The 115,343-nt window shown below is 41.2% G+C and carries 109 protein-coding genes and 1 tRNA gene (1 of these 110 only partly in view); 39 read left to right on the forward strand and 71 right to left on the reverse strand.

Features of this window, described 5'->3' with window-relative positions; translation table 11 throughout:
• On the forward strand, positions 1-1,954 hold the 3' portion of the coding sequence (locus C5749_RS00990) for a SusC/RagA family TonB-linked outer membrane protein (protein ID WP_105722190.1). Its footprint begins 1,133 nt before the window's first position; 1,954 of the gene's 3,087 nt are visible here — the last part of the coding sequence; its start codon lies off the left edge, out of view; its stop codon occupies positions 1,952-1,954.
• A gap of 16 nt (positions 1,955-1,970) precedes the next feature.
• Positions 1,971-3,656, forward strand: coding sequence for a RagB/SusD family nutrient uptake outer membrane protein (locus C5749_RS00995; RefSeq protein WP_181151233.1), 1,686 nt, complete (start codon positions 1,971-1,973; stop codon positions 3,654-3,656).
• 58 nt (positions 3,657-3,714) lie between these two features.
• Here the strand turns inward: C5749_RS00995 and C5749_RS01000 are convergent, their stop codons facing one another.
• From C5749_RS01000 to C5749_RS01020, 5 genes are all read right to left on the reverse strand, one after another.
• Positions 3,715-4,188, reverse strand: a complete 474-nt coding sequence (locus tag C5749_RS01000; protein WP_181151234.1) for a helix-turn-helix domain-containing protein — start codon at positions 4,186-4,188, stop codon at positions 3,715-3,717.
• A 377-nt stretch (positions 4,189-4,565) separates the two neighbouring features.
• Positions 4,566-4,862: an HU family DNA-binding protein gene (locus tag C5749_RS01005; protein ID WP_105716714.1), complete on the reverse strand. Its 297-nt coding sequence runs from the start codon at positions 4,860-4,862 to the stop codon at positions 4,566-4,568.
• A gap of 272 nt (positions 4,863-5,134) precedes the next feature.
• Positions 5,135-5,587 carry an SRPBCC domain-containing protein gene (locus C5749_RS01010; RefSeq protein ID WP_105722196.1) on the reverse strand — a complete coding sequence of 151 codons (453 nt, stop codon included), beginning with the start codon at positions 5,585-5,587 and terminating at the stop codon, positions 5,135-5,137.
• A gap of 18 nt (positions 5,588-5,605) precedes the next feature.
• On the reverse strand, positions 5,606-6,046 hold the full coding sequence (locus C5749_RS01015) for a VOC family protein (RefSeq protein ID WP_105722198.1): 441 nt from the start codon (positions 6,044-6,046) through the stop codon (positions 5,606-5,608).
• 177 nt (positions 6,047-6,223) lie between these two features.
• Complete coding sequence (locus C5749_RS01020; RefSeq protein ID WP_105722200.1) at positions 6,224-7,303, reverse strand: agmatinase family protein; 1,080 nt, start codon at positions 7,301-7,303, stop codon at positions 6,224-6,226.
• Positions 7,304-7,487: 184 nt separating this feature from the next.
• Here C5749_RS01020 and C5749_RS01025 point away from each other — a divergent pair, with 184 nt between their 5' ends.
• Together C5749_RS01025 and C5749_RS01030 are read left to right on the forward strand one after the other, a co-directional pair.
• Complete coding sequence (locus C5749_RS01025) at positions 7,488-8,366, forward strand: Ppx/GppA phosphatase family protein (RefSeq protein ID WP_105722202.1); 879 nt, start codon at positions 7,488-7,490, stop codon at positions 8,364-8,366.
• Positions 8,367-8,430: 64 nt separating this feature from the next.
• Positions 8,431-8,514 (forward strand) — tRNA-Leu (locus C5749_RS01030).
• A gap of 54 nt (positions 8,515-8,568) precedes the next feature.
• Here C5749_RS01030 and C5749_RS01035 read toward each other — a convergent pair.
• The 10 genes from C5749_RS01035 to C5749_RS19560 form a co-directional block, all read right to left on the reverse strand.
• Complete coding sequence (locus C5749_RS01035; RefSeq protein ID WP_105722204.1) at positions 8,569-9,981, reverse strand: alkaline phosphatase; 1,413 nt, start codon at positions 9,979-9,981, stop codon at positions 8,569-8,571.
• A 169-nt stretch (positions 9,982-10,150) separates the two neighbouring features.
• A complete protein-coding gene (locus tag C5749_RS01040) occupies positions 10,151-11,002 on the reverse strand; it encodes a universal stress protein (protein ID WP_105722206.1) in 852 nt (283 codons plus the stop codon).
• 49 nt (positions 11,003-11,051) lie between these two features.
• The gene (locus C5749_RS01045; protein WP_105722207.1) at positions 11,052-12,011 is read right to left on the reverse strand and encodes a hypothetical protein; all 960 of its coding nucleotides are present in this window, start codon (positions 12,009-12,011) and stop codon (positions 11,052-11,054) included.
• A 145-nt stretch (positions 12,012-12,156) separates the two neighbouring features.
• The gene (locus C5749_RS01050; protein ID WP_105722209.1) at positions 12,157-12,951 is read right to left on the reverse strand and encodes a (Fe-S)-binding protein; all 795 of its coding nucleotides are present in this window, start codon (positions 12,949-12,951) and stop codon (positions 12,157-12,159) included.
• Between the two features lie 8 nt (positions 12,952-12,959).
• Positions 12,960-14,252, reverse strand: a complete 1,293-nt coding sequence (locus C5749_RS01055; RefSeq protein WP_105722211.1) for a 4Fe-4S dicluster domain-containing protein — start codon at positions 14,250-14,252, stop codon at positions 12,960-12,962.
• 94 nt (positions 14,253-14,346) lie between these two features.
• Entirely contained in the window at positions 14,347-15,282 is a 936-nt protein-coding gene (rimK, locus tag C5749_RS01060; RefSeq protein WP_105722213.1) for a 30S ribosomal protein S6--L-glutamate ligase, read from the reverse strand.
• A gap of 56 nt (positions 15,283-15,338) precedes the next feature.
• Positions 15,339-15,749 (reverse strand): ATP-dependent zinc protease family protein, encoded by a 411-nt coding sequence (locus tag C5749_RS01065; RefSeq protein WP_105722215.1) that lies wholly within the window; start codon positions 15,747-15,749, stop codon positions 15,339-15,341.
• Positions 15,750-15,787: 38 nt separating this feature from the next.
• Complete coding sequence (locus C5749_RS01070) at positions 15,788-16,966, reverse strand: AIR synthase related protein (RefSeq protein WP_105722217.1); 1,179 nt, start codon at positions 16,964-16,966, stop codon at positions 15,788-15,790.
• Between the two features lie 119 nt (positions 16,967-17,085).
• Complete coding sequence (locus C5749_RS01075) at positions 17,086-17,580, reverse strand: DNA-deoxyinosine glycosylase (RefSeq protein WP_105722219.1); 495 nt, start codon at positions 17,578-17,580, stop codon at positions 17,086-17,088.
• Positions 17,581-17,793: 213 nt separating this feature from the next.
• Positions 17,794-17,970, reverse strand: coding sequence for a hypothetical protein (locus C5749_RS19560; protein ID WP_181151235.1), 177 nt, complete (start codon positions 17,968-17,970; stop codon positions 17,794-17,796).
• Between the two features lie 181 nt (positions 17,971-18,151).
• On the opposite strand from C5749_RS19560, the gene C5749_RS01080 reads away from it, so the two are divergent.
• The 9 genes from C5749_RS01080 (at position 18,152) to C5749_RS01120 (ending at position 24,789) form a co-directional block, all read left to right on the forward strand.
• Positions 18,152-18,724: a UbiX family flavin prenyltransferase gene (locus C5749_RS01080; protein ID WP_105722221.1), complete on the forward strand. Its 573-nt coding sequence runs from the start codon at positions 18,152-18,154 to the stop codon at positions 18,722-18,724.
• Positions 18,725-18,920: 196 nt separating this feature from the next.
• A complete protein-coding gene (locus tag C5749_RS01085; protein ID WP_105722223.1) occupies positions 18,921-20,189 on the forward strand; it encodes a dihydroorotase in 1,269 nt (422 codons plus the stop codon).
• A 3-nt stretch (positions 20,190-20,192) separates the two neighbouring features.
• Positions 20,193-20,861 (forward strand): hypothetical protein, encoded by a 669-nt coding sequence (locus C5749_RS01090; protein ID WP_105722225.1) that lies wholly within the window; start codon positions 20,193-20,195, stop codon positions 20,859-20,861.
• A gap of 3 nt (positions 20,862-20,864) precedes the next feature.
• Complete coding sequence (locus C5749_RS01095; RefSeq protein WP_105722227.1) at positions 20,865-21,503, forward strand: DUF4199 domain-containing protein; 639 nt, start codon at positions 20,865-20,867, stop codon at positions 21,501-21,503.
• 1 nt (position 21,504) lies between these two features.
• On the forward strand, positions 21,505-22,455 hold the full coding sequence (locus C5749_RS01100) for a glycosyltransferase family 2 protein (protein ID WP_105722229.1): 951 nt from the start codon (positions 21,505-21,507) through the stop codon (positions 22,453-22,455).
• A 3-nt stretch (positions 22,456-22,458) separates the two neighbouring features.
• Positions 22,459-23,454 (forward strand): glycosyltransferase, encoded by a 996-nt coding sequence (locus C5749_RS01105; protein WP_105722231.1) that lies wholly within the window; start codon positions 22,459-22,461, stop codon positions 23,452-23,454.
• Positions 23,455-23,513: 59 nt separating this feature from the next.
• The gene (locus C5749_RS01110) at positions 23,514-23,786 is read left to right on the forward strand and encodes a hypothetical protein (protein WP_105722233.1); all 273 of its coding nucleotides are present in this window, start codon (positions 23,514-23,516) and stop codon (positions 23,784-23,786) included.
• Positions 23,783-24,553 (forward strand): MBL fold metallo-hydrolase, encoded by a 771-nt coding sequence (locus C5749_RS01115; protein WP_105722234.1) that lies wholly within the window; start codon positions 23,783-23,785, stop codon positions 24,551-24,553. The genes C5749_RS01110 and C5749_RS01115 overlap by 4 nt, the downstream gene beginning before the upstream one ends.
• A gap of 83 nt (positions 24,554-24,636) precedes the next feature.
• Positions 24,637-24,789, forward strand: coding sequence for a lmo0937 family membrane protein (locus C5749_RS01120; RefSeq protein WP_105716734.1), 153 nt, complete (start codon positions 24,637-24,639; stop codon positions 24,787-24,789).
• On the opposite strand, the gene C5749_RS01125 is transcribed toward C5749_RS01120, so the two are convergent.
• The 4 genes from C5749_RS01125 to C5749_RS01140 all read right to left on the reverse strand — a co-directional run bounded on the left by C5749_RS01125 (position 24,786) and on the right by C5749_RS01140 (position 30,107).
• Positions 24,786-25,484, reverse strand: a complete 699-nt coding sequence (locus C5749_RS01125) for a 2-C-methyl-D-erythritol 4-phosphate cytidylyltransferase (protein WP_105722235.1) — start codon at positions 25,482-25,484, stop codon at positions 24,786-24,788. The two genes, C5749_RS01120 and C5749_RS01125, sit on opposite strands and share 4 nt — an antisense overlap.
• Positions 25,485-25,491: 7 nt before the next feature.
• Positions 25,492-28,527, reverse strand: coding sequence for an AAA family ATPase (locus tag C5749_RS01130; RefSeq protein WP_105722237.1), 3,036 nt, complete (start codon positions 28,525-28,527; stop codon positions 25,492-25,494).
• Between the two features lie 2 nt (positions 28,528-28,529).
• Positions 28,530-29,756 (reverse strand): metallophosphoesterase family protein, encoded by a 1,227-nt coding sequence (locus C5749_RS01135; protein ID WP_105722239.1) that lies wholly within the window; start codon positions 29,754-29,756, stop codon positions 28,530-28,532.
• A gap of 72 nt (positions 29,757-29,828) precedes the next feature.
• Complete coding sequence (locus tag C5749_RS01140; protein ID WP_181151236.1) at positions 29,829-30,107, reverse strand: Rdx family protein; 279 nt, start codon at positions 30,105-30,107, stop codon at positions 29,829-29,831.
• A 944-nt stretch (positions 30,108-31,051) separates the two neighbouring features.
• On the opposite strand from C5749_RS01140, the gene C5749_RS01145 reads away from it, so the two are divergent.
• From C5749_RS01145 to C5749_RS01185, 9 genes are all read left to right on the forward strand, one after another.
• Entirely contained in the window at positions 31,052-33,328 is a 2,277-nt protein-coding gene (locus C5749_RS01145; protein ID WP_105722243.1) for an ATP-dependent helicase, read from the forward strand.
• Positions 33,329-33,385: 57 nt separating this feature from the next.
• Positions 33,386-34,081 carry a DUF4290 domain-containing protein gene (locus C5749_RS01150; protein WP_105722245.1) on the forward strand — a complete coding sequence of 232 codons (696 nt, stop codon included), beginning with the start codon at positions 33,386-33,388 and terminating at the stop codon, positions 34,079-34,081.
• 96 nt (positions 34,082-34,177) lie between these two features.
• A complete protein-coding gene (murA, locus tag C5749_RS01155) occupies positions 34,178-35,497 on the forward strand; it encodes a UDP-N-acetylglucosamine 1-carboxyvinyltransferase (protein ID WP_105722247.1) in 1,320 nt (439 codons plus the stop codon).
• A 234-nt stretch (positions 35,498-35,731) separates the two neighbouring features.
• Complete coding sequence (locus C5749_RS01160) at positions 35,732-37,069, forward strand: ammonium transporter (RefSeq protein ID WP_105722249.1); 1,338 nt, start codon at positions 35,732-35,734, stop codon at positions 37,067-37,069.
• 177 nt (positions 37,070-37,246) lie between these two features.
• Positions 37,247-39,037: a translation elongation factor 4 gene (gene lepA, locus C5749_RS01165; RefSeq protein ID WP_105722251.1), complete on the forward strand. Its 1,791-nt coding sequence runs from the start codon at positions 37,247-37,249 to the stop codon at positions 39,035-39,037.
• Positions 39,038-39,059: 22 nt separating this feature from the next.
• Positions 39,060-39,944, forward strand: a complete 885-nt coding sequence (locus C5749_RS01170; protein ID WP_105722253.1) for a bifunctional 5,10-methylenetetrahydrofolate dehydrogenase/5,10-methenyltetrahydrofolate cyclohydrolase — start codon at positions 39,060-39,062, stop codon at positions 39,942-39,944.
• Between the two features lie 68 nt (positions 39,945-40,012).
• The gene (locus tag C5749_RS01175; protein ID WP_105722255.1) at positions 40,013-40,573 is read left to right on the forward strand and encodes a hypothetical protein; all 561 of its coding nucleotides are present in this window, start codon (positions 40,013-40,015) and stop codon (positions 40,571-40,573) included.
• Between the two features lie 104 nt (positions 40,574-40,677).
• Positions 40,678-41,130: a hypothetical protein gene (locus C5749_RS01180; RefSeq protein WP_105722257.1), complete on the forward strand. Its 453-nt coding sequence runs from the start codon at positions 40,678-40,680 to the stop codon at positions 41,128-41,130.
• Between the two features lie 113 nt (positions 41,131-41,243).
• The gene (locus tag C5749_RS01185; RefSeq protein WP_105722259.1) at positions 41,244-41,660 is read left to right on the forward strand and encodes an SH3 domain-containing protein; all 417 of its coding nucleotides are present in this window, start codon (positions 41,244-41,246) and stop codon (positions 41,658-41,660) included.
• 25 nt (positions 41,661-41,685) lie between these two features.
• On the opposite strand, the gene C5749_RS01190 is transcribed toward C5749_RS01185, so the two are convergent.
• The 19 genes from C5749_RS01190 to C5749_RS01280 form a co-directional block, all read right to left on the reverse strand.
• Positions 41,686-42,525, reverse strand: a complete 840-nt coding sequence (locus C5749_RS01190) for an MBL fold metallo-hydrolase (protein WP_105722261.1) — start codon at positions 42,523-42,525, stop codon at positions 41,686-41,688.
• A 66-nt stretch (positions 42,526-42,591) separates the two neighbouring features.
• A complete protein-coding gene (locus C5749_RS01195) occupies positions 42,592-43,101 on the reverse strand; it encodes a hypothetical protein (protein WP_105722263.1) in 510 nt (169 codons plus the stop codon).
• Between the two features lie 65 nt (positions 43,102-43,166).
• Positions 43,167-43,895 carry a glycoside hydrolase family 16 protein gene (locus tag C5749_RS01200; RefSeq protein WP_105722265.1) on the reverse strand — a complete coding sequence of 243 codons (729 nt, stop codon included), beginning with the start codon at positions 43,893-43,895 and terminating at the stop codon, positions 43,167-43,169.
• A 35-nt stretch (positions 43,896-43,930) separates the two neighbouring features.
• Entirely contained in the window at positions 43,931-45,388 is a 1,458-nt protein-coding gene (locus C5749_RS01205) for a CBM96 family carbohydrate-binding protein (protein WP_105722267.1), read from the reverse strand.
• Positions 45,389-45,425: 37 nt separating this feature from the next.
• Positions 45,426-46,793 (reverse strand): RagB/SusD family nutrient uptake outer membrane protein, encoded by a 1,368-nt coding sequence (locus C5749_RS01210; protein ID WP_105722269.1) that lies wholly within the window; start codon positions 46,791-46,793, stop codon positions 45,426-45,428.
• A 10-nt stretch (positions 46,794-46,803) separates the two neighbouring features.
• Positions 46,804-50,127, reverse strand: a complete 3,324-nt coding sequence (locus C5749_RS01215; protein ID WP_105725083.1) for a TonB-dependent receptor — start codon at positions 50,125-50,127, stop codon at positions 46,804-46,806.
• A gap of 176 nt (positions 50,128-50,303) precedes the next feature.
• Complete coding sequence (locus tag C5749_RS01220) at positions 50,304-51,527, reverse strand: FecR family protein (RefSeq protein WP_105722271.1); 1,224 nt, start codon at positions 51,525-51,527, stop codon at positions 50,304-50,306.
• Between the two features lie 67 nt (positions 51,528-51,594).
• Positions 51,595-52,146 carry an RNA polymerase sigma factor gene (locus tag C5749_RS01225; protein ID WP_105722273.1) on the reverse strand — a complete coding sequence of 184 codons (552 nt, stop codon included), beginning with the start codon at positions 52,144-52,146 and terminating at the stop codon, positions 51,595-51,597.
• Between the two features lie 164 nt (positions 52,147-52,310).
• Entirely contained in the window at positions 52,311-53,870 is a 1,560-nt protein-coding gene (locus C5749_RS01230; protein WP_105722275.1) for a beta-N-acetylhexosaminidase, read from the reverse strand.
• Between the two features lie 118 nt (positions 53,871-53,988).
• A complete protein-coding gene (locus C5749_RS01235) occupies positions 53,989-57,162 on the reverse strand; it encodes an efflux RND transporter permease subunit (RefSeq protein WP_105722277.1) in 3,174 nt (1,057 codons plus the stop codon).
• A 3-nt stretch (positions 57,163-57,165) separates the two neighbouring features.
• Positions 57,166-58,290: an efflux RND transporter periplasmic adaptor subunit gene (locus C5749_RS01240; RefSeq protein WP_105722279.1), complete on the reverse strand. Its 1,125-nt coding sequence runs from the start codon at positions 58,288-58,290 to the stop codon at positions 57,166-57,168.
• A gap of 38 nt (positions 58,291-58,328) precedes the next feature.
• Positions 58,329-59,672, reverse strand: coding sequence for a TolC family protein (locus C5749_RS01245; RefSeq protein WP_181151237.1), 1,344 nt, complete (start codon positions 59,670-59,672; stop codon positions 58,329-58,331).
• Position 59,673: 1 nt separating this feature from the next.
• Positions 59,674-60,249 (reverse strand): TetR/AcrR family transcriptional regulator, encoded by a 576-nt coding sequence (locus C5749_RS01250; protein ID WP_105722283.1) that lies wholly within the window; start codon positions 60,247-60,249, stop codon positions 59,674-59,676.
• 288 nt (positions 60,250-60,537) lie between these two features.
• Positions 60,538-60,963, reverse strand: a complete 426-nt coding sequence (locus C5749_RS01255; protein WP_105722285.1) for a c-type cytochrome — start codon at positions 60,961-60,963, stop codon at positions 60,538-60,540.
• A 10-nt stretch (positions 60,964-60,973) separates the two neighbouring features.
• Positions 60,974-61,615: an SCO family protein gene (locus tag C5749_RS01260; protein WP_105722287.1), complete on the reverse strand. Its 642-nt coding sequence runs from the start codon at positions 61,613-61,615 to the stop codon at positions 60,974-60,976.
• A 2-nt stretch (positions 61,616-61,617) separates the two neighbouring features.
• The gene (locus C5749_RS01265; RefSeq protein WP_105722289.1) at positions 61,618-62,055 is read right to left on the reverse strand and encodes a hypothetical protein; all 438 of its coding nucleotides are present in this window, start codon (positions 62,053-62,055) and stop codon (positions 61,618-61,620) included.
• Between the two features lie 383 nt (positions 62,056-62,438).
• Positions 62,439-63,062, reverse strand: a complete 624-nt coding sequence (locus C5749_RS01270) for a uridine kinase family protein (RefSeq protein WP_105722291.1) — start codon at positions 63,060-63,062, stop codon at positions 62,439-62,441.
• A 20-nt stretch (positions 63,063-63,082) separates the two neighbouring features.
• A complete protein-coding gene (locus tag C5749_RS01275; protein WP_105722293.1) occupies positions 63,083-64,000 on the reverse strand; it encodes a DPBB and LysM peptidoglycan-binding domain-containing protein in 918 nt (305 codons plus the stop codon).
• Between the two features lie 10 nt (positions 64,001-64,010).
• Positions 64,011-64,757 (reverse strand): hypothetical protein, encoded by a 747-nt coding sequence (locus C5749_RS01280; RefSeq protein ID WP_105722295.1) that lies wholly within the window; start codon positions 64,755-64,757, stop codon positions 64,011-64,013.
• A gap of 23 nt (positions 64,758-64,780) precedes the next feature.
• Between C5749_RS01280 and C5749_RS01285 the strand changes: the two genes are divergently transcribed.
• On the forward strand, positions 64,781-66,145 hold the full coding sequence (locus C5749_RS01285; RefSeq protein ID WP_105722297.1) for an NfeD family protein: 1,365 nt from the start codon (positions 64,781-64,783) through the stop codon (positions 66,143-66,145).
• An 18-nt stretch (positions 66,146-66,163) separates the two neighbouring features.
• Here C5749_RS01285 and rlmF read toward each other — a convergent pair whose 3' ends face one another.
• On the reverse strand, positions 66,164-67,069 hold the full coding sequence (gene rlmF, locus C5749_RS01290; RefSeq protein ID WP_105722299.1) for a 23S rRNA (adenine(1618)-N(6))-methyltransferase RlmF: 906 nt from the start codon (positions 67,067-67,069) through the stop codon (positions 66,164-66,166).
• Positions 67,070-67,161: 92 nt separating this feature from the next.
• Between rlmF and C5749_RS01295 the strand changes: the two genes are divergently transcribed.
• Positions 67,162-67,938, forward strand: a complete 777-nt coding sequence (locus tag C5749_RS01295; RefSeq protein WP_105725085.1) for a TIGR02757 family protein — start codon at positions 67,162-67,164, stop codon at positions 67,936-67,938.
• Here the strand turns inward: C5749_RS01295 and gap are convergent.
• The 7 genes from gap to C5749_RS01330 form a co-directional block, all read right to left on the reverse strand.
• A complete protein-coding gene (gene gap, locus C5749_RS01300) occupies positions 67,889-68,920 on the reverse strand; it encodes a type I glyceraldehyde-3-phosphate dehydrogenase (protein ID WP_105722301.1) in 1,032 nt (343 codons plus the stop codon). The genes C5749_RS01295 and gap overlap by 50 nt on opposite strands.
• Positions 68,920-69,504: a TlpA family protein disulfide reductase gene (locus C5749_RS01305; protein WP_105722303.1), complete on the reverse strand. Its 585-nt coding sequence runs from the start codon at positions 69,502-69,504 to the stop codon at positions 68,920-68,922. Before C5749_RS01305 ends, gap begins: the two co-directional genes overlap by 1 nt.
• Positions 69,505-69,651: 147 nt before the next feature.
• Positions 69,652-72,663, reverse strand: coding sequence for a protein translocase subunit SecDF (secDF, locus tag C5749_RS01310; protein WP_105722305.1), 3,012 nt, complete (start codon positions 72,661-72,663; stop codon positions 69,652-69,654).
• 212 nt (positions 72,664-72,875) lie between these two features.
• Positions 72,876-74,090, reverse strand: coding sequence for a DUF763 domain-containing protein (locus tag C5749_RS01315; protein WP_105722307.1), 1,215 nt, complete (start codon positions 74,088-74,090; stop codon positions 72,876-72,878).
• A gap of 58 nt (positions 74,091-74,148) precedes the next feature.
• Positions 74,149-74,556 (reverse strand): VOC family protein, encoded by a 408-nt coding sequence (locus C5749_RS01320; protein ID WP_105722309.1) that lies wholly within the window; start codon positions 74,554-74,556, stop codon positions 74,149-74,151.
• 111 nt (positions 74,557-74,667) lie between these two features.
• Positions 74,668-75,414 (reverse strand): MBL fold metallo-hydrolase, encoded by a 747-nt coding sequence (locus C5749_RS01325; RefSeq protein WP_105722311.1) that lies wholly within the window; start codon positions 75,412-75,414, stop codon positions 74,668-74,670.
• A gap of 75 nt (positions 75,415-75,489) precedes the next feature.
• Positions 75,490-76,512 (reverse strand): LLM class flavin-dependent oxidoreductase, encoded by a 1,023-nt coding sequence (locus C5749_RS01330; RefSeq protein WP_105722313.1) that lies wholly within the window; start codon positions 76,510-76,512, stop codon positions 75,490-75,492.
• 331 nt (positions 76,513-76,843) lie between these two features.
• On the opposite strand from C5749_RS01330, the gene C5749_RS01335 reads away from it, so the two are divergent.
• The gene (locus C5749_RS01335; RefSeq protein ID WP_105722315.1) at positions 76,844-77,275 is read left to right on the forward strand and encodes a secondary thiamine-phosphate synthase enzyme YjbQ; all 432 of its coding nucleotides are present in this window, start codon (positions 76,844-76,846) and stop codon (positions 77,273-77,275) included.
• A gap of 130 nt (positions 77,276-77,405) precedes the next feature.
• Here C5749_RS01335 and C5749_RS01340 read toward each other — a convergent pair whose 3' ends face one another.
• Positions 77,406-78,434: a TQO small subunit DoxD gene (locus tag C5749_RS01340; protein ID WP_105722317.1), complete on the reverse strand. Its 1,029-nt coding sequence runs from the start codon at positions 78,432-78,434 to the stop codon at positions 77,406-77,408.
• A 53-nt stretch (positions 78,435-78,487) separates the two neighbouring features.
• Complete coding sequence (locus C5749_RS01345) at positions 78,488-78,832, reverse strand: hypothetical protein (protein WP_105722319.1); 345 nt, start codon at positions 78,830-78,832, stop codon at positions 78,488-78,490.
• 266 nt (positions 78,833-79,098) lie between these two features.
• On the opposite strand from C5749_RS01345, the gene C5749_RS01350 reads away from it, so the two are divergent.
• The 5 genes from C5749_RS01350 to C5749_RS01370 all read left to right on the forward strand — a co-directional run bounded on the left by C5749_RS01350 (position 79,099) and on the right by C5749_RS01370 (position 87,208).
• A complete protein-coding gene (locus C5749_RS01350; protein WP_105722321.1) occupies positions 79,099-80,295 on the forward strand; it encodes a FecR family protein in 1,197 nt (398 codons plus the stop codon).
• A gap of 235 nt (positions 80,296-80,530) precedes the next feature.
• Positions 80,531-83,938 (forward strand): TonB-dependent receptor, encoded by a 3,408-nt coding sequence (locus C5749_RS01355; RefSeq protein ID WP_105725087.1) that lies wholly within the window; start codon positions 80,531-80,533, stop codon positions 83,936-83,938.
• 9 nt (positions 83,939-83,947) lie between these two features.
• Positions 83,948-85,639: a RagB/SusD family nutrient uptake outer membrane protein gene (locus C5749_RS01360; protein ID WP_105722323.1), complete on the forward strand. Its 1,692-nt coding sequence runs from the start codon at positions 83,948-83,950 to the stop codon at positions 85,637-85,639.
• 18 nt (positions 85,640-85,657) lie between these two features.
• A complete protein-coding gene (locus C5749_RS01365; RefSeq protein ID WP_105722325.1) occupies positions 85,658-86,485 on the forward strand; it encodes a hypothetical protein in 828 nt (275 codons plus the stop codon).
• A gap of 132 nt (positions 86,486-86,617) precedes the next feature.
• On the forward strand, positions 86,618-87,208 hold the full coding sequence (locus C5749_RS01370) for a sigma-70 family RNA polymerase sigma factor (protein WP_105722327.1): 591 nt from the start codon (positions 86,618-86,620) through the stop codon (positions 87,206-87,208).
• 231 nt (positions 87,209-87,439) lie between these two features.
• On the opposite strand, the gene C5749_RS01375 is transcribed toward C5749_RS01370, so the two are convergent.
• Positions 87,440-87,889 (reverse strand): hypothetical protein, encoded by a 450-nt coding sequence (locus tag C5749_RS01375; RefSeq protein ID WP_105722329.1) that lies wholly within the window; start codon positions 87,887-87,889, stop codon positions 87,440-87,442.
• 213 nt (positions 87,890-88,102) lie between these two features.
• Between C5749_RS01375 and C5749_RS01380 the strand changes: the two genes are divergently transcribed.
• Positions 88,103-88,297, forward strand: coding sequence for a hypothetical protein (locus C5749_RS01380; protein ID WP_105722331.1), 195 nt, complete (start codon positions 88,103-88,105; stop codon positions 88,295-88,297).
• A 243-nt stretch (positions 88,298-88,540) separates the two neighbouring features.
• On the opposite strand, the gene C5749_RS01385 is transcribed toward C5749_RS01380, so the two are convergent.
• Positions 88,541-88,915: a DoxX family protein gene (locus C5749_RS01385; RefSeq protein ID WP_105722333.1), complete on the reverse strand. Its 375-nt coding sequence runs from the start codon at positions 88,913-88,915 to the stop codon at positions 88,541-88,543.
• Between the two features lie 87 nt (positions 88,916-89,002).
• Here C5749_RS01385 and C5749_RS01390 point away from each other — a divergent pair, with 87 nt between their 5' ends.
• Positions 89,003-89,359 (forward strand): winged helix-turn-helix transcriptional regulator, encoded by a 357-nt coding sequence (locus C5749_RS01390; RefSeq protein ID WP_105722335.1) that lies wholly within the window; start codon positions 89,003-89,005, stop codon positions 89,357-89,359.
• A gap of 71 nt (positions 89,360-89,430) precedes the next feature.
• On the opposite strand, the gene C5749_RS01395 is transcribed toward C5749_RS01390, so the two are convergent.
• The 4 genes from C5749_RS01395 to C5749_RS01410 form a co-directional block, all read right to left on the reverse strand.
• A complete protein-coding gene (locus tag C5749_RS01395; RefSeq protein ID WP_105722337.1) occupies positions 89,431-90,054 on the reverse strand; it encodes a DUF417 family protein in 624 nt (207 codons plus the stop codon).
• An 86-nt stretch (positions 90,055-90,140) separates the two neighbouring features.
• The gene (locus C5749_RS01400) at positions 90,141-90,959 is read right to left on the reverse strand and encodes a helix-turn-helix domain-containing protein (RefSeq protein ID WP_105722339.1); all 819 of its coding nucleotides are present in this window, start codon (positions 90,957-90,959) and stop codon (positions 90,141-90,143) included.
• Positions 90,960-91,154: 195 nt separating this feature from the next.
• Positions 91,155-91,523, reverse strand: coding sequence for a VOC family protein (locus C5749_RS01405; protein ID WP_105722341.1), 369 nt, complete (start codon positions 91,521-91,523; stop codon positions 91,155-91,157).
• 53 nt (positions 91,524-91,576) lie between these two features.
• Positions 91,577-91,957: a winged helix-turn-helix transcriptional regulator gene (locus tag C5749_RS01410; protein WP_105722343.1), complete on the reverse strand. Its 381-nt coding sequence runs from the start codon at positions 91,955-91,957 to the stop codon at positions 91,577-91,579.
• Between the two features lie 99 nt (positions 91,958-92,056).
• Here C5749_RS01410 and C5749_RS01415 point away from each other — a divergent pair, with 99 nt between their 5' ends.
• From C5749_RS01415 to C5749_RS01425, 3 genes are all read left to right on the forward strand, one after another.
• Positions 92,057-92,587: an NAD(P)H-dependent oxidoreductase gene (locus C5749_RS01415; RefSeq protein ID WP_105722345.1), complete on the forward strand. Its 531-nt coding sequence runs from the start codon at positions 92,057-92,059 to the stop codon at positions 92,585-92,587.
• A gap of 318 nt (positions 92,588-92,905) precedes the next feature.
• Positions 92,906-93,658, forward strand: a complete 753-nt coding sequence (locus C5749_RS01420; RefSeq protein ID WP_105722347.1) for an SDR family oxidoreductase — start codon at positions 92,906-92,908, stop codon at positions 93,656-93,658.
• 494 nt (positions 93,659-94,152) lie between these two features.
• A complete protein-coding gene (locus C5749_RS01425; RefSeq protein ID WP_105722349.1) occupies positions 94,153-94,512 on the forward strand; it encodes a nuclear transport factor 2 family protein in 360 nt (119 codons plus the stop codon).
• 384 nt (positions 94,513-94,896) lie between these two features.
• Here C5749_RS01425 and C5749_RS19565 read toward each other — a convergent pair whose 3' ends face one another.
• The gene (locus tag C5749_RS19565; protein ID WP_181151238.1) at positions 94,897-95,055 is read right to left on the reverse strand and encodes a hypothetical protein; all 159 of its coding nucleotides are present in this window, start codon (positions 95,053-95,055) and stop codon (positions 94,897-94,899) included.
• 433 nt (positions 95,056-95,488) lie between these two features.
• On the opposite strand from C5749_RS19565, the gene C5749_RS01430 reads away from it, so the two are divergent.
• Positions 95,489-95,866, forward strand: a complete 378-nt coding sequence (locus C5749_RS01430; RefSeq protein WP_105722351.1) for a YkvA family protein — start codon at positions 95,489-95,491, stop codon at positions 95,864-95,866.
• Positions 95,867-95,877: 11 nt separating this feature from the next.
• Positions 95,878-96,510: a hypothetical protein gene (locus C5749_RS01435; protein WP_105722353.1), complete on the forward strand. Its 633-nt coding sequence runs from the start codon at positions 95,878-95,880 to the stop codon at positions 96,508-96,510.
• 178 nt (positions 96,511-96,688) lie between these two features.
• Here the strand turns inward: C5749_RS01435 and C5749_RS01440 are convergent, their stop codons facing one another.
• The 15 genes from C5749_RS01440 to C5749_RS19460 form a co-directional block, all read right to left on the reverse strand.
• The gene (locus C5749_RS01440) at positions 96,689-97,180 is read right to left on the reverse strand and encodes a DinB family protein (protein ID WP_245893580.1); all 492 of its coding nucleotides are present in this window, start codon (positions 97,178-97,180) and stop codon (positions 96,689-96,691) included.
• 197 nt (positions 97,181-97,377) lie between these two features.
• On the reverse strand, positions 97,378-97,692 hold the full coding sequence (locus C5749_RS01445) for an alginate export family protein (protein ID WP_105722356.1): 315 nt from the start codon (positions 97,690-97,692) through the stop codon (positions 97,378-97,380).
• Positions 97,693-97,793: 101 nt separating this feature from the next.
• Complete coding sequence (locus C5749_RS19570) at positions 97,794-97,949, reverse strand: hypothetical protein (protein ID WP_181151240.1); 156 nt, start codon at positions 97,947-97,949, stop codon at positions 97,794-97,796.
• 26 nt (positions 97,950-97,975) lie between these two features.
• Complete coding sequence (locus C5749_RS01450; protein ID WP_181151241.1) at positions 97,976-99,601, reverse strand: hypothetical protein; 1,626 nt, start codon at positions 99,599-99,601, stop codon at positions 97,976-97,978.
• A gap of 478 nt (positions 99,602-100,079) precedes the next feature.
• The gene (locus C5749_RS19575; RefSeq protein WP_181151242.1) at positions 100,080-100,235 is read right to left on the reverse strand and encodes a hypothetical protein; all 156 of its coding nucleotides are present in this window, start codon (positions 100,233-100,235) and stop codon (positions 100,080-100,082) included.
• A 159-nt stretch (positions 100,236-100,394) separates the two neighbouring features.
• On the reverse strand, positions 100,395-101,483 hold the full coding sequence (locus C5749_RS01455; RefSeq protein ID WP_105722360.1) for a TlpA disulfide reductase family protein: 1,089 nt from the start codon (positions 101,481-101,483) through the stop codon (positions 100,395-100,397).
• A gap of 5 nt (positions 101,484-101,488) precedes the next feature.
• On the reverse strand, positions 101,489-102,607 hold the full coding sequence (locus tag C5749_RS01460; protein WP_105722362.1) for a TlpA disulfide reductase family protein: 1,119 nt from the start codon (positions 102,605-102,607) through the stop codon (positions 101,489-101,491).
• 24 nt (positions 102,608-102,631) lie between these two features.
• Positions 102,632-104,176 carry a PKD-like family lipoprotein gene (locus C5749_RS01465; RefSeq protein ID WP_105722364.1) on the reverse strand — a complete coding sequence of 515 codons (1,545 nt, stop codon included), beginning with the start codon at positions 104,174-104,176 and terminating at the stop codon, positions 102,632-102,634.
• A gap of 60 nt (positions 104,177-104,236) precedes the next feature.
• Positions 104,237-105,088, reverse strand: coding sequence for a DUF4843 domain-containing protein (locus C5749_RS01470; RefSeq protein WP_181151243.1), 852 nt, complete (start codon positions 105,086-105,088; stop codon positions 104,237-104,239).
• A 19-nt stretch (positions 105,089-105,107) separates the two neighbouring features.
• Entirely contained in the window at positions 105,108-106,574 is a 1,467-nt protein-coding gene (locus C5749_RS01475) for a RagB/SusD family nutrient uptake outer membrane protein (protein ID WP_105722368.1), read from the reverse strand.
• Positions 106,575-106,588: 14 nt separating this feature from the next.
• Positions 106,589-109,945, reverse strand: coding sequence for a SusC/RagA family TonB-linked outer membrane protein (locus tag C5749_RS01480; protein WP_245893581.1), 3,357 nt, complete (start codon positions 109,943-109,945; stop codon positions 106,589-106,591).
• A 174-nt stretch (positions 109,946-110,119) separates the two neighbouring features.
• Positions 110,120-111,286, reverse strand: a complete 1,167-nt coding sequence (locus C5749_RS01485) for a FecR family protein (RefSeq protein ID WP_105722370.1) — start codon at positions 111,284-111,286, stop codon at positions 110,120-110,122.
• A 108-nt stretch (positions 111,287-111,394) separates the two neighbouring features.
• Entirely contained in the window at positions 111,395-111,982 is a 588-nt protein-coding gene (locus C5749_RS01490; protein ID WP_105722372.1) for an RNA polymerase sigma factor, read from the reverse strand.
• A gap of 288 nt (positions 111,983-112,270) precedes the next feature.
• Positions 112,271-112,645: a DUF1304 domain-containing protein gene (locus C5749_RS01500; RefSeq protein ID WP_105722376.1), complete on the reverse strand. Its 375-nt coding sequence runs from the start codon at positions 112,643-112,645 to the stop codon at positions 112,271-112,273.
• 373 nt (positions 112,646-113,018) lie between these two features.
• Entirely contained in the window at positions 113,019-113,246 is a 228-nt protein-coding gene (locus tag C5749_RS19460; RefSeq protein ID WP_146113644.1) for an NUDIX hydrolase, read from the reverse strand.
• A gap of 96 nt (positions 113,247-113,342) precedes the next feature.
• Between C5749_RS19460 and C5749_RS01505 the strand changes: the two genes are divergently transcribed.
• Positions 113,343-113,720 carry a nuclear transport factor 2 family protein gene (locus C5749_RS01505; RefSeq protein WP_105722378.1) on the forward strand — a complete coding sequence of 126 codons (378 nt, stop codon included), beginning with the start codon at positions 113,343-113,345 and terminating at the stop codon, positions 113,718-113,720.
• Positions 113,721-114,007: 287 nt separating this feature from the next.
• Here the strand turns inward: C5749_RS01505 and C5749_RS01510 are convergent, their stop codons facing one another.
• Entirely contained in the window at positions 114,008-114,433 is a 426-nt protein-coding gene (locus tag C5749_RS01510; protein ID WP_105725091.1) for a nuclear transport factor 2 family protein, read from the reverse strand.
• 558 nt (positions 114,434-114,991) lie between these two features.
• On the opposite strand from C5749_RS01510, the gene C5749_RS01515 reads away from it, so the two are divergent.
• Positions 114,992-115,342, forward strand: coding sequence for a response regulator transcription factor (locus C5749_RS01515; protein ID WP_105722380.1), 351 nt, complete (start codon positions 114,992-114,994; stop codon positions 115,340-115,342).
• The last annotated feature ends 1 nt before the right edge of the window (position 115,343 follow it).

Raw genomic sequence — 115,343 nt, forward strand, 5'->3', positions numbered from 1 at the left:
TAACTCGGGAAGTCAACATGGTTATCGTGACATCTTGCGTATGCCGCCCATTCTGTATGCCTATGACGATAGTGGTAACCTGATCGCACAACCTGGTATCGCGGCGTCCATTCAAGGTGACGGAAATTTCACGAGTTCGCCGAATCCGTTGAATGAAATTAATAGTGGTACGGAGGAAATCCGTCAATACGATTTACTATCGAATATTTTTGCAGAATTGCGCCCGATGGAGAATTTATCTATTCGCAGTACCTTCATGCCACGATTCAGTCGGATGCGGACAGGCCGTTATTATGGTATCGTCCCTGGGACGCGAAATCAGGATGTGTCGTATCAGGACAATATCGAAAATCTGGAGTGGACCTGGGATAACGTTATCAACTATAATACAGTTATGGGAAATGATCATAAACTAGACGTTTCGTTAATTCAAAGTGCTTACAAAACGAGAATTGAAGGTATTCAGGCTGGAGCTAATGATTTACCTTATCCGTCTCAGTGGTACAACCTGTTCAGTGGTGCGTTTGCCCCAAATCAATCGGGAACATCCTATGCAGAAACAAGTTTACTTTCTTTTGCAGCTCGGGCAAACTATGATTTCAAGGGACGTTACCTATTGACAGGGACTGTCCGTTATGATGGTAGCTCCAAGCTACGCAATAAATGGGCTGCATTCCCGTCAATGGCGGCCGCTTGGCGCATTTCAGAAGAGAATTTTATGCAAACTGCGTCATTCGTCAACGATTTGAAACTACGAGCGAGTCTTGGGTATTCGGGTAATAACAACGGTATTGAGCCGTTTGATAGCCAATTAACGCCCCGAACCAATACCGTTATTTGGTATGATTTTAACGGAACCCCGGTGAGAGGCTTTATGTCAGGACCTCCAATTAACCCGGTTATTACTTGGGAAAAGACGAGAGAACTAAATGTTGGGGTGGATTTCAGTTTGTTCAATCATCGGGTACGGGGTAACGTTGAGTTTTATGATAAGCTTTCCGACGGTTTATTGATGCAGCGTACATTGACGATTGAATCGGGTGTGCCTTGGATGATGGACAACATCGGTTCGGTCAGCAACCGTGGTGTGGAAGTCGGGTTGCACACGACGAATATCAGCCGCAACGACTGGGAATGGACAACCTCTTTTATGTTCTCCCATAACAAAAACAAGATCCAAAGCCTGTATGGAAAAAAAGAAGACGTAGTGGGGGAGACCCGCTTTATAGGACAGCCTATCGAAGTTATCTATGATTATCGGATTACAGGGTTATGGCGCATGGACCAACTGGAGGAAGCGGCTCGATACGGGCAACAGCCAGGACAGGCTATTGCGGCCGATACGGACGGTAACGGTCGGATAACACCGGCTGATCGCGTCATATTGGGATCACCTTACCCGGATTGGATCGGTAGCGTGACATCAAATCTGCGCTATAAAAACTGGGATCTTTCTGTTAACCTATATACACGTCAAGGCGTTTTCGTAGCGGATAGGTTTTTGGAAGAGTTTGGGCCACAAAATACCCAGCGCGGGCGGCCGAAGATCAGATATGATTATTATATTCCACCAGGTCTTCCACGCTATGATTGGAATAATTGGGATACGCATGCCGATGGAAGTCCGAAAGCTGTGTGGGGTGATAGTGGCCAAGGAAATGAAAACGCCAAGTATCCGCATCCACAAAACGTAGGTCCTTACTATGGTAATAATGGACGTTATACAGATGCATCTTTTGTCAAAATCAGAAACATTGTGGCGGGATATACTTTGCCTAGCGAAATTGTTTCTAAATGGAAAATGTCCTCGATGCGTATATATGCCAATATTTTGAATCCTTTTGTGTTTACAAAATATGAAGGTTGGGATCCGGAATATGCAACAACGGCGTTGAGCGACGGAAATGGACCAAGTAACGTAACGTATCAATTGGGGGTTAATGTCAGATTTTAAATTAAAAGAGAAAGTGATGAAAAAAACAATATTTGCATTATTGGTCAGTGTGTTTGCTTTGTCGGGATGTGAAAAGTTTCTCGAAGAAGATAACCGCGGAGGTATTACCAATGAGGAGTTTTATAAAACGGAAGCAGGCTACAAATCTATCGTCAACTCATCTTATGCTACCTTACGTACAACGTTCGGCCGGCAAGCACCCTGGCTTTTATTGGGGGGTACGGATATCTATCAAATGAACAGAGGATTTGATAACCGTGCTTTGATGGAATATACGCAGCTTTTTGCGGATAACGGAGATGTATTGACCTTTTATAGAAACTGCTATGAAGCCATACAGAATATCAACGTAGCGATATTTTATAACGATATCACCGAAGTAGATGAAGTCCAGCGGAAAACCTGGTTGGCTGAACTGAGATTTTTGCGCGCTTTTTACCACTTCACGTTAATCGAGCAGTTTGGCGGAATTGTTATCAACGATGAGCCGACCTTGGAGGAGCCACGGCTAAATCTTCCTCGCGCTTCGTTGGCTGAATCCTTCGACTTTGTGATTAGTGAAATGGAGGCCGCATTACCGGATTTGGGAAATGACCGCGCAAGAGTGAACCAGGCAGCTGCAAATCATTACCTAGCTAAGGCATATCTAACAAGAGGATGGGACTTAGATCAACGTGCTGATTTCGAAAAAGCGCAAGAATATGCAGAGGCAGCAATTGGTGGATATAGCATCAGCATTCCTTACGAAGAGTTATGGTCGCCATTGAATGAAATGAATGATGAGGTGCTATTTGCAGTACAATACGACGAAGAATCTATAGGAGATGTCAGTGAGGGAAACAATCAGCAGTCTTTGTTCGGCCCATATTTGGGTGGGGCGGAGCTGAACCATAAATATATGACCTCGCCGTTGATTCCGGCTTGGAGTTTGCATAACTTTTATGGAGAAAACGACGCCCGATACGACGCAACGTTTATGTTGACGATATATGATCAATATTTTGACTACTATGACGGTAATAAAGATAAAAATGAAATGCTAATCCGAGCCTATTATCCTCGGGTTTGGGGAAGGGAGTACACATCTGCCGATTCCTTAGCTTGGGTACAAGGAAAGGAACATCAGATTGCTTCTAATTTTCGGTATTATCCCTTTAAATATGATGAGCAAGAATACCGGGCTAATTACCAGTTGGATTTCGTGACGCCTGTGATCAAAAAGTTTGACAGTCCGAGTACCCGCGAGATATTTGGCACACATGTGAGCGTACGGGACATCGTATTGGCACGTAAAGCTGAAACCTATTTTCTTTATGCGGAAGCTAGCATTGGGTTAAACGACTTTGGTACAGCAGAGCAATACGTCCAGCACATTTTAGACCGTCCACAAAATGCTAAAGACGGAGGTATGCTTAAGCCATCACAAAGTATCGCCAACGCATCTAACCAAAGCGAAGCATTAGATGGATTGTTAATAGAAAGTGCGAAAGAGTTTGCAGGAGAATATCTGAGATGGGCTGAACTGAGACGTACTGGAAAACTGAAAGAACTGTGTGGGCGCTATAATTTTGACATCCGTCGGGTCGGTGCGGAAGAGGCTTTTCGGGGAACGGATGGACAAGATAAAATCTATCGTCCTATTCCACAAGCGGCAATTGATATTAATGAAGCCCAAGTTCTGCAAAATCCTGGCTACAATTAACGGCTATCGGAAAGAAAGCTATTCCGACTTAAGTCTCTTTGCTGAAAAGTAAAGAGACTTATTTCTTTTTTACATAGCGCTTGATGTTGCCCTCCTTAATGTATTCTAGTTCTCCTTCTTTACAGTAACCCGTGAGATAAACGGAGAATTTATTGCTCTCGCTTCTGTCGGATTCGAGTTTTTCGATAACTTCTGCGACACGTTTAGGCGTATGGAAGAAATCACTGTTATTGACGAGTTCGTCAAGTTTTTTAGTGATATCGATTCGACGTTTTGTTGACGGGGGCAATATGTAGAGCGGGGTTAAATCAATATCATTCACAAAAATAGCTTTGGGCTGGATTTTAAGTGCGCGACAAATAAGCAAGAAATTATTTAGTGTAGAACCCTTCCCTTTTTCTAAGGCAGAAACGGTGTTGACAGTAAGCCCTGTCATGTTAGCGATGTCGTTCTGCGAGAAAGACAATGCTTCACGTCGGGCACGAAGTTCGGCACCGATGCTAATAAGTATATCCCCGTTGATGCGTAGCACATCACAAATAGAGTTATTGTTTGCGCAAATTTTGTACAAATAAAGTTTATTAAATATTTGCTTTAAATAGAAAATGTTGTATATTTGAAGTGTATAGCCAATGTGACGTACATTGCATCCGGATATGGATTGTTTCTTTGCGCATGGAGACCGTTAAAAAATAGCAGAAAAGAGATTTATTTAATTGATGGCACACAGCCCGGTATAAAAGGAAGAAGCACATAGGCTTTCCTACCACTGCGGAAACCAATAAGGTCCCCAACTTACGCAGCCTCGTTACAAAAATCCGCTAAGTATACACGTCATACGGGGCTGTTGTAAGTTGTTAAAAAAAATAGGGAGCATCGCTCCCTATTTTTTATTTTATACTATTTATACTATTTTTTCTTTCCTTTTTTAGGAGCATCTACGGCTTCTTTAAGGGCTTTACCAGCAGTGAATTTAGGAAGTTTTTTCGCAGCTATTTTGATAGTCGCTCCAGTTTGCGGGTTTCTACCATTTCGAGCAGCACGATCGGATATACCAAAAGTTCCAAAACCAATTAAAGTAACGTTTTCGCCTTTTGATAAGGATGAAGACACCGCCCCCGTAAAACTGTTGACGGCTTTCTCTGCTTGTGACTGCGTAATTCCAGCCTCGCTGGCAATATGCTTAATCAAATCTGTTTTGTTCATTATTATTCAAGTTTAAGATTTATAGTGTACGTACCAATTCTATGCCACAAATATAAATTTTAGATAACAACATTAACTTTTTATATTCTCGTTTGAAGTATGTGCTAGACATGCTTTTTAACGGTTTATATCCGGTTCTTCTATAGTTGCATACTAGGTGTATCCTTACTTTCGATTCGAATATAAATATAATATCGTTTAAACCAAAATTAATGCTTAAAGAATAATAATTTTTTTTCTTTTTCCTGAAAAATTAAACTCTTGAAGGAGAACTACATCGTCGATCGCATAAAATCAAATGCTCCCTGTCGTAGATTTATTCCGTATTCGAGATAAGCTTTTAGACAAGCTAAAAAATTTGCCCATCCCTCCGTTTGGCCTTTTACGCGTTCAATTCCTTCTATGGTATTATCCATTTCGTGTTCAATAACCTTTACAACAGTGGATTGATTATCACTTTCCGTCAAAAATATTTCCACAAGTTGATTCTCGAGCCCACCGCTCCAATCAAATGAGATATAGCTGGAGGATGTGATTTCTTTGCCTGTTACAGGAAAACGCTCAGGAAACTCAGGAAACAACCATTCAACCGTGACACCCTTTTCTAATTTCCCTGTAGCATCTGCTATAAAGTAGCCGTTCATTTTTTCTGGTTTAATAATCGCATCGAAAACCTCGGCAATAGGTTTTTGTATTTGAATTTTGGCTGTGGCAGTAAGTTTCATAAAAGCGTTTATTAATTGCTACATTGCTTTATTGCCTTCATAGTGAATCATCCAAGCGATACCAAACTGATCCACGAAAGAAGAAAACAACTCCGCAAAAAATGTTTCTCCTAAATCCATTTCCATTGTTTGCGCATTTACGCTGAGTTTATCATGTAGCATCTGAGCTTGTTCTGGCGAGTCGGTGTCCAACATAATATAGTTGGAGGTGCCAAACACTGCTTTCTGACCAAAACTCTCGATGCAGTCTGAGCCCATAATCATGGCATGTTCATTAATCCGTAGAGCCGTATGCATGATTTTGTTTCTATCTGTTTCGGGAACCGTAAAATTGGGGTCCGCCGGCATATCTCCAAATCGGTGAATCCCTAGAAATGGACCACCAAAAACAGTTTGGTAAAACTGAAAAGCTTCCTCGCAGTTTCCATTAAAGTTAAGGTAAGCGTGTAGTTTTGTCATGATATTATTATTATAGGTGAGATATTATAAATTATCTTTTTGTTGTGACTTTATTGCTTTCTTATGTAGTCAAATATAAAAGGCTCAAAGAAGGAATGTCTTATCATAAGACAAGAAAAGAATGCGATAGCAGTAAGGATTTGAGGCGGGCCATATGTGCCTGCCTCAAATCTACTTTTAAAATGTGACCGGCTTGCCGGTATTTAAGCCGTTGTTTTTTGCTAATACACCGCACAAATGGAATAGTAAACGTGCTCCCACGTTTCCATCCCATTCATCGGTTTCGCCCGGTGCCACTTCGACCAAGTCAACTCCGACGATATGCTTGCCGGAATTAGCTAACGCACTCAGCATATAAGTCACCTGCTCGTATGATAGCCCTCCTGGTACGGGTGTTCCGGTGTTTGGACAATACCAACGATACAATGCATCAATATCAAAACTCACGGCAACATGGTGAGGAAGCAAATCGATTATTTCATTTACTTGTTGTTGCCATGATTGGCCTTCAAATTGTCTTGCTTTGAGATCTGTGTCTGTAAAAACATGTATTTTGGCAGAGGATTTCGCAATAGAAACCTCTTGTTCACAAAAATCACGTATTCCCACTTGGATCAATTTGCTGACCTGAGGCAATTGAATAGCATTGTACATAATAGAGGCATGTGAATAGGTAAATCCTTCATAGGCAACGCGTAGGTCCATGTGAGCATCAAAATGAAGAATCCCGAAATTATCGTATTTATCTGCTAACGCACGGTAATAGCCCAAAGGGGTAGAGTGATCACCTCCAAGTAGGACGACCCTTTTTCCTTTTGCTAGCCAATTTGACACACGCTCATGTAGAGCTTTGTTCAGGGTCTCACAAGCTTCATTGATAATAGCCAAATCTGCCTGTAAACCTGGGGTTTGTTTAATATCTTTCCCCGCTTCTAATGCTTCAATAACGGGCTGCGCTAACTTTTTATATCGTTTGCTGTTGGCTAACCATTGTTCGGGTGCTTGGTCCATGTAGATGCCGAGTTTCCATAAATCGGGAAATTCCTGATGAAGTAAATCTACTTGGAAAGATGCTTCCATAATAGCTTCTGGACCTAATGATGCCCCTTCGCCGTAGCTTACGGTTACTTCCCAAGGTACAGGTACGACGATAATTTCGCTTTCGTCGGCAGTAAACGGTAGGCCATAAATGCTGGCATCAGCTAATCCTGGCTGCGACGGATCAAAATCTGCTATTTTCTGTTCTTTTGTAGACATGGTAATGTTCTGATTTTCTTGTAAAGATAATAGAAAGTTTTTTCCTCGGATTCGGGGAAAAGATATTTTTTATTGATGTGTTTAAAAAACAAAATAGATACATTAACTTAACAACATATTAATATTGTATTTAGTAATATTGTACATTATTAAATCATAATCGACACCATCAAAATTATCATCTGTGAGATACGGAGCTATAGATATCGGATCTAACGCCGTTAGATTATTAATTGCGGAAGTGAATACGGAAACAAAGCCAGTTCAGTTTAAAAAAGAAGCGCTTATTCGAGTACCCTTACGTCTAGGAGACGATGCGTTTATAGATCAGCATATATCAAAGCCGAAATTTGATAATATGGTGAAAACTATGCAAGCTTTTCGTAATCTCATGGATGTCTACCGTGTTTCTGACTATATGGCTTGTGCGACTTCTGCCATGCGGGACGCGAACAACGGAGCAGATATAGCGGCGGCGTGTAAAAAAGTAGGGATTGACATCCAAATTATAGGCGGTAGCCACGAAGCCAAAATAATCTATAATAGCCACCTCCAAGATAAGATGGATACCGGTAGGGTGTATCTCTATATTGATGTTGGGGGAGGGAGCACGGAGATTTCTCTTTTTGCAAATGGGAAGTTAGTCGCTTCACAGTCTTTTAATCTGGGAACTATTCGTATATTGGATAACCAAGATAAACCTGAAACTTGGGAAAATATGAAATTATGGATAAAGGAGCACACAAAAGCATATAAACATATATATGGTATCGGAACAGGAGGGAATATAAATAAACTTTCAAGGATTGCCAATGATAAAGCTGACAAGCCGATGTCCTATGCAAAGCTTAGGGCAATTTATCAGCATTTGAATGCGTATTCCCTAAAAGATCGTATTCATGTGTTGGGATTAAAGCAAGATAGGGCAGATGTTATTATTCCGGCCGCGGAGATTTTTCTGACCATAATGAAAGTAGCGCGATTAAAGAATATTGTAGCACCGAGGGTCGGTTTAGTTGATGGTATTATTCAGACTTTGATAGACAATAACTTAGCAAAATAAAGTGTAAAATTCGGTAAAAACCTTTCTCTAATGAGTTAAAAAGCATTACTTTTGTTCACGCAATGCCCAGGTGGCGAAATTGGTAGACGCACCATCTTGAGGGGGTGGCGCTCGCAAGGGCGTGGCAGTTCGAATCTGCTCCTGGGCACTATATTGATAAGAGAGGCTTACATCATTGAGCCTCTCTTATTTTTTTAATAATTTATGCCTGTACTCCCGTAGTGTGCAACATAAAGTTGTGTAACTCAATATTCTTGATGAACGGTTTTAAATCTTCACTACCAGGGCCGTACATCGCTAATTCTACATAATCAGCAGAGTGATCCATGGAAGCCCAGCCGATAGACAAGTGCTTTCTTTGATATTGGGCAAGTTGTTGGAACGGCAACCGTCTAGGATTGTAAAGCCCTTCACCGTCTAACTGTTCATAATGGCTCAATAACGCTTTCGCTTCATCCGTCGCAATCGCATAACCTTGTGCGAATTCTATACGCTCGATCAGACGTGCAGCGGAGTAGCTTTGGTCTACACCGTTCAATATCCAATCATTAGTATGCTTAAATGTTTGTATACGATCAAAGTTGTTATTGGCATCAGCTCCAGAGAACAGCCCTGGGTTGGCATTACCATGATCGGTCGTAATGATTACTAAAGTTTCTTTATCCGCTTCCGCAAATGCAATTGCTTCGCCTACGGCATCATCAAACGCTAACTGGTCGTAAATGAGCCCACCCGGATCGTTCGCATGTGCTGCCCAGTCGACTTTGCCGCCTTCGACCTGCAGTACAAAACCGTTTTTGTTCTTTTTTAGTTGTTGGATAGCTGTTTTTGTCATCTCCGCCAAGCTCGGTGTTTTGGCCGTGAGTACAGCATCATTTTCTCGATCCAGCGCATAAGGCAGACCACCGTCATGAAAAACACCCATAATTGGCTTGTTCTCTTGGAAGGTAAGCTTATTCATGTCATCGCGGTTTTTCAAAACGGTGAAGCCAGCCTGCTGATATTTTGTGAAAAGGTCTTGCTTGTCAGATCGCTTATTAGCACCAAAAAATTCCTGTCCGCCACCCATCATGACGTCAAAACCTAAATCCATATACTGGAGCGCAATAGCGGGTTCGGCCGACCGCTTTGCGCTATTCACACAGAAACCTGCTGGCGTAGCGTGGGTGATGGTTACACTTGTTACACAGCCAACGGATTTTCCGGCAGTTTTAAATTTTTGTAGAATAGGTTTGTTGAACGATCCATCGGCGTTAACATTGAGGGAACCGTTTGGTACCCGAACGCCACCACCCCAAGAGGAACTTGCCGCCGCAGAGTCTGTAATCAGCGAATTCGCGGAAGCTGTATCCATCAATGCGCGACGCACTTTATTATGCGAATAAAGTGATAACCAGTTGCTTTTACGGCCTTCTTTACGTTGGCGCATCATGTCAGCCATGTTTAATGTGCCGATACTCATACCGTCACTTACCATAAATATAATATTTTTGGCCCTACCAGCGTTTACTAACGTTTCATCAGTAAAACGTCCGGCGAAAGAAGAAAAAGGGGATAAAACCGAAGCGCCTATAGCGCCTAATGCGGTTTTTTTAAAAAAATCTCTACGTCTCATGTATTCTTATGTACTTTATTCGGTGCCCTTCGAGAGATGGACAAATCAAGACACAAAGCTAGGTGATTTGAGGAAAGCGGGTGTTCTCTTTAGTTTAATTTATTGTTAATTATTTGTAGGCTGTTGCTTTTGTGTTGCAATTGTCGAGAGCTGTCCTCTTCAAGCACACCTATTCGTTGTATATCGCCATAATAGGGACGTCTATGCTACGTAGCAAATCTTGCGTGAGACTGAATGAAAAAAGACGTTGGTAGAAATTTCGCTTGTGGTTAACCAGGCAAACCATATCAATATTATTGGTTTTACAATAGTCAGCAAGAGAAGCCTTTAAATTGATTGTGTCAATAGACTGGAAATGTACATCTTCTTTGGTGCCGTTAAAATGCAGCGACTCTTTAAATCGGTCCATTAGTGGTACGATGGATTCGCCGTGTGCTAAATCAAAGTGCAATACATGTAGTTTCGCTTCAAATTCTTCACATATTTTTACGATTTGAGCGAGGGGGCCTTTCTCATCTTCTCTATAATCTACCAAAAAAACAATATTATTGATGTCGCCATCGAAAGACGCCCGTTCGGGGATAGCAATGACCGGCTTGTTGATTTCTTCGAGAATAACAGAGGTGTTTGTTTTCATAAAAACGTCAAACATTCCCATTTTTATGGCTTGTGTCCCCATCATAACTAGCTCTATCTTATCTTCCTTACGTCGAACATAGGCTTTGAAAGTCTCTATAAACGGACCTTCCTCTACGACATATTTAACTTTGACACCTTCCCGATTAGCATACAGCTTATCAATTAGTTTCTCAAATGGGGGGAACTTATCTTTTTTAGAACGGAAGTTTTCAATATCGACTTTTTCATATATCGCTTGGGTTTCCTCATCAATTTCTGCTCCAGGCAGAAAGCAGTGATAAACGATTAGCTTCACCTGAATTTTTTCTGCATATTTAAGGGCATAATCGAATGCATTGAGGGATGCTTGAGAAAAATCAGTTGGGAAGAGTATGCTTTTCATAATAATGTTAGATAAAGATTTATAAGTTCGTTTTTTTAATCGTTTTTCGCTACCTCGCTGCGAGGTAACGAACCATATACACGAGAACAATACTGACGATCAAACCAATAATCACTTTTACTAAATCCATGCCAAGGTTTCTAAACATGGCTTTACGATTTTCTTTTTTTCGCAACATGAAGTTGATTGCGATTTCCCGTCCGGCCAAAATACCGATAAACACCCAGGTTGTACTCATCGGAACGTTGTTCAGTTCTTTAAAGAAGAACAGGATAATACCGTAGGCAAAATCGATGATAGTTGCCGAACGGATATCAACCGTGTTGGTCTTAGACCGTACAATATTTTGAATGGCGCCACCTCTCGTTGCGATAATGTAAGCCAATAAACCAAGTAGTACGACAAGAGACAAGGCAAGTTGCCACCCATTGAGATTTCTCGGAAGATATACGTAAATATTTGCAAAATCCTGTATTAGCCATTGCGACCAAAGGAAACCGGTAGATCCCCATTGGAGTGCTGTCCAAACCTCGGTTTGCCGGCGGGTAATTGGATTTTCGATAAATTTTCGCTCCAATATCTTTGAAATGGCTAAGTACAGGACGATCGCTGCTCCAAAGGCTACAGCATAACCAGAAACTGACTTTAGCACCATTTTGTTCAGATTTTCGGGGTTAAAAAAAGTAAGTATAAGAAAGGAGGTACTAACCGGAATACCCGTTCGGGTAAGGAGCATCAGGATAACGGGCGGCAGCAAGAAATACCACGCGAAGGGATCTGGCAATGGATATTTTTCGAGTCTACCGTAGGAAACATCACCATTGTAGTTTATATATCCAATGATGAGGGTGATTGATAATATACCTCCAGCGAACAGCCATAATACCCACCATTTTTTTCGTTCATTGGAACTTAAAAATGTACCTAACGTCTGTATAGTATCGTTACCAACGACGGAATAAGCGGCCAATACGAAACCCAAGTACATTACTATTGCAGAAATATCCATCTTGCTTGTATTTATATTACGGGTGGCAAGTGACACAATTTATGTTAACTTACTGTTAACTTTATGTTGTTTTTTTGTGTTTTGCTGTGAGTCACGACAACTGAGCAATAACGTATGTGCGAAGGGACATGCTAACTTAATGGCATCACAAGTTATTCGCCTTGACCGTGATTTCGGCGATGTCAAGAATCTCGATTTGTTCTTCCTTTTCTTTGGTTTTGACTCCATCCCGTAGCATTGTCATACAGAACGGACAAGCGGCAGCAACGATGGTCGCCCCCGATTCAATGACATCTTCCACACGTTCGACGTTGATGTCTTTTTTGCCCCGTTCAGGTTCTTTGAACATTTGTGCTCCACCTGCGCCACAACACAATCCGTTGCTCCTACAGCGTTTTAGTTCGACCAAATCTGCGTCAAGCACTTCCAATACTTGTCGGGGCGCTTCATAGACTTCATTGGCACGACCTAAATAACAAGGATCGTGGTAGGTGATGCGTTTTCCTTTAAATTCGTTTCCATCGGCGGGTTTGAGTTTTCCTTCGGCTATCATCGACTGGATGAGTTGGGTGTGATGAATAACTTCGAAATTCCCACCTAAATCAGGATATTCATTTTTAATTGTATTGAAGCAATGTGGGCAGGCTGTGACGATTTTCGTTATTTCGTATCCATTTAATACCTCTATATTCATCATTGCCTGCATTTGAAAGAGAAACTCGTTTCCGGCTCTTTTTGCCGGATCGCCCGTACAATTTTCTTCTATACCCAAAATGGCGTATTTAACACCTACGTGCTGTAAAATTTTACAGATGGATTTTGTGATACGTTGAGCACGTTCATCGAAACTGCCGGCACATCCGACCCAAAACAAAATATCTGGACGTTCGCCTTTTGCTGCCATTTCTGCTACAGTAGGAATATGAAAAGTTGTTTCCATGAGCTTTTTTATTGATTTATCCAGTTAGCGCGATCGGCTTGCGCGTATTTCCAAGGTGCCCCGTTATTTTCCAAGTTGCCAAACATCGCGTTAATATTTGCAGGAGCCCTTGATTCTTCCATCACAGCGTACTGGCGTAATCCAATAATAATTTCCAAAGGATCGATATTAACGGGACATGCTTCCACACAGGCGTTGCACGTTGTGCATGCCCATATCTCCTCTCTCATGATATAGGTATCGATCAATGACTTGTTATCGTCTTGAAAATCTCCGTTTTTCACTATATTTTGCCCTACTTCCGCTAACCGGTCACGCGTGTCCATCATGATTTTACGAGGTGACAATAGCTTACCTGTGATATTGGCAGGACAAGCTGCGGTACAACGGCCACATTCGGTGCAGGTATATGCATCTAATAGGTTCTTCCAAGTTAGATCTTGTACATCCTTAACACCAAACCGGCTAACTTCGCCTGTAGGTGGCGGGATTGACGGATTTAGCATCGCCTTCACTTCGTTGGTTACAGTGGGCATATTGTTAAATTTACCTTTTGGTTCCAACTTTGAAAAATAAGTATTCGGGAATGCTAGAATAATATGCAAATGCTTTGATATAGGGAGGTAGTTTAAGAAAGCTAATACGCCGATAATATGAAACCACCAAGAGAACCGCTCTAGTGCTACCAACGTAGAAGCAGATTCAGGCAATAGCGGAAGTAAAAATTGACTTACTGGAAACGCGCCTGCATGGTGATAGTCCGGATGACTAAGTTGTTGAAGTCTAAAGTCGGCAGCATTCATGAAAAGAAATGCCGTCATAAGTAGTATTTCCGCAATTAAGATAAGATTAGCATCTGTCCTTGGCCAGTTTTTAAGCTCTCTGCCACCAAAACGGTAGATACGCAGCGCGTTCCGTCTAATAAGAAAAATAACACAGCTAAGCAGCACAGCGAAAGCTAGCCACTCGAAGCTATATATAAGTCCGCTATAAGCCGCTCCTAAAGGAGAAAACACCCGATGTGTACCGAATAATCCATCGATAACGATTTCAAGCATCTCAATATTGATAATGCAGAAACCTAAATATACACATAGATGCAATAGGGCGGGAAGGGGCTTCTTGAACATCTTTTTTTGTCCGAAAGCAACCAGAAGCATCAGTTTCAAGCGTTCGATCGGTCTGTCGCTCCGATCTACAGCTTTGCCGAGCTTAATATTTTTATAGATGCGGCGAGTGTTTCTAGCGAAAATCACTACAGCGACTGTGAACAAACAAAAGAAGATGATTTGACCCATCATAACTATTTTTTAGTTGGTTTCTATACAAATATAACGATACGGTTTATACTATGTTAGCATAATACATATTTGGAAAGATTAAAAATAGCGGGTTTTATAGTTTGCTCTCTTTTTTTACTTTACGCTTGGTGTTGATGACTTTAGCAGCCTGTGTAATAGCATATTGACCCTCCAGGTACTTCACAATCTCGCTGGCGATATCTTTTCCCGTAGCCGTTTCAATACCTTCTAATCCTGGCGATGAATTGACTTCGAGGATGAGCGGCCCACGCGCGGAGGGGAGCATATCTACACCAGCTACTGTAAGTCCCATGGCTTTTGCTGCGGACACAGCTGTCTGCTTTTCCGTGCGTGTTAGTTTAACGATTTCGGCACTTCCGCCGCGGTGGAGATTCGAACGGAATTCACCTTCCTTAGCTGTGCGTTTCATGGCACCTACTACCTTTCCATCCACAACGAATGCCCGGATATCTGTTCCTTTCGCTTCTTTAATATACTCCTGTATCAGAATATTGTTGCCCAGCCCATAAAATGCTTCGATAACCGAAGAGGCAGCTTTTTTTGTTTCTGCTAATACCACGCCTATACCCTGGGTGCCTTCCAATAGTTTAATGACTAACGGAGCACCACCGACCATATTGATCAGGTCGTCCACATCGGAAACAGAACGTGCAAAACCAGTAATTGGAAGGCCGAGACCTGCACCCGACAAAATTTGCATGCAACGTAGTTTATCGCGAGAACGGGTGATTGCCTGACTCGGATTTGCAGACACAACGTTCATTACCTCAAACTGACGCACAATCGCAGAACCGTAGAATGTCAACGACGAACCGATCCGTGGGATAATGGCGTCGATATGGGATAAATCTTGCCCTTTGTAATGAATAGTAGGTTTTCCTTGTTGGATACCCACGTAGCATTTGCTGTGATCTATAACTACGCAATGGTGCCCTCGGAATTGAACGGCTTCGACCAGACGTTTAGTCGAATAGAGGTTTTTGTTTGTTGATAATACAGCAATATTCACTGAAAGTATTTTTTAAAGGTAAAACAGATGAGTCTAAGATAAGTTTTGGAGTACCACTATATATTCTTTGCCAGGTGGTCTTGTGACACATCAACCAAGAATTTGCCACTAACGAAGTTTCTTCCAAGTAACATAGGGTAAGACATCGCAGAACGGTCCCGAACGGATAATTTGATATCAAATAGCTTGTTGAATAATTTTATCTTTGTTATGAAAATATGTCGTGTTTCGGATTGTCCGAAAGAGCTTTTCACCACACGTTCCCGATGGATGAGAAAGGTAAAGTCTGGGTGTCCTTGGATAGTACATCGGATATAGCGATGCCCATTTTTTTCAAAAATTTCAAACCGGTTGCAATGTAATACAGAAGTGTCTGCACCCGTATCCACTTTTGCACAAATGTTGTAGAGCCCCAGTTCGGGGAGATCTACTGTTTCTATGCGGCCTATGATACGTTTCTCTTGCATTACTTATCACGATTTCCCGTTTTTTATCAGCACTATCCTTATTCGTAAATAAAGGATCCATGTGGCGAGCGAATAGTTACCTTTTTTGAGGTGGCCTCCTCTACACGACCGATAATTTGTGCTTCAATGCCGAACGATTCGGATATGTTGATGATATCTTCGGCAATCTCCTGCGGAACATACAGCTCCATACGATGCCCCATATTAAATACCTTGTACATCTCTTCCCACGGCGTCCCCGATTGTTTTTGAATCAAATCAAATAAAGGAGGTGTGGGAAATAAATTATCCTTAATGACATGTACACCTTCAATAAAATGCAATACTTTGGTTTGTGCACCACCAGAACAGTGAACCATTCCGTCAATTTGTTGACGATATTTGTCGAGAATCGTCTTGATGACGGGAGCATACGTGCGGGTAGGCGAGAGGACAAGCTTGCCGGCAGTTACTTCTTCGTTTTCATTTACTTTTATTGGATCGGTTAATTTACAACTGCCAGAAAATATTAATTCATAAGGAACAGCAGGATCGTAGCTTTCCGGATACTTTTCAGCTACGTATTTATGAAAAACGTCATGGCGGGCCGATGTCAAACCATTGGAGCCCATGCCACCGTTATATTCTTTTTCATAGCTTGCTTGTCCATATGATGCTAATCCTACAACAACGTTTCCTGCCTGGATACGGTGATTAGAAATGACATCCTCCCGTTTCATACGGCACGTTACGGTGCTGTCCACAATAATGGTTCGTACCAAATCGCCTACGTCGGCAGTTTCCCCTCCTGTAGAGTATATGCCAATACCTAGTTGTCTTAATTCGGCGAGAATATCCTCTGTACCGTTAATAATTTCGGCTATTACGTCACCTGAGATGAGGTTTTTATTGCGTCCGATGGTAGATGACAGTAAAATATTGTCAACTGCACCCACACAAAGAAGATCATCCACGTTCATTATAATGGCATCTTGGGCAATTCCGCGCCAAACAGAACTGTCTCCGGTTTCTTTCCAATATACATACGCTAGCGAAGATTTAGTGCCAGCACCATCGGCGTGCATGATGTTGCACCACGCCTCGTCACCACCCAGTATATCGGGTATGACTTTACAGAAAGCTTTGGGGAATAGCCCCTTGTCAATGTTCTTGATCGCGTTGTGTACATCCTCTTTACCTGCGGACACACCCCTCTGGTTGTATTTTAAGTCTGACATCGTATGTGCAAAAATAACAAACCCAATGATATTCCTATAACGGAAAGATAAAAAGTCCACACATTTCCCACTTCTCTAAGGCTAAGGGTGATTGTTTCGAAATATGAAATATACTAAACTCAAGGGGCACTTACTATTTTACGGACGATGTCCCAAGCACCCAGTAGTCGTTCTTGATTAAAACTTGCATTTGCGGGACTTGTGCTTGGAAGTGTGATATATTGGATGTTCGTAATGCGATTAAAATAACTGTCAAATAGTTTTTGTGCTTTTTGTCCGTTAAAGCAAACCGTTCTGATATGTGGATTGTCTTGAAGCAATTGGTCTATTTTGTTGGGCCTTTCCTGCAAGATGTCAGTGTCCATACTTCCTTTTCGAATAGCTGCTTCGCAGACGTCCCATAAAGCGATATGATACTGATGTAACAGGGCTACTCGATTAGCATAGTCCATAGGAATAGGAGCAGATAAGAGTAAGGCCAATGTTTTCCAAAAGCGATTCTGAGGATGCGCATAATATTGATTCTCCTGCAACGATCTATCTCCAGGTAGGGAACCTAATATCAGAAGCTTGCTTTTTTCGGGAATAATGGGTGCAAATGATTTCTTGAACATACCTCTAAATTTAAAGAAAATCTTTGATATAAAAATCGAAGGTTTTTCATTTCACAATATATTTCTTTTTTCAGCGCACCACCCCGGCTGCCCTTTGCCAGGGCATGGCCCTCCTTTTTGAGAGCAAAAAGGAGGCAAAAACTCTTCGTCTCCTTCAGGTGGCCTGTCGCACAAGCCCATCCCACACAGGGAAAATGCTTGTCAAGGCTACAATCACGATCGAAACTCTTTGGGATGGGTTTCGATCATGATTGTCATGCCTTGCCCCTCGCTCAAACCCCAAGCATTGTCCCTGTCTGCCCGCCACTGGGAAGGAGACCTTGATGCCGCTCCGCACGCTAGCAATAATCGACCGGAATCCAAACCGCTGGCACGATTGTACCAACCCATCCTTAACCCTTAATGTCGCCTCCAAAGCTTTGGCAACTGTAAGAATACCCTTTTTAGCACTATCCCAAATGCCAAAGGTTTTCAGCGACGAGCTTTTTGCTTCTTTTTCGCGGGGAAAAAGAAGATGAAAAAATTTGATTAATGAAAACCTTCCTTTTTTATTAGCTTTGTCTAGAACGTTATGAAAGAGAAAAAGAAGATAATTGTTGCTATTACCGGTGCTAGTGGTTCAATATACGCAAAGGTGTTGTTGGATAAATTAAGAATGCTTAGTGATCAAGTGGCAGAAGTGGGCGTGGTGATGTCTGACAATGCAAAAGATGTATGGAAGTATGAACTAGGGTCAGATGATTATCAACACTACCCCTTTACATTTTATAACAAAAACGACTTTATGGCGCCGTTTGCATCCGGTTCTGCACGCTTCGAGACCATGATCGTTTGTCCTTGTTCTATGGGCACATTGGGACGTATTGCGCAAGGAATATCTTCCGATTTAACCACCCGGGCTGCGGATGTGGTACTAAAAGAACGTAGAAAGTTAGTGTTGGTTACGCGTGAGACACCGCTGAGTGCTATCCACACACAAAACATGCATGTGGTAACGCAGGCTGGAGGGATCATATGTCCGGCAAGTCCCTCATTTTATAGCCTTCCCAGGACATTCGAAGAACTAGCTGCTACGGTGATAGACAGGGTACTCTCTCTCTGTGATATTCATATCGCTAGTTACACTTGGGGCACTCCACAATAAAAAGCCATATTTTCAATATCGGTGTTTCGATATATTTTGTACATTTGTTTTTCAATGAAACAACGTATAAAATTGGATAATCGTATTCCATTTTCATTGGTTTATCTCAGGCAAAGCAGCATTGGTTTGTTCTTTTATACGTTTTATTTACCTACCATTTTAACACTTTTCTCATTACTTTGTTTAAATATTATTCATGGATAATATATTGATTTCTTCCGCTCAGCTTATAGTGCCCGGTCATCCGCAGAACGGTAATATCGTTGATATACTTATTGAAGCAGGAAATATTAGTCTTATAGCACCGCGCATAAAGCCGACGAATAAACAAATACATGTTATAGATGGAAAAGGCAGGATTGTTTCGGCCGGTTTTTTTGATTTGCATGCTAATTTTGGCGAACCGGGTCTGGAAACCAAAGAAGACATCATAACCGGTACCGCGGCTGCTGCAGCAGGAGGATATACTGGAGTCGCTGTTTATCCCAACACGAACCCGCCTATCCACAGTCGTTCAGAAGTAGCGTTGGTCGTTAATTCTGCTAAAGGAAATATAGTTGATGTATACCCCGTTGGTACTATAAGCAAAAGACGTGAAGGAAAGGAACTCGCAGAATTATATGATATGCAGCTAGCGGGAGCGATTGCTTTCAGTGATGGAGACCATGCTGTTCAACAGGCAAGTTTAATGGGACGGGCTTTATTGTATGCGAAAGGATTTGAGGGGTTAGTTATCTCTTTTCCGGAAGACGAGTCTGTTGCCGGCGGGCACCAGATGAACGAAGGACAAATGAGCACCTATCTGGGCATGAAAGGGAAGCCGAACCTAGCAGAATCGCTCATGGTATCTCGCGACTTGTTTCTAGCCGAGTATAACGATGCCCGTATTCATTTTACGAGTATTTCTACGGCAGAATCAGTAGATTTGATAAAAAAGGCAAAAGCGAAAGGATTGAACGTGACCTGCGATGTCGCCGCCCATAACTTGGTGTACACCGATGAAGAAGTGATTGGTTTTGATAGTAATTTTAAGGTGAATCCGCCTTTACGGACCAAGAAGGATATAAAAGCGCTTTTAAAAGGGTTGAAAGAAGGGACGATAGATGCAGTCGTTTCACAACATACACCACACGAAGTGGAGTATAAGAATGTAGAGTTTCATATTGCAAAAGAAGGCATTTTGGGTTTACAGACAACATTACCTTTTTTAATTGAAGCGGGATTTAACGCTGACGATATTGTTCGATATTTGGTTGTACAGCCTAGACAGGTCGTTGGAAAAGAAATCCCTACATTTGAAGTAGGGAGCGAAGCCAATCTGGTACTGTTTGATATGAACGAAAAATGGATGCTGAATACCAACACAAATAAATCAAAATCGGAAAATAGCCCTGTGTTTGGTCAAGAATTAAGAGGTAAAGTGAAAGTAGTAGTTAACCATGGTCAATTGGTTGAAATTAAATAAGATATGGATGCAAAAGTAAAAAAAGCGTTTCATGCTGGAATTAGCACGTACGCACAGACCGAAGGAATTGATGCAGGAGCTTTTGAGATGGCATTGCAACAAGCTTTTGATAAAGAAGCGCCTTATATAGAAAAGGTACAAGCGCTGGATGAGGCTTTTGATGACCATCAACGTTTTGAAGAGCTTCGGGAGATTTATTTCGATTTATTGATGGTCAATTTCTTTGCGGAGGATGTGAAGAAATTGGAAGAAGATTATTTGGATTCGCCAGAATGGGAAGCTATTGAAGAGGAAACTATCGATAGGGGCACCGAATTATTGAACATGTTTCTCTATCTGCAAGAGTGTGAGGATGAAGATATTGATCCTTCTTTGGATGACTATCTTAAAGAGTTTCTCTTGGTCGAAGAAGATGAGTTTCAGGACGAATATGCTATTTATGAAAAAGTAATTGCTAATCAGATTCTGATAGATAGTACTTTCGCTGAAATAAATAGCGTAGCCTCGTCACTATCTCCACAAGATGAATTAAAAGAACTGTTTTATCCGTTAATGTCTTTCTTTAATGAACCATTTCCCGAAGAGGAGCAGATGACGGAATATCTAGACGCTTCCGACAATAAGCCGTTGGACGGGGCTATTTACCAGATTATTGTAAACTTTAATAAATAAATTATGAACCAAGATTTTAATTCAACTTTTCCTGCGGAAGAGGTAAAAAAGGATGGCATTAAATATGGGATTTATTTAGGCATCATCTCGTTGGTGATAAGCATCGTTTCTATGTATGTGCTGGTAAATAGCGCTGATTTCAAGATAAGCTCAATGGTGACAGGAGGGATTTCCTTTTTGCTTATGATAGCTTTGTCGGCATACTTCGCTGTATTGTTGCGAAGAGTAGCCGGAGGTTTCTGGAATTTTAGCCAAGCACTGAAAGGCATTTTTGTCATGTTAGCGATTGCAGTAATCATTTCCACAGTAGGAGGTGCGTTGTTCAATTTGATTAATCCCGAGCCGCAACAAATCGTTTTCGATAAAACGATCAATTTGACTATCGAAACAATGGAAAGCATCGGGGCTGATGACGATCTTATCGATAAACAGGTGGCTGATTTAGAAAAACAACGAGATGAGTTACGGGAGTTTTCCATAGGGCAGAACCTTAAAGGTTTAGGTATAGCGTTAATTATGTATTTCGTTTTTGCTTTGATTCTCGCTGCTATTCTAAAACGTGAAAGACCTGGTTTTTTGCCAGTACAGGACGACGCTAACCAAACGGACAATAGAGGGCAATATAAGCCGGAGGAAAACTAATATGGATATATCGGTTGTCATTCCCTTATATAACGAGGAAGAATCTTTGCCCGAATTAACTGAATGGATACGCCGAGTAATGAACGCGCATGATTTTTCCTATGAAATTATTTTGGTGGATGACGGGAGCAAGGACACTTCCTGGAAGGTGATCGAAGAGCTTAAATTAACGCACGAACAAATTTCGGGTATTAGGTTTCGTCGAAATTACGGCAAATCTGCGGCATTGAATGTGGGTTTCAACGCAGCCCAAGGAGATGTGGTCATAACGATGGATGCTGATTTGCAGGATAGTCCGGACGAGATACCGGAATTATACAACAGGATAATGAATAGCGATGCTGATCTGGTGTCGGGCTGGAAACAGAAACGCTACGATCCGTTGACCAAAACGATTCCTACAAAACTTTTTAATTCCGTAACTCGGAATATGTCTGGAATCTATAATTTACATGATTTTAATTGTGGATTGAAGGCGTATCGCAAAGATGTAGTAAAAAGTATTGAGGTATATGGAGAAATGCATCGTTATATTCCGGTCTTAGCGAAATGGGCGGGGTTTACGAATATACAAGAACAGATTGTTAAACATTATCCTCGGAAATATGGGGTCACAAAATTTGGTCCCGGACGCTTTGTGAAAGGTTTTCTAGACTTACTCTCGATTTTTTTTGTTGGAAAGTTTGGTAAACGCCCGATGCATTTTTTTGGGACTATCGGTGTGTTGAGCTTTGTGGTTGGTTTTTTTATTACTTGTTACTTAATATTTGAAAAACTGAGAAGCATTGCGGACGGTACAGTATATCGGAATATAACAGACCAACCGTTGTTTTATCTTTCCCTAGTTGCTATTCTTATCGGAACACAATTGTTCTTGACCGGCTTTATTGCTGAACTCGTTTCCCGTAATTCCTCAGAACGCAATCAATATCATATCGAAAAAATAATTTAACATATGTTTTTTTCGATTGTGATTCCGTTGTATAACCGACCGTTAGAGATTGACGAGCTTTTGAAATCATTAACGCAACAACAATATGCTCCTTTTGAAGTTATTGTGGTGGAAGATGGCTCATCGAAACCTGCTAAACATGTTGTGGAAGGTTACCATAATAGGTTGGACATCCATTACTATCAGAAGAAAAATGAAGGGCAGGGGCTGGCACGTAATTTTGGTTTTGCAAGAGCAAAAGGAGATTATTTTATTGTTTTTGATTCAGATATTATTGTGCCGGAAGACTATTTGTATCACGTTGCTGTTGGCATACAGCGTGACCGTTGGGATGCTTTTGGCGGACCTGATGCTGCGCATCCATCGTTTACGAATATTCAAAAAGCTATATCTTATTCGATGACCAGTCCGTTTACAACAGGGGGAATCCGAGGAAATAAACAGCATGTAGGACAATTTCATCCACGGAGTTTTAATATGGGTATATCCAGAGAAGTTTATGAACAGACACAAGGATTCAAGTTGTCTCGTCGTTCAGAAGACATTGAATTTAGTATCCGTATGATTCAACGAGGATATCGTGTAGGACTGATTCCTGAAGCGTTTGTATATCATAAACGACGGGTTACATTTGGACAGTTTTTTAAGCAAACTTATGGCTTCGGAAAGGGACGTATTGATATCTATAAGCTTTTTCCCAATGAACTGAAGCTGATACATGCCCTGCCTGCTCTTTTTGTCGTCGGGTTAGCTGGCTTGATGTTATTAAACCTACTTAATTGGGGGAGTGGAGGGCAAATTCCGGGATTACCAATACTCTGCGGTATCGGTAATATAATACTTCTAATTTACACGCTTTTATTGGCTTTACATGCTTGGTTAAATACGAAGCGCATACGGGTTGCAGGATTGGGGATTGTAGCTGCCTATATACAGTTGATAGCCTATGGGTTAGGTTTTCTAAGTAGCTTTATGAACCAGATTGTGTGGAAAAAATAGGTTGTGTTATTATTCAATAATAAGATAAAGTTTTATAATTTCCTCGAAAATTTACAATCGTGCTAGCATTCACTCAACATAATTTAGGAAAACTAGAAGATCTTTTTGCTGCTTTAGGTTATCGGGTTCGGTATGAAAAGGGCTCTTTTCGCACAGCGGCATGTGTACTACAAAATACACGAGTTATTGTTGTTAATAGATTTTCTAACTTAGAAATCAGAATTCAATCATTAATACAGTTATTACGTGATATGGACGTAGATATATCGCTATTAGACGAGAAGAAAGCGACACTTTATAAAGTGATTAAGAAAGAAGAGGCGACACTTTGAGAATAACTTTTTTAGGAACAGGAACTTCACAGGGTGTGCCCGTTATCGCATGCCAATGCGCGGTATGCCAGTCTACTGACACACGTGATAAACGCTTGCGTACATCGATCATGATGCAGTTAGACATCGATACGAACGTTGTTATTGACACCGGACCAGACTTTCGTTACCAAATGTTGCGGGAGGATGTGCATCACCTAGATGCGGTATTGGTTACACACGCCCATAAGGATCATATTGCAGGTATGGACGATCTTCGTGCGTTTAATTATCAACAACAGCAGCCTATTCCTATATACGGGACGACTATTACCCATGAATCCCTCAAGCGGGAGTTTTACTACGCTTTTGGCGAACAAAACTATCCGGGCGTGCCTCGATTGGAGCTTCGACCGATTACGGCAGGAGAAACCTTTCGCGTGGGTACTCAAAGTATCATACCTATTGAAGTGATGCATTATAAGATGCCCGTAATGGGGTTTCGTATCGGGAATTTTGCGTATATCACGGATGCTAAAACCATTTCTGATGAATCAAAAGCATTGTTGAAAGGTGTCGATACGTTAGTAGTGAATGCGCTGCAAGAAGAGCCGCATATATCGCATTTTACCAAAGATGAAGCGATAGCGTTTGCGGAACAAATACAAGCGGAGACTACCTATTTAACCCATATCAGCCACCGATTTGGGAAACATGAGGATATAGAAAGGACACTTCCAGAGGGTATTCGGGTAGCCTATGATAGGCTTGTTATTGATGTTCAATAACGTAAACGTCACAACATTCAAAACTTTTCGGTTAATTCCCTGTTCTATTATTAAAGATAGTGTTAATTTAATTTCTATAAGTCATGGGAAATATTCTTTATTTAATCGCAGTTATTTTGGTTATTATTTGGGCCATTAGCTTTTTTGGTGGATACGTTTCAGGAGGTATCATCCACATCCTTTTGGTAATCGCCGTTGTTGCTATTCTCCTACGTGTTATACGAGGGGCGGCCTAATCGGTTAATGATTTTAAATAGAATTGGGCTATGGAAATGTCTTCCGGAAAGGTGATCTTGATATTTCGATGATCACCTGGAATAAGATGTACGCTATAGCCCAATTTTTCTACTACGGAAGCATCATCCGTAAACGATGGTAACTCATCTTGTTGAAAAGCCTGATGTAAAATATGTCCTTGAAATATTTGGGGTGTTTGTACTATCCAGATATTCTCTCTATCCAATGCCTTATTTTCTTCCACATTTCCCTGTCGAATAGAATTTGTACTCGGTACCGCCAATATCGTAGCCGGATAAAGAACGGCTTGTTCAAAACAGTAATCTATCGTTTCCGATGTAATTACAGGGCGGGCGGCATCATGGATGGCTATGAGTGTATTGCCGAGAAACTGATGTTGTTGTTCGGCAATATAATGTATACCATTCCGGACACTTTGGAAACGTGTGTCTCCACCGGCAATGACAGTATGAGGTATCTGGAAGTCATATTTTTCGCACAACTCATCCCAAAATGAGAACATATCCGCGTGCAAGACCAATATCAATCGAAGTTCATTTTCGGTATATGCAAACCTTTCCAGTGTATGCATAGCTATCGGTTTGCCGTCAAGAAGCAGAAACTGCTTTGGTAAATTACTTTTCATCCGGCTTCCTGAACCTCCTGCAACAATAATGGCGTATCTGTTTTGCATATTAAAATCAATGGTACGTTAACTGACTTCCCTTTTCTATATCATTCACTACGGTAATAGCCCGCGGAATACGTTCTTTTAGTTCCTCGACGTGGGAGATAATACCGACGATACGGTTATCCCTATTCAGATATTGCAATGTTTCAAATACGGTATTCATACTTTCAGGATCCTGGGTGCCAAAACCCTCATCGATGAAGAAGAAATTCTTGTCTGCTTTGTTCATCGATTGGATGCTTTCTGCCAATGCGAGGGCAAGACAGAGCGAAGCTTGAAACGCTTGTCCTCCTGAAAGTGTTTTTACTGAACGTTTACAACCGTTGTGCAAGAAATCTACTACCTCAAATTCATTGTTTTCATTAATAGTGAGGCTTAGGTTATTTTTTGTCAAACGATGAAAACGTTGATTGGCAATTTCGCACAAACGTTGCAAATGTATGCTGGATACATAGTTGACGAAGCCAGATCCACGGAAAAGGTTTTCCAAAGTGGTCAAATTACTTTTTCTGAGTGCCAGCTTTTCGTATTCTTCCAATAATTTTTCTTTTTTTTCAAATTCCACACGTAAACGGGCGTGTTCTTTTTCTAAAGCTCCTGTTACGCGAATCTGTAATTCCAATTCTTCACGCTTTAAAGCGTAAAGCGTGGTCTTCTCTTGATAGATCGATTCATCGTAAGCATCAAGCGCGACACTTTTTTCCAACTCGGCAATGTTGCGTAAAAGGACTTGTAGGTTTAAATTGAACTCCTGTATCGTTTTACGGTTGCTATCTACATCCATATTCTTTTGAAGGATATGTTGTACCTGGATAATATCACTGTAACCATGTTCCTTCAGTAATGTAGAGATTTCTGCTTGCTTACTGTTGAGTTGTTGATAAAGCTGTTGGAACTGTTCTTTTGACGCGGCTCGCTCACCATTGATATGTGCGAACTCCGTTCTTAAAGATTGAATAGATTCAGAGAGCCGTTTATGACTTTCTTCCAGGAACGTAATCTTATTTTCAGTTTCCTGTTTTTTATTTAAGAGTCTGGTTTCATCAAAGTGTTCAAATTCAGTTGGTTTCAACCTCTTTATTTGCCTTATATTTTGTTGGTTTAACTGATCTAATACCGTAAGACTTTGTTCAAATTCTACAAGGGAGTTTTTGTATTTTTCTATTTTCGATTGGCAGGTTTGCCACTGCACACGGAGATTTTTCAAATTTGCTTCGCCCGATTTGATATGGGTTTCCGCGAGGTAGTTTTTATCTTTATAGACGAGAAAGGCCGTTTTGTCCGTAGAAGAAAACGCTTCCCATCGAAATTGTTTACGATGGATTTTAAGTTTCTCCTCCATGTTTTGGATGTTAGTTTCGGATTGAGTTAACTGTGTTTTCTTATCCCGCCACCGTATAAATGCAGCTGTTAAAGCTTGATAATTTCCTTTGAGCTGCTGTTGGTGCTGCTTTACTTCTATTTGCTTGCCCATTACTTCCTGTATCTTGGCGGCCATATCGTGGTTTGCCATGGGGCTGGGATGATCTAATGCACCACACAGCGGACAGGGTTGTCCCTCGGCTAGGCTACCGGCAAATTCCGATAGTTTCGCTTGCACTTTCAAATGTGTTTCCTCCTGTTGCAAGGAAGTAAGCTCGGCGTTTAATTTTGTTTCTTGTTGGAGTAGGACGGATTCCCAATCGTCGATTGAGGTCGACTGTTCTTCGAAAATTTTCGCTGTTTGTATTAATTCGTTCTGAAGCTGTTGGCGCTGTACTTTCAGCTCGGTGATAGCGCTGCTGATATTGTCATCAGTTTGATACCAAGATTCTAGCGCCAGTAATACCGATGTGTCAACCCGTGCATTTTTGAGCTCATCTAGTCGCTTCTCCTCGCTTTCTATAGATGCCAAAAGCTTTTTTTCGTCGTCTTGAGCTTGTAAGAGATGGGGCTTCCCATCTTGCAAGCGCTTACTCAGCTTTTCCTGTTGTTTCTTGTTTTGAAGGATATCAATAAGCACTTTTAGGTCTTCGCTCTCCGCTTTAAAAAAATCTAATTGCTGATAATCTGGCGCTATCTTTTCCCATTCAGCCTCTTCTTTTTCCAAGCGATTTAAAACTTCGCTCTTCCGCACCGTAAGTTGTTCGATTTTATGGGTTAGCTGTTCCTTTTCCTTGTTTAAATTATGTGTAGTATTTAGGATTTCCCTAAAAGCTGATTGGGTGATCTCATACGTCCGCAATTCTTTTTCCAACTGGACTATTCGAGGTTGTTCTAGAAGATATTCTTGTACATCTTCTTTTTTCTGCACTAATTCGTCCCGCTTTTTTTTACTTTCCATAAGCCGGCTGACCTCTTTTTCCAGCAATGCGGTTTCCGCTTTTACCGAAGCGAGATGCCGTTGCGCCGTTTCAAGTTCCTGCTGCTTGCTGTCCAATATTTCCATACTGACGGCATCAAAACCAGAAAGTGCCCCATTTAATTGTTCCAATTTACTGTTATTCTGCCGTTGCAGGATCGCCACTTTAGGGCCGAGGTCAAAACGATCTAAGTTAAAGATATCTTTCATCATCTCGGACCTGTCCTTACCTCGTAATTCCAGAAATTCTTTAAATTGTCCTTGAGGAATAATGATCGTACGTCGGAAATTAGGATAGGTGAGCTGTGTTACAAGCGCACCATCGTTCGAGTCCAACGGTATCCATGCGCCATCTTTCCATTCATAGGCGTAGCGTTCTAAAGATGTAGTGTCCTCAAACTTTTTTCTTCGTTTCCATTGCGCGGTGAATCGGAACTTCCGTCCTTCGGAATTCAGAAACTCGAACACGATATTAGCGACATCTGAGCGAAGGTTGAGCATATTATAAGCCCTTTTCTCCTGTTTGTTTAATCTTTCCGTCTCTCCATATAAAACAAAGCTAATGGCCTCGATTATACTGGATTTTCCCGAACCTACTTTTCCAAAAATGCCAAATAGGCCGGCTTCAGTCAAATGGGTAAAATCAATCTCTTGTTTATCTTGATAAGAATATAATCCTTCTATACTTAAATAAAGTGGTAGCATGTTTAATCCTCCGTTTCCGTTTCACAATGAATGACCTCGTTCAACAAATCCATTAATTCCGGATTAGGCTGTTGCCCTAACCGATGTTGAAAATAATCCTTAAAAAGCATATCAATATGCTGATCGAGATTGATGGGCTGAGTATGCGCAGGATTAGATGTTGTTTGTTGTACGATGGGGATGATATGAATAATACCATCATGTGCTTCGTGTATTCGTTTCATGTCGGCAGAACTGAGGAAAGTATCACTCATCAGTGTTAGCTCGACGAGCGTATTGGGGTTTTCGTTTAACCATAATATGGCAGCATCGATGTCCTTAAATCGCTTACGATGTAGTTTCTTTCCCGCAGAAAGTGGAACAAATCGGTATTGCGCTGGCTGCTCGGGAACAACATCTACAATGACAACGCCTTTTGCCTGTCCTGCCTCCGAAAAAGAGTAGGCAAGCGGACTACTTGGATAAACTACTGGACGATTTTCATTTCCGATATTCTGAAACCGATGGAGATGTCCCAATGCGGTGTATTGGATTTGCGGTGGGATAGCATCGGAATAGACGAGATCCGCGTGCCCGACCTTAATGGGTTTTTCTCCCTCAGGTTCTTCCAATATTTCTCCGCCGCGTTGTAACATATACAAATGCGTGGTTAGCAAGTTTATGCCTTGATTGTCACAATGCATATTTCCGATGGTGAGCCAGTGTTTTCTTAAAAGCTCGTTGAGTTGCTGTGCTTTATCGTCCAGTCCTAGGAATTGCTTTAATCGAAGTTCATTGGCAAATGGCGTGTGGATAATACGCAACGGGTAGTTATATCGGGGTAGGGATATCTCCAGAAACCCTGTTGTTGTCGTATGAATAGAGAAACCATTCTTGGTATGAAAGGGTTGAATAATGGCCTGTGGGTAACCGATAAAAATGATTCCACATTCACGGGCGAGTACATCGGGTGCATCGATGCGGTCTGCACTATCGTGGTTTCCAGCTATCGCGATGACCGGACGCTGCCCTTCACGGCTAAGCCGCCGCAATGTTTTATAAAGTAGTTCTACGGCTTCGACAGGTGGGTTGAAGGCGTCGAAAAGATCGCCCGCTACAATAACGGCATCTACACCTTCTGCGTCCGCTATTTCACATATTTCCACTAATACCGCGCGCTGTTCTTCCAATCTCGAGAAATAATCCAACCGTTTGCCTAAGTGCCAGTCGCTAGTATGTAATATCTTCATTAACGCATTTTTTTAGTCTGTCCTGTGTTATTAGAAATTAAAATTAAAGTTAACGAAAATTATGCCATCTCCTTATTTCTTGTCAGAATGTCCCAAATCTTTGTCTGGATTGATGATATTCCGGACTAACTGCTTTAGTTCTTTGATCTCCGGAAACCGCCCTTCTTTTTTCCTGTCAAAAATAACTTCGCCATCAATCGCTACAGAAAAACGTCCACTGATTTCGCTTGGTACCAAAGTAACACCATAAAGGTCATCTACGAACGTGGTTAATAATTCCTGCGCCATATAAGCAGAGCGGAGCAACCATCCACATTTGGGGCAATATAAAATAGTGATCGTGGGTTTCATAACTGTACCAATTATTTTGTTCAAAAATAAAAATATATATTTTTCTTGTATATATACAAAGTTGTTTCTAAATTAGTAGTTCATAATTCAGGCCGCTAGAGCATGGCGGTAAGTTATAATTGGTTTTACAAAGGTTTCTACTCGCCCGGGTAGAAACCTTTATTTTTTTGTCTTACTGTATTATTTGTGTTTTGGCAGTAATAAGCTACTCATTTGTTCGATACTGTACCCCTATCTGTTATTTACAGAACAGGCCGTGCCCGCGAACGTCAGCAGAATTCTGATTGTAGTCCTCTCGATTTTGATAGTCTGGCAACCTGACAACATGGAGTAGATAGCCGCTTTCAAGCTTTTAGTGCGAAACAAAATTAATCTTTAAGAAATTAAGGGGACTTAAAATCAAGTATTGTCGGCTTGAAAATTTCTTTTAAAAATTGTCCACGGTAATTCTTGCAACTCAAGGTTTGTTTTTGTTAAATGACCACGGTCATTTAACAAAAACAAACCTTAATATTAGAAAAACAAACGTTGGATTATTTAATGACCGCGGTCATTTTAAAGTGTAAACAACAAAAAACCGGAAACTTGAGAGCTAACTCGTTATAGACCATGGTCATAACTCGTTTTTCTTGATAGTTAAATGGTGTGTGAGGGTATGATTTCCGCAAGCAATAAAACAAAAGGCATAAGCTGCCATACTAAAGATATTGCGTTCAATAATGTAACTTTCTGCCGTCCGTATATTTAATTTAACTGCCATAACCAAAACTTATCAGGTATAAATCAGATTACACATTGTAAAAACAGAATCTCTTTTCTTCACTGATATGACAAATATAGTTAATTTTTTCAACATACCGGTTCGGAAGCTGTATATCAATTATTTTTCTTAATTTTACCGCTACTTTTTGTTAGTGCTTGTCATAAAAAATTAGGAGAAAGTTTTGGATTATTTAGCAGGATTAAACCCTTCGCAACGTGCAGCTGTGGAGCAGACGGAAGGGCCGGTGATGATTGTAGCCGGTGCGGGTTCGGGAAAGACGCGCGTCATTACCTACCGTGTAGCACATTTGATTCGGAAGGGTGTGGACCCCTTTAATGTTTTGGTGCTAACCTTTACTAATAAAGCGGCGAAGGAGATGCGAGAACGTATTATGAGCGTTGTAGGACAAGAAGCAAAGAATATTTGGATGGGCACTTTCCATTCCGTATTTGCTCGTATCCTTCGCGTGGAGGCAGAGTTAATCGGGTATCCAAAAAATTTTACAATATACGATACGGACGACACAAAAAGTTTGATCCGTGCTATTCTAAAAGAGATGAACCTCGATGATAAGCTATACAATGCCAACCATGTATACGGGCGTATTTCTTCGGCTAAAAATAACCTGATATCACCGCAGGAATACAATAAGAACGAGGCCATTATGGCGGAGGATATTGCAAATGGCCGTCCGCAGATGGGACAGATTTATATGACCTATGCACAACGTTGTTATCGGGCGGGAGCAATGGATTTTGACGATCTTTTATTCAAAACAAATGTATTACTGAACAAGCATCCAGAAGTGCTGCATAAATACCAACATCAATTTAGATACCTCATGGTGGATGAGTATCAGGATACCAACTTTTCTCAATATCTTATCGTGAAAAGGCTTGCTGCAGTCAATGAAAACATTTGTGTAGTAGGAGATGATGCACAGAGTATTTATGCGTTTCGCGGCGCGAATATTCAAAATATCCTAAATTTTCAAAAGGATTATCCGGACGTTCAAATTTTTAAACTTGAACAGAACTATCGTTCTACGAAAATGATTGTCAATGCGGCGAACAGCGTAATTGAAAAGAACCAGAATCAATTGGAGAAGAATGTTTTTTCTGAAAATGAGGATGGAGAAAAAATCAAAGTTGCACGTGCGTTTTCTGATAATGAAGAAGGAAAAATCGTCGCGGAATCCATTACGCAGGAGCGTGTACTGAAAAATCTGCGATATAAAGATTTTGCTATTTTATACCGTACAAATGCCCAATCACGGGCTATGGAAGAAGCATTGCGAAAAATCAGCGTCCCTTATAAATTATATGGAGGAACGTCTTTCTATCAACGTAAGGAAATCAAAGATTTGATTGCTTATTTTCGTTTGACGTTCAATCCCAACGACGAAGAAGCATTAAAGCGGGTCATCAACTATCCACGTAGAGGGATAGGAGATACCACATTAGAGAAAATTTTGGTCGCTGCAGACCAGCAACAATATCGATTGTGGGACGTGGTCGTGAATGCCCAAATGTTTCTTGATGGACGAAGCGCGAATGCGGTAGGTAATTTTGGGCTGATGATTCAAAGTTTCCAGGCAGTAGCAAAAACCAACTCGGCATTTGATACAGCGATGCATATCGCACAGCATTCAGGTATATTAAAAGATCTTTACGAGGATAAATCAGTAGAAGGGCTTAGCCGTTATGAAAATATTCAAGAATTATTGAATGGTATCAAGGAATTCTCCGAACGTGAGGATATTGAAGAAAAAGGTCTGGATATATTCATGCAGGATATTGCATTGTTAACTAATGATGATAATGACAAGGACCCCAATGCAGATACTGTGTCTTTGATGACAATACATGCGTCGAAAGGATTAGAATTTCCTGTGGTCTATATCGTGGGCTTAGAAGAAAACTTGTTTCCTTCACAACTTTCCCTCAACTCCCGTTCAGAATTGGAAGAAGAAAGACGACTTTTTTACGTGGCGGTGACCCGTGCGGAGAAAAAACTACATTTGTCCTATGCTACGTCACGCTATCGATGGGGAACACTTAATAATTGTGAACCCAGTCGTTTTTTAGATGAATTGAATCCGGCTTGTTTGGAGCTTGATTTTAAGCCACGGAGTAGCGTTATGGATACAGGGGGTAGTTTTCAGTCGGAGCGCATGGCCTGGCGACAGAAGGATACGGAATCGTTTTCGAAACCAAAACCAAAAATAGTTAAAACAACCTCAATATTGCCGAAGGCACACGTACCCACACCAGGCTTTGCCCCATCAGATACATCTGCACTACAAGTTGGAATGGAAGTAGAGCACGAACGGTTCGGATTTGGAAAAGTTGTGAATTTGGACGGTAATCGACCGGATATAAAAGCAACTATTTTCTTTAAAGAGTTGGGACAGAAACAATTGTTGCTTAAATTTGCGAAACTTAGAATAGTACAATAATAAGATAAAATAATAAACTACGCTTATATAACGTTTTTAAGCGTAAAACTACACTTTATGGATTTCGACTACAACAGTACCCGGCCAAATTTGATTTTGGCAGAATATGGAAGAAATGTGCAAAACATGGTAGACTATATATGCACCCTTCCAACGAAAGAGGAGAGAAACCGATATGCACAGGTCGTTATCGACATGATGGGTGTATTGAACCCGCATTTGCGGGATGTTTCGGATTTCAAACACAAATTATGGGATCATTTGCATATCATATCTGATTTTAAAATTGATGTAGATTCACCATATCCTGTTCCCGCACGCGATGCAATTCACAAGAAACCCGAACTGCTGGATTACCCTCAACATGCCATTCGTTACAAACATTATGGCCATACCGTCGAGCGTATGATTGAAAAGGCTTTGGCCATGTCTGCTCCTGAAAACCGGGAACGTATGGCTTTGTCTATTGCTAATTTTATGAAGATGGCGTATATGACCTGGAATAAAGATACGGTGCAAGATGAGCATATCATCCAAAATTTAGCCGAACTTTCTAATGGACAATTAGTATTACCTGCCGATACGGTATTGACTAAACTTGACTTTAAAACTCCGCCTCCGGGCAGCCGGACAAAAAGTGGGGCTACCACTAGCACCAACAATAACCAAAAAAGTAGTAATCAAAAAAGCGGTGGCAAAAAGAATATGGTGAAGAAAAAAAATGGTTCTAAAAAAGTTTCGTATAGAAGATAAACTATTTTGACTGTTTTAATAGGAGGGCAATTGTGTGGCGAAAGTCGTTATCCGGTTGCTCTCTGTTTTTTTAATGTTAATATACGATAATAAAAGATGAGCGCATTTGAAATAATCGGTGGAAAGAAATTAAAAGGAGAGATTATTCCCCAGGGAGCAAAAAACGAAGCATTACAAATTCTATCCGCTGTGTTACTCACCGAGGAAAAAGTAGTCATAAGTAATATTCCCGATATCAAAGATGTGAATAAATTGATCGACCTGTTAGCGGCATTGGGTGTTTCTGTTAGCCGGATCAATAAAGATACCTATTCGTTCGAAGCAAAAAGCATCAACATAGATTATTTTCAATCGGAAGAGTTTAAACACAAAGGTGGAGGTTTACGTGGTTCTATTATGATTGTCGGTCCTTTGTTAGCCCGTTTTGGAAAGGCGGCAATTCCGAAACCGGGAGGAGATAAGATTGGCCGACGCCGATTGGACACGCATTTTCTGGGATTTGAAAAATTAGGTGCAAAATTCGTTTACGATGCAGAAAATAATTTCTTCAATGTAGATGCTTCGGAATTAAAAGGAGCGTATATCTTGATGGATGAAGCTTCGGTGACCGGTACGGCAAACATTGTAATGGCTGCTGTATTGGCTAAAGGAATTACCACGATCTACAATGCCGCTTGCGAACCTTATTTGCAGCAGCTGTGTAAGATGTTGAATCGTATGGGGGCTAAAATATCAGGTATCGGGTCAAACTTGTTGACGATTGAAGGTGTTGATCGATTACAGGGAACGACTCACCGTATGTTGCCGGATATGATTGAAATCGGATCTTTTATCGGTATGGCGGCGATGACTGGTTCAGAAATTACGATTAAGGATGTTTGCTTTTCGGAACTAGGTATCATTCCGACCGTATTCGCGAAACTGGGGATACAGTTTGAGCTGCGTGGTGATGATATTTTTATTCCCGCGCAAGACTCCTATGAAATTGAAACCTTTATCGATGGCTCTATATTGACAGTTGCAGATGCACCATGGCCAGGCTTCACTCCGGATCTCTTGAGTATTGTCTTGGTAACCGCTATTCAAGCAAAAGGCAATGTGTTGGTTCACCAAAAGATGTTCGAAAGCCGTTTATTCTTTGTAGATAAACTGATTGATATGGGGGCGCAGATCATTCTTTGTGACCCGCACCGTGCAACTGTCATCGGATTAAATAAGCAAGTAAAATTGCGGGGCATTGAAATGACCTCTCCCGACATTCGAGCGGGCGTTTCACTCTTGATTGCTGCATTGTCGGCACAAGGGCGATCTGTTATATATAATATAGACCAGATCGAGCGTGGATATCAGGACATTGAAGAGAGATTAAGAGCATTGGGCGCAAATATACGTCGAATCGAAGCGCTGGAAGCGTAGCTGAGGACAGTATTATGATGAGGGCAAGCATTTATGTTTGCCCTTTTTTAATTTTTTTTGATATTTTTCTGAATTTTGATGTGTTTTAAATTATTTATAGCGTTGTTTTCTTATTTTTTTGTTTGTTTTTGTAGTTTTTTTAATCATAAATGATAATAATATTCGATTTTTACTGATAAAAATATTTTTATTTGAATATTTTGCATATAATTGCATAATAAAAGTTATGAAAATATGTCTATTTATCAAAAAAAATCGTTTCTTCCATTTTTGTTAATGGTTATTTTAGTTGTTGTGGCGTTTTTCAACCCTGCACTGCCGGTTGGTTCGGTTGAACATGAGTATAATTCTGCTGATGTGGCCTGGATGTTGACTTCAACAGCGCTTGTTTTAATCATGACGCCTGGTTTAGCCTACTTTTATGGGGGAATGGTCAAGAAAAGAAATGTTATTTCTACTATGCTCCAAAGTTTTATCTGTATGGCGGTCGTGGCCGTTATGTGGGTTGCTTTTGGCTTTAGCTTGGTATTTGGTGATTCCATTGGAGGCGTTATTGGAGACCCAACTACTTTCTTTATGTTCAACGGCGTACTCGATCACGCGCCGTGGGATGGTGCCCCTACCATTCCATTTGTGCTGTTTGCTATGTTTCAGCTAAAATTTGCGATTATCACACCCGCACTAATTACTGGGGCCTTTGCAGAACGCATTCGTTTTACATCGTATATTCTTTTCATTTGCTTGTTCTTCATTTTTATTTATGCGCCGTTAGCACATGCTACTTGGCATCCGGACGGTATTTTACTCCAAATGGGTGTTTTAGACTTTGCAGGTGGAACAGTAGTACACATGTCTGCCGGGTTAACGGCACTGGCTTCTGCAATTTATTTGAAACAAGGTAAAGAGGCTAAAAGGCACACTCCGGCAAGGATAACGTATGTGCTATTGGGGACAGGGCTACTGTGGTTTGGTTGGTTTGGTTTCAATGCAGGTTCAGCTTTTGCGGCTGATGCATTAGCAGCGACAGCTTTAGCAACAACAACGGCTGCATCTGGCGCTGCGGCTATTATGTATATCTTATTTGATGCGGCTCGAGGCATTAAACCTTCTGCTACGGGAGCCTGTATCGGAGTTGTTGTTGGTTTAGTCGCCATAACGCCTGCGGCTGGATTCGTGAGTATTCCGCATTCTATCGTTATTGGATCGGTCGCAGCCATTATTAGTCGGTTGTTAATTGACTGGCGGAGCAGATCAAATATTGATGATACCTTGGATGTGTTCCCTAGCCACGGCGTCGGCGGAATGGTAGGTATGATATTAACGGGCGTATTTGCGCATTCCGCAATCAATGGAGCCGTAGAAGCAAACGGACTCTATTATGGAGAAACGGATTTGTTTGTTGCCCACCTACTTGGCCTTGTGGGGGCAAGCATCTTTATTCTAATTGTCGCATTCATTCTCCTGAAAGTGACAGATGTGATAACACCCTTACGTGTCAGTGATCAGGAAGAGGAGGAGGGACTCGATTTGTCGCAACATGGCGAACGACTCTCTTATGATGTCCATAATTAACAGATATTAATTACTTATTACTAACTAAACAATGATAGGGACCGATGAAAATCGGTCTTTTTTTGTTTAAGTGCATTGTTTGGTTTCGCTGTTTTTTTGTTGGGCCGTACTTTTACTCCCGATATCTCCTTTAAAAAATTTATATTTGCCAATTAGAATTATTGGATAAGGACCTGTATGAAGCATATACGTAATTTTTGTATTATCGCCCATATCGACCACGGGAAAAGCACATTGGCCGATCGACTGTTGGAGTTTACGAAGACCATTTCGCAACGGGAGGCTCAAGCGCAGCTGTTGGATAATATGGATCTGGAACGTGAACGTGGGATAACGATTAAATCGCACGCTATTCAAATGGAATATACCAAGGATGGCGAGCACTATATTTTGAACTTGATTGATACTCCCGGGCACGTTGATTTCTCTTATGAGGTCTCGCGTTCCATCGCAGCATGTGAGGGGGCGCTGCTGATTGTGGATGCTTCGCAAGGTATTCAAGCACAAACCATATCCAACCTATATCTAGCCTTGGAACATGATTTAGAAATCATTCCCGTACTTAATAAAATGGATTTGCCGGGTGCAATGCCCGAAGAAGTCAAAGATCAAATTATCGATTTAATCGGAGGCAAGCGAGAAGAGATCATACCCGCGTCAGGCAAAACTGGGATGGGCGTGTCGGATATTCTAAGCGCTATTGTAGAGCGTGTTCCACCGCCCGTGGGCGATCCAGATGCACCTTTACAAGCGTTGATCTTTGATTCTGTTTTTAACTCTTTTAGGGGAATTATGGCCTATTTTAAAGTGGAAAACGGTGAGATTCGAAAAGGCGACAGGGTTAAATTTGTAGCCACCGGAAAGGAGTATTTTGCAGACGAAATTGGGACGCTTAAACTTAACCAAGTTGCCAAAGATGTTATAAAAACAGGTGATGTAGGGTATATTATTTCAGGTATCAAAGAAGCTCGCGAAGTGAAAGTAGGGGATACTATTACACACCGTGACCGTCCTTGTACGCAAGCGATACGGGGCTTTGAAGAGGTCAAACCGATGGTTTTTGCGGGAATCTATCCGGTCGATACAGAAGATTATGAAGAGCTCCGTGAATCTATGCACCGGTTGCAGCTCAATGACGCTTCCCTAGTTTTCGAGCCCGAATCTTCTGCGGCGTTGGGGTTTGGGTTCCGATGTGGCTTTTTGGGAATGCTCCATATGGAAATTATTCAAGAGCGACTGGAACGTGAGTTTAATATGACGGTGATTACCACCGTGCCAAACGTTTCCTATCGCGCATTTCTTACAAAAGATAAAGAAGAGGTGGTTGTACATAACCCGTCGGATTTGCCTGATCCTAGTAAATTGGATTTTATCGAAGAGCCCTATATAAAAGCAAATGTGATCACCAAGGCAGACTTTGTAGGCCCGGTGATGTCGTTGTGTATCCAAAAAAGAGGTACGATTATCAATCAATCGTATCTAACATCAGATCGTGTAGAACTGACTTTTGAAATGCCTATGGGCGAAATCGTTTTTGATTTTTATGATAAATTGAAGACGATTTCTAAAGGATACGCATCATTTGACTATCACCAGATTGGATATCGGCAGTCGGATTTGGTAAAGCTTGATATTCGGTTAAACGATGAGCCTGTAGACGCCTTGTCTTCCCTCATTCATCGGAGCAACGCCTATGATTTTGGAAAGAAAATTTGTGAGAAATTAAAAGAGCTCCTGCCGCGCCAACAATTTGAAATTCGTATACAAGCTTCTATCGGAGCAAAAATTATTGCGCGCGAAACTATTTCAGCTTTACGTAAAGATGTAACTGCAAAATGTTACGGAGGCGATATCTCCCGAAAACGTAAGTTGCTGGAAAAACAGAAGAAAGGGAAAAAGAGAATGCGTCAAGTCGGAAATGTCGAAATTCCGCAATCCGCATTTATGGCAGTTTTGAAATTGGATTAAGAAGCAGATAATACGTATATAAATGAATTTATTAGACGGAAAGCTGGTATCGGCAAAAATAAAGGAAGATATAAAAAAAGAAGCAGCAGCATTTACGGCGAAGTCAGGACGAAAACCACATTTAGTAGCAATTTTGGTTGGAAATGACGGAGGAAGTGAGACGTATGTCGCTAGTAAGATGCGCAATTGTGAACTCGTCGGTTTTGAATCGACGAATATCCGTTATGATGTAGATATCACGGAGAACGAGCTAATTGCTAAAATAAAGGAGATTAATCAAGATCCGAACATTGATGGACTGATTGTGCAGCTGCCGTTGCCGCGGCATATTGATCCGGAGAGGATTACGGAAACGATCGATTATCATAAAGATGTGGATGGTTTTCATCCTATTAATTTAGGGCGGATGCAACGTAACCTACCTTGTTTTATACCGGCTACACCTTATGGCATTATGCTGATGCTCGAATATTATGGTATTGATACCGCTGGTAAGAAAGCGGTCGTGGTCGGTCGTAGTAATATCGTAGGGTCACCGATGAGTATTTTATTGGCTCGTAACAGTAATCCAGGAAACTGTACCGTGACATTAACCCACAGCCGCACAGCAAATTTAAAAGAAGAGGTACTTGCAGGAGATATTATCATAGCAGCTATTGGCCGAAAACACTTTGTTACAGCGGATATGGTAAAAGAAGGCGCTGTTGTAATTGATGTAGGCATTAACCGAGAGGAATCTGCGGAAACGAAATCGGGTTTTAAACTTTATGGCGACGTTGATTTTGACGAGGTATCTAAGAAATCGTCATGGATAACGCCTGTTCCCGGTGGTGTAGGACTGATGACCATTGTAGGGTTATTAAAAAATACACTAGAGGCTGCAAAAGGTACGGTCTATCCTAAATAATACTTTTTGGTATAGTAATTGTTTATGTAAACTATTAACTATCAAAACTATAATTAAAGGAAAAAGACATGAAAAAATTAATGTTAATAGCAGCAGTTGCAGGTACTATCATTGCTACGTCGTGTAACAACAATACCAAAAACAATGATGCGGATAATGAAATGACGGCTGGTGAAAAGCTGGATCAAACATTGGAAACGCTAGAGGAGAATCAAGACCACGCAGAAGCTGTTTTGAGAGAAGAGTTAGCAAAGGCAGAAGACAGGGTGAATAAAGCAAAAGCTGATTTGGATGAAGCTGTCCGGAAAGGTGATAAACGCGCTGAAGAGGACGCTCGCAAAGCGTTGGATGAAGCGAACACCTTTTGGGAGAAAACAAAAGCAACTGCGCGTGAAACTGGTGTTAAAATCGAAGACGGGACAAATAAGGCTATCGATGCTACCAAGGGTGCTGCTGAGTCGACGGGAAATGCACTAGATAGAGCATATGATAAAACGATCGATGCGACAAAGGAGGCAGCGGATGCTACGGGAAAGGCTATCGATAACGCGGTAGAAAAAACCGGAGAGAAAGCAAATAAAGTTGCCGATGACGCTGAAAAGAAATTAAATGATTTAAAGAATCGCTAGAAAAACGATTTTTCTGTTTATTTAGGCGTTAGCTAGCCTTGCTATAAGATAAATTTTCGAACCTCCTGATTATTCAGGAGGTTTTTTGTAAGTTTTCTACCAATATGGATACTGAAATAAAAAAGAAACTATTAGACCATTGTTTTAAGCGAATTGAAGGACGAGTGGAGGAAATTACGTTCGCATTAAAACAAGCCCAGGAGGCAATAGAAAGCGACACGAAGAGTAGCGCCGGCGACAAATATGAAACATCGCGTGAGATGATACAGCAAGATTTGAACCGCTATCACATGCAGCTGTCGCAGGCAAAAAAGGACTGGATTTTGTTGCAAAAAATAAATATTGGTATAAAAGAAAAGGCAGAGATAGGTGCGATAGTCGTGACGGAGCAGGTAGCCTATTTCGTTGCCATCAGCTTGGGAGAACTACAGGTTAATAGCATGCGCTTTATGGTGATTTCGCCTTCTTCACCTATAGGTAAGTTGTTACTGGAGTGTAAAGTGGGGAACGAGATTATCTTTAACGGTACGAAACAACGAATAAAAGCTATTTACTAAAGGACGGGACGATTTCAAACAATCTATGGGGTTTATTGTTCCATTAGCAGAGACGACCCTGTAAGGTTTACAGCATTCAAAGCTTTGTTCAATCTGACTAATAATGTTTTACGATGACGCTAATCGATAAATATAAAACACTTTTAAATGCAGCAGAGGATTTAATCATCGAGGATCTACAGTTTATGGAACGAAACCGTGTTCTAATTATCCGAGGCGTGGCGCCCAACGCTGAAGCAAAAAATAAGCTATGGGACATCTATAGCCAAATTGATCCTAATTTTATTTCCGGTGAGGTTTTGTTGGATATCGACGTTCTCCCGGCGGTAAAAGGTTGTAAAGCAAGGCTATTTATGGAGGATCCGGTCTTACTTGTTCACAAAGGTCCGGGAGTTGAATTACCCACTATCGGTAAAATAAAAAAAGGAGAGATAGTCACGGTCGTTAGCCGCGCTAATGTCTATTGGTGGCTCGTCCGTACAGACAATATAGAAGGATATTGCTATGCGGAGAATATAGAACAGGTATAATGTGCAAAATACGCTTTAAGCAAACTTAACCAAACATATCTTCCAACCGGAAGGTCTCTTTTAGACGAACACCCTTTTCGGTATGTTGGAGTGTACAGCACGCATTGATAGGATCATGCTCCAAAAACAATATATATTCATTATCCACGATTTCTTGCCAGTAATGTTGTCGTTCTTCCATGGTGGTTAACGGCCGAACATCATATCCCATTACATAGGGGAGGGGGATATGCCCCACAGAAGGCAGTAAATCCGCCATGTAGAGAATTGTTTTTCCTTGATAACAGATTTGTGGAAGCATCATGGACTCGGTGTGTCCATACGCGTAGCGGATGTCAATGTTAGGAGAAAATGGTTCTCCGTCCTTTATGAAGTGCAACTGTCCGCTTTCTTGTATAGGGAGGATGTTATCTCGGAGAAAGGAGGCTTTTTCTCGCGGATTCGGATTTATCGCCCATTCCCAATGTTTTTCATTGCTCCAGAAACGTGCATTTTTGAAAGCTGGAAGAAGACGTTCGCCGTCCCGTTTTATAGCACCGCCGCAATGATCGAAATGAAGATGTGTGAGAATGACATCGGTGATATCATCGCGGTGGAAACCATATTTTGCTAATGAACCATCGAGTGTAGCATCCCCGTGAAGAAAATAGTGGCTAAAAAACTTTTCGTCCTGCTTATCGCCGATGGCCGTGTCTACCAAAATTAGCTGGTTGCCGTCCTCGATGAGTAGCAATCTATTCGTCCAGGTACATAAATTGCGTTCATCGGCAGGATTGGTGCGTTGCCATAATGATTTTGGCACCACACCAAACATAGCGCCCCCGTCCAACTTAAAGAATCCAGTCTCGATGGTATATAGTCTCATGCATGTTTAAATTTTTACCTCTATCGTAAAGATAGTAAATTTAAACGCGGAGACTAATACTAATAGTTACTTTTTAAACAGTCCGCCTAGTGCGTCTCCTAATTTTCCTTTTGTAACTGCGCTTATAGCGTCATCAATTCCGACTTTACCATCACCATTCTGATCTAAGGCAGTGCCTGTACCGCCACCGGTAAGAGAACTTACGATGTCACTGATATTGAAATCTCCGCTTTGCACTTTGCTGGAAACCATACTGATGATTTGTGGGATAATAGAGCTAGCAAACCCGCTCGCTGTGTGGCTGTCTAATCCTACATTTGTACCCAATTTTGAGGTGAGTGAGGAAATGATATTTTTTACGATCGGATTAGATGTCAAGGCATTTTTATCTGTATTACCAAGCATATTGGTCAAATCACCTAAATTTCCGCCCGAAACGGCTGATTTTAAGCCGTCAAGCAAAGACGAACCTGTTTCCGTAGCTACATTGCCAGTAAGATCATTAGCAATGTTGCTATTCTTGTCAACCTCTTGGGTTGTTGTCTGCTGGATTATTTGCTGAAGTTTGTCAATCATTTTTCCATTTTTTGTTTCCTATAAAAGTAATAAATCTGATCCGTTTCTCTGTACTTTATGTCTTCCTATTTTATAAATTCTACTTTCTCTATGATCATTTCTTGTTCCATCATATCCGAAGGAATCTGGCCACGGAACAACCAGAGATTGAGTCTTAAACGTTCCGCACCTTTAGACAATGGCGTGTCGTTTCCACGGTAAGTCCATTCATGGATACGGTTATCGTTATCCAGGGTCAAACCATGTCCCTGACGACTGAAGAACTCGATTTTATCCCGTTGCCAATTAAATGAATGCGTCGAACGTTCCGTTAATAAGTTGAGATCATAACGTTCTTTGTTGCCGGAACGATCCGACGGTTGTACGGCAAACTGGGAATCATGATTTTCTGGATCTGACCACCTCGAAAACTCGATATCTATTTCTTCTGTATCATGGAGATAAGTAAACAAGCCTCCTACCGTGTGTTGGTCTAATTTGCTTACATCGCTAGCTAGATAAAAAACATATTGACCATAACCTAGAGATTGTTTTAGAATGACTCCCGAGCAATGCCAGATACCTCCTCGCTGCACAATCTTTAGATGTAACCTACCATTTTCATCGACCCATACATTATCTTCCGAATCTGAAAAGTAATTCGGCCCCGGACCGACTCTTTTATCGTTCGATGTGCGAACAATCCAGTCATAGCCCGAGAACTTGATTATCCGATCCGTCCGTACTACTTGTCCATCGGGTTCATTTATATCTGACGAACAAGACCATAACAGTATGGCTGCACTATAGAACATTTTAAAACTATTTAAAAGGAATTGCATATTAAAAGCTATTGAATATTTATTTTAACTACTATATCTTCTATCTCCGCGCCGGTCCTATCTCTTGCGGATAATTTCACGGTGTCTTCCCCTGTGCTTTCGCCGTCATGAATATAAAGCAGACTTAACGATTGAAGATCTGTCTGCACAAATTCTCCGTTTTGCCCAATAATATCCGCGCCCCTGATGAGCCAACCTTTTTGCGGAGCAGTTTTCACGGAATAGATGATATCTGCTGCATCAGCACCTGCTAGCTCCAGTAAATCTGTATTGATGACTGTCGAACCACCGTTTGATACAGAGACCGGTTCATTTGTTTTTACGACTAAGACATTTTGATTTGTCGCCAATGTAGCGATAATCATGGGCGGATCTAGTGTGGCGTGCTCTTTTGAGGCCAGATCGTCGGTTTTATTACCAGCAGGAGCAGCCCCGCTTTCCAGCATAAAGGACACCCTTCCACTTGGAAAATCATTTTTATAAAAATTCGTAATATCAAAATTGAAAGCAGCTACTTTTGAGGTGGTCACGTAAGAAATACGGTTTCCGACCCGGCCTGGTGCGTTATTAAAGGTCACGGTGGATTCTGACCAATTGTTGTTCGCCGCTTGATAAAGATTTAATGGGTAACCATCTCCAGTCGTGAAGCTAACCGCCAGCCTGAGTCGCATATCCACAACGATGCCCGGTTTTTTAAAATCATCAAGGTCAAACATGAGATAGGCAAATCTATCATAAGCAGAGTTGAGTGCTGGGCTGGAGTATTTCGGCCTAAGGAGTGGGTTAGCACCATAACTCGTATTTGCATATAGTTCTCCCGGGCTATCACCAGCGACGAACGAATCAGCTAAAGGATATATCGTGTCTCTTACAAGCGTAGGATCCTCGCTATCATCAATCGCCGGAGCAGAAAAATAGACGATAAAATCGACAGCATGCATCACACCATTTATTGGTTCCAGATTGGATGTGCGGATTTCCCACTGCCTCGTTGTCCCCTGATTGATTAATCCCACGTAATTGTTGTTACGGGAAAGAAACATGGTTTGTCCGTTTTCTGTTTCATAGGGAAGCGGTTGGTCACGGCCGATGGCCGGATCAGTGAAAATAACACGTTCTTTTACGATATGGTATCGCAACATGTTTCGCAGTATAGGCAAGGGAATATCTTCGATTGCGTTATAACCGCTACTTTCCAGATACGTGCTGAAAGCCTTGTTGTTAGGGATAATAAAGGTTCTTTCCTCGTCTTGATATAGAGGTTGGAGTCCGGTGCGTGTGATAGCCCTTTCCAGTTGATTGAAATCGTCGTTTTCCTGGATGAAGCTCCATGCCGTCACGCCTAATATTCCATCTACTCCGGAAGGCTCGTATTTAAAGTTCTCCTGAATTTCGCAACTTGTCATCAATAATATAGTCGTGATACAAGCTGTTAAAAATCGGTTTAAAATTATCTTCGTTTGCATAATAAATTTTCTTTATTATCAATGTCTTTGCATCGAATTATCTGTAAAATTCGTTTTGTACCAGGTTCGGATTACGATTGACGGCATCCTCGTGTATTGGCCATAATATATTACGCGGATCACTTAGTCCGTTGATCGGCTGCATTACCGCAATAGCGTTATCAGTCCGAACGAGATCAAACCAACGGTGACCTTCGAAACATAGCTCTATCGACCGCTCGTGCATGACTGCCGAAACCATGTCGCCGTACTCTTCTATAGCGGTCACTTCAGTCAATGCTTCCAATCCTGCCCGATTACGGACGCTATTCAATAAAGGAAGTGCAAGGCTATGCTCATCCAAACGAGCATGTGCTTCCGCCTTCAACAACATAATATCTGCCAAACGGACCAAAATAATATTGTTTTGAGAAGGATCCGGACTTTCATCATTAAAACCTTCACCAAAAAATTTCCAGATTTTTCTTGGTTGTGCCTGGGTATTGTCCCAAATCTTGGGTTTGCGTAAATCCCCTTCTTCGAATGAAGTCATAAACCGCTGACTTGGAAAATAATTTGCATCATTACCCAGCGCATAAAGCACCCGCATAGCGTTCGTTTGGATCTCGTTGTAACCAACTTCAAATACACTTTCACTACTCAGTCCCGCAGAAAACATATTGTTCCAGTTACTAATGGAAACTAAAGAATACAATGGATTGTCGATTACACGTTCTGCAGCTATAATTGCTTGCTCATATTGTTTACGCCACATATATACCTGTGTCAGTATACCATCGGCACCACCTTTGGTGATCAAAACTCGATCTCGTTCACCTCCGTAACTAGGCGCACAGAATTCAGAAGCATACAAGAGATCGTCAACAATTTGGTTAAGGATAGTTTCTTTATCTGTTTTTGACAAAAATAAATCCTGTTGTATACTCTCATAAGGTTCCAGTGTGAAAGGTACATCACCCCACACCCTAACCAAATAAAAATACGCTATAGCGCGTAACGCCCTAGCTTGGCCTATCAATTGATTCCGCAAGGTACCCGTTTCGTCTTCGAAAACTTCAGGAATATATTTTATAGCATAATTGGCACGACTAATTACCGTATACAGGTTATTCCAATTGGATGAGGTAATAATAGGTGTCAACGTATTCTGGCGAAGTGCAAAAGGATCGCCCGCATGGTTGGTTTCGATCGCATCCGCTCTTCCTTCTCCCCAATAAGCAAAATTAAGTCGAAACGAAGACTGTATGGCATCGTATATTCCATAAACACCTGCCTGTGCATCACTCGCGTTTTTGTAAAATCCCTGCGCGGAGAAACTACTGATCGGTTCTTTTTCTAGAAAAGAACAGGAACCCATCAATAGAACGGACAAAAAGGCAATCCATTTTATTATATTTTTTTTCATAACCTACTATTTAAAGACCTATATTAAAACCAAAGATGAACGTTCGGCTCTGTGGGTAGGACCCTTCATCTACACCCACCCGCAATCCTGCGTAAGAGTTTACATCTGGATCAAAGCCTGTATATTTCGTCCAAGTAATTAGGTTCGTCCCGGTGACAAATGCGTCTAAACTCCTTATACCAATTCTGTTGATTAAGGTAGGAGAGAAACGGTAACGGAGGTTGACATTTTTTAACTTGATATAAGAACCATCCTCTACCCAGCGGCTCTGCACACGGCTTTCGCTTTGCATAGGATCGTCCCGTACAGGTCTTGGGTAATCGGTAATATCTCCTTGCTGACGCCATCTTCTTAGCGCATCCGTAGAAAGATTGTTGTACCGCACAATGGTATTTCGCTGGTGATTGATCTCACTGTATATGTCATTGCCATAAGAGAATTGAAATAACACATTTAAAGAGAAATTTTTATAACTAAAATCGTTGGAAATACCTCCAAAAAAATTTGGTTCTGCTTTGCCAATAATTTGCCTATCATCCTGATTAATAATATGATCTCCGTTCAAATCGTGCCAGATGGGATCTCCTCCTTTGAAAACAGGCCCCAGCGCACCGTTTGTAACCCCGTTTACATTGTCTGTATCACGGGAGTATACACCGTCAAATTTCCATCCGTAGAAAATACCGATAGGCTGACCCACCTGCAAAATATGATACGCCCCATTTTGTATATAACCATTGGTCAACAAATTCTCGGGAAGGGATACAATTCGATTTCTATTTGCACTGATATTGAAATTTGTCGACCATCCGAAATTACCTACCAGGTTTTTGGTCGATAATAGGAACTCAACACCCTTGTTTTGGATGTTTCCGATATTCTGGGTTATTGTACTAAATCCAGTCGTAGTGGGAATGGGTACTTCATAAAGCAGGTCGCGGGTATTTTTGACATAATAATCTGCATTTAGCGTAATTCTATTTACCAGAAACGATAAATCTATGCCGGCATTGTATTGTACCGTAGTTTCCCACGTTAAACTAGCATTTGGCATCACCGATGGTGCGGCTCCCGAATAATCCAAATAATTGATTCCGACCAAAAATTCACCTTGAGATGTATAATTTCCAATGGCGTGGTTTCCGGTGCTACCTACGCTAAAGCGAAGTTTTCCGTCGTTCATCACATTCTTTATACCTTCCAAAAAGGGCTCGTCCGTAAAACGCCAACCCGCGGAAGCCGAGGGAAAGAAACCAAATCTCTTGTCACGGCCAAATCGCGAAGAACCATCTGCTCTTAAGTTAGCTTCCGCTAGATATTTTCCTTGATAGTCATACGATGCTCTACCAAAATACGACAGCATGGCACTTTCGGCCTCTACATTGACTCCTTGATTGGAAATAACACTCGCCGCGTTTATTGTCCGGATGTCATCGCTCGGAAAAAACATGCCATCTAGTCCTGTACGTTCAAATCTCCAATCCTGCAAACTGAATCCAAGTAACCCCCCAAAGTTATGATCATTGTTGAATACCTTGTTATACCGTAAAATATTTTCATTTGCCCACGTAATGTTGTTTGTACTTCTGACAGCTCCCGTATTGTAGCCTTCTCTGTAATCTAATATCGACGGCATGAATTCGTTCTCTTTCATCGTGGTGAAATCGAAATGTAGATTGCTGCGAAAACTCAGCCCGTCCAAAATTTCATACTCCAGGTATTCGCTTCCGATAATTCGATGACTTTTATTATTATGTGTGGCATGCATGGCAATACCCACCGGGTTTCGTCGTCCCAATTGATAGCCATTTAGTGATCCGTCAGGAAAATACATAGACATGACTGGGGGTCTGACCAACAGCTCACGAATAACACTCAAGTTTCCGGTTCCACCGGCATTAATCCGATTGTTTGTGGCATTGGTGTAAGCAATGCTTTGCCCGATTTTCAACTTATTGGATACATGGAAATCGACATTCAATCGGGAAGTGATGCGTTTGTAATTGTTACTGATAATAATACCGTCCTGATCTAAATAAGAATTGCTCCATGAATATTGTACTTTGTCGCTTCCTCCGCGAACCGCTAAATCCACTTTATACTGTCCAGCGCTTCGCAACAATTCTCTCTGCCAGTCGATATCGCCATTGTTGGAGGGATTTAATGAATCCACTATTGTCCAGAACGGCTCTTCGGGATTATTCATATTATTATACGAATCGATTACGGCTGCTCGATATTGGCTGGCATTCAAAACGCCCAAATGACGTGTGATTGAACTTACCCCTGACATGAAGTTAGCCGTTATTTGCGCCTTGCCTTCTGCGCCACGCTTTGTAGTAATCAATACCACACCATTTGCAGCACGTGATCCATAAATGGCTGTAGACGCCGCGTCTTTTAGTATTTCGATGGAAGCAATATCGTCAGGGTTAATGTCAGCCAATGGGTTTAACCCAAAGTTTTCCGTACCATTTAAAGACGATAGTGAATTAGATTCTATCGGAACACCATCGACCACAAACAGTGGATTGTTACCAGAATTTAGCGAAGAATTCCCTCTAACTCGAATCGTCATTTCCCCTCCGGGAGCCCCTGAATTAGATGTAATCTGTACACCCGGTGCACGTCCCTGTAAAATAGAAATCGGATCTTGAAGAGCGGTTTTTTCGATTTCATCACTGCCTACCGAAGCAACCGATCCGGTCAAATTTCGCTTTTTTTGTTGTCCGTAAGCTACCACAACTAGATCATCCATCTCGACAGTTTGATCTTCGAGTATAATGGATAGTTCTTTACGATCTCCCACCGTTACCGTAACCGAAGCTTTACCTACATAAGAGAATGTGAGTCTGTCTTGAGGTCTAGCCGTAATGGTAAACGTTCCGTCTTGCCTCGTTAAAGCACCGTCGCTCGTATTTGTATTAAGGCGTATCGTCGCACCAATAATAGGCGAACCGTTTGTGTCTCGAACTGTACCGTTGATTGTTGTTTGCTGTTGCCGGTTTATAGGAGCAGATTTTGAACTAGAATTTATTTCTTTGTTCAGTACAATGTTTTTTCCTGTTTGTTTATACTTGATATCGAAAGGAGGTAGAATTTCATTAAGTACTTGGTTAACATGGACATTTTTATAGTTTACATTTATCCTTGCTGATTCGGGAATAATCCGTTGGTCAAACAGAATATTGTACCCACTTTGCTTTTGTAACTCACGGAGTACATAATCCAGCTTAACATTCTTCTTGTGAAGGGTAACTTCTTGTCCAATAGCAGATGCATTGACCTGCAATGTTGCCGCAAGTAGAAAGGGGAGGGCTAAGGATAATTTCATTACTACAGGATTTTTGTTCGTACGGCATATTTCCCATAGCAATATGCCCAACCAATTTTTTTTATACATTTGTATTCGGTTGATTTATAATTTAACACGTTAGTTTTCAATCGTTAGTCAAATTGACTAAGCTATGGGAGGTGCTGGTAACACCTCCTATTTCTTAAATAAACTTTTTATTTCATTACGGTTATCCTCCTTCCGTTCAGTTTGAGTTTTACAGATCCCGTCCATTCTATGGTTTGAAGTAATGTTTCAATGTTTTCGAATTTAGACACCTTACCCGAAAACCTGACATCATTTACTTCAGTCTTGTACTCTACATCGACATCATACCATCTGGCGATATCGTCCATAACGTTTGCCAGTGGGGCATTGTCGAAGGCAAAATCTCCACTTTTCCAAGCTTTAACATAATACGGATCTATTTGTGCAACGTTAATCTTTTCTAATTTTTTATCGTAAACCGATTGATCATTGGGTTGGAGAATATAAAATTGATCGGTGGATTTACCTTCAAATGCTACCTTTACGCTTCCTTCGATTAGTGTCGTTGTTACTTTATTCCGGAACGTGTTTATATTGAATTCAGTGCCCAATACCTCCAAGACCTGTCCTTCTGACTTTACCAAAAATGGGATAGGCTTATTACCAACTGTTGATTTTGCCACATCAAAATAGGCTTCACCTTCCAATTCCACTTCTCTAACAGAAGCGCCCTTGAACGAGACAGGGTATTTGAGGCTCGAATTTGCATTTAGCCAAATCTTTGTGCCGTCCGCCAATTGAATGGCATACTCACCACCTCTTGGTGTAATAAGCGTATGCATTTCAGCTACTTCGTAGTTGATAGTTGAAGATTCGAGATAGGAAACACCTCCATTTTTGTCGTTCACGGTAAAGAAATTGTCCTTGTTTATGCTAGCAGTTTCCGGATTGCTCCCCAGTTCCTGGTACGTGCCATCCCCAAAGACAATTTTGGCTTTATTACTGCCGGGGTGCACCGTTGGATAAGTATCAGCAGTTTTTAGAGAGCGTTCTTCCAGCTCGAAGTTGGATTGAAAAAGGATAAAATAGATACCTAAAAAAATAGCAAGTACCGCTGCCGCTGCAACAATATTTTGATATCTCCATTGTCGTTGCTTTTTTGCTTTGCCAACCGACCTGTTCCGGATAACAGCAGCTACCTCTGGATTAGAGCGTATACGATCGTACAATTTTTTGCTGTCATCAGCTGAAACTTTTAAAGTTTTTTCTTCATGTAACTGATCCCATAGGAGTAAAATCTCCTTCTCAATGCGTGGATTTTGCATCAATTCATGTAGTTCAGCATTTTCAGCAGCAGAACATTTGCCCTGCTGACGTTTCTTAATGAGATATATTAAGCGTTGTCTGTCCAATTTTATGTGCTTTATTGAATATTATATCGCACAAGATTGAAAATAGGACTAGGTGTTTGTTAAAAAATCAGAAAAAACATATTAATCGTTGTAGCTTGATCCGAACGGTTTTGGTCGCTACAGCCAAATGGTTTTTTACCGTGTTCTTGGAAATAGCAAGCTCGTCTGCAATTTCCTGACAAGATAGATCCTCCATTTTATGGAGTACAAATACTTTTCGTTGTTGCTGGGGTAGTTCTTCTATAATCTTATGTAGACTATCATGTAACTCTTTTATCAATACAGCCTCTTGCGTGTCGTATGGGTTTCTCTTGGAAAGTGTGCCAATATGAACCAAAGCCTCCTCTCGGATTACCTTCCTACGAAAATGAGAGACAGCAATCCGTTTAGAAACGGCATAAAGAAAGGGCAGTATACTTTCTGCCCCGTGTATTTTGTCCCTATAGATAAAAAGTTGGGTAAAAGTATCTTGGGCAACTTCTTCGGCTTCCTCCCGATGATGGCAAAACCCATAAACGTATTGTAGAATAACTTGATGATATATCTCAAATATTATTCTAAAAGCTTTTGAGTACCCTGCTCTAAAGTCTGCGAAAACCGTTTCAGACACCTCTTTCATTATTTATTTTTATCAGGCCATTGGTAGAGATTATTAATCAAAAATATTCGTGCTGACGAATCATTATTTCAAAGATATGAAATAATGATAGTCATTACCAAACATTAAATCAAGTCAGTTGTCGGATGTTATCCGAAACAACGGGGTAGAATACGGGCTAAATATCAATCGATTTTATTTCTGGATAGGCGCTGGTGCAATAACTGAATCTTGCTATTCCGATAGTCGTTCTCCTGTTTCAATTCTGCTTCAAAAAAAGAATTTTTATTCAACCGTATAAAACGCTCATCCAAATCTGCCGTATCCAAAGCTTCCAACGCTGCTAATACCTCTGGTATATCGTCCTCTTTAAAATCAGCTGAATTTACTCTCATTTCTATGGCCGTATAAGTCAAATATTGTAATCGGATATCTGCCATCAGTCGATAATGCTCAAATTCGTTCTGATTCAGGCTGGGTTGTAATCGATGTAGCGTGGAGGCTACCATTTGAGCAGTGTCTAAAAGGGACGACATCGACAAATGCGTATCACTGATCTGTCCTTGTACAATTTCATAAGGAATAGCTTTCAATGCCGTCCAAAAATCTTTTGCCTGTTGCTGACTAAAACCGTACTGTTTTTGAGTGTATTGGAGAACAAATGGCTCTATATTTAGGGGCTTCATATTGTTAACCCCCTCAAAGAAAGCCCCAATCAATAAGTTGAAGCCCGTGATTGGATAGACACGCCGGATAGCGTGCAGGTCAGCGGCATCTCTGGTGGATTCCCATAGGGTAGAATACAGGCCTGATGTCGACCATGAAGTCATGATAAGGCCTTTATAACCAAAATTTCTGGCCAGCGGAATAAAATCCCTGATATTTCTAAGGTGCTTTTCCCATAGTGTCAAGAAATAATTGTCGGGATGACTTCTGATGGAAGGAGCGCCCCATACCTCAAAACCACTGTTCAATAAGTTATTGTGGTCACCAAACATATGAATATCCCAACCATAATTCCAATCTACAAATACCGTTTCTTTAGGTAAACCTTGTAGTGCATCTGGGTATTTCAACGCAATATCAGCCCAGAGCACGGGACGTTTTCCTAAGCTTACGACAATATCACAAAGTAGTTTGATAAAATCGCCATAAAGCCTACCTTTACCTACTTCTGCTGCCTTTTTCTTTGATTCAGGCGAGTGCCCTAGTAAATATGTTTCGTCTCCTCCTATGTGGATATATGCTGATGTGTGTGTGGAAATAAGATCTTGATATAGCTCGGTAAATAGCTCACGGTTTAATTCTTCTTTCAAAGGGTTCACCTGGGAATAATCTTTTTGATCTTCTCGAAGATCCTTATAACGGTGATGTCTAAGGATGTATTCTACGTGACCAAAACTCTGTTGAAGCGGTATGACATTAATCTTGAGTCGATTGCAATAGGCGATAAAATCAGTGACTTCTTCCCGAGAATAAGCAAACCTATTGGCTATCAAAGGATGTTTTTTGAATGGGTAAGTCCCTTCCCATTCCATAATCAATGTATTGATACCGTTTTCACTTAATTTTTTCGCGAAAGCTTTTAATGCAGGCATGGTCATCACCTGTATGCGAAGATCTAAATGGAAGCCCTTTACTTTAAAATCAGCGGGTGTGGTTCCCGTCGGTTGAGCTTGCAGAGATAAAAAAGAGCATACAAAAAAAATGGTCGCGATAAATAAAATATAATTTTTAAGATGCATTTTGTGATTGTTTCTTAAGTCAGCGATTCATATATCAATATACTATATCGCACAACGTTGGAAACAGGACTAGGAGGTTTAAAAAAAAGAGCTGACCTTCTGGACAGCTCCTTTTTTATCAATGCGAACTTAGGTTCTTCGCTTTTTCTTCATCAAAGTTAGCTTCCAATTCGGCAAGCTTTTTCTTCCCGTAAGCCATTTTGGTAATCACGTAAAACAACACGGGAATTATAAATATACCGAGCAAAGTGGCGACCCCCATACCACCAAACACAGTCCATCCGATTGTTTGGCGAGAAAAGGCACCTGCTCCGGTTGATAACATCAATGGTATAATACCTAAGATAAAGGCGAAGGAGGTCATGATGATAGGTCTTAATCTCAGCTTAACAGCATCCAAAGTCGCTTCCATTAGTGGCATACCGATATCGACCCGTTCTTTTGCAAACTCTACAATAAGAATTGCATTTTTCGACGCAAGACCGATAATGGTCACTAAACCAATTTGTGCATAAATATTATTATCCAATGCAGGGATAAATAACAAGGTCAGGATGGCCCCGAATACACCAATAGGTACAGATAACAGAATCGAGAATGGAACAGACCAACTTTCATACAGGGAGGCCAACAGCAAAAACACAAATACAATACACAAGGCAAAAATCATGATCGTCATGTTGCCCGATTGTTTTTCTTGTAGCGATAGACCGGAGAAGTCATAGCCATATCCGTCAGGTAAGGTTTGCGCTGCGACTTCTTCCAAAGCCCGAAGTGCGTCCCCAGAACTATACCCGGGAGCGGCGGATCCAGTAACCTCAATACTTCTAAAGATATTATAGTGATTGATAATCGATGGGTTCTGAACGAGTTCCCAATTGATGAGTGCACCTAATGGAACAGATTCTCCTTTCACATTGTTGACATATAATTTATTCAGATCCTCTATGTTCATACGATAATCTTGGTCAGCTTGTGTCACAACACGGAAGTTACGACCATAACGCGTGAAATCGTTGACATAAGCAGAGCCGAGGTAAGCTGATATCGTACTATAAACAGATGATATAGGAACCGACATTCTTTTAGCTTGCTCCCTGTCCACCGTAATCTTGAAGTTAGGAGAGTTTGAACTGAAAAGCGTATAGGCCATACCTATCTCTGGCCGCTGGTTCGCCGCGGCTAAAAACTGTCCGACAACGCCTTCAAACTGTTTGATATCGACCGTTTGATGGTCTTGTACCATCATCGAGAATCCACCCGATGTTCCCAATCCTGGAATAGCTGGTGGAGTTACCGCCAAAACACGTGCTTTGTCATATCCGGCATATTTAGCCATAATGCCACCCGCAACGTCGGCAGCGGTGCGTGTTCGCTCTGCCCAAGGTTTTAAGGAAACAAACAACGTTGCTCCATTTGACTTAAACGATCGATTCAAAAGATTGATACCGGAGATAAGTGTCATGTGCTTGATTTCGGGAAAGTCTTTACGTAAATCGGCTTCAATTTCGTCAAGCACCTCTGCTGTACGGCTTGCAGAAGCTCCTTCGGGTAAGGTTACGCCCGCAAAGAACATTCCGTTATCTTCCGTGGGAATAAACCCTGTTGGTTTCACACTGAACATATATCCTGTGCCTACATATACACATACTAAAATAATAAGTGCTAACGGCGCTTTGTGTATAATCGCTTTTACACCCCTAGAGTATTTATGCGTTACGCGATCGAACCAAAGATTGTATTTATAAAAGAATTTATTTAAACCTTTAGCGTCTTTGTTTACCGCAGTAGGCCTCATCATAATGGAACATAATGCCGGTGTCAAAGATAACGCGATAAAAGCAGATAATAATACAGAAACGGCAATTGTAATAGCGAATTGCTGATAGAGTTGTCCAACCATTCCGGGGATAAAACCGACCGGAACAAATACGGCGGCAAGAATAAAACCAATGGCTATAACGGGAGCTGTAATATCTCGCATAGCGTGTCGGGTTGCTTCTTTGGCATCCATCTTATAATGGTCAATATAGTGCTGCACAGCTTCTACCACGACGATGGCATCATCCACCACGATACCGATGGCCAATACGAATGCTAATAGCGTAAGGTTGTTAATCGAAAATCCGAACAGCGTGAAGAAAATAAATGTTCCCACAATGGAAACTGGAATTGCCAGTACGGGGATTAAGGTGGCTCTCCAAGATTGCAAGAAGAAAAATACCACAATGGTCACTAATATCAACGCTTCCACCAATGTGTGGATAACTGAAGAAATGGATGCCTTGACCACCGAAACAGTTTCATAACCCACAACGTAGTCAACGTCCTCTGGGAACGATTTTTTTAATCCTTCCAAGGCGCTATATATGCCCTCAGCTGTTTCCACCGCATTTCCCCCAGGTGTTTGGGCAACCATCATCCCGGTGGAAACCATACCATCCACTCGTGTCGTGGTTGAATAGGCGAACGAGCCCAATTCCACTCTTGCCACGTCTTTGAGTTGTACGATAGAACCGTCAAGGGGATTTGTTTTAACAATGATTTCTTCGAAGTCTTCTTCGGAAGATAGATCAGAATCCGTAATAACGGGGTATTCGAATACTTGCGAGTTGTGTTGAGGTGGAGCACCCACGGAACCACCCGGCATACGCAAGTTTTGTTCTGCGATTGCACTGGAAACATCTGCAGGCGTCAAGTTTAAAGCAGCCAGCTTATTGGCGTCAAGCCATATGCGCATGGAGAAGGGTTGGCCAAAGGCAGTTACATCACCCACACCCTTAACCCGCATGATCGCATCACGAACGTATAAGTTAGCGTAGTTTGCTAGAAATTTATCATCCCGTGTTCCGTTTGGCGATACTAACGAGACAAGCATCAGGATGTCTGTATTCGCTTTACGTGTAGTTACCCCTAAACGACGTACGGCCTCTGGTAAAGCCGGCTCAGCAATGCCGACACGATTTTGTACATCGAGTGTGGCAATATCGATATCTGTACCAACTTCAAAAGTGACCGTAATACTCGACTGCCCATTTGACGTACTATTAGAAGACATGTAAATCATGCCCGGCGTACCGTTAATCTGGCTTTCTATCGGCGTTGTCACCGTCTGTTCAACGGTTTGTGCATCCGCACCAGTATAATTTGCCGTTACTGTAACGGTAGGAGGGGCGATCGATGGATATTGACTGATGGGCAACGTCATGATGGAAATCGTACCTATAATCATAATCAATATAGAGATAACGATTGCCGTGACAGGCCTTCTTATAAAAACTTCTGATATCATTTTTTATTTACTTTCTTCTTTTTCAATAACTTTTGCTCCACTTCGTACATTCAGGATGCCATTGACAACGATTTTGTCTCCTACTTCTACACCCGAGTTTACCACTACTTTGTCTTCTAGCTTTAAACCCAGTTCTACAGGGCGTATTTCTGCTTGACTACTATCGTTTACTACGTATACATTGTAAACACCTAACTGATCCTGTACCGCTTTAAATGGGATAACCAATTGCTCCGTAGCCGATGTACTTTTCACATTCATAGTAAGGTTCATACCTGCGCGTAAATCGTTTTGCGGATTGCTGAACGAGGCCCGTACTTTTAACCGTCCGGTGGTCGGATCAACAGCTCTATCCATAGTTGCTATTTTTCCAGCAAGCGCGTATGTATTTCTATCAGGCAAGGAAACACTGATTTCCGTAGACGACTTGCCTGACTCATAAGCAGCAAACTCAGAAATCTCCTTCTCACTGATTTGAAATTCGACGGCAATAGGATCGATAGCACTGATGGTGTTCAAAAGTGTTGTACCTGGAGAAACTAAGGCACCGATACGTACTTGCGAAATGCCGACTGCACCACTGAACGGCGCCCGTATAACAGAACGTTCTAGGTTTGTTTGTGCGGTCGTTAAGGCAGCTTGTGCAGCTTGCACTTGCGCTTTTTGGTTGTTTACATCTGTAAACGCGTAATCCAATGTTTGTTTTGCTATCGCATCCTGTTCAGCTAGTGTTTGGTAGCGTGTCAAATCCTTCTCAACACGTTGGAGGTTTGCTTTTGCAATCTCCAAATTGGCCTTCGCCTGATCCACAGCTGCTTGATAACGGATGCGGTCAATTTCATACAGCGGCTGTCCTCGCTTTACCATAGCACCATCCGATATATATATTTTAGTCACATAGCCTGATACTTCCGCTAAAAGATCGGCTTCTTGTAGCGGAACAACGCTAGCAGGATAGTTCTTAATACCAGAAACAATCTGTTTTTCAACGGTTGCCGTTGTCACCGGAATAGCCATTTCTCCCGGAGCCACTCCTTGTTTTTGCTGGGCTCCATCCTTGGAGCTGCAGGATTGCCAGAATATTGCAGAACCTATAATTAGTGCAGAAAATAAATAGTTCTTATTCATGTTTTCGTGTATTTCGTGGTTGAAAAATAAGGTTTGTTTTATAACGTTGTTTCTACTGTACCTAGCGCTTTTTGAATGTCTAACTTACTGGACAGCACAGCGTATAAAGCATTAAGGTAATTTAATTGAGTGGTTCGGAGATCACTTTCGGCTGTCATTAGCTCTAAATAGGTTTTCACCCCCGCATCATATTGTAGCTTGATGGTATTATAGACCTCTTCTGACAAGTCCATATTTTCTTTTGCATTTCTCCACTCATTCATATTGGAACGATAGCTTGCCATTGCTGCGGAATATTCTGCACTGATCATATTTTCCAGATTTTTCAAATCCCATTCAATTCTTTCTTCTTCCAATTCTGATCTGCGGATCTCTTGTATACGTTTTGTACCCGTAAAGATCGGAAGGGATAAGGATAGGCCTACGGATGAACTTGGGATGTTGTTCCTATATAACTGACTAAATTCGTTGTTGAAATAGTTCATATTATAGTTGGCATACGCACCTAGTCGAGGCATAAAGCTCCATTTTTGATATTGGGTGTTCAATTTTTGAATCTCGCTCAATGTTTCCAGTTGCTGGAACTCTACTCGATTAGCAATATTAAGTAGTTCCGTAGTATCCAGCAAGATGTTGGCTTCCAACGACTGATTGATAAAAGAGAGTGATATTTCTTCCGCTGTAGGGATATTTAAAAGAGATTTCAAATAGTCATATTTGTACTTTCGCGCTTCGTTAGCTGATTTTAATTGCGCATTGGCATTGTTCAAGGATATTTGTGCCCTTTTATAATCTATTTTATCTACCAAACCAGTTTCATAACGCGCGTTGGCTTCCGTATACTGGCGTTTTAGACGGACAATATTCTCGTTAATGATCTTAATAGTCTCTTCTGATGTGAGAATGTCATAGTAAGCTTTGCTGACATCCACCACCGTATTGATCTTTGTATCTTCCAAGTTCAGGTTATTCTGCTGACGTATATATTTAGCAGCGCGAGATGCTTGAAACAACTCGGGGTTAAGTATAGCCTGATCCGCTTGGAAACCAATAGCGCTGGTGTTAGTCTGGCCCATTCTTATGGTTTCACCCCCGATCACCATGGCAGGTAATTGGATGTTGTGTACCAAGGACGCCGAGGCGTTGATTTGTGGAAACCAACCCGACAAAGCAGAAGCGATTTCTCGTTCCCCAATTTCTTGATCGATATGAGCCTGTCTTAGCTCGATTTTATTGCGCAACGCATAGTCGATAAGCTCATCCAGCGTTGCGTTGTTATTAAGCTTCTCAGCTTCTCCATTTTTAGCGGTAGTTTGTGCTTGCACATATCCCGTGAAGTAACATGCCAGAAACAAGGACAAAGCAATTTTTTTGAACTTCATATTATTGATTTTTAACACCATTCCAAATTATTTCGATTAAATCCTCACGACCTTTGGTTTGCATTTTGCAAAAACCATATGTGACCATTTTGACATGGGACGTCGCTGACCCAATATAAACAGATATTAAGGTATAGAAACTTACGTTTCGAATGATACCCGATTTTATGCCTTCTTCAAAAAATAAATACATTTTGTCAACGCCATAATAGGTAGTCTTCTTCTGTTTTATAAGCTCATAATATGGAGATGAGTAAAATTGTTCTATAAACCAGAAAGTTTCTTTATGGGTTAAATAATAATCTACCAAACGATTCCAAATGTAAAAGAATCTCTCCTTATAAGCTAAATCTTCATCAAAGTTGAAAATATGCTCGTTAGTTTTTTCCCGGCAGTATTTAAAAAGCTCTAGAATCAATTCGTCCTTGGAATTGAAATAATGGTAGATTGTGCCTGTAGCTACATTGGCATGGGTAGCAATCTGACTCATCGGGGTACCATGAAAACCGTGCTCGTTAATAAGTTTAAGCGTGCTTTCAAAAATGGCCTCTTTTTTATTTAGTAATTGAACGTTCATTCGGTTGCAAATGTAGCAAAAAAACAACGTCGCAAATGTCAAATATTTGTTATATAAGTCGATGCTAAGTGTAAGAACTACACTAATGTTAATTTTTCGTTAAATCTCGGTTTTTAGAGTCTTTTTACTTGCAGGATCGACAAATCTGCCGTATATTTGTAGTATCATAATTTAGGTTTATAATTGGTTAGTTTAGAAAGGTTTCCATTCTCCCCGTTTGGAAACCTTTTCTTTTTTGAATTGATAATTCTTTAGACGATGGACACCTAAGGATTTTAGGAAATTAAATTACCGGCAGTTAACAAGATTATTTTTTACTTCTTCTTGAGTGTAGGTTTCCGTGCTGTTGCCAAATGTGGTTGTGATGTAAGTTAATATATAAGCGATATCCACGTTAGTCAATTCGGGGTTTCCGGGCATATTGCCCTCGTAGTTTTTTTCATTAATTTTAATAGGACCGTTCATGCCATTCTTGACGATACCTGGCAGTATCTTCCGGTTTTCCTTTAGATATGTCGTATCAGTCAGTGGCGGATAAAGCATCCCTAATCCTTCACCCTTCGGACCATGGCAGCTTTGACAATGTGTAACGTAAAGCTTTTGACCGTTTACAGCATATTGAGCCGTTTCGATACCAACTTTAGGCTGACAAGAGAAAATAAGCATACCGATAAGTACGCTTATTCCCGCCAATGAAAATAGCGTATTTCGCATTCGTAATTTATTATTCTTTCAACAGGGTCTCCAAATCATTAAAAAGTTGAGCTACCTGTTCATCATTTGTTCCGTCGTAAGCACCCCGGATACGTTTCTGCTGATCGATCAATACCAGATAACTTTGATGGTCGTATCCTCCCGGAGCATCCTGATCCTCTTTTGTATAGACCAGATATTTATCGGCGATGCCGTAAATTTCCTTTTTTTCGCCCGTCACAAATTGCCATTGCTCGTTTGTAACACCCAATTTCTCTGCATAAGATTTGAGCACGCTTGGCGAATCATACTTGAAGTCAATACTGTGCGACAAAAAAGCAATACGTTCATCATCTTTATATTTTTCATATACCTTTAGCAAATTGCGCTGCATGGTTGGACATATACTCGGACAATGGGTAAAAAAGAAATTTGCAACATAAACCTTATTGTCAAAATATTTTTCCGTGATTTCGACGCTGTCTTGGTTAAGGAAGGCAAATGCAGGTATTTGGTGGTAAATGGTGTCAACGACAGTTCTGCCGTCTACAATTCGTTCCTCTGTTGCCCGCTCGCCAATGATAGGCAATTTTTTTTCGTTTGTTTCCGTGCAAGCCACGAAAATGGAAGAAAACGCAAATGCACTTAGGTATGTTGTAAGTTTAAGTTTCATGACTACTTTTTAAAAGGGGCTAGCAAACTTTCCGCTTCATACGTTACCTGTTCAAATTCGGTTTTCAAGTCCGAAATACGGTCCACTTCGGCTTTTTGATAATTTATGTCGGTGCTGTCAGCCACATATTCTTTCATCCAGACCATCATTTTATCTGTAGCCGATTCCAGATTTTCTTTTAATGTGTGGAACTTATCTTTAGTTTTTGCTGTGTCTAGGTTAGCATCCACAGTTTTTAATACAGAAAGATTTTGTAACAATGAATCTATTAAAATCTCATGTTTGTTAAAAGCGGTGATTTGAGGCATAATCTCGTCGTGTATTTCGATGGCCTCCGTTGCTAGTTTCTCCGCTTCCTCGTTCTGTTGGCTGGTGTTTTGACAGGCACTCGTAACCAATATGCCCAATGCTAGCGTGCCCAAAGTAAACTTTTTCATCATGTTCGTTTTTATTGTTGATATTCAATAATGCAAATATAGGAGTCCGTTTATATTTAATTGGATTATGATTGTTTAATTCTTGTAATAAATGGAAAATATTGTCTTGTAGATGTTTATGACGTTTTCATCATGTAAATACAATCATTTAAAAAGATTGGGTATGCCTAAGGAATAAGGGACAAGATTAACTTTTGGGACACTTCTTGCAGCGTTTGCCCCGTTTGTACTTTTTACAGCATTTTTTAAAAACACAACATCCTAAATCAAGGTTGTAGTTTATCCCTTTTTTGACTTCGTCAAGGAAGGGATTGCCATCTTCAATAGGAAATAGCGGATCTATTATCTTTTCCATTCTTGCACAAAGATAACTATTTAGATTGAATTTAAATAATCTTAAGTCCAATCGAAATATCACGAGCGGCCCCATCAATAATTTTAGGATCATTGGTATTATTAATAATCACCAAATCACATATTGGTTTAAATGGAACCAAATATTGTTCATAAGCCGGCACTACATGATTTATCCACTTATACATGACGTCATCATGGTCATACCCTCTTTCAATGAGGTCCCTCTGCAATCTCCTCTCTAGGGCAACCGATTCTTCTGCGTCGAGGAAAACCCGATAATCCAATAGATTATTAACCTCCTCATAGTGGAAAATAAACAAGCCTTCTACAATAAGAATTGGAGCAGGTTTAATTTCGAGCATTTTAGGTGTAATATCGGGATTGTTAAATGTGTATTCTTGCCGATAAACGGTATGTCCGCCGAAAAGTTGACTTATATCGTAAAAAAAGGATTCCCTGTTGATTGCGGTGGGCAAATCAAAGTTATATAAACGATTTTCTTCTTTTGTCTTAGTGTTTGCTGGAATATAATAATCGTCTTGCGAAATAAGTGTTACTTGATCGGGTTGAAAATAGTTGAGAAAGCGCCTCAAAAAAAATGTTTTTCCTGATCCGCTACTGCCTGCAATACCGATAACGTATGGTTTGTCCATCTAAGCTTTCTTAAATTTAGTTACTGCAAGGGTACACCGTACGCTATTTCGATCAAAAATCTTCTGTCAAGTGCACCAATATACGCTGCTGCCGACTTTGATAAAACAACGATAGCATCTTTCGTTTCCGCTGTGTCCGTAAATTTTCCGACGACCTTGGCATACGTAACATTCTGTGTCATGGGATTCGTGATTTTTAAGATGGTGCCTATAGGCGCCGTCTTGTGAAGCGCTAGATTGCTTTTACCGTCGGTTTCCAAATTGGCGATCCACACGCCGATACCCTTCTCTTGTTTTTCGCGAATACCATAGCGATTTGCGGCGATAATTTGTTCGGGTGTTAATTCCGATGCCGACGATGTGTCGATAACAATCGGTTGTTGCGGCACTTCAGGAAGCGGTTCTCGATAATCAGCATTTGGAATTTTCAGAGTGATGCCCTCTCTGAGAGAATCCGATCGAAGATTGTTCATTTTTTTTATAGCTTCTATCGTCGTGCCAAATCGCCTGGAGATCGCGTACAGGGTTTCGCTCTTTCCCACTTTGTATTCGGTTAAAACCTTCGGTTGATCCTGCTGTTGAGTTTTCGCAGGGGGGGCAGATGGAACTGTTGTCACTGGAACTTCTTGCTTACCCGTAGGAATTTTTACCGTTTCGCCCGGTTTAAGATTCTTCTTATTGTTCACTTCCATAATGCGGTTTACGGGGATGTTATATCGGCGACTTAATGCATAATATGTTTCTTTTCGCTCAATACGGTGGATAACGTTTATTTCACCGTTTATGACCTCCACGCCTATGGAATCAGGCGCGATAGAAACAGAAGATAGTTTACTAGCGTTATAATCAACGGGTTTGGCTTTCAGAAAAAGAGGGAAGCATAATGCAGCCACGAGTCCTAATTTTATTGCACTCGAAAAAGCTTTTGTTTTTCTCATATATTTACAATTATACTAAATACGAAACAATTTTCCGTTTATTATACGACATTAAAAATAGTTGGTTTTCTATCTGAAAATAGGGTTGCGGAATCATTTTTGGCATATCTGATAATAAACATTGTGTCCATAATAAGTCAGATTTATCGGCGACAGAAAGGTTTAAATAGTAAAGCTCATTTTCTTTGGTGTGGTACGACCAAAGTATACGATCCGCTGCGCGGCTAATCCAAGGTAAATCTTGTATAACCGCATTTTGCAGATAGGGGGGTAAGACACCGGTATAGGGGACCGGCATTTTTATGACGCTGCAATATTCCTGTGCCCTTCCTGGATTGGATGTCTTTTTTAGCGCCTCTATATCGATATATTCTTCAAAACCGCTTTGGAAATTACGATGTCGCACTTTGACGACATCACAGTAGGTGTCTATCCAAGTGTATTCTTGCCATAGATGACGAGGAGCACCTTGCATATCTAAAAACAGGATTCCTTCTTTCACCGGCTGTGTGTCGCCTACACGTTTCAACACAATTGTATGATGTTGGATGGCCTCCAATGTCCATTCTTTCTCATCGATTTGCTTATGTTTTAATATCTCTTTTCCTTCAAAATCAATGACATAAAGTATGGCGCATGTAGACTTCGCATCGCGGAGCTCTACAGCAATCTGTCTGGTGGATGCATCTGCGACGATTTTCCATATTTGGTAAGGAAAGTTTTTCTCGAATGCTTTAAATGTCGTATATTTAGTCATTACTATAGCAGGAACATTAATCTATGAAGAACAAAATTACAAAATCCTTTTTTGCTTTTCTTTGTACTTTTTGTGTAATGCTTTCTCCAGCATCGGCACAAAAAATATACAAAGTAGACATTAAAGAAGATATCGGTCCAAATGCATGGCGAACTGTGAATTTGGCGCATCAGAAAGCAACAGAGCTCCAAGCCGAAATGTTTTTGATCGAGTTAAACACATTTGGCGGAGCAGTAAATTTTGCAGATTCTATACGTTCCAAACTTTTAGGCTCTACCATGTATACAGTGGTATATATAAACAACAATGCAGCTTCCGCAGGAGCGTTGATTTCGCTGGCTTCGGACAAAATTTTTATGCAAAAGGGCGGGAGTATGGGTGCAGCGAGCGTTGTCAACCAAAGTGGGGAAATTATGCCAGAAAAGTATCAATCTTATATGAGAGGATTGATGCGTGCTACAGCCGAAGCAAAAGGACGGGATCCCAAGATAGCGGAAGCATTCGTCGATCCTGAAGTTTCTGTTCCACAATTGAAGCCTGACGGTAAGCTATTGACGTTAACAGCTTCCGAAGGAGTAAAATCAGGTATTGTTGAAGCTGTAGTAACTGATGTAGGAGAAGTCTATAAACAGGTTGAAAAAGGTAATCTCGAGGTCGTGCAGCACCGCATTACGGTAGTTGATCGCATCGTCGCTCTTTTGATTAATCCGATGGTTAGTGGGTTTTTGATATTAGGCCTTATTGGCGGTATTTATTTTGAATTGCAAACACCTGGTATCGGTTTTGCGCTAGCGGTAGCAATTATATGCGGTGTTTTATTTTTTGCACCGCTGTATTTGCAGGGGTTGGCAGACCATTGGGAAATTGTCCTATTTATTGTGGGAGTGGCACTGCTGTTGATGGAGGTCTTCGTTATACCGGGATTCGGCATTGCCGGTATATTGGGAATTATATGTGTACTTTGTGGCCTTGCTTTTTCTATGGTCGACAATAACTTTTTTGATTTTAAATTAGCCAAACCAGGATTATTGATGGAATCATTTTTAATTGTAACGGGAGCGATGGTGCTCTCTATTGTCTTAATGGTTATTTTCGGGAAGAATATCCTAAGATCGTCCGCCTTCAAGCGATTAGTTCTCCAAGATGAACAGAAAGCCGACGTAGGATATACTTCGTCTCCGCAGAAAACGAATCTGCTATATAAGAATGGTATTGCTCGAACGGTTCTAAGGCCGGGAGGTAAAATCGAAATTGATGGAGTTTGGTATGACGCTGTTGCGTTAGATGGGTTTATCGATGCAGGAGAAGAAATCTACGTTGAAAAACACGAGAACTACAATCTTTTTGTACGAAAGCTCAAGGATAAACCAGTAAAGAATGATGTATAAGGTGTTGATCACCTTATACTACCATTTCCAAGCTAAAATACGGATAGCCTTTTGTCCCTGAGTCATATTAATAATTTCGATTTTAGAAGCTTTATTGTATTCTAACGAGGCGATAAGAGGTTTTAGGTTTTCTTTATTAGAAACCAAGCTTGTGACCCAACCTAATTGTTTTTTGAATCGCATACTTTCATTAATCATATCGCGGACAAACTTCCGTTCTCCGCCCTCACACCAGAGTTCATTGGGATATCCGCCGAAATTTTGTACAGGAAGCGCTTCTTTATTCTGGTGTAGATTATGGAATTTTTTAGTTGTCTTCTGCCAGTTTTCTTCTCTTGATTTATAGAAGGGAGGATTACACATAACCAGGTCAAAGTAATCATCTTCGTTAAGGACACCATCAAAGATGCGTTTTTTATCCTCCTGTAATTGCAAGGTAATCTTCTTAGGCAATCCACTATTCGTTTTGATCAAAGATCTAGCATGGTTTAACACCGTAACATCAATGTCTGTTCCTAGGAAGTTCCAATTATATATCCGTTCACCTAAAATGGGATATATTAGAGATGAGCCTGTTCCGATGTCCAAAACATTTATTCTGACTCCTGTTGGTACAACACCGTCGTTGTCGGCCGCTAGCAGGTCGGCAACATAATGTATATAGTCTGCTCGGCTCGGAATAGGAGGGCAGAGGCTATTTTTCAAAATGGACCAATTTTGTACGTTATAGTAGGCTCTTAAGAGTGCCTTATTAAGTTCAACAATCGCTTTAGGATTCGCATAATCGATAGACACGGTGCCAAAAGAGGTCTCGATGATATAATCTTTCAATACTGGATTTGCATCTTCCAATTTGGGAAAGTCATAGCCCGATTGATGAATGTTTCGAGGATGCAATATATTCTTCTTTTTCTTGAGATCCATAAACGCTTAATTTAATGCAAAGGTATTATAATATTGTGGGTATTTACGAATTGGGTATCTTTATATCGAAATTATATAATACTAACGAATACATGGCAGATTTCGACATGAAGCAATTTTTAGACGATAAAGTAGCATCGTTTAACCAACATAAATTTATTGAAAACGATCCGATATGTATCCCTCATTTGTTTACTAAAAAACAGGACATTGAGATTATGGGCTTCTTTGCTGCTATTTTGGCTTGGGGGCAGCGGAAAACCATCATTAACAAATGCAAAGAATTGATTGAACGTTTTGACGGACAACCTGCAAACTTCATAATGAGGCATGAGGAGGCGGACCTGAGAAATCTTTTAGGATTCAAACACCGCACTTTTAATGATACTGATTTATTATATTTCGTTTCTTTTCTACGTTTCCATTATGGTCGATTTAGTTCATTAGAAGATGCTTTTATACTCGATGATCAGCCAGCAGTGTCCTTTTCGATGGAGCGAAGTTTAAATGAATTTAAAGCATATTTTTTCTCTTTGCCTGACTATCCAATTCGTACGCGAAAGCATATCAGCTCTCCTTTACAAAAATCCAGCTGCAAGCGTTTAAATATGTTCCTGCGTTGGATGGTCCGTAGGGATGATAAAGGTGTGGATTTTGGTATATGGCATAGCATAAAGCCCCGTGATCTTATCTGTCCTTGCGACGTTCATGTAGAGCGCGTTGCTCGTAAGTTCGGATTAATTACGTCGGATAAAGTTAATTGGAAAACTGCTGTAGAATTGACAGAAAATTTAAAACGCTTCGATCCGGAAGATCCCGTTAAATACGACTTTGCGCTTTTTGGTATTGGGGTAGTCGGTGAACTCTAACCAGCAAATCTACCAATCTGTTAGAATAACCAAACTCATTATCGTACCATCCGACCACTTTTACCAAGCCACCAACGATGGACGTGAGCTGAGCATCAAAAACGCAAGAATAAGGGTTATTGATAATATCAACGGAGACGATAGGATCCTCCGTATAATACAGAATATCTTTTAAGGTTCCTTCTGCCGCTTCTCTAAATTTGGTGTTGATTTCTTCAACTGTCGTCTGTTGCTTTAGCGTGCAAGTAAAATCAGTTAACGAACCATTAAGTACCGGAACACGTATACCTGCACCGCCGAGTCGTCCATCCAGATGCGGAAAAACATTGGTAATGGCTTTTGCAGCACCTGTTGTAGTCGGTATAATCGAAGACGATGCTGCGCGAGCCCTACGTAAATCTCGGTGGGGGGCATCATGTAGGTTTTGGTCTCCGGTCATGGAATGCACGGTCGTGATATAACCATCATTAATACCCCAATTTTCATCTAATATCTTTACTAAAGGAGCAACATTATTGGTCGTACAGGAAGCATTCGAAAACAGGGAGGTCTGCCAGTCAAAACTCCTATCATTAATGCCCAAAACAACTGTAGGGACCTCCTTGTCTGGCGACGGGGCTGATATAATAGTTTGTGTCGCGCCGGCTTTCAAATGTAAGGAGGCTTTTTCTCTATTGGTAAAAACACCCGTTGACTCGATCACCACTTCGACGCTCATTGCACTCCAAGGGAGCTGTAAAGGATCTTTTTCTTTTAATACTTTGATAGATTGATCCTCGACAAAAAGATGCTCTGCATCATGATGAACTGTGAATGGGAATGGTCCATGGACGGAGTCATATTTTAGCAAATGGGCTAACGTAGCGGTATCGGTCAAATCGTTGATAGCAACAATTCTGATTTCCTTTTGGAGTCCTCGGCGATAGATATTGCGTAACGTATTGCGTCCAATCCTTCCAAAGCCGTTTATCGCGACATTCATTACTTTATAAACTCAGCTATGACAAAATCAATATTCTTTTCTCCATCCCAGCTACTTTTCAAGGCTCCGTTTGCCCCGTATATGTAATTTGCTGGAAATTGTGCAGGCACATGGAATTTTTGAATAAATTCTTGGTTTCTATCGTACAACACTTCTACATTTGGTTTGTCGACAAGCTCTTTGCCGAAAGTTTCTAGAAATGACGCCATAAGTGAAGGGTCATTCATAGAAATGAAATACAGGTTGACGTCTTTTAGTTTTTCATAATTCTTAGCTAAAAGTCCAGTCTCTTGTTGACAATGACCACAACTTGGATCAAAAAGGATAAATACAGTATTTCTGTTCGCAGGTATATCCTCATTTGTAAACCCTATCCCTGATTTGACTTTATAGAATTTAAAGTCCGGCAACTGCTTAGTAGGTTCTTTAGCCAGGGGAACAGATGGCTGTGAGGTTGAGGCGGCTTGTTGTTGATCTACGTGATGTGTTGCTGCATGCTGTGCATTTCCTGCATTATTATTGGACTGACATGCATTAAATAAGGCGCATGTGCTAATGGCGATACTTGTGATTAAAAATTTCATTCTACGACTATATTTACGCACCAAAGCTAGGAAAAATTGTGTCAATCAACTAGTCAAAATGATTAAATGATGATAAAATGATGCGGTACAAAAAAGGCTTCTGATCGTCAGAAGCCTTTTGGGTTGTTAACAAAATAGTTGTACGTACTAAGGAGTAACAACTTTTACCTTTTCTGTTTTTTCTTCTACAACACTTTTACCTTTTCTAAGGTCATATACAGATGGTGCTGCAAGGAAGATAGAAGAATAAGTACCTACCACAATACCAATTAATATAGCGAAAGAGAATCCTCTGATTACCTCTCCGCCGAATACAAACAATACCGCCAACACAAAGATGATGGTTAAGGAGGTAATGATGGTACGGCTCAAGGTAGAATTTATCGCACTATTAACGGTATCACCGAAATATTCTTTATGCGCCAACGGTTTATTTAAGTATTCTCGTAAACGGTCAAATACAACCACGGTATCGTTTACAGAATAGGCAATAACCGTTAAGATCGCCGCTACAAAGTGCTGATCGATGTCTAACGAGAATGGAACAATGCCATCTAGAATGGAGAACAGACCCAGCAAAATAATCGCATCGTGAATAGTTGATACTGCTGCTCCCATTGAATATTGCCATTTGCGGAAACGTACCAAAATATATCCCGCGATAATCACAATGGCGAATATAGCAGACCATATCGCTCTATCTTTTATATCTGTTGCGATACTAGGACCAACTTTTTGGGAAGAAAGGATCTCATACCCGTTACCTTCTATTTTGGATAGTCCTTCGTTTAATTTAGCCAATACTTCTCCATCTGCCTCATCACTAGTTTCCTGCACATGATACGTTGTCGTAACGCGTACCTGATTTTCACTACCAAAGGTTTTCACTTCAGTTGTTAAGCCGAATACCTCATCGAGGTTTTGACGTACGTCCTCCAAATTGACAGCTTGTTCATACGCTACGGTATAGCTGCGTCCTCCGCTGAAATCTACACCTAGTGTGAAACCTTTGGTGAATATAGCCGCTAAAGCAATAATCGAAGCAACGATTGAAATTCCGTAATATATTTTCCGTTTTTTGATAAATTGGAAATTTGCGTTTTTTAAGGTATTTGCAGACCAAGGAAACGATACAGATACTTTCCAATCTTTCGATAGCATGTACTCGAAAATCAGGCGCGAAATAAAGATAGACGTAAATAATGAAGTAATGATACCGATCATCAATGTAGTAGCAAATCCTAAAATTGGTCCACTGCCAAAGAAAAACAATACTAGACCCACCAAGAACGTTGTTATCTGCGAGTCCAAAATGGAAGGCATAGCATTTTTATAACCATCAGCAATTGCTTGTCGGACGGATTTTCCCAGTCCTAATTCTTCTCGGATACGTTCATATATCAGGACGTTAGCGTCCACTGCGGTTCCCATAGTCAATACAATACCCGCGATACCAGGTAAGGTAAGCACAGCATTTAAGGAAGCCAAAATCCCCATTAAGAAGAATACGTTAAACAATACCGCAATGTTCGCTGCTATACCAGCACGGTTGTAGTAAGCAATCATAAATAGCATTACTACGACAAGCGCGATAACGGAAGAATTTATACCCGCGTCAATTGCAGCTTGCCCCAATGATGGGCCCACAATCGCTTCCTCTACAATTTTTGCTGTCGTTGGAAGACGTCCTGCCTTTAATACATTAGCTAAGTCTTTAGTATCTTCAATAGTGAAATTACCGGATATAGAAGAGTTACCATTCGGAATTTCCTCGTTTACTCCGGGAGCTGAGTATACAACACCGTCTAATACAATAGCGATGGAAGCATTATTGTTCTGTGCCGCTTGTGCTGTAATTCTACGCCATTGACGAGCTCCTTCGGAATTCATAGACATCGAAACAACTGGCTGGTTCTTCTCATTAAAATCGTCGCGCGCGTCGGTAATGACGTCACCCGTCAAGACAGCCCCATTTTCAGGGCCCGATGTTTTGATTGCGTATAAGGAGAGAAAGTTAGGCGTTCTTTGTTCCGGTTTTACTGACCATAAGAATTTCAAATTCCCAGGGATATTGGATTTTACTTCCGGACGATTTAAGTATTCATTAACACGAGCAGTATCTTTTAGGTTAGCAATACCAACCATCGCACCCGGAGTTAGGTTTGGCTGACCATTTTGCTCCATATAAGTGGCCGGATTTAAAACGGCAAACAACGGATTACTTGCAGCTAGGTCCGCAGAAACTCCAGCAGTATCGGTACTATCTTTAGCGGCTGCTCCTAAATTAGCTAACAGATTATCATCATTGGCTTTAGTGGTACTGTCGGTTGCGGTGGAATCGTTCGAAACCGTAGCCGGAGTTGAGGCCGATGGTGTCGACGATTTAAGCGAATTGGCCAAAATATTGTTCAGGTTTTCCAGTAATGGATATACCTGATAGTTGTCATGTGTTTCGTAGAATTCCAACTTGGCAGATCCTTGTAGAAGATTGCGGACACGCTCTTCGTCATTAACACCAGGAAGCTCAATTAAAATCCGGTTCGTCCCTTGTTGAATCTGGATGTTTGGAGAAGCTACACCAAATTTATCAATCCGCGTACGTAATACTTTGAAAGAGTTTTCTATAGCATTACCCGCTTCTTTATCTAAGAAATTGCGTACCTCATTATCAGAGCTATTTGCTTTAATAAGCGACGCATTATCTGTTGTCGCGAAGAAAGTAGCCAAAGGCGTTCCTGCCCCTAAAGCCTTATATTCTTCTACAAAAAGCTCAACGAGGCCCCTATTTACCGACTTACTCTTTTGAAGAGCAGATTCGATAGCCTTGTTAAAGTTTTCATCTTTAGGGTTGTTTGCCAAATTTTTAATGAGTTCGTCCAATGATATTTCCATTGTGACGTTCATTCCACCCTTGAGGTCTAAGCCCAGCGCTAATTCATGCGCTTTCGCCTCCCTGTAAGTGAATTTAGCTACACCCAGATTGTAAACTTCCTCACCAGCTATGGAATCCAGATATGCTTTTTCTTTGGCCATATCGCCTTTCGCATATTCCGCAGCGTCTCGTTCTACTTTTCGTGTAACAAATGTGAATGATAGGGAATAGAGGCATGCTATTGACACCACTACTACCAAAAATTTAATCAGCCCTTTACTCTGCATTGTCTGTCTTCGTGTATTTGTTTGTAGTTATATAATCTTACTTACGATTTAGCTTAATAATACTTAACCAAGATTCGCAAAGGTATAAAAATTTTGTAGAAAGAAAACAAATTCGAACACTTATGCGAACAAAAAATATAATGACGTTAGGGAAGTATACATTTTTAATCTATGTTAATTGAACAGCAGTCATTTAAAGGTTAAATGTATAGTTAAAATAATGAAAGTTGGCAATCCGGCGCATAAGAAGAATGCTTTTGAGCTTTCCCAAAAACAGTTCTCCCGCCATGTTTCCAAGAATCTCTACGCTCCTGTTCAATAACCTGCTGTACATCAAATTTCGGAGTGAAATTGGCTTCTGTTTGGAGTACCACTTCGTGCAGTTTATTGATCGTCTTTAATTTGTCCGTATTTCCAAGTTTAGATTTTTCAATACCTTTCCGTAGTATCTGTATACTATCGTCGTAGATATCGATCGGTACTGGAAAGGGATGTCCGTCTTTACCTCCGTGTGCAAATGAGAAACGGGCAGGATCCTTAAACCTGGAAGGAGCGCCGTGTATTATTTCACTTACCAGCGCGAGGGATTGCATAGTGCGCGGTCCCACGCCTTGTAATAGCAAAAGATCTTCGAAATTGTTAGGTTGCAATTCACGCGTTACATATAACAAGGCTCCTAATCTTTTTAAATCTACATCCGATGAACGAACGTTATGATGCCTCGGCATCATCAAGCGAGCGAAATCCTGTGTAACTTTTGCCGAATCCTCATGCGAAATAGCTAGAATACCCTGACGGTTATTAGCTGCACTAGCAGCCGTGAGGTTCAAGATATATCCCTGCGGGATACCATTGATTCCCGTATGTGGCTCTTCGATAAACGATCTCAGGTTTTCCGAATGCCAGTGATACCTTCTTGCGGTACCATCTTGATCATGCATGCCCTGTTGGACCACCGCCCAGCTACCGTTGTCAGCTACAATAAAGTTGTGCAAATATAATTGATAGCCATCCTGTATCGCTGTATTGTCCACTTTAGCAGAAAGTTTGGAAGCTCTAATGAGTTGGTCACCAGCAAGACCTGTTCGTTCCGCAACCCGTAAGAGCTCAGCCGGTGTCTCTCGCGATAGTTTACCTTTTCCTCCACATATATAGATTCCTAACGATGAGGCTGCCGGATTGATTACACGCTTTAAGGCGCCCATGACTGATGTGGTAATTCCCGAGGAATGCCAGTCCATACCCAGCACTGCTCCAAAACTTTGAAACCAAAACGGATCAGCTAACCTCCGCAAAACTTCCGCTTTGCCATAATCAGTTAAGATGGCCTCGATTATTGACAATCCCAAAGAAGACATGCGCTCATATAACCAAGGTGGAACTTTACCGTTATGTAAGGGAAGATCCGCTGTTCCTGATCGTTTCATTTTGCTAAATTGTTTAGTACAAACTTAGGCAAAATGCTTTACATTCACGAACGCAATTTTAATTTTTCATATTCAATATCACCCAGCGATGGCCGTCGGGGTCAGCAAAACGCATCACCCACCAACCTTCTTTCATCTCCTCTGGCGAGCTGATGATATCCGCATCGATATCGAGAAGTGCTTTTTCCCACGCTAGTACTTCGTCTTTGCTGTCGGCCGAAATGCTGAAATTTACTTCATTTGTTCCGGTGGTATCCAGAACCTTCGTCTTCACTCCCCTCTCAAATCGCTCCGTAGGAAAAAGGTTAAGAATAAAGCCGTTGTCACCAATTGTAAGTGAAATGAAATCATCCCCATCATGGGTCAGTTCCCGTACCGTAAAGCCCAAAGCACTATAGAATTCTTTGGATCTTTTTATATCTTTTATAGGGTAATCTGCCCAAATTTTAGAAGGTCTCGGTGCCATAATATATACATTTTAATTATCAAAATTATTTATTAAGCATTATAATAGACTTAGCACAGGGCAAGAAATGACGTCAGCACGATGATAGTATTTCTTCTATTCTATACAATTTTATATGATTAACTGCAAGCCATCATAAGCATAGCGTAATTCGACTTTGTCCAGATTTGCTAACATTTCTTCATCAAAGTGAGTTAGTAGAATTTGTTTTGTACGAAAATGGTTAATTTTTTCATACAACTGTAAGTAATGGATATGCCCATCAACCGCTGTCGCATAAAAGCAACATTCGCAAATAAATAAGTCGGTATCCGTAGCAATTTTTATCAGCTGATCGGTCCAGCCAGTGTCTCCAGAATATCCAATCGTCTTCTGTTCCGTACGTATCCGGATGCCGTGGGGTTGGCTTTCCGGCTTATGTATCACCGGTATCGGCGTTACAGTGACATACGACAATGTAATTTCCGTCTCTTGTCGGTAGGACACATAGTTCAGATTTAAGTTGTCCAATACGTTGCTTCCTGGATAAAGCAGCTCGACCAACTGTTGGATCTTTTGTTTACCGCCAGGGGGACTCACAATGGTAAGCGGTTCTTCTCGTTTTTCTTTGGCTGCATCCAGCAGTAGAAAGGGCAAACCACCATAATGGTCACCATGAAAATGCGAAATAATAATCGTATCGATTTCTGCTACAGATAAGCCGTGTTTCTTTAAGCCGGCAAGTGTTCCGGTACCGCAATCAATCAAGAGTGTCCCCTCTGGCGATTCGATATGAAAGCAGGTTTGGGCATTACCACCACTAGAAAAAGCATCTCCACAACCTACTACGGTAAGGATATGCGTACTTCGTTTTTTCATCGGTATCTAATTTGCTACCCTAATGCTATACGATAGTCGTGCCAGTTTGGTAATCTAAGGGTTGCTTCTACCGCCTTATCGCCAACCTAATCCAGGAGCCACGTGTTGTAAGATAGCGGAAAGAACGTGCACGTTGTAATCGACGCCCAGCGTATTCGGTATGGTCAGAAGTAAGGTGTCGGCTTCCTTAATAGCTTCGTCCGTAGCTAGTTCTTCAATCAGTTGATCCGGCTCTGCGGCGTAGCTACGTCCGAAGATAGCACGTTTATTGGGCTCAATCATACCAACTTTGTCTGTTCTGCTAGCTTCGTGCCCAAAATAATATCGGTCCTGGTCGTTCACCAATGCAAAGATCGAGCGGCTTACGGATACCCTGGGTTCTCGTGTACGTCCGGCATCTCTCCAAGCTCTTTTAAATAATCTGATCTGTTCTGCCTGCTGTATATGAAATGGCTTTCCACTTTCGTCGTCTTTCAATGTAGAGCTTTGAAGGTTCATTCCTTGTTGAGCTGCCCAAATGGCAGTAGCGTTCGAACCCGCGCCCCACCATATACGGTCGCGTAATCCTTCCGCATGCGGTTCTAAACGTAATAAGCCGGGTGGATTCGGGAACATGGGGTTAGGATTAGGTTCGGCAAACCCAATACCATTTAGTTTTTCTAAGAACTCCAATCCCTTTTGGCGCCCCATGTCGGCATCCGTCTTATCTTCGGTGGGCTCATACCCGAAATAACGCCATCCGTCAATTACTTGTTCCGGAGACCCTCTACTGATACCTAATTGCAAGCGACCGCCAGAAATCAGATCGGCCGCTCCGGCATCTTCAATCATATGTAGGGGATTTTCGTAGCGCATGTCAATTACACCCGTGCCAATTTCGATTTTGCGGGTTCTAGCGCCTATCGCAGCCAACAGAGGGAAGGGCGAAGCTAATTGTTTAGCAAAATGATGTACACGGAAATATGCACCGTCTAAACCAATTTCTTCAGCCGCTATCGCTAAATCAATGGACTGAAACAAAGTGTCGCCTGCAGTGCGAGCGGCATATGCCGGATTGTTGTCCCAATGACCAAAAGATAAAAATCCTATTCTTTTCATATTCCACAACGGATTTAATTATCTGCTAAAATAAGAAAATAAGCCCAAACTTCGTGTTGGTTTAGTTTACCCTTCGTCAATTCTAACTCAGCTGAATGTCCGCTAACAAGCAAAAAAATCCTGAGGCGGGGAACCTCAGGATCTTTAACTAACTAACCAATTATAAACCTAAAATTATGAAGTACTATTATAACAGCAATTTTTATACATTTCGTATAATCTCGATGTCGGTTTAACACATCTTAACAAAAAATAGGTCGTCTGTATTGTAAATATATCCTACAATCGAGCTCAAAAATGCTATATTGGTCCTGTAAAACAGACGTTCCCTATGCACATTTTTCAAACTTCACTGGACATTACACCTAAAACAAGAGGCTTCCACCTGATCACCTCAGATATCATCCGTTCATTACCTGAAATCACCGCTATCAAAACAGGAATCTGCCAGGTTTTTATTCAACATACATCCGCATCATTGACAATCAACGAAAATGCCGATCCTACTGTGCGCTTAGATTTTGAAACTTTTTTTAATAAATCAGTACCCGAGAACGATCCGGACTATCGCCACAATTACGAGGGGTCGGATGACATGCCCGCTCATTTGAAAAGTTCGTTATTAGGAAGTTCAGTTACAATTCCCGTCACGGATGGTCGATTCAACCTAGGGACTTGGCAGGGTATTTATCTCTGCGAACACCGTGATTATGGAGGAACTAGGTGCTTGATTGTTACTGCATGGGGACTTCCTGCTGATTAATTGTTGAACTTTATATCGTTTATTTAAGCTGATGACGTATAAAACTTTGGATTGAAGAATCCAAAGTTTATATACAAAAAACAACCCTGAAGCTCCTTGCTTCAGGGGCTATGTTCGCGAATCGGACGTATCACGCCTCAGCTGTCGAAGTTTCTATTTTCGCTGTCCATACCGTACCGCTGATGTCCGTCAGTTTTAGGTAATAATCATCCTTCAGTAGTATTCCCCCTATATCTATAGAGACGTCGGCTTTTGCTCCAAGAGGTATAACCAGACTGTGTTTTCCAGGTTTGATTTTTGCCACATAGTGATTGTGAATCCTGTTGTTTGGGAACCGCGCTAATTTATCCTGGCCGATGAATGTTACGACCTCGTTATTTTTGTCCAAAATCTCTATCCTGATCAAAAATGAACCATACACATCCGCGCCTTCAACCCGGAAAAGCTGAAACGTTAGCTCAGAACCCTCATGTCGAATGTTCGATATTTCAATTTTCGGTTTCACCGATTTATTATGGAGTGTGCCGAAAACGCCGCCGTGAAAATACTGATTGGTAAACAGCGTAAGTCCAAAGATGAATATCGACATTACCATAACTTTCGTCTGCGGACGTTTGAGCGGGAGAGTGCCCGACCCCAACCACCTGAACCAGCTCTTACTTGTAAAAATGTACTGCCTATCCATTATGTGTTGATCGAGTGAATACGCACCACTCCCGCTCAAGAATAAGGTAAAACCAGATGCAATGCCTAATACGCCGATTTGCCATTCGTCCAGACAGGTAGTGCCAATCCAGCCAGAACCCAATAAGATACCCGTTGCAAGGAAAAGTACACCTATACTCATCAATCTTGTAAATAGACCTAGCATGATAAGCAAGCCCACAATTGCTTCTATAATCGTGAATATAACCATGGAAGTTTGTAAAGCTTCGGGATTAGAAACTAAGTATTCAATAATCGGTTTAATAACCAGTGCATTAGGGAGAAAATGATTGAATTTTTCTCCTATATATCCCGCTTCTTCGGGAATAAGCTTATTCTCTAAGATCAAACGTCTCCAAAAAGCAGAAAAGTAGGTCCAACCGATGACCCAACGCAGAGATAACGTAAACAGTCCGGCAAGGTTTGCCGTACCGTCAATATGATGATGTTTCATTGAATTGATATTTTATTAAACGTAAAAATTGTAAATGCTTGTATGTCCTAGGCTCAGACTACATCAATCTTCATACGTTTATATAAAATATATTTGGGCGGACTATTCCCAGGACAGGTTGTCGTATAATGACGGAGAACCTTAGCAGAAAGGAGAATTAAATGCTGATTATGCGATAAATCAACTGGATCAATTTGTTGGTTAACTTTTGACTCCCTGACAATTGAAATCTGCAAACTCTTATCAAAAGAATAGGAGCAAAGATTTGATCGGCTAGAAGTCTTGGTTTTGTTGAGCGGTTTGACATAGTCAATATTTGCTGCGCTGGTCAATACTTCCTTAACAACGCAAGGACTAAGGGAAAATAAAACAAACCACATCAATAAGATGTGTTTCATGTTTTCTGTATTTCGTTTTATTTCCAACCTAGTCGCAAAGATAAATAAATATTTATCGTTTAATCCACAGAACTTACAAACCGTGTCGTCGCGACGTAAGATCAACCAAGGAATTAGTGTTAGCAAGAAAGAGTACAGCACTCAGGCGCACATTATATAAACGAAGATAAATATTTTACCATTTCGCGAACGATTACAAAAAAAATAAAAAATCTTACTAAGATTCCCATATAGATGTCGTTATAAGATACACAACCACTATAAACATGAAAGCTATATCAAAAATAGCCAGGCTCATTAAACGATACATGGACGGAGAACTTACTCCAGAAGAACGCATAGTCTTGGAACAATGGCGACGCGAAACGCCAGAAAATGAAGCTTTTTTTAAAACGCTTACCGAAGGTGATGAAATCTTTGAAGATGGGCTATCTTGGATTCAGCTTGAGCAAGAGGAAGGCGAAGACTGGCTCCGCAGACTTAAGGAGCGAACCTTGAAAAGAGCCAGTACAGCTGCAGATAGGGGAGAGCGCTCAAGAAGGCTTTATTTTATTTATTTTGCCGCCGCAGCCGTTCTGTTGATAGCAGGTTTCTTCGGTTATTTTCAACTTAGTGCCCCAACGGTCGGGGAGAAGGAGGTAAGCCTTTCCAGTATACAGGCCGGGACCAATAAAGCAAAGCTCGTTTTGTCTGATGGCAAGGAGATAAACTTGAGGAGCGACAAAGATGGGATTATCCTTGACAACCAGTTAACCTATGCTGATGGTACACCTTTATTGGTAATAGATAAAAACAGAATTTCGCATATTAAAGCCACTATCCATGTTCCAAAAGGAGGCAAATATAAAGTCACCTTATCAGACGGCAGCAAAGTATGGCTAAACGCCCAATCAACATTGGTCTATCCACTCCAATTTGATAACCGGAATCGTAAAGTTACCTTAGAAGGCGAAGCTTATTTTGAAGTTGCATCCGTTACCGATGAGAATCAAGTCATACCCTTTGAAGTCATTTGTAGCAATCAGAAAATTCTCGTCACGGGAACAGCGTTTAACGTATCCGCTTATGCGGATGATATCCGTACTATAACTACGCTCGTCGAAGGATCGGTCAGTATAGAATCCGGACATCAAAAGGTACGTTTGATGCCGAATCAACAAGTCATAAGCACCACCACCGGGAATATCATTAAAAAAGAAGTAGATGTGCAACCTTTCGTAGCCTGGAAAGATAATAAATTCCTGTTTCACGAAACAGAATTACGTGATTTAATGAAGTCAATCAGCCGTTGGTATGCTATTGACGTCAGTTACCAAGATAAGATTTCACCAACCTATTTCTACGGGGAAATAGACAGAGATAAAAACCTTGCCGAGGTGCTGCGTATTATCGAAAAAAGTGGCGTTAAATTTAAGCTTCAAAACAGCGGAAAAACGTCGAATTTAATAATCATTAAAGAATAAACATAAACAAACGAACTATGGAAAGAACAGGCATCAAATACCTAATGTGAGCAAAAACCGAATCGGGTCTCGTACACCCGATTTCGGTCATTACGATTTGCTGAAAAGCGTCGATACAGATTATAAACTCTTATTCATTACCAAATCCTAATTGTACAAAAATATGATTTTTTTGCAACATAATGATTATGGCAGGGAACCTGCCTCTTCTAAACTAAAACGCTGGATAGTCCTTATGAAATTAACTATTTTGCTTACGTTATTGAGTGTTTTTAAACTCACAGCAAGTGGATTCGCACAGCACGTATCACTGAAGGTCGTAAACGCTCCGCTAATTCATATCATGCAGACCGTTCAAAAACAAAGTGGCGTGCCCTTTTTATTAAATGGCAAAGATCTTGCAGATACGAAGATTACGATAAATATCGAGCAAGCGCCCTTGGAAAAAGCACTAACGTCGCTATTTGCCGGTCAACCTATCGCGTGGGAGATATCTGACGGAACGATTATCCTCCGTCGTTCCAATAAAACTAACTTCCCGCTATCCGCTGAGTCGATCAAACAAGAGCGTATCATAAAGGGGCGCGTTACGGACGAGCAGGGGAGGCCCATCCAAGGCGCGTCGATACAAGTTGCAGGCACGAAAGACGGGACAAGTACTGACGAACAAGGAAACTTTTCCATCGCTGTCAACGCTCCCAATAGTATTCTCCAAGTTTCGTATGTTGGCTTTCTCAAATCAGAAATCACCATCGGCAATCAACAAACCATCAACGTAACGTTGAAAACCAGTTTTGGTGATTTAGATGAGGTTGTTGTAGTGGGCTACGGTACGCAGAAGAAAAAATTGATCACCGGAGCCAGCATTCAAGTCAAAGGAGAGGATCTACAGAAACTGAGCACGCCAAGTATATTAGAAGCGCTACAGAGCCAATCTCCGGGGGTTCAAATTACGCAAAATTCAGGTATGCCGGGCGAAAGCTTTAAGGTGACCGTTCGTGGTATTGGAACGACCGGCAATTCTGCCCCACTTTACGTTATTGACGGCGTACCGGGCGGCGATATTAATATGCTTAATCCATCCGACATTGAAACAATTGATGTATTAAAAGATGCAGCCTCTGCCGCCATCTATGGCTCCCGGGCCGCCAATGGCGTTGTGCTGGTCACAACCAAGCAGGGCAAAGAAGGACGCACGACCATACACCTAGATAGTTACGTTGGCTTCCAAAATGCTTATAAACTTCCGTCCCTGTTAAATGCCCAAGAATATATGGCCATACAGGATGAGCGGCGGTTTAACGAGGGGGCAGCTCCTTTCGATTGGGCGGCACTTATCCCCAAGCAGTATGAGCAGATTATGAGTGGCGCTTGGAATGGTACCAACTGGCTTACAGAAATACATAATGACAACGCACTGCTGCATAATACATCCCTTAACATAATGGGCGGTAACGAACAATCTCGGTTTTCGATTGGGTATTCTATTACCGATCGACAAGGCATTATGGGCGTGCCGGTAGAGCCTAATTTCCAGCGTCATACAGCACGTATCAATTCCGAACATATCCTGCTCCAGAATGATGATTTTACAATCCTTAAATTTGGCGAAAACGTAAATTACGGATTTAATAATCGTTCTGGAATCGGAATCGGAAATATTTATTGGAACGACATTCATAACATGCTGGTCGGTAATCCGTTGTTGCCTGTTAGAAATGAAAACGGTGACTATTATGATCAAGCGAGTAAAGTTGCCGACGGGTGGGCTTTCGATGGCGCGACAGCTAATCCGGTAGCTGAGATGGACTATCGCCGCGGACAAAACGTGAGCAAGAGCCACAGTCTTTCTGCCAACGCCTATCTGGAAATTCAGCCCATCAGAAACTTGGTTTTTAGATCGAATTTTGGATATCGGCTAAATGCCTCTTCCTACCGACAATATACACCAGCCTACGCGCTTTCTACAACACTAACCAACCCCGTGGATGATATTTCCCAAAACCAGGAGTTAGGCTATAAGATTTTATTAGAAAACACGTTAAGTTATAACTTCAACCCGCTAGAAGGACATCAGATGGATATGGTCGTAGGCCAGTCGATCGAGAAAAATGGTATTGGCGAAAACCTTAGTGTAACAACCGCAAATTCCTCCTTTCCCGGGCAGTGGGACAAAGCTTGGGTGGGCAACGGACAAGGGTATGATGGTTTTATACCCACTGTAGGAGGCGCACACCTCCCCGAATTCAAAATCTCATCTTATTTTGGTCGAGTAAATTATAACATCAATGAGACTTATATGGCATCCTTAATTTTAAGAGCTGATGGTTCGTCGAATTTTTCGAAAGGCAATCGGTGGGGCTATTTTCCATCTGCTTCGGCGGGCTGGATCATGACCAACGAAGATTTTTTAGAGGACAACGGTTTTATGGATTTTATGAAGTTACGTGCCAGTTGGGGGCAAAACGGAAATGCCGATATCCCTCCGTTTCAATATCTACCCACTATCGCCATCGATGTCAGAAACGGTTATTATTTCGGCAACAATAAGAATACGTTGATTCGGGGAGCATATCCAGATGTGTCGCCAAATCCTGATATTTCTTGGGAAACGTCTGAGCAGCTTAATATAGGTTTTGACTCCCGGTTCTTAAACAATAGACTAGCCTTCGTTTTCGATTGGTATAAAAAAACGACTAAAGATTGGCTGGTGTTTGTACCGGTTCTGGCAACCTACGGCACATCGGGACGTTTTGTCAATGGTGGAGACGTAGAAAACAGAGGGATAGAAATCGGATTGAATTGGAGCGATACCAAAGGAGACTTTCGTTATGGTATTGGCATTAATGGCGCCTACAACAAAAACCGAGTGCTCCGGATCGACAACGATGAGGGTATCATACACGGTGAACCTGATGTATTGAGCCAAGGAACCCAACCGATGTACCGGGCGCAGGTTAACTATCCTATCGGTTATTTCTACGGTTTTAAAACCGATGGGATCTTTCAAACGCAAGAGCAGATCGAGGCCTTACGCCAAACAGGCCATGGTGTTCTACCCAATGCTCAACCCGGCGATGTTATTTTCGTAGACTATAACCGTGATGGCGCCATCACCGACGGCGACAAAACGATGATCGGTAATCCACATCCCGATTTCAGTGGCGGATTAAGCCTTAATATTGGTTACAAGGGAATCGATTTGGCGGTCACCGCTATTGGGTCCTTTGGACATCAAATTGCCAAGTCCTACCGTTCCTTTGCTGATAGCCCCCTACAAAATTATACCACCGAAATCTTTGGAAGATGGCATGGCGAGGGTACATCCAACCGGCTACCGCGATTGACCAGTGGAAGCCACACGAATAACCAGTACATCTCAGATATTTATATTGAAAATGGCGATTTCGTGAAGATACAAAACGTCACCTTAGGATACGACCTCAAGCAGATATGGAAGAAGTCTCCTTTCAGCCAAACCCGCATTTATGCCACTGTTCAAAACGTATTCACTTTTACCAATTATAGTGGGATGGATCCCGAGATTGGATACGGGTATGACGAACCATGGGTTTCGGGGATAGACTTAGGATTCTATCCACAACCGCGAACAGTGATGTTTGGTGTAAACCTTAAATTTTAATGTAAAGACATGAAAAAGATATTTTTATTTGTACTCGCTATAGGATTGCTAAGCTCCTGCGAAAAATTTCTGGATACAGAAAGCTTCGATAAAAAAAATACAGGAAACTTTCCGGTTACAATCGCCGATGCCAATAGTATGCTGACTGGTATATACACTAGCCTCAATACGGCAATGTCTAATCCGCAGCATTCCCATTTTTATATGGCGGAACTAGCCTCCGACGATCGTTTTGGGGGCGGCGGCGAAAATGATCGTGATATGCAAGGCCTTGACCATTTAATGAATACCCAGCCCGATCGCTTCCTGTCATTTTGGAGTGCGAGGTATCAGGGGATTTTTAGAGCCAATATGGCCATTGAATCTATTGATAACGTAAGCGGGTGGACCGACGATGCGCAAAAGCAGCAATTGTTGGGCGAGGTCTATTTTCTGCGTGCACTTTATTATCTTGAGCTATCTCAACTATTCGGTGAGGTTCCACTGCTTACGTCAACGCTTGTAACCAATGTCCCTAAATCCCCAGCGGATGAAACCTATGCAGTCATTGCCGAGGATCTCAAAACGGCTATTGAAATAATGCCCTCCAGCCCCTATACAAGTGTTGCCTCAGGGCATGCGACCAAATGGGCGGCACAAGCGTTAATGGCCCGTGTTTTCCTTTTTTACACCGGTTATTACAACAAAACTGAACTTCCTTTGATGTCTGGAGGCGCTGTTACCAAAGCACAGGTCGTACAATGGTTAGAAGATTGCATCAAAGATAGCGGACACGATCTAGTGAGTGATTTCAGAAACCTTTGGCCTTATTCTAACAGATTTACCAAAGCAGACTATCCTTATGCACAGGAAAATAATCTGGAATACGCGGGCGACGGTAATAAAGAAATCGTATTTGCGATTAAATTTGGTACGTTAGCCGACTGGGGGGACACGTATAAACTTGGCTATACCAACCAAATGAATCTCCATTCCGGCCTACGATCAAATAACGGGCAGGCAGGAACATTTCCATTTGGACAAGGCTGGGGAGCCGGCCCGGTAAACAGCAATCTTTGGAATGCTTGGCAGCAGGCGGAACCAACCGATATCCGTAGAACGGGATCGATCATCAATGTCGAAACCGACTTAGATAGTTACATATACGGCGCGGACAATCAAATGGAGGAAACGGGCTTTTGGCAAAAAAAATATATAGCTATTACAGCATACGACGGAGGCACGCTTATTCCTTCCTATGCCATTCTAGCCGATGCAGCCCAAGCGGATTATCAGTTGGCTCACACACAGGATTTGATCCTTATCCGTTTTGCGGATGTATTGCTTATGCATGCGGAGTTAACGGAAACCAATACAAACTTAAATCGTGTCCGGGCACGCGTTAATCTACCTTCCATTCCCTATTCGTTAGGAGCGTTAAAGCGAGAGCGCCGTTGGGAGCTTGCCTTTGAAGGATTACGTTATTTTGATCTCATGCGTTGGCATGACGCAGCGGATGCGTTGGCTCAACAAGAAGGTGTGGCTATCAAAAATAAAGGAATCGATACGCAAATGCGAGCATTTGGTGGTGGCTACCGGAGCCGGTTTGAGGCTACGGGCGGGTTTTGGCCTGTTCCACTATCACAGATTGCGCTTTCCGACGGAGTGCTCACACAAAACAAAGGCTGGGGTGAATCTACGCACGAATTCCCAGGCTGGTAACTTTAAACTGTTTATACGATGAAATCAATATTTTATATCTTATCCATCCTTAGCTTCTTGCTTATAGGATGCGAACCCATCGAAGATCGGATGGGGCCCGGATCCGCAATAACCGCGGATCAACTGAACATTACAGCGACCCAAATAATCGTTGATGGGAAACGAAGTAATAAGGTCGTGTTAGACAATAAAAGCCCTGTGCTTTCCTCGTGGGATTTTGGTGTGGGTGTAACACAACGAAAAACGGACACCGTATTGTTGGTCTCTACAGGCGAGAACGATATTATTTTCACGGGACTGAACCCCGATGGAAGCAAAATCAGTAAAACACTAGCGGTGGAAGTGGATGAATTAACCTTCCCTGTTCCGCCAGAGTGGGCATTCTTAACCGACGGAAGCGAAAAAGACTGGGTATGGGACACCAACAAGCCGGCGGTTTGGGGTAATGGTGGATATTTGGGGAATTTCGCTCCCGCTTGGTGGACATTACAAGAATCGGATATCGACGGACAAGCACCGGGAGAAGGTGTCGGCGCTAAAATGGTGTTCTCCTTACGAGGAGCCAAACTGACAAAAGTTAAGTCTAACGGGGAAAGCATAGTCGGGACGTATGCTTTCGATATGACAAAAAAAAATACAATGGAAGACGGGACGATATGGGCTAAGGGGAAATTAACGACTAGAAACGTAACCATGTTATGCGGAATATCACCCAATGAAGGGAACGCTGCCGTATATGAATACGATATTTTAATCCTCAATGGAGAAGAAATGGTACTTGCTTATCCAGAGTCTGGTGCGGGTGCTTGGGGTACAGCGTGGTTTTGGGTTTTTCGTGCAGAATAAGTAGCGCATTTTTTGACAGCGTGGTGCATCCTTTACCTATCGAGCAGAGGATGTACCTTTTGTTATTATGCGCTTTTAAATTCGCCGCATTTACATTAAGTTTGTAAGTAACCACATAATATAAGCCTGTCAATGATGGACGAACTCAATAAGCAGATTTCTGATTTACGTATAGGAAAAGAAACAGCCTTGAGCTATCTGATGGATCAGTATGCATGTGCACTACACTTTTTCGCTTATAAATTTATAAAAGATAAACAGACTTCGTCAGAAATTGTATCCGACGCTTTTATAAAACTTTGGGAAAGAAGAGAACATTTTGAAGCCATTGAGCCAATTAAATCTTTTCTTTATCTTGTCGTTAAGAATGCATGTCTAGACCATCTCAAACACAGTCGCAATAAATACAGGTATGAAGAAGCCAACCTCATCGAATTGGAGGCTACGGATCAGGATATTCTGAGGAAGATAATCTACACAGAACTTGTCGAATTAATTGTGTATGAAGTGAAGAAGCTGCCCCGGCAGCAGGCCCAGGTTTTGCACTTATCGTTTATGGAGGACAAAAATATCCAGGAGATCTGTGACGAACTCGGAACGACAGCTAACACCGTATATTTTGCGCGATCCAAAGCCGTTGCTACATTAAAGAAAGTACTAGCGCAAAAAAAACTTTCTCTCCATTATCTGTTTCTACTGCTATTTTTTAACCTACCGCAATGACAAGGCAAATATCAGCGTTGGGACGATGCTGGATACACATTATGAAAAAATCCCGAAGCGGGGAGCTCCAGGATTTTACTAACTAACCAATTATTAACCTAAATTATGAATTACTAATTTTACAACAATTCCTGTGCCTTTTTTATTGTTGTTAAATTCATTTAACAGTTTTTAACAAGCACGTGTGCCAAACCCGTTGTTAACAGTGTTCTTTGTTACCATTATTCAACGTTAGGTTGTTCCATCACGGTTTATGGCGTTGTACACCCCCGCAGTTACCAATCCCCCAACTACATAATACAGTATAGTTAGTGCCTGTACCTTCGGGTTTCGATTAACGGGTTTGTCATCAAGTCCAAGTGGCTCGGTTAGCGTCAGTGCTCCGATGCCTGCGGCTGCACCTAGCAATAATCCCTTCGTCAAGGTCTCCTTCGGAGTCTCACCGCTAATTGTCCGGAAAAAGGCGGTGTTGGCGATGATGTCACTTGTCAGCGCTATACCGTATAAATTGTTTCCTTGGGGCGGCTTGCTCCCAGCAGCCAGCCAAGCCTTTTCTATACCCTCTTCGGCAACCTCGTTAATTTGTGGAACATCATTTGACCGTTTGCGGGCCAACTCATGGATAATATTAAGCGCTATCGAACCGGCCAGTGCAGGTATTATATTTTTAAAGAAACTCATATTCGTTAAATTTTTAAAACAAAGGCACCCAGCCAGTGCAGGGGACTCTTACCATATATTGAACAGCGCAACCACCGAAAAGGTTGCGATTAGTTACTTTTCTTTTTCCACTTCAATCTGCCTCATGACGATATCATCTTTTTATAAACAAAGTGCCTGCTAGTCCGTTCTAAAAGAGAGAACAGAATTGTAAATATTTAAAAGTATACTATTATGAGCATGCCAGAAAAAGAAAATAATCCTAAGAGGAAAGAAGAGTTGGAGAAAGAAAAAATGAAGCGAAATGATGAACGCAACAACAAGGATAACGATGGTGATAGTGGTTATGTACCGCCAACACCAGAGCCTAGAGAGTCTCCACGAAAACATGATGATCCGTTAGTTCGCATTACGCCTAGTACGAGTTAGTTTATTGAGTCAATAGAAGCAAACGTGTTTCAAGCAAGTACAAACAAAAAATCCTGAAGCGGGGAGCTTCAGGATTTTTAACTAACTAACCAATTATTAACCTAAATTATGAATTACTACTATAACGGCGATTTAATGGCTTTCGTATTGTTTAATATCGAATTTAACACCATTTAACATATTAGTAAAAATGGCATGTCAGGCGAAATGAATAGTCTTTGATCGCTGTACAGTATAAAATAATTATAAAACCAGTTTGAAATGTTTGTCAGTCGTTAAGAGTACGAATGCCGCCATACAGCCAAATAATGCACCATAGAACTCTTGATATTCTCTATGTGCAAAATGAACCATTAAAGCCCCCACTGCGAAAAACAGTAGATATATAATAGCGATATTTTTGATTTGACGGAACCAAAGTCCGGCGATTAGGGCTAATACCCCAGCTAATTCGCCATAACCGATAAGCAAAGTCCAGGTTTTATCAAAACCAAAGGACATCATTCCGTCCATCATCGTTTTCTTTTGAAATACTTTAAACAGACTAGCATAGCCAAATAAATAGACAAAATAGACATAAGTTATCCAATGAATGATTGTTGTTAATTTTTCTTTCATGTTCGATATTTTTCGACAAAACTAAGCGCTATATTAGCGTGATGCAAGTACCTACAAAATTGTATGGTACTGACAAAAATGTGAGAAATGAGAAAAGAGACGTCAACAAATACACTCAATAAGGAGCAAATTGAATCGATGTGCGGAATGGCTTATACCATATCTGTGTTAAGCGGTCGATGGAAATTAAGCATTCTGGGGTTTTTACTAGATGGAGGAACGTTAAGATACAGTGAATTAAAACGGAAGACAGCTGGGATCTCCGAAAGAATGCTAATTGCTCAACTAAAGGACCTAGAGGCTGACGGTTTAATTGAACGTAAAGCATACCCTGAAGTACCACCCAGAGTAGAATACAAACTTTCAAAAAAAGGAAAATCATTGGAGACGATATTAAACTTGATGTCAGCTTGGGGTGAGGACAATAAAGGTATCCGCCCCTAAATACGATCTCTGTTCCATTATATTCAACAATTTTGCCGAAAAGTATCTCGCGGCAGATTCTATGCCGTGCTTCATGACAATTGCGCTGACCTCCGCTTAGACAAGTGACGTGTTGCACAGTCTGAGGCTACAATGAGTCCCCCAGCCATCATGATGATGTCTTTCAGTACCAATCGCCCCGCTCCGGATAAATATGGAAATCCGTAAGTTGACGTAGCAAAATCTCCGCCTAAATTAGGTACGTAAACTTCTGGCGTCGTAATTAGAAAAGAAAGCGTAACGATAGACATACCAAAAGTTAGCATACCACCCCAGAAACCAGTTCGGGGAAACCATATACCCAGAAGAACCACGACACCTATGCAAATGATAACTGCACCCAAACCGTATGCAAAAAGATAAGTGCCGTTTTCTTTATGCCAAGCGATGTTCCTTTCAACCACTTTGCCTTCGGGGTTTTTATACATCGTGTATTCCGGAACCTTCTTCCCTTCGTCATCGATTACAGACGCACCAGCTTTACTATAAAAGAAATCCATTACTGGACTATTGATGACGAAAGGAACGATCCCGTCCGCCTCATATTGGAATGCTTTTAGTCCGCCAATCCAAGCCATTACGATAAAAATCGCTATTCGCATAAAATTAATCCACAGGTGTTGCTTAGAGGCAACTAATATCAATAACTTATCCATTTCTTTTAAATCTCTGCTGTTCCTTTTAAACAAAAGTAAAAGAGCAGATTCTTGAAAAGAATGGACAAATACGTGTTATCCATAGACTATTTTGCAACTATAGAAATACCTACCTGTTCACGAAAAGCTTTAGGAGAGAGGCCTACTTGTTTCTTGAAATATCGGCTGAAGTAGAACTCATCTTCAAAGCGTAATTCGGTAGCAATTTCCTTGATATTTTTGTACGTAAGATGCAATAGCTTTTTTGCCTCCAAGATTACTCTTTCCTGAATAAGTACCGAAGGAGATTTATTAAAATATCGCTTAATTTTTTTGCTAAATACGTCTACTGATAAACCATAATATGAGGCATAAAATACAACAGATCGGGAACCGATAAAATGACTCTCCAGAACGGTTTTAAAATCGGCTACCTGTTCTTTCTGAAGAGACAACGCTCGCTCAGAAATTTGTATCTGCTTTTCCCGGCTACTTAATGCCAGAATCAGTTGGAGATATGTCTTTGCAAGGGGAAGATCACAACTATTATCAGAAATATCGAGAGTCAAAATTTTTTCGAAAGTACTTTTTATTTCTTGGAAAACCGCCGCGGGGACCGAGACAAACGGGGATTCATAGATATTGTTAAAGAGTATGCCATTACAAGCGACTTCCATTTTGTGATATTCTATACAATAAAAATCACCATGGAATCTAAGCATACTTTCAATAGATGTAGCATTACCATTCCATTTTAGTAATTGATAAGGAGAAAGAAATAGTAAGTTGTTTCCTCGACATCGATATTCATTAAAGTCTAAAGAAAACGAAGCGTCTTCTCCGATTAATAAAATAAAATAATACGGTTCTTTCAACTCTCGAAGCTGATCTTTCGTCGTATGCTCTATGTGTATCAATTTATCCAAATAACTTCACTTTATGGTGTTTAATATACCGGCCGAATAGCAAGTTCATAGCCGTCCAAATCGGTGAACTGAAATAAAAAAATGAATATATCTTTACTGATACCGATACGCCAAATTGTTATTTAGATATTTTTTATAATTATCGCGGTATCATGCACTAAAAACACTAACTTACAAAATATTAACTTACAAACATCATGTCAAAAGATCTGACCACACAGCAAGTTCATATCCATCCAAATCTGTAAACTGAAAGCGTTTACCTCCTGGAAAATTAAAGATATCCTTGACAATAGTGCCTCCCGCATCTATAACCTTGCTTTGAGTTGCTTCAATATCTTCTGAATAGAGAACGACCAAGATCGTCCCGTTAACTGGATCTCCATAGGTAAAACCTCCGTCAACATAATCTCCTGAAAACGATGTATATTCTGTTCCATAGTCTGTAAACTCCCAGCCGAAACATTTTATATAAAAGTTTTTTGCTTGAACAATATCCTTTGATAGAAACTCGATATATTGTACCTGCTCGTGCTTTAGTTTTTGCGAATTAATTTCAGTCATAGTGTGTTTTTTTTAAGATAAATGAATGCTATTAAGATTACGGTATTCTTTCTCTATTCGTTGTCTGCTAAGATCCTAATGGCCATCAGTTTGTGTTTCTCACCCCATTCTTCGAGCCCCTTAATGATGGGCTTGAGCTCATAACCGATGGCCGTCAACTCGTATTCAACCCGCGGAGGAACTTCTGCATAAATCGTTCTTTTCACGATATGGCTAGCTTCGAGTTTGCGCAATTGCAGCGTAAGCATACGTTCTGTTATGTTAGGTAGCAACTGCTTCAGTTCACCGAAACGGAGTTTGCCGTTCAATAGCCAAGAACAGATAACCAGAGACCATTGACCTCCGATTATGTTTGCAGCATATGCTTCCGCACATTCGTCGGCCAAAGCTTGTTTATTTGCGTAATTAGTAGATGTTTCCTTGATTCCAGCCATTACTTACATTTTTTATAGTATCATACAATTCGTTGCTAGGATACAAAAGTAAATGTATTAGCCTTAATTTTGTCTTGTTAGATCTAAAACTTTAGCGAAATGAAAACACTGATTGTTGTTACACATCCCGAAATAGAAAATTCTAAGATTAATAAACGATGGGTTGAAGAACTGGAAAAAGCACCAGAAAAATACACTGTCCATCAACTTTACAAGCTTTATCCGGATGAGAAGATTGATGTATTAGCCGAACAAAAGCTACTAAAACAATATGAGAAAATTGTTTTTCAATTTCCCGTCTACTGGCATAGTTGTCCACCACTTTTAAAAAAATGGATTGATGAGGTATTGATTTATGGATGGGCATACGGCAGCGCAAGTGGTTATCAGGTTTCAGGAAAGAAGATAGCTTTGGCCATGTCCGCTGGTGTCGAAGAACACGAATATGCGGCAGGCGAAAAATACAAATACACCCTAAAAGAGTTGACCCGCCCATTTGAATTGACTTGGGAGTATGTTCGCGCAGATTATCAGCCTTTTTTTGCCTATTACGGTATGGAATACAAAGCAACGGCCGAGCGAATCGAAAAGAGCGTGCCACTTTACATCAAATTCTTGGATACCTTGTAATCCTGAAGCGTGGAACTTCAAGATTTTGCTAACTAACCAATTATAAACCTAACTATGCTATGCTTTTTACAGATCTCCCATATAACCGCTCGTGAAGCGGATATGCTAAGCGGTGCCCCTCGCGTTGCTAATTCACTGTCATAGAGTTTTCCAATCATCCAATAGCATCCGCGGTTATATGTGGAACAGAACATGAAAGACCGCTATCATAGGTTGGAAAAATGCAAGAACCAATGTTATTGCAATAATAGCAAGTTTCGGATTTTCTACCACAACACTCTTTGCGATCTTTGTTACAGAATTTTAAACTTGAAAAAAATGCAAAAATTTATAGACAAGCATGCCCTCATCACGGGCGGAACAAACGGAATGGGGTTTGCTACAGCCCAACAGTTTATCGACGAAGGCGGTAAAGCAATTATCACAGGACGAACTGCAGATACCGTAAATAAAGCCGCAGAACTATTAGGGAAAAATGCGTTCGGCATTGTATCAAATGCGAGCAATATGGCAGATATAATGTTGCTGCAGACACAACTAAAACAATATACAGACAACGTTGATCTACTTTTTGTCAATGCCGGGTACGGCAAGTTTTCATCTATCGATTATGCGGACGAAGCCCATTTTGACGAATTGTTCAACATATTGGTCAAAGGTACTTTTTTTACAGTGCAACAAGTCTTGCCCTTGATGAAAGCAGGAAGTTCGATTGTTCTTAATACTTCTGTGGTTACGGAGATGGTCGTCGACAATTTTTCGGTTTATACAGCGGCCAAATCAGCAGTACAATCATTTATTAAAACCTTTGCAGCAGAATTTACGGCAAAAGGTATACGGGTAAACGGAATAAGTCCGGGATACATCAGAACCAACGGCTTCAACAATACTGGCTTAGACTCTTCTCAAATTGAAGATGCTATTCAAAGCATTATCCCTACGATACCGTTTAAGCGATTTGGTGAGCCATCCGAGATAGCCAATTCAGTGCTTTTTCTTGCTTCTCAGGAAGCCTCATACATTCACGGAACAGAATTAACAGTAGACGCAGGAATTTCAGTTATAAGATGATAAAACAAAAGTTATAAAGTGCCGACTGGCAAAACATAACCGAAGTAATGCATACGAACGGTTATGCTGTCATCTCAAATCTGTTAACAGATGAACAATGCGGAATACTAAAAGGATTATTAGCTGCAACGATGCGTCATAAAAAATCCTGAGGCGGGGAACCTCAGGATTTTAACTAACTAACCAATTATAAACCTAAATTATGAAGTACCAATATCATATCAATTCCCGTACCATTTGCGGTGCTTAGTGTACAATCAACACATATTGACAAATGGATGACTTTTATACTTCGGAATAATGTCTAATGGCAATTCTTTCACTTAAAATTTCTTCCACATAGCCGTTTTAACTGCCATGATTGCACATTACACGACAAAAACGCAGATTCCGGAATGCTGTTTTGTCAGCGATACAAACGCCGGCACTAATCTGACGTTTTGTACGGGATTTAAAGATAATTTTTCTACTTTTAGCTTTATTCAAAAAAAGCTATGGAGAGCGAAATTTTAAAGTTAGAAGCACAACTTATCGCAGCCATCTTAAGCAGCGATGTAAAAGTACTGGATCAATTGCTTCACGATGAACTGATATTTGTTAATCATCTAGGGATGGTGCTTTCCAAAAAGGAGGATTTGGCTCCTCATATCAGCGGAGATTTAAAAATTACCGAACTAGCAGTCTTAAACCAGCAGTTACACCTATTCGGAGATACCTGCGCTGTTGTGGTCAGCAAAAATATCAGGGGCATTTATCTGGATCAACCATTTGAAAATGGCGTCAAATTTACCAGAATCTGGAAATTATTTAACGAGCACTGGAAAGTAATTGCCGCAAGCAGCGTGTCTTGCTGAGTGCTACTATGCAGAACGGTTGCAACACGTATTTGTTCCCGGTGTATTCACTAGGATTTGCTAATTATCGATCAGTTGCTAAGCTGTACTGACTTCATACGTCGGTCCGTATAGGCCTGGAAACAGTAAAATTCACAAAACTCACGGTAAAGGAATAGAAAAGCTGAAATAATAAAAAAATCCTGAAGCGGGGAGCTCCAGGATTTTAACTAACTAACCAATTATAAACCTAATTATGAAATACAAATATAATGACAATTGAATGCTTTTCGTTGTATTAAGTGTAGTTTTAACACATATTAACATATGCTTAGTTCGATATACAATAATTCCATAACAATAGGCATATCTGCTACTGCCCAGTTGTAGTGCTGTAATTTGTTTTTATCTAGTCAAATAGCTTGCGCGTGTAGACTTTATATCTAGCGAACCGCCCAAGCCATTTACATAGAAAAATGGGTAAAGATTAAAACACGCTTTATCTTCGATCAAATTCTTCAATACCGTATTGAGGCCGGCCCTTGTAGAGTCGCTTTCTGCCATAATTATAAGATGTTTTCCATAGGAAGCCGAAATTCACAAAACCCGCGGAAAGGAGAAGAGCTGAAGCTATAATAAAAAAATCCTGAAGCGGGGAGCCTCAGGATTTTTAACTAACTAACCAATTATAAACCTAATTATGAAGTACAAATATAACGATAAGTACGGCAATTTAGTGCTACATAGTGTATATTTAACACATATTAACGTGTGCTTCAATGTATACTGCAATAGTTCCCTTACAACCCGGTACATCCGCTTCCGTCCAGTCGTGATTTTTTAAATCATCATAAGAAAGTCCATATAGCTTGCGCATGCTCAGCTATAGCTAACATTATATTCGATTAGAGCTTATAGACATGTAAAGATGGCAGGAATCAAAGAATGGATCAAAATTTGGTCTTATGGGATTGGTGTTACTTAAGTTATTCGATTAATGGTACTACAAAAACTGAGGTATTTGGGAAAAGCGTTGGCGCTTTTCAAGGTTTTCAAAACATATAGTCTTACAGATAAAGATATAGCCGATGCCGACAATCTAGTGGAACATCTTTCTGATAGAAAAGCAGAATTTAAACTTATTTTAGCGATGGCTAACGATTCGATTAAAGGCCGTTATAAAATAGGAAGGCTAAACCTTGGAATTATTGTAGCGACTGTTGTGTATGTTATCTCTCCGCTTGATGCCATTCCTGATATCCTGCCGGCTTTAGGATGGGCGGATGATGTTGCCATTATTGGCTACGCCCTCGGCAGGCTGAAGTCCGAACTGATCAAGTACCGAAAATGGATTGCATTGCGTCCGACTACATAAGCACGATATTCATGATTTTTAGAACATTAATACTCATTGCTGCCTGTACAATAGGCATAGTATCTTTTGCACAGATCCAGACGGAAGTTTATTTTCCTGCAGACAAAAAATACACCGAGATCATGGAAGATCTCGGCAATCCACTATCGGGAAATCCAGTCATGATTGTCAAAACTTTCGTCCCTAACCATGGGAGTTACGTGTGGTTTCTCAATGAAAGTAAGGCTAAGAACTCCGCTTATTTTGATAACAACCCTAAAGATTTACACGCAGGTATCTTTCTAGAAGATCATGGCGGGCTCCTTCCACAGATAGTTTTTAAAGATTTTGCAGTAGGTTTGGCACAGCCCAAGTACCTTATTAATTCCTGTGAAATCGGAGATGCCAATAACGATGGCTTCCCTGAGTTTTACCTGACTTATTTTGAAGAGTCAGATGGTTTAGACGCTAAGCCTTTGAAAGTAATTGTGTACACGCGTCTGGCAGGGGATAAGTTTTCAAAATCAAAAGTAACCGCTTGGATTCCGTTTCAACTAGAAGATCAATACCGCGAAGAGAAAGACGCAAATTTTAGGTTATTGCCCCAAGACATAGGACGGAAAGCGGAGAAAATATTGAAAGTAGCCAAGAACAGCATCATGTGATCAACATGTATTGAGTATTAATCGATAATTTTCAATGTCGTTTCATTTCTGTAGTTTTTAACGACGGACAGCTTGTGTCCGGCAATGGACAAAAAAGTCTTTTACAACAAAAAACGACAAAGCATGCTTTTTGTTTTTAATAAATGTATATTTAGCACATATTCACAAGGGTTTCACCTCAGATGGCGCGAATGGTGTTTTTTAACTGATGCAAATGCCGCTGTGTATGGTAGGTGTTGAACCAAGCCCATTCCAATCTAGTAAACGCACCGTATTCCGGGATAACAAAATCGAGACAGGTTTTAGAAAGGTCCCTTGTATGGATAATTTCTTTAATCTGTGCAATACGATCTCGCAAATTCAATAGTAAAACCGATTTGTCAAGGCGTTGCTCCGATGGTAATATCTCGATAGGCGATTCCATCTGTATTGTAAAATCCGTAAAAACATCTTTGATGGATTGTATCTTTTCATCAGGCTCGCGGATAGTTAATTCTGTACGTCCGATCATTATTTCTGCAGAGGCATAGGATTTGTGTATATGGTCACCAATCTGCCCAGGAGACCAGTCTTTATTCGTCGGCTTCATATTAATTTCATTTTCGTCCAAGGTCTCTATTACTGCAATGAATTCGTCGGTTATTTCTTGAAAAACTTCCTTTAGTTCCATATTCATATATTGTTTAATATATTACAATTTTACGTGTATTCATTTTTAATCTACTTCGCATAAGACAGGAAATGAAAATGATAACGCAAGGAGAGGCTACTCTGGAGAATGGCACCAATACCTATTTGTTCCCTTAAAAGAGCCGAGCATACGAGATGCCCCCAAAAAATAACCTGAAGATGGGAGCCTCAGGATTTTTAACTAACTTCCACGAAAAGGTGGTCATATATGCGGTGCCAATGTATCTCGGCAGGATTCCAGATTAGATTAGGATGAACAGGTATTAAATTTGCCGGACCTGCTTGGGGATTCATACCGAAATATCCGCCTTTTGGGTACATAGCATTAAAGGTTCCGAGTTGACCATCATTTGAGCTTTTATTTCCCGAAATATAATCGCTCCTCAGCTTTACCGCTGGCAACCCCGTAGTATGCTTAAACACATAACCGATTTCGGAAGAAATTGCCAAAGCACTGATATTGTCTGAACCAAACTTCTTATCATCATTTATTTCCTATCTATGTTTTCTGACCGAATAGTTGGACGCTATAGACATACGAAGACGAACAGACCTAATTCACTTCTACTTCATTAACAATAGAAAAACCACCACTAAAAATCCACGTTGTCCGCTTCCGATCCTCCATCTTGCCAGTCGTTAATTTGAGGTTGACTTGCTGTCGAACCCGCAGCAACACCATTTTCCATTTCGATTTCAACCAACTCAATAGTTGGTGTTTCGTATTTTATTTTTTTATCTTGTTTCATCGATCAACTTATTTTTTAAGATTTAATTACCTCACGCGAATACACCGTATGTTCTTAAAAGTAGTCTGCACATATCCAGTTCCTTGATAATCAATCATTTCTTTGTTTATATTATCACCTAGTCCCGAGGCACCATGATAATAGAAAACGCCGAGTCCTCCTAGACCATCTGAACTTGTCGACCAGAGGTTCGCTGATCTTCCATACGAGTCGTTCAGATCAATTTCAATTTCGCCATTCATTTCGGTTACTGCCGTGCCATACCCATTGAAGTTAATACGTAATTTGTCGCTCGGATACGGTGCACCCGTTCCTTGGGTATCTTCGTACTCAAAATAACCCAGTCCATTTTCAATTTTATAGGTTTCTATAGGAAATACAGGAACAATCATCATAAAGTTGTTAAATCCCGGTGTTCTCCAGGTACCTTCGGGATATACCAATGCGCAGGGATCCCCGCTGGTTAAGCTGTTTCCGTATTGACCGGGCAGAACTCCGCGAAACGAAAAATAGGTGTTCCTCGCATCTGTATGTTCATTTGTGGGAAGAAAACGGTAGGGGTTATGTCCGCCATGATAATATAGATTGGTACGAGCAAATTTGGTCGAATTGACAGTTAAAAACGATTCAATGAAATTCATGGTTGCTGTATAACTTGCGCCTATTTGAGGTGTAAAGCTGAATTCGAATACAGCGGGATTTTCCGCGAGATTGGAAAATACGCGATTTGTACCGTTACCCAACTGAATATCTAACGCGTTGATATTTACCTGTAAATCCATTGAACTCTCTACAGCCGTATACACATAGGCTATCTTGCGATCAGTATGAAGGGGGTCGACATCTTCAAAATCGTCAAAGCTTATTGTGGCGGGGTCAGATGAAATGTTAGATAATGATCCATCTTTTAAATTTATGCTGGCTTTTGTCCCCGCGGCGCCCGATATAGTTAGTCCCACATTGTTCATATTTCCAAACATGCCCATGGTGTTTAACTCTAGGGCTATACGGGCATATTTATGTGCAAAAACGATTCCTACAGACAAGTTTTTTCCGGACGTTTGGACAGGAGCCTCTATAATACCAGAAGCGTATAATAGGTCTGTGTTTTCCGGAACATCCAATACAGGATTATTGCTATCTACGTCAGGAATAGGGTCGGAGTTGTGATAAGACACTGCATGCCAACTGTACGTTTCACCACCAGGAAGCGTTATCTCGCTAGGACCGTCAGCAGTCAGTTGAGTCGAACTCACCAAAGCCTCATCCTCATCGTAAATCCATAATCGATAAGTAATACCACTCTCCATAGCAGCGGATCGCTTGCCTCCAGTAGCTGCTCTGCCCGATATACGGGATCTCCCTACGGAATGCCGATTATCGATATCTGCCTGTCGCAGCGAAAGCTGCGTGTCAAAGGACGGGAATGACACAATTTTCTCCGAAATGAGCTCTGGGTCTTGGGAAGCACCCAGGCTGCCATTGCTAGCTTTTGATTTGACCGATTGATTGATCTTCATATCGGCAATTCCGAGAACCCGAACGTTTAATTTGATGTTATTATGCGTTATGGTCTCGGTTTCCGTTGTTTTAGAACAATTTGATAGCGTAAAAAGTGTCAATACGGCCAATATAGTTATTGTTAATTTCAAATTAAGGAAGTTAGTTAATATCATACGAAGGTATTACAAAATTTCAAGTTGGATTACTCCATTAATATTCATAGCTAAGATAATAATATTCATTATTAATCTAAGACATTCTTCAAAAAAATCTATTATGGCAAGTTTTAGTATCAGAAAGTGCTCGATTAAAATTTCGTTTTATTTCATTCCGGCTGATATAAATCAAATTGATTTCCATATAAGTCTTCAAAACCAACCCCTTTGCCTCCCGGCACAGTCGCTGGCGTTCCGTGGAATACGACCTTCGATATCGTTAGATTGAAATATGACAAAAATCTGTCCTCTTGATTGATTACCGACTAGCTTTTACTGTTCGGGAGTTTCAGCTTTAACAAGTTCAAAAAGCTCACATTCCAGCAGCAAAACGTCTTCGGAAGGAAAGTAGGCTACGAAAGAACATTCGCTCAGGTCGACTTCATTCGTGACCGAAGGGCCGTTTCTGAACTTAATGTTTTTTTACGCCCAGATAATTGCCCTGCTCTTCAAATTCTACGATTCCGGCCAATTTCTCCTGTACGATCTTAAGATCGGTTATTTTCTCCATCGGTTTTTCCGGTACGATGTTCTTTGTCGGAATACCAGGCCACGCTGTCACTGCCATTTCGGTACAGATTTAAGAGGGCCGCATTGACCGCAACAGCTGTTTCTTCCTCGACTTTTTCGCAAGCTAGTTAATTCTGGCGTCCAGGAGAGGACATCTTCTCCAGCCAGTTCTTTTTCTCTCCGTGGACACCTTCTTTTTTATGCTATAAATAGTTTTTTACAACGTTTTCTCCAAGTGGCGTATTAATTGTTTTCCGCGTAGACCGACTGCAACAATCTTACCCTCAGGATCGATGAGATAATTCATAGGAATGGATTGTACTTCGTAGCTTTTGGCAGCGGCATTATCGAATCCTTTTAAATCGGATACGTGAATCCAAGGAAGACCATCTTTTTCGATCGCATCAAGCCATTTTTGTTTACCGTTTTCTTTATCGAGGGAAACACCCAGTATCGTAAAATTTTTGTCTTTAAACTTTTCATATGCTTCGACCAGATGCGGATTTTCAGCACGACAAGGTACACACCACGAAGCCCAGAAGTCTAAAAATACATATTGCCCCCGGAAATCAGATAAGCTGATCGGATTGCCCGACACGTCGTTCATCGTAAAATCAATAGCATCCTTTCCTATGCCCAATTTTTTAGCGCCAAGTAACAACCTGCCAACCCGCTGTCCATCTTCGGAATCGCGCCATTCCTCGGATAGATTGCTGTATATTTCTGACATCTCATCGTATCGTTCCGCCAGGAGATTGGGTCTACCTATTTCTTTCATTAAGTCGAAAGACACTTGAGAAGCAGGGTGGGACTTTAAGAAAGCTAAATGTACACTGTCTCTTTTTGCGAGGATGAGCGCTTCTTTTTTGCCCATAACCTTCCAGCCGATAGATTTAAGGCTCTGCTGAAGGATAGCGAAATCACGTTGCGCAGGGCTTCCTGTTATAGTGGCAGTTACTACACGTTCTCCTTTTATATTTGTTATTCCTGAATCCAGATAAAAATGAATGGTTTCGCCTCTTTTCTCTGTTTTTGCCTCCTCTTCTTTAGAATAACCAACGAAAAGAAGGGCCTTCACAGGTTTTGCGACAGTTCCTTTCAGTTCGAAGTGACCATGACGGATACGTGTCGTATCATTTTTAAACGATTTTCCGTTATGGTAGGCCAACAAAACTACGCTACCTTCCATCGCAGGACCTGATAAATTTCCTTTGAGCTGGAAAGTTTCTTGTGCAATCCCTGTATTTAGTACGAATAAGCTTAACCACAGCACCGATAGTGCTTTAAAGTTTTTAAATCTATACATGTTATTTATTTTAGCAGTTCCTGAATCTTGTTAAATAAGGTTTCGCCACGGAGGTTGGTTGCCACAATCTTTCCCTGTCCATCAATCAGTATGTTTTGTGGAATGGCTCGCACACCGTATAGTGCAGCCGCTGGTTCCTTCCAGCCTTTAAGGCTTGATACGTGATACCAAGGCATCCCATCCTGCTCAATGGCGGCTTTCCACCGACTTTCGTTATCGTCTAACGAAACACTGAGAACCGTAAATCCCCTGTCTTTAAACGCGTTGTATGCTTCGACTACGTGTGGATTTTCTTTGCGGCAGGGGCCGCACCAGCTGGCCCAGAAATCGACCAACGTAAATTTATTTTTAGTAATGATTTCCTTCAGACTAAGGGTTTTGCCCTCCGGCGTAGCAGAAGAAAAGTCTTTATAGGTTGTTCCAGTCAATTGACCTTTGGCGGCAAGTAAACGTTCTTCTAATTGTTTCCCAAGTGTGGTTTCCTTCAATTCAGCACTCAATTTTTCATAATAAGGGTACGTGGTCTCATAGTTGGCCAATCTTCCCAGTGCAGTTTTATCGAGATAATAAAGGGAGACGTAAGACGTAGGGTTTTCTAATACAAAGTTATGAACTATTTGCTGCTTAGCGCTGTGTTGCTTACTGATCTCAGGCATCAACTTCGCGATGTATGCTTTCTTTTTTTCGCCTTCTGGCATCTTTTGAAACCTGTTCAGCCCGTCAAAGAGCTTTGTTTCTGAGGGTCGTATTTGTCGAGCCAATCGCTCGTGTGCTTCGACCATTTTTGTGCCACTGATAAGGGCATAGCGAATGGAATCTTTTGCGGATACACGGATGGTTCCTTTTGAAAGAAACAAATCAATGAAATCGACAGTTTCACCCTCTTGAATACCCAGCTTACCTACGGTGGGAGAAAGTACGCGCCCGTGTAATTTGAAACGCCCGTTCCTTACCATCACGCTATCTGTGATTTTGGTCGTATCGTTAACGTAGTACAACTTTATAAACTTGTCATTGTGCCGAGGATTTGTTTTGCCCTTAATAGTAAAATCTCCACTTTGAGAAAAGGATGCTACCGGGCCGCATAAAATTGCGATAAATACCCAAATGTGTGTTAGTTTCATGTTTGTTTTTTTTTAATTTTTTAATTAATTTACTGCTCGCCAATTGATGTCTTTTACCTTAATCATATCCGTCCATGTACTGTTTTCTTGTCGTAATAGCTCCACCACATTCGGATTAGTCCCTACAAGGAAGCGACTTAGTGTACCTTTTCTTTCGCTGTTATAGGTAGCGATATACAGGCTATTCAATAAATGGTCAATCTGTGTGTCGAACTTCAACATGGTGATTTCATCTGTACTAAGTTCAGGATAGCTATAAATTTTTTCGAAACCAGGATTATAGTCATACGCGTATAACTTATTTTTTACGGAGTAGAAGATCACACTGCGGTTGGAAGAAAAAGCATAGAAGTCGGCCCGATCAAAATCTGTAGCAATCGGTTTTACCGTATATGCAGCGTGTTTTCTAGGGTTGGTTCCGTTCGCATAAAACTTATAGACATGATGTGTATTATCAGCATCCTTCATAATCGCGAACGAGTTTCCATTGGTAGATGCGCCGTCGTTATTACGAGTATTTTCGGCATACACCAATGTTCGTCCTGCCGGTTGGTTCCAAGGGAAAGGTCCGCCGTCGTCCGGTAAAACCGTTGAAGACGTAGCAATCGCTATACCGGTGTAATTAAGAAAGCGTTGGTTTTGCATATCGTACCACATTATCGAGTTCATGCTGCCAATAGGGTAGAGTAAATAGGGGGCGGCTGGAATTCGTACCTGGGGCGCAGACGCCAATCGATTAATCGGATTGTTGAAAAAATCTCCTCCGGATATAATTGGTGCACCAGCAAATACGTCACCTCCTAAGGTAACCATTGCCCGATATAAGCTACTGCCAATTGCACCGGCCGCTGAGCGTATTTGAGGTGCTACGACGACGGGATGTAGCGTCTCAGGGTCTATGGTTTCCGATATATACAATAGCCGACTGAAATTATTACTCGCTGTAGCGGTCATTGTTGAGCGGTCAAGATAGTAGGATCCGGATTTGGTAAAAGCCCATAGCTTTCTGAAATTTGCGTCGCCACCGGTGTGTACTAAGCTGATCGGATCTTTCAGGAGAGGAAGCCCGCTTGTTGAAAGAATTCGCTTGATATGAACAGTATCTGTTAGCATTGCGAGCATTTCGGCCTCAGCAAAGCCTTGTTCATCTTCTCCGATAATGAGTAAACCCTTGGAATAAGCAGTGCTGACGATAAGGCGTATATTCGCAATCCAGGTGACGCCTGTCTTATTATCAATCACGCGGTAATACAGATCGAATTCACCCGGCTCCAATCGTACGGCATAATCGAGATTACGTTCGCGACCGATCGTATCACGAACTGTTCTTCCTTCCCTTTTCAGTATCCACAAATAGCTGTAGTCTCCTGTATCTTCATTATGTTTAGTTGCTTCGATATCGGGCTGAATATGTAATGTGTCTATGCCCGTACGTAGTATGTATTCGCTTTCCACATCCAGGATTGTTAACTCATTAATAGCTGAATATTCGTAATTCCCCAAATCTTTGCTACAAGACGCTATCGCCAGAAAAGACAAAACTGCTATGAAGTAAAAAAGTAATTTCATTAAATTTCAATTATTGTTCATGTGAAAATGTTATTATACGTTCGACTCTTATCGTTATGACTATGGGCCAGGAACCCATGGAACGCCGATATAAGAAGTCCAAGGGACACTACCAATAAACATGAGCCGGCCATCATCTTCTAAGATAGGATTGCCGGCATTGTAGCGTTCGATTAAGATCGTAGAGGCATCGCTCCCAATTAGCAGAGAGCGTGCGAGCGGCATAGTTTCCTCGCTCGCAAAGTCTTCGTAGGTTAACCCCAGGTTATCAATCAAAAACTCCATTTTTTTCCGAGTGAAGGCACCAAATAACCCGCTTTCACGGTTTCCACTTTGTATCGAACCTCGCCAGATCTCAGGTTCGACCATAATGTCATTTATCCTCAAAGTATGTAAGCTGGCGTCAAACTCTTCAACAGTAGCACCGCCGTCAAGCGAGGGGATAGCGTCCCATTCAGGGAAAGACAATGCGAGGTCATCACTGCCAGTTAAACGCAGACCCAACGTTTTTGGCTCATCTTCCAGATCTGCCGCACGCATTAAATGCACATTAACTGTAGTGGATATTGCTCCTGCGGGAATAACCCATTCACGTGCAATTGCTTCGTAATGCTGATTCAGGACGACCGTTGTCGAATCGGGATTTACATCTACATAAAAGACGCGATCATATTCCTTTACAGGTCCTGTAATAGCAATTTTTATTGGAATCTCAACTTCATCCAGCCCAATCCTTACAAAATCTATGTTGCTGTAAGGTTGATAAGGCCAAGATTCTGGAGACCGATTGCTATCGCCATGTTGCATAGCAAAATAGACGCCTTCACGTCCTTCGTAATCCATTAATTCTTTTTCGCAGCTCATGAACGCCGCAGCTTGAAAGAGTAGGAGATACATTAATATTCTTTTCATATCGCAATATTTCATGATATTAGTTTCTTTGTGAGGTTTCGCTATCGGGTAACGGAACGGTATAATTATTCAAAACCATTGTTTTGACGCCCGTTATGGTAGCGTGATTAGGTATCGACTGGTAGGCATTCCGTTTGTAAAAAAAGAACTGTTGCCCTTCGCCAATCATTTCCCTTCTGTACTCCCTGCCGATCTCCAGCTTTAGTGCAGCCTCTGTCACTGGTGCGAGGTCGACAGTGTTTCGAGCAGTTCTTAACACATTCAGGTACTCCGTTGCGATCGTTAAGTCAGGATGGCACTCTGCGGCAATCAGTAGTAATTCGGAAATCCGGATCAGCGGAATCATGTACCTTCCCGGGCCGTCTGCGATGTCGGCATATTTCATATTGGTTGTAGCGGATACCGTAGCATTAGATGCCGTTTGCCAAATTCGCCTGCGGTAGTCGTTTCCATCATCGTACAGGTCGTCGACGCGGCGTTCATCCTCATCGCCAGCACTAAACGATAGCTTGTTCGCCGACGTTAGATTTACGCTGAAGAGCCTGTCATACATTCGGTCCCGGTTGATGTCATATAACGCAAACATAACCTCAGAACTAAACAAGCGATCTGGTGTGGTCGGATGGGTCGCTTGCGCGAAAGTAACGAAAGGAAAAACTATCTGGTCGTCGGTAAATACTTCTTCCAATACTTCTGCTGCCTGCGTCAGCGCATCTGCTTTATTGTTTTGCCATAAGTATGCACGTGCTAATAGCGCCTTGGTGGCATAGTAATTTAAGCGATATTGACGATAATAGAGGTCGTTAGATCCCGAGGGGTTATTCCCGTTGCGAACACCATCTGTGCGTATCGGATCGGTATCTTCCATCAATAAAATAGCAGCTTCAAGATCAGCCACTACATGTGCCATTATCTCTTCAGATCCAAGCAACGGAGCTATATCGTATCCAGTTTTATTAACGTAAGGGATAGCCAAAGTTGCCTTATTTTCTTCCGTATAGATTGGTCCGAACAAGCGTAACATATCCAAATGCAGCATCGCACGCAAGGCCAATGTCTCCCCTTTAATAATGCCGTAATATGGCTGAGGAAGTACATCGCTAGGCTCATCACCGCATTTCTCTAAGATAACATTGCAGTTAGCAATTAATTCATACGCCTTGCGCCAGGCATTGTCAAACGTAGTTTTTACGTCGCTTTCCGTATAGGCGAACGTAGCGTATCTGTGATAGTTATGCGTAGAACTACTCATAAAATAATACTGCCCCAGTACGTCTATTGCTCCGGTCGTCATGGCCCGCCCGTAAAGCGCTGTATTGGCCATTTCTACATAGACGCCATTTAACGCTTTCAGATAGCCTTCCCGGTTTATAAATAGTTGATCTTCATCCAGCCGATCGGTGGGCTTCACGTCTATCCATTTACTGCATGAATGGGTCAATAAACTTAATACCAGGCATATATATATATTGTGTATTGTTTTCATATTATACTTATCTATTAAAATCGAACTGCTGCTGAAAAGGATATCGACCGCGCAAACGGATAATCAATGCCCCGCTCATTTGTAATGGTCGATAGATGGAAAATATCATTCATAAACGCCCTAAAGGTCACGGATGATGCACGTATCGATTTTAACCAAGCTGCGTTGGTGTTTTCGTAACCTAAAGAAAAAGACTCACCAATGAGTTGATTGTTATCTTCTACGAAACGAGAAGACATTGGCGTTGTCTCAGTAAGTGCAATGCCTTTGAAACGAGCTACGTCTCCTGGCTTTTGCCAGCGTTCGTAAAGCGCACGTTTATCTTGATTTAAGGTTACATTGGCCCGAGATATATTCTCCACCTTTTCAAAAAGGGTTTGCATAAAAGCTTGCCCGCCGATGCGGTACCTTAAGTAGGCAGAAGCAGTAAAACCTTTGTAGAAAAAGTTTGTCCCGATTACGCCTTCAAGATCTGGATCGCTGTTTCCAACGATGACCTCATCCTGATAGTTGTGTACAAAGGTCTGTTCATTATTGCGGTTCAGGAATATTTCTCGTCCTGTCGCGGGATCTATACCGGCCGAACGTACGGCCCAGAGGTCTGAAGGACTTCCGCCATCGTAATAGCGAACGAGATTGCGGCTCTTATTGGCTTCGTTAAAGTTAGCCAATTGATTGCCCATATTACGGTATTCGGCCTTTAGCTGACGTAAGTTAAGGTTAATCCGCCAGCTTAGTTGGCGGCGTTTTAGCACCGTGTAATCGGTGATCAAGGTGAAACCATGTGTTACTTGTTCGCCGATGTTTTGTGCCACTCGACTCACGCCAGTCGAGGATGGTAGGGATACAATAACCAATAGCGGATCGGTCGTCTTTACAAAGTAATCTCCGTTAAATCGGAGACGGTTGTTAAATATCGTAAGGTCGAAACCCACATTCCGGTCTAAGGTAGTTTGCCATTGCAGACCCCTATTTCCCATGTTGCTGATTAACGTACTTGCACCGAAAGGATTGCGGTTGTCGTTGTTGTAGCGATAAAGGCGCATGGATATATAGTTATCGAAATTCTGATTGCCCGGGTTACCGATTGATCCCCGAATTCGGAGTTGATTTAGCCAGCTAATCACAGCATTTTTTATAAAGTGCTCGTTATGTGCATTCCAAGCTACTCCTGTAGACCAAATGGTAGAGAACTGTCTTTCGGATCCAAAAACGGATGATCCATCAGATCGTAACGTAGCATCAAATAAATAGCGCTGATCGTAGGCGTATCCAGTATTCAGAAAAAAACTTGCCCCCCTTCGTACAGCTTCCTCATAGTTAGGTCGCTGTTGTGTATAATATCCTAATGCAAAACTGGGATTAGAAAATTCATCATCGATAAAACCCGCTGCACCGAAGGAACTTTGCTGACGTTTATTTTGCTCCATTCGCGCACCGGCAACTGCATTGACCATGTGTTTTTCTGCTAACAGCTTTCCGTAGGTCAAGCTAAAATCACCATCATAATTGATGTTTTTTCCATTCGATTCGTTATAGCGTCCTCGCTCTAGGACATCTGTTTCTATAAATTCCGTATTGAAAGGTGAACGGAATAGTTCACGGCTTGTATTCATACTACGGATACCGAAGCGACCACGTGCTCGTAACGATTCCATTATCCGCCATTCTATTTCAAAGTTATTGGTAAACCCCTGTGTTTCTTCTAAGTCTATATTTAAATTTTCTTGATCATATAAGGGACTATAGACATTGACCGTTTGTGGTTGGAAATTAGCATTATTATAGATGTAGCTCTCCAGTAGCATATTGGGACGACCATCTGCATCGTACTTGCGATAATAAGGGTTTGCTCGAGAGAAACTAGCGAAACTAACGCTCTCGCGGTTTGCGCGTATATTATCTATACTCAGCGAGTTATTAACAGAAATGTTTCCTTTACGATAGAGCAGACGAATATTACCATTAGTCGTTTGTCGATCAGATCCCTCCATCACACCTTTGTTCACACCGTGATTGATCGATGCGCTATATCTTAGATTGGCGTCACCTCCTTCAGCAAACAGCGTGTGACGTTGGTTCAACGTGGTGCGCAACGGCTCATTGGGCCAGTAGGTATTCACGCCGCGACGAACTTCCTTTAAACGGTTATTATAATTCGCCTCGCTGGCAGGGTTGGTACCCACTATGAGATTACCGTTTTCATTCAACAAACCGTAGAAGCCCGATAAAAGTTCGAATTGCAGCTTTTCTTCCGCATTCATTAAATTGTAGTCCGTTAAATCTGCAAAATTTACGGAGCCATTTAGGTTGTAATTGATGCGTAGTTGTCCAGGTACCGGTCGTTTCGTCTCGACAACAACCACACCGTTTGCAGCCTTGGAACCATAAATAGCCGTAGCAGAAGCATCTTTTAATAAAGTAATGCTTTCTACGCGATCCATACTGAGATCGCTGATGATCTGTAACGTACTCTCGAAACCATCAAGAATAAACAACGGCTGATTTGGATCCGAGCTAAATTCGTCGGTTAAACCAATAACACTGCTTTTGCCGCGTATTTCGATGTTGGCCATACGGTTGGGATCTGATCCAAATTGATTGTTATCGATAACAGCAAAGGAGGGATCTAATGTTTTTAGACTTTGAAGAACATTTTGATTGCCTACCATCTGCAACTCCTTGGCCGTATAGGTAGCCGATGACCCCGTAAAACTTTCTTTATTACGTTGATATATTCCGGTAATTACCACATCCTTGATAGCATCGGCAGCGGGTTCCAATTGTACGGACAAGTATTCTTGATCTTTATACTCCATTTCCAAGGTCTTCATTCCAACGTAGGTGAAAACTAAAAATATTCTCCCCGTTTCGTTTGGCAGGATGAGTCTGAAGCGTCCCCTGGTATCGGTACTGCAACTCAGCTTAGTTCCTTTGACCTGCACAGTAACACCTTCTAGATGGGCTTTGGTCTCAGCTTGGTGTACAGTTCCTACAACTAAGCGTTGCTGTACATCGGCCTTCGGCATCTGGACGGTAGGCATGGTTTTCGCTTTCCGGGAAAGGGAAATGGTTTTGTCTTCCAGCTGATACGCGATAGATTGACCCGCTGTAATTTGTTCTAAGAAACGCCCTAATTGCATGCCCCGCACATCAACGGTGACGGGTTTGGCTTCTTCCAACAAACTTTTGGAACTAAATACAGTATAGCCAGTTTGTTGCCGGATAGCTTCTATAATGCGTGCAAAGGGAATGTTTTTTCCTTTTAGCGTAATCTGCTGGGAATAGCTGGACGCACTTACTGTTAACAGTCCAGCCAATGTTAAGAACATGATGATCTTCATCACTCGTGTTAAGTAATTTATATTCATTAATTTTACCGTTGATTTTGGTTGGTGCAATATCTGCTTGTAATGTTTAGGTAATTGCTGAAAATCAGATCGTAGGGGAAAGGATGGCAGTCCTTTCCTTCTTTTTGGATTTTAGGTACAATCTGTTCGGATTCATTATTCGTGTTATTTCATAGGCATTCAGATTTTTAAGTATTAAATTTTCTTTCCTTTGATGATAAGTTTGCGTTTGACAGTATCCAAGCTATAGTTAATATCGGCGACGTCGAGTACGCGCAGTACCAGACCTATGTTTTGATTGCGGAAGGCATCGCCTGCTAATTCGACAGCCGGCACTTTTCCTTCATAGGCAATGGTCAGATCATACCAATGGCCAATTTCAGTCATTACTTCGGTAAAAGATTTTCCATCAAAGCTAAACTTTCCGTCGCGCCAGGCCATGTAATTACGCGCATTAACTTGGTGAATGTGTGTGCCTGAATTCGTTGTAATAGCCTGATCTCCTGGAGATAATAACAACTTCTTGTGCTGGTCTGTCAGGGCTATTTTACCTTCTATGAGCGTGGTTTTGCTAGACGTTTGATCAGGGTAGGCGGAGATATTGAATTGTGTACCCAATACGTCAATCTCTTGCTTACTGCTGATCACCTTAAAAGCTTTTTTTGATCCATCAGTTCGATATGCCGACTTCACTTCAAAGTACGCTTCGCCTTCCAACTCGACAACACGTTGTTCATCTGTAAAATCGGTAGGGTAGGTTAACTTAGAAGCTGCATTTAACCACACCCGGGTGCCATCAGGCAAGGTAACCTGATAGGTGCCGCCCCGTGGGGTTTGTAGAACCAACTTTGCGACCTTATCACCGACACCATCTAATGAACCGTCTTCCTGCACAGTTGTACCATCGCCGTATGTGATGCCATTATTGACGACAATGCCATCCTGTGCGGTACTTAGATTAATCTGTCTGCCGTCGGTCAATATAAGCGTAGCTTTGTTTCCTCCGGGCTCAATTGTCGTACTGGTTGATACAGGAGATGTCATATGGTTGTCTACGTAAACATGGTTTGCCCAAATACCTAAAAATACAACTAAAACCACTGCAGCAGCAATCCAATAAAGCTTTCGAATATTAGAACGAGGGTAGCGTATGGTTTGCTCTTCTTTAATTTGGGCGAGCAGACCATCGAGCATCCGCGTCTTTATCTGATCGTGACTTTCATCGGCGGTCAAAGGTATAGTAACCGCGGTATCATCATGACTATTATACCAATCGATTAAAACTTGTAACTCATCAGAATTAATGCGGTTGTTTTTGAACTTATAAACTAATTGCTCAATATATTTAGGATCGTGGATCATCTTAATTCTATCTGTCTACTTATATAGACAGTAGAATAGGTGATAAGGGTGAGTCGAAAATATTATATTGTTAATTTTTTATTAAAAAACCGGTCTTTAAAGGGTAGGTTATTGAAAAAAAATAGGGATAAACACGATAGTGGTTAATAGTTCCGTGTTGTTACGGATGTCTTTATTCGCTTTTTTTAAATGAGATTTAACGGTATTTTCCGAAAGATTAAGTTTCTCGGCGATTTGCTTCGTAGAAAGACCTTCATGTCGGCTTAAAGTAAATACCAATTTGCATTGTGCAGGCAAAGAATAGATCGCACGGTCGATTTGTTGGGCTAACTCGCGCGCAATCAGTTCGCGTTCCGGCGTGTCAAGGTTTACCATCTCAAAAGGAGAATAACTTTCTGCCTTTAGACGTTCGCGGTGCCGACGATCTAAAATATTAAATGATTGATTGCGTATTGCACGAGCTAAATAGTTTGCAAGTTCATCTTTGGCCAAGGAGAAATCACTGCGCAACTTCCATAATTTGCACAACACGTCCTGTACGCATTCCTCCGCTTCTTCTAGATTACCTAATCGATTAAAGGCTACAGCTAACATTTTTTCCCAATAGCGATCGTATATCTCAACCAACACACGCTCGTCACCTCCGCGCATAAACTGGACTAACTCCCGATCGCCGTAAATCTTATAATCCACCATTCGTCATGTATCTACTTGCCCTACAAACTTATATATATTTGCTTTTATATGCAATTATAATTACGTGGCACGCAGCATTCGACAAAACGGCAATTGGATAGGCTGGTTTTCGAGCTGCCTCAACGAAGCTATTATTGCTTCGAATATGATCATTGATAAAGTGGTTAGAAAGCATCACTCTTGAATGCTCCATGCTTCGAAAATTGGTAATAATCGACAGCTGGTAGAAGTACCAATTAAAGGCTAAATTTATATGGCCGCTACTCATCCATACAGATGTCGACATCATTATACGTATCTAGATAATAGAACAAAAATCAACGCTAAAATTGCAGGGACTCCCTGTTTTAAAAGGATACTTTTTGAAGCCGTGGTTGCACCATAGAGAGCAGCTACAATAACGCAGCTAAGAAAAAACACCCTTATATTGAACGACCACGCAGGATCTTGGATCAGAAACGACCAGAGAAGCCCGGCCGCAAGGAAACCGTTGTATAGGCCTTGGTTGGCCGCCAGTTTTTTTGTAGGTGTAAAAAGATGATCTGGTAGCGACCCTCTGAAAACCTTTTTTCCGGTAGTTTCCCAGGCAAACATTTCTAACCACATGATGTAGATATGTTCTAAAGCTACTATAGCCGTGAACACGATTGCAAGTGTTTCCATTTTAATCAACTAATTTTTTAAACGTTATCAAATCTTTCTGGGCTGCCTGCATGCTATATTTCATGTGGCTCGAAACTATACAAATGTATATAATAAAATACAGTATTATCGGGAGGACAGATAACATTTGATCTGCTTGAGACTTGTTCAGTTTCCACGCAGTGGAGTAGCTGATTTCATAGTGGACAAACAATGATCGAAAACATAAGAGGGGGCGGGAAGAAGATCGAAAAGAAATAATAACAAAAAATCCTGGAGCGGGGAGCTCCAGGATTTTTACTAACTAACCAATTATTAACCTAAATTATGAATTACTGAAATGTTATCAATTTGTGTGCCTTTTTTATGTTTTATAACTGTATTTTAACATATCTTAACAAAAGCCCCCTCCCATAAGTAAGAATTCCCTAACAATAGGCACATCAGCTTCTGCCGAGTCGTAATCTTGTCGTTCGCTTCTATCAACCCAGATGGCCTGCGCGTGCTCGACAATAGTCATAGAACCACCCGTCCATTTACAAAGAAAAGGGTAGAGGCGGAGCGAAAATGCTGGGTAGAGGTGTTCTACCACAGTAAGCGCAGTTCCGACTACAATTTCCACTTCAAGTTCGTCGAAGATTTCTTGACCTATGAAAAGTTGTACAGGCGCAGGAATCGTTAACTTGGGATCGATCTTAGAATATGTAAACTATATGCGATGCTTAAAATAAATGTAAAAACCGACTGTGGACATTCTCCAAAACGTACGTTTCTCCGAGATTTTAATATAGCTTTCGGAAAAGGAGATGCTACTTTTATTATTGCCCAAGTGACAGATGATATCGTTTGGGAGGTGATGGGCGAACGAACTATTGAAGGAAAAGACAGCTTCTCCAAAGCGATCAACGAGATGAAAGAGAAAGAGGTTGCCGAAATAACTATAGAGAAAGTGGTGACACACGGCAGAGAAGGTGCCGTGAACGGTGTCATGAAAATGAAAGACGGCAAACAATATGCTTTTGCAGATTTTTATGAATTCAAAAATACGACGAGCACAACCATTAAGTCGATGACTTCATATGTGGTCGAAATATAGTCGTTAGCACAACCTGTTTAGGTCGCTATTTAAGACTACAGTTATTATGTGCCGTTGGTCAATTACTGTTCTCATCAGGGATTTTTGATAGTCGTGTTTCTGCTTCTGCATAGCGGCGCACCGCTTTTATTGTCAAGATCGACAGCGATATATAATATAAAAATTATTAAGGAAGATTTGAACGATAACAAAAAAATCAAAGCCTGCATTTGCAGGCTTTGCTAACTAAACTAAACATCGGGAAATATTTCACAACATGTCCCCTCTAAACAAAAGTCTAAAGTCTATTACAGATAAGTCGTTTCCACTTTGCTCACTTTCCATCCATCTTTTCCTTGGTTCAGCGTAATGTAGTCTACGCGGGTGAAATTCTCGAATGCCATCGTTGCTTTGGCTACGCATATCTTTCCGTCCTGCGATAGGATCTCGTAGCTGCTCTTGCAGTCATATTTGTTACCCTTGTTGGCCTTTAGGTATTTGATGTATTCCTTTTTGCCCGCGCGGTCATTATTGTTCACGTTGCGGTACTCAAAATCATCCGCAAAAAGAAACTTGTTCATGTCGATACTGCCCACGGTAACCGCTTCCAGGTACGTATTCAGAATCATGTCCGATTTCAGTTCTTTCAAAGGATTGGCTTTTTCCGAAGCAAAGGAGCTTAGTGATGTCACCATGATCAAAGCTGCTGCGATAGTTTTCAAGGTCGTTCTCATATCTGTAGTTTTTAATGTGTTATTTATAATATTTTTTCTATTTCTTATTTGATACTTCAAAGGTATTGCGAGATGAAGATTTACCGAATAACGATTAGACCAAGCTCCGGCATTTCTCGGTAACCGCGGTAAAAAAATCGGTAAATGCAAATATTTACTTGTTTGTTCATGCCAAAAGGATTGCAAGCCAGTTGCCAAAGCATCCAATGCTTTGTTTTAAAGGTGTTTATGATTTTTAACATCATTTCCCCCTGTTCACGGTCGGACAGCAGATGTCCGGTAATGAACAAAATCCTGAGGCGGGGAACCTCAGGATTTTAACTAACTAACCAATTATAAACCTAAATTATGAAGGACAAATATAACGACTAAAGCCCCCATTTCGTTTCTATTAAGTGTATGTTTAACATATATTGACAGAGTGAAAACGCTGGTTCGTGTTGTTCCACTGGGGCAAACAGGAACTGTGCAATAATACCTGAAAAGCAGTTTATATTTGTTTAGTAGACAAATTTTACAGATATTTCGCATCACTAAATGTCATAATCAAATTTGTACATGAACAACCTGATTTACGTTCTGGAGGACAACGCAGAAATTCTGGAGATCATCACCATGATCCTAGAAGATTTTAGAATTGAGGGATTCGGAACAGTTTCAGAGTTTTCCGCTGGATTTTCCAAACACTCACCAGCGCTCTGCCTACTGGATGTGATGTTACCAGATGGCAACGGACTAGAAATCTGTCAGCAAATGAAAGAAAACCCAACCACAGCGCATATTCCGGTAATCGTAATGACCGCAAACTCAAGCATTGATAAAATGAGAGAAAAAGGCACCGCGGATGATTATCTCGCTAAGCCTTTTGATATCGATGATCTGACACAACGGATAACGAACCTTATATAAA

It is taken from the genome of Sphingobacterium gobiense (assembly GCF_002980575.1).
GTDB lineage: Bacteria > Bacteroidota > Bacteroidia > Sphingobacteriales > Sphingobacteriaceae > Sphingobacterium > Sphingobacterium gobiense.

Bases quoted from the DNA above. Each gene is read 5' to 3' on its own strand.
- C5749_RS00995 (WP_181151233.1), top strand. From the start codon at position 1,971: ATGAAAAAAACAATATTTGCATTATTGGTCAGTGTGTTTGCTTTGTCG.
- C5749_RS01005 (WP_105716714.1), bottom strand. From the start codon at position 4,862: ATGAACAAAACAGATTTGATTAAGCATATTGCCAGCGAGGCTGGAATT.
- C5749_RS01010 (WP_105722196.1), bottom strand. From the start codon at position 5,587: ATGAAACTTACTGCCACAGCCAAAATTCAAATACAAAAACCTATTGCC.
- C5749_RS01015 (WP_105722198.1), bottom strand. From the start codon at position 6,046: ATGACAAAACTACACGCTTACCTTAACTTTAATGGAAACTGCGAGGAA.
- C5749_RS01020 (WP_105722200.1), bottom strand. From the start codon at position 7,303: ATGTCTACAAAAGAACAGAAAATAGCAGATTTTGATCCGTCGCAGCCA.
- C5749_RS01035 (WP_105722204.1), bottom strand. From the start codon at position 9,981: ATGAGACGTAGAGATTTTTTTAAAAAAACCGCATTAGGCGCTATAGGC.
- C5749_RS01040 (WP_105722206.1), bottom strand. From the start codon at position 11,002: ATGAAAAGCATACTCTTCCCAACTGATTTTTCTCAAGCATCCCTCAAT.
- C5749_RS01045 (WP_105722207.1), bottom strand. From the start codon at position 12,011: ATGGATATTTCTGCAATAGTAATGTACTTGGGTTTCGTATTGGCCGCT.
- C5749_RS01050 (WP_105722209.1), bottom strand. From the start codon at position 12,951: ATGGAAACAACTTTTCATATTCCTACTGTAGCAGAAATGGCAGCAAAA.
- C5749_RS01055 (WP_105722211.1), bottom strand. From the start codon at position 14,252: ATGATGGGTCAAATCATCTTCTTTTGTTTGTTCACAGTCGCTGTAGTG.
- C5749_RS01065 (WP_105722215.1), bottom strand. From the start codon at position 15,749: ATGCAAGAGAAACGTATCATAGGCCGCATAGAAACAGTAGATCTCCCC.
- C5749_RS01070 (WP_105722217.1), bottom strand. From the start codon at position 16,966: ATGTCAGACTTAAAATACAACCAGAGGGGTGTGTCCGCAGGTAAAGAG.
- C5749_RS01075 (WP_105722219.1), bottom strand. From the start codon at position 17,580: ATGTTCAAGAAATCATTTGCACCCATTATTCCCGAAAAAAGCAAGCTT.
- C5749_RS19560 (WP_181151235.1), bottom strand. From the start codon at position 17,970: ATGGGTTGGTACAATCGTGCCAGCGGTTTGGATTCCGGTCGATTATTG.
- C5749_RS01080 (WP_105722221.1), top strand. From the start codon at position 18,152: ATGAAAGAGAAAAAGAAGATAATTGTTGCTATTACCGGTGCTAGTGGT.
- C5749_RS01085 (WP_105722223.1), top strand. From the start codon at position 18,921: ATGGATAATATATTGATTTCTTCCGCTCAGCTTATAGTGCCCGGTCAT.
- C5749_RS01090 (WP_105722225.1), top strand. From the start codon at position 20,193: ATGGATGCAAAAGTAAAAAAAGCGTTTCATGCTGGAATTAGCACGTAC.
- C5749_RS01095 (WP_105722227.1), top strand. From the start codon at position 20,865: ATGAACCAAGATTTTAATTCAACTTTTCCTGCGGAAGAGGTAAAAAAG.
- C5749_RS01100 (WP_105722229.1), top strand. From the start codon at position 21,505: ATGGATATATCGGTTGTCATTCCCTTATATAACGAGGAAGAATCTTTG.
- C5749_RS01105 (WP_105722231.1), top strand. From the start codon at position 22,459: ATGTTTTTTTCGATTGTGATTCCGTTGTATAACCGACCGTTAGAGATT.
- C5749_RS01120 (WP_105716734.1), top strand. From the start codon at position 24,637: ATGGGAAATATTCTTTATTTAATCGCAGTTATTTTGGTTATTATTTGG.
- C5749_RS01125 (WP_105722235.1), bottom strand. From the start codon at position 25,484: ATGCAAAACAGATACGCCATTATTGTTGCAGGAGGTTCAGGAAGCCGG.
- C5749_RS01130 (WP_105722237.1), bottom strand. From the start codon at position 28,527: ATGCTACCACTTTATTTAAGTATAGAAGGATTATATTCTTATCAAGAT.
- C5749_RS01135 (WP_105722239.1), bottom strand. From the start codon at position 29,756: ATGAAGATATTACATACTAGCGACTGGCACTTAGGCAAACGGTTGGAT.
- C5749_RS01140 (WP_181151236.1), bottom strand. From the start codon at position 30,107: ATGAAACCCACGATCACTATTTTATATTGCCCCAAATGTGGATGGTTG.
- C5749_RS01150 (WP_105722245.1), top strand. From the start codon at position 33,386: ATGGATTTCGACTACAACAGTACCCGGCCAAATTTGATTTTGGCAGAA.
- murA (WP_105722247.1), top strand. From the start codon at position 34,178: ATGAGCGCATTTGAAATAATCGGTGGAAAGAAATTAAAAGGAGAGATT.
- C5749_RS01160 (WP_105722249.1), top strand. From the start codon at position 35,732: ATGTCTATTTATCAAAAAAAATCGTTTCTTCCATTTTTGTTAATGGTT.
- lepA (WP_105722251.1), top strand. From the start codon at position 37,247: ATGAAGCATATACGTAATTTTTGTATTATCGCCCATATCGACCACGGG.
- C5749_RS01170 (WP_105722253.1), top strand. From the start codon at position 39,060: ATGAATTTATTAGACGGAAAGCTGGTATCGGCAAAAATAAAGGAAGAT.
- C5749_RS01175 (WP_105722255.1), top strand. From the start codon at position 40,013: ATGAAAAAATTAATGTTAATAGCAGCAGTTGCAGGTACTATCATTGCT.
- C5749_RS01180 (WP_105722257.1), top strand. From the start codon at position 40,678: ATGGATACTGAAATAAAAAAGAAACTATTAGACCATTGTTTTAAGCGA.
- C5749_RS01185 (WP_105722259.1), top strand. From the start codon at position 41,244: ATGACGCTAATCGATAAATATAAAACACTTTTAAATGCAGCAGAGGAT.
- C5749_RS01190 (WP_105722261.1), bottom strand. From the start codon at position 42,525: ATGAGACTATATACCATCGAGACTGGATTCTTTAAGTTGGACGGGGGC.
- C5749_RS01195 (WP_105722263.1), bottom strand. From the start codon at position 43,101: ATGATTGACAAACTTCAGCAAATAATCCAGCAGACAACAACCCAAGAG.
- C5749_RS01200 (WP_105722265.1), bottom strand. From the start codon at position 43,895: ATGTTCTATAGTGCAGCCATACTGTTATGGTCTTGTTCGTCAGATATA.
- C5749_RS01205 (WP_105722267.1), bottom strand. From the start codon at position 45,388: ATGCAAACGAAGATAATTTTAAACCGATTTTTAACAGCTTGTATCACG.
- C5749_RS01210 (WP_105722269.1), bottom strand. From the start codon at position 46,793: ATGAAAAAAAATATAATAAAATGGATTGCCTTTTTGTCCGTTCTATTG.
- C5749_RS01215 (WP_105725083.1), bottom strand. From the start codon at position 50,127: ATGAAATTATCCTTAGCCCTCCCCTTTCTACTTGCGGCAACATTGCAG.
- C5749_RS01225 (WP_105722273.1), bottom strand. From the start codon at position 52,146: ATGAAAGAGGTGTCTGAAACGGTTTTCGCAGACTTTAGAGCAGGGTAC.
- C5749_RS01230 (WP_105722275.1), bottom strand. From the start codon at position 53,870: ATGCATCTTAAAAATTATATTTTATTTATCGCGACCATTTTTTTTGTA.
- C5749_RS01235 (WP_105722277.1), bottom strand. From the start codon at position 57,162: ATGATATCAGAAGTTTTTATAAGAAGGCCTGTCACGGCAATCGTTATC.
- C5749_RS01240 (WP_105722279.1), bottom strand. From the start codon at position 58,290: ATGAATAAGAACTATTTATTTTCTGCACTAATTATAGGTTCTGCAATA.
- C5749_RS01245 (WP_181151237.1), bottom strand. From the start codon at position 59,672: ATGAAGTTCAAAAAAATTGCTTTGTCCTTGTTTCTGGCATGTTACTTC.
- C5749_RS01250 (WP_105722283.1), bottom strand. From the start codon at position 60,249: ATGAACGTTCAATTACTAAATAAAAAAGAGGCCATTTTTGAAAGCACG.
- C5749_RS01255 (WP_105722285.1), bottom strand. From the start codon at position 60,963: ATGCGAAATACGCTATTTTCATTGGCGGGAATAAGCGTACTTATCGGT.
- C5749_RS01260 (WP_105722287.1), bottom strand. From the start codon at position 61,615: ATGAAACTTAAACTTACAACATACCTAAGTGCATTTGCGTTTTCTTCC.
- C5749_RS01265 (WP_105722289.1), bottom strand. From the start codon at position 62,055: ATGATGAAAAAGTTTACTTTGGGCACGCTAGCATTGGGCATATTGGTT.
- C5749_RS01270 (WP_105722291.1), bottom strand. From the start codon at position 63,062: ATGGACAAACCATACGTTATCGGTATTGCAGGCAGTAGCGGATCAGGA.
- C5749_RS01275 (WP_105722293.1), bottom strand. From the start codon at position 64,000: ATGAGAAAAACAAAAGCTTTTTCGAGTGCAATAAAATTAGGACTCGTG.
- C5749_RS01280 (WP_105722295.1), bottom strand. From the start codon at position 64,757: ATGACTAAATATACGACATTTAAAGCATTCGAGAAAAACTTTCCTTAC.
- C5749_RS01285 (WP_105722297.1), top strand. From the start codon at position 64,781: ATGAAGAACAAAATTACAAAATCCTTTTTTGCTTTTCTTTGTACTTTT.
- rlmF (WP_105722299.1), bottom strand. From the start codon at position 67,069: ATGGATCTCAAGAAAAAGAAGAATATATTGCATCCTCGAAACATTCAT.
- C5749_RS01295 (WP_105725085.1), top strand. From the start codon at position 67,162: ATGGCAGATTTCGACATGAAGCAATTTTTAGACGATAAAGTAGCATCG.
- gap (WP_105722301.1), bottom strand. From the start codon at position 68,920: ATGAATGTCGCGATAAACGGCTTTGGAAGGATTGGACGCAATACGTTA.
- C5749_RS01305 (WP_105722303.1), bottom strand. From the start codon at position 69,504: ATGAAATTTTTAATCACAAGTATCGCCATTAGCACATGCGCCTTATTT.
- secDF (WP_105722305.1), bottom strand. From the start codon at position 72,663: ATGCAGAGTAAAGGGCTGATTAAATTTTTGGTAGTAGTGGTGTCAATA.
- C5749_RS01315 (WP_105722307.1), bottom strand. From the start codon at position 74,090: ATGAAACGATCAGGAACAGCGGATCTTCCCTTACATAACGGTAAAGTT.
- C5749_RS01320 (WP_105722309.1), bottom strand. From the start codon at position 74,556: ATGGCACCGAGACCTTCTAAAATTTGGGCAGATTACCCTATAAAAGAT.
- C5749_RS01325 (WP_105722311.1), bottom strand. From the start codon at position 75,414: ATGAAAAAACGAAGTACGCATATCCTTACCGTAGTAGGTTGTGGAGAT.
- C5749_RS01330 (WP_105722313.1), bottom strand. From the start codon at position 76,512: ATGAAAAGAATAGGATTTTTATCTTTTGGTCATTGGGACAACAATCCG.
- C5749_RS01335 (WP_105722315.1), top strand. From the start codon at position 76,844: ATGCACATTTTTCAAACTTCACTGGACATTACACCTAAAACAAGAGGC.
- C5749_RS01340 (WP_105722317.1), bottom strand. From the start codon at position 78,434: ATGAAACATCATCATATTGACGGTACGGCAAACCTTGCCGGACTGTTT.
- C5749_RS01345 (WP_105722319.1), bottom strand. From the start codon at position 78,832: ATGAAACACATCTTATTGATGTGGTTTGTTTTATTTTCCCTTAGTCCT.
- C5749_RS01350 (WP_105722321.1), top strand. From the start codon at position 79,099: ATGAAAGCTATATCAAAAATAGCCAGGCTCATTAAACGATACATGGAC.
- C5749_RS01355 (WP_105725087.1), top strand. From the start codon at position 80,531: ATGAAATTAACTATTTTGCTTACGTTATTGAGTGTTTTTAAACTCACA.
- C5749_RS01360 (WP_105722323.1), top strand. From the start codon at position 83,948: ATGAAAAAGATATTTTTATTTGTACTCGCTATAGGATTGCTAAGCTCC.
- C5749_RS01365 (WP_105722325.1), top strand. From the start codon at position 85,658: ATGAAATCAATATTTTATATCTTATCCATCCTTAGCTTCTTGCTTATA.
- C5749_RS01370 (WP_105722327.1), top strand. From the start codon at position 86,618: ATGATGGACGAACTCAATAAGCAGATTTCTGATTTACGTATAGGAAAA.
- C5749_RS01375 (WP_105722329.1), bottom strand. From the start codon at position 87,889: ATGAGTTTCTTTAAAAATATAATACCTGCACTGGCCGGTTCGATAGCG.
- C5749_RS01380 (WP_105722331.1), top strand. From the start codon at position 88,103: ATGAGCATGCCAGAAAAAGAAAATAATCCTAAGAGGAAAGAAGAGTTG.
- C5749_RS01385 (WP_105722333.1), bottom strand. From the start codon at position 88,915: ATGAAAGAAAAATTAACAACAATCATTCATTGGATAACTTATGTCTAT.
- C5749_RS01390 (WP_105722335.1), top strand. From the start codon at position 89,003: ATGAGAAAAGAGACGTCAACAAATACACTCAATAAGGAGCAAATTGAA.
- C5749_RS01395 (WP_105722337.1), bottom strand. From the start codon at position 90,054: ATGGATAAGTTATTGATATTAGTTGCCTCTAAGCAACACCTGTGGATT.
- C5749_RS01405 (WP_105722341.1), bottom strand. From the start codon at position 91,523: ATGACTGAAATTAATTCGCAAAAACTAAAGCACGAGCAGGTACAATAT.
- C5749_RS01410 (WP_105722343.1), bottom strand. From the start codon at position 91,957: ATGGCTGGAATCAAGGAAACATCTACTAATTACGCAAATAAACAAGCT.
- C5749_RS01415 (WP_105722345.1), top strand. From the start codon at position 92,057: ATGAAAACACTGATTGTTGTTACACATCCCGAAATAGAAAATTCTAAG.
- C5749_RS01420 (WP_105722347.1), top strand. From the start codon at position 92,906: ATGCAAAAATTTATAGACAAGCATGCCCTCATCACGGGCGGAACAAAC.
- C5749_RS01425 (WP_105722349.1), top strand. From the start codon at position 94,153: ATGGAGAGCGAAATTTTAAAGTTAGAAGCACAACTTATCGCAGCCATC.
- C5749_RS19565 (WP_181151238.1), bottom strand. From the start codon at position 95,055: ATGGCAGAAAGCGACTCTACAAGGGCCGGCCTCAATACGGTATTGAAG.
- C5749_RS01430 (WP_105722351.1), top strand. From the start codon at position 95,489: ATGGTACTACAAAAACTGAGGTATTTGGGAAAAGCGTTGGCGCTTTTC.
- C5749_RS01435 (WP_105722353.1), top strand. From the start codon at position 95,878: ATGATTTTTAGAACATTAATACTCATTGCTGCCTGTACAATAGGCATA.
- C5749_RS01440 (WP_245893580.1), bottom strand. From the start codon at position 97,180: ATGGAACTAAAGGAAGTTTTTCAAGAAATAACCGACGAATTCATTGCA.
- C5749_RS19570 (WP_181151240.1), bottom strand. From the start codon at position 97,949: ATGAAACAAGATAAAAAAATAAAATACGAAACACCAACTATTGAGTTG.
- C5749_RS19575 (WP_181151242.1), bottom strand. From the start codon at position 100,235: ATGGCAGTGACAGCGTGGCCTGGTATTCCGACAAAGAACATCGTACCG.
- C5749_RS01455 (WP_105722360.1), bottom strand. From the start codon at position 101,483: ATGTATAGATTTAAAAACTTTAAAGCACTATCGGTGCTGTGGTTAAGC.
- C5749_RS01460 (WP_105722362.1), bottom strand. From the start codon at position 102,607: ATGAAACTAACACACATTTGGGTATTTATCGCAATTTTATGCGGCCCG.
- C5749_RS01465 (WP_105722364.1), bottom strand. From the start codon at position 104,176: ATGAAATTACTTTTTTACTTCATAGCAGTTTTGTCTTTTCTGGCGATA.
- C5749_RS01470 (WP_181151243.1), bottom strand. From the start codon at position 105,088: ATGAAAAGAATATTAATGTATCTCCTACTCTTTCAAGCTGCGGCGTTC.
- C5749_RS01475 (WP_105722368.1), bottom strand. From the start codon at position 106,574: ATGAAAACAATACACAATATATATATATGCCTGGTATTAAGTTTATTG.
- C5749_RS01480 (WP_245893581.1), bottom strand. From the start codon at position 109,945: ATGAATATAAATTACTTAACACGAGTGATGAAGATCATCATGTTCTTA.
- C5749_RS01485 (WP_105722370.1), bottom strand. From the start codon at position 111,286: ATGATCCACGATCCTAAATATATTGAGCAATTAGTTTATAAGTTCAAA.
- C5749_RS01490 (WP_105722372.1), bottom strand. From the start codon at position 111,982: ATGGTGGATTATAAGATTTACGGCGATCGGGAGTTAGTCCAGTTTATG.
- C5749_RS01500 (WP_105722376.1), bottom strand. From the start codon at position 112,645: ATGGAAACACTTGCAATCGTGTTCACGGCTATAGTAGCTTTAGAACAT.
- C5749_RS01505 (WP_105722378.1), top strand. From the start codon at position 113,343: ATGCTTAAAATAAATGTAAAAACCGACTGTGGACATTCTCCAAAACGT.
- C5749_RS01510 (WP_105725091.1), bottom strand. From the start codon at position 114,433: ATGAGAACGACCTTGAAAACTATCGCAGCAGCTTTGATCATGGTGACA.
- C5749_RS01515 (WP_105722380.1), top strand. From the start codon at position 114,992: ATGAACAACCTGATTTACGTTCTGGAGGACAACGCAGAAATTCTGGAG.